The organism is Pseudomonas sp. E141 (genome assembly GCF_052659885.1).
In genome coordinates this window covers 1,485,665-1,600,053 of the sequence record NZ_CP084024.1, presented here as the reverse complement: position 1 = coordinate 1,600,053, position 114,389 = coordinate 1,485,665, and the positions used below count along the sequence as shown (strand labels likewise).

The window sequence follows — 114,389 nt, the reverse complement described above, 5'->3', positions numbered from 1 at the left end:
TCAGTGCCGGTGGGGCCGCAGAACTGGATCTTCGCCTCGGCGGCAAGGTCCGCCGGCAACAGGCCGAACAGGTCCTGGACGAAGCGATCCTTGACCGGCGTGGTCAGGTCCAGGGTATGCAAAGGCAACTCATCGCTCAGCACCTGCTGGATCGCCTCGATCACCACCGGATGGTTATGCCCCAGGGCCAGGGTGCCGGCCCCGGCCAGGCAGTCGATGAAAGTGCGACCCTCGACGTCCTCGACATACAAACCCCTGGCGCGCTTGAGGGCCAAGGGAATGCGCCGTGGATAGCTGCGGGCGTTGGACTCCTGCCGGCTCTGGCGGGCCAGCAGCGGCGACTCGTTGAATTGGTAGAGCGTCTCGGTCGGCGCGCAACTGACCCGCGCCGGCTGTGCTTCGATAAGACTATTGGCGACTGACATCTCTCGACCCCGCAATACACTGTAGTAGTGACCCAAATGGCACACCGGGCAGGTGCGCATCCGGTCGGGGCGCACGTGCAGGCTTCCTGTTGTGGAAACGCACCGGCGCGGCAAGGATTTACTCTGGAATCGAACTTTCCCCCGCAGGCTCGACCAGTGGCTTGTGCATGGCAATGGCGGTGACACCGCCGATGGCGAACGCCTCGGCGCTTTGCCTGAACCCCAGGTGTCGATAGAACCCGTGGCTGCTGCGTGTGCTGTTGAGGGTCGCCTGGACGACCCCGCGACCGCGCAACCACGCCTCGATGTCCCGTACCAGCGCTCGCCCGGCACCGCGGCGAAACCATTCCGGTTGCACATAGCAGAACGCGATCCGGCCTGAAACCGAGGCCATGGCGGTGCCCACCAGCCGCCCCTGCAAACGCGCCAGGGTCAGGCGCAACCTTGGGTCGAGCAGTAAGGGTTGTAGGTGAGCGAGGGTGTTGTGGCGTATCCAGGCTGCCACGATGCGCGGGTCGTTACGGTGTTCGGCGGCACATCCTAGGCGGATGGAGCGTTCGGCGATCCGGCTGATGATGCCGGCATCGCTGGGGGTGGCGGTGCTGATTTCAATGAGTGGTTCCATGGCGCGGTGTTCCTCAGTCCTTGAGTCGAGCTGAGAAAAACATAGCCTCGGATGAGGTGGGTGCGCCAATGGCAGGTCGTTACAACGGATGTATGCAGCTCCCCGGTAGACCTGGGTTAACCCACCTGTACAGGCATCGTCAATTCAACCCGCAATCCGTCCGGACGGCTGTCGAAATGCAGACCGCAACCACAACGCTGGACGATGGCCTGGACAATCGCCAACCCCAGTCCGCAGCCGGTGCTCTGGCCGTTGCGCCAGAAGCGCTGGGTCAGGTACTGGATATCGTCGGCGTCAATGCCGGGACCATGATCGCGAACCTGGAAGCGTACACGCTGGCCAATCATTTCCAGGCTCAATTGCACCTCGGTCCCGTCCGGCGTATGCCGCAAGGCGTTGTCCAGCAGATTGCGCAAGGCGGCGATGGAAAGCACCGCCGGCATTTGCACCGGCGCGTCGGACACCCCGGGTGCCAAATGCAGCTTGATCCGCTGGGGAGCGCCGCCGGTCGCATCCTGGATCGCCAGTCGCGCCACTTGCTCGGCGTTGCACTGCACGCCATCGTCGAACGACAGGCTGCCCTCGACCCGGGCCAGCAGCAACAACTGTTCGAGGGTGCGGTGCAAGCGGTCGGCGCCCTCCTCGGCCCGGGCCAGGGACTGATCGCGGGCGACGCCTTCGGTCATGCGCGCCACTTGCAGGTGAGTCTTGATGGCCGTCAATGGGCTGCGCAGTTCATGGGCGGCATCGCCGGTCAGCCGGCGCTCGCGCTCAATGGTCTTGCCGATCCGCTGGAACAGCTGGTTCTGGGTCTCAAGCAACGGCCGCAGTTCGCTGGGCAGCGGATGGATCTGCAACGGCTCCAGGGAGTCGGCATTGCGTCGCATCAATGCATCGCGCATGCGATTGAGCGGTGCCAGACCCTGGCCGATGCCCAGCCACAACAGGCACAGGCAGCCCAGCAGCGCCACGCCGACCGGCACCGAGGCCGCCAACAGCACCGACATGTTCAAGGCTTCGCGTTCGATCTGGCGGTCGGCGGTGGTGATGCGCAAATCCCCTCGGGCCAGGGTGAAACTGCGCCAGGGCGCGCCGTCGATCATCTGGTCGTGAAAGCCCAGCTTCTCGGCTTCCAGGGTTTGGTCTGGGGTGCCATGGCTGCGGGCCAGGATCTCCCCCCGCAAGGAGCTGACCTGGCAAGCCATGCCCCCCGGAATGCTCACCTGCTCGGTTTTCAGGTGCGTGCCTTCCCCTTTGCTGGGCAATGGCATCTGTTCCAGCAGCCCGGCGACCATCCGCGCCGAAGCCACCAGCCGCTGGTCGAGGGAAAACATCATCTGGTTGCGCAGATCACTGAGCATCCACGCCGCCGCCAGGGCCCAGATCAGGGCGAAGGCCGCGCCGAGGGTCAGACTCAGGCGCAATCGCAGGCTCATCACTTGGAGGACTCCCCGCCGTCGGCCGGCCCCAGCCGATAACCCAGCCCGCGGACCGTCTCGACAATGCCATTGCCGAGCTTGCGCCGCAGGTGATGGATATGGACGTTGAGGGCGTTGCTTTCCAGTTCGTCATTGAACCCGTAGACGCTGTCCTTGAGTTGCTCGGTGGACAGGACCCGACCGCGACTGTGCAACAGCGCCTGCAGCAATGACTGCTCACGCCGGGAAAGGTCCACCGGCTGTCCGCCGAGGGTGGTTTCCCGGCTGCTGGGGTCGTAGGTCAGGCGGCCGTGCTCGATCAGATTGACGCTGCGCCCCGCCACGCGCCGTAGCAAGGTGTGCAGGCGCGCCGCGAGTTCACGCAGATCGAAGGGTTTGAGCAGATAATCATCGGCACCGGCCTGCAAGCCGTCGACCCGGTCGGTCACCGAGTCCCGGGCGGTGAGGATCAGCACCGGTATCTCCAGACCTTGCTGGCGCAATTGGCGCAACAATTTAAGGCCATCCTCGTCGGGCAGCCCCAGGTCCAGCACCATGACGTCGAACCGGGCCACGCCAACCATCGCCCGCGCCGCCGACGCCGTGGCGACGTGTTCGACGGTCAGGCCCTGGGCCGTGAGCCCGGCGACGATCCCGCTGGCGATCAACTCATCGTCTTCGCAGACCAGTACGTGCATGGTAAGCCCCGTGGAAAAAGGTACATTAGGCCGCCGGCCGATTAAGCCGACATTATGCGACGAGTACGGCAAACATGGGCGATCATTGCTACCTGCCGATCGTCGCCGGGTTAATCGACGGTTAATCGCCAGTCGCCATCGTGCATTCCACTTGCTCCGTTCTAAGGCTTTATCCATGCGTCGATTGTTTTTTCTGTGGCTGCTCCTGATCTCGGGCCTGGCCCAGGCCGCCAATCCCTTCGAGACCAAAACCGATTTCCTGCCGGTGGAAAAGGCCTTCGTGTTTACCTCCGAACGCCTGGACTCCGGTGAAACCCAGTTGTTCTGGCAGATTGCCGACGGCTACTACCTGTATCAGCAGCGACTCAAATTCGACGGTCTTGCCGAGGCGCAAAAGCCGAAGTTGCCGGAGGGTGAAGCCCATAGCGACGAGTTTTTTGGCGACCAACAGGTTTATCGTCAGGCGCTGGAACTGAAGATTCCCGCCGGCGCCACCGGCAAGATCAAGGTCGGCTTCCAGGGCTGCGCCGACGCGGGCTTGTGTTATCCGCCCCAGACCCAAGTGGTGGACCTGGGTGGCACTGCACCAGCGGTTGCCAATGGTGAGGCGCCGGACCAGGCCTTGGCCAGCGGCCTGCAGCAACGGGCCTTGGGCTGGAGCCTGCTGGTGTTCTTTGGCCTGGGCCTGTTGCTGGCGTTTACGCCGTGCTCGCTGCCCATGCTGCCGATCCTGGCCGGGGTGGTGGTGGGCAGCGGTGCCAGCCCTCGGCGTGGATTGGCATTGGCCATCAGCTACGTGATCAGCATGGCCCTGGTGTATGCCGCCATGGGCGTAATCGCCGCGCTGCTGGGGGCCAACCTTCAGGCGCTGCTGCAGCAACCGTGGCTGCTGGGCACTTTCGCGGCGATCTTCGTGGTGCTGGCGCTACCGATGTTCGGTTTTTTCGAATTGCAGTTACCGGCCGCCCTGCGCGACCGCCTGGAAAGTGCCGGACGCCAACGCCGCGGCGGCAGCCTGGTGGGCGCCGGCATTCTCGGAGCCTTGTCCGGCCTGTTGGTGGGCCCGTGCATGACTGCCCCGCTGGCCGGTGCGCTGCTGTACATCGCCCAAAGCGGCAATGCGTTGCACGGCGGGCTGATCCTGTTCGCCATGGGCGTGGGCATTGGCCTGCCGCTGTTGCTATTGGTGACCGTGGGCAATCGTTTCCTGCCCAAACCCGGCGCCTGGATGAATGTGCTCAAGGGCGTGTTCGGTTTCCTGTTCCTGGGCACCGCGATCCTCATGATTCGCCCGGTCATCGACGGCTCGCTGTGGATCGGCCTGTGGGGCACGCTGTTGTTGATTGCCGCCTATAGCGCCTGGCGGCAGACCGAAGGTTTCGGTCGCACAGCCTATGTATGCGGCAGCGCGTCGCTGCTGTTCGGTCTGTGGGGCAGCCTGCTGGTGATCGGCGCGGCGGGTGGCGGCGATGATTTCTTCCAGCCCCTGGAGGTCTATGCAGGCACCTCGGAAAGCTCGGCCGTCAGCACCCATGATGCCTTTATCACGGTCAGCGAGCCTGCCGCCCTGCAGCGGGAACTGGATGCGGCCAAGGCCCAGGGCCAATGGGTCTTGCTGGACTACTACGCCGACTGGTGCGTGTCCTGCAAGATCATGGAAAAACAGGTGTTCGGCCGCGCCGATGTGCTGGACGCCTTGAAAGACGTACGTCTGGTGCGTCTGGACGTCACCGCCGACAATGCCGCCAGTCGCGAACTGCTGGGCCGCTATCAAGTGCCGGGGCCACCGAGCCTGCTGTGGATTGGCGCCGACGGTCAAGAGCGGCGCAGCCAGCGGATCACCGGGGAAGTCAATGCCAAGGAATTCCTGGAGCACTGGAACATGACTCGGAACGCGCGCTGATGCTGACGTTTACCCTCGGCACCTTTGCCATTGCGCTTAACCATCTATTGCTGATCAGCGCGTTGGCACTGGCGACCCTGGTGGGCTGGCGAGTAGCCAAGCGCGGTGGCGAAAACCCGGAATCGGTGCTGTTCGTGCTGTTTTTGCTGGGGCTTCTGGCCGCACGGATCGGCTTCGTCGGCGCCTACTGGAACCACTACCAGGATGACCTGTGGCAGATCGTCGACCTGCGCGACGGCGGTTTCCTGGCCTGGCCGGGGATTGTCGCGCTGGTGATTGGCGCGTTGCTGTGGAGCCGGCACCGACCGGCCTTGCGCCGGCCGTTGGGTTTCGGCGTGGGCAGCGGCCTGTTGTTCTGGCTGGTGGCGACGATGTCGTTGACGATCTATGAACAAGGCACCCGACTGCCGGAAATCAATCTGCGTAACGCCAACGGCGAGACGGTGAAACTCACCGATTATCAGGGCGGGCCCCTGGTGATCAACCTCTGGGCCACGTGGTGCCCACCCTGCCGGCGCGAAATGCCCGTGCTGGAAGAGGCCCAGCAGCAGCGCCCGGACCTGACGTTCCTGTTCGTCAACCAGGCCGAAAGCATGCAAAGCGTCAGCACTTATCTGGCCACCCAGGGCTTGAGCCTGGACAACGTGCTGTTTGATGGCAGCGGTCGCCTCGGTCAAGCCGTCGGTTCCATGGCACTGCCAACCACCTTGTTCTACAGCGCCGACGGCCGCCTGCTGGACAGTCACTTGGGCGAATTGTCAGAAGCGAGCCTGGCCCGCGCCCTGGAGAACTTCGAAACGCCGGATTCAACCTCGGCTCCCCACTCCGCCACAAGGAAACCCTCATGCCCCGCCTCCGCCACTTGCTGACCCTGGCCGTCGCCGCCACGCTGTCGCAGGCACCGCTGCTGCACGCCGAAGAACTGCCCGCGGCCATCAAGAAAATCGAAGCCAAGGGCGCGAAAATCGTCGGCACGTTCGAGGCGCCGGACGGATTGCGCGGTTACGCGGCGCAATACCAGAACCGTGGGATGGCGCTGTACCTGACACCCGATGGCCAGCATGTCTTGCTGGGCAACCTGTACGACGCCGACGGCAAGGACCTGAGCGCCGAGCCGCTGCAAAAGCTGGTCTATGCCCCAATGGCCAAGGCCATCTGGGGGAAGATGGAAGCGAGCAACTGGATCGCCGACGGCAGCAAGGACGCGCCGCGCACCGTCTATCTGTTCAGTGACCCGAACTGCCCGTACTGCAACATGTTCTGGGAACAGGCACGGCCATGGGTCAAAGCCGGCAAGGTGCAGTTACGCCACATCATGGTGGGCATCATCCGTGAAGACAGCCCAGGAAAATCCGCCGCATTGCTGGCGGCCAAGGACCCTGAGCAGGCCTTGGAAACCCACGAGAAGGCCGGCAAGGGCAGCGCGCTCAAACCCCTCAAGAACATACCGCCGGCCATCCAGGCAAAACTGGACGCCAACCTGCAGTTGATGGAAGAACTGGAACTGTCCGCCACCCCGGCGATTTTCTACCTGGATGACAAGGGCGAACTGCAACAGCAGCAAGGCGCACCGGCGCCGGACAAGCTGGTGAAGATTCTCGGGCCGAAGTGAGATCGACCTAGAGGGCCTCATCGCGAGCAGGCTCGCTCCCACAGGGGATGTGTGGCGACGACAAATTCAGCGTCAGGCACAGATCAAAATGTGGGAGCGAGCCTGCTCGCGATGGCGTCAGGTCAGCTGCGCAGAAACTCCAGCAAGGCTCGGGTGACGAATTCCGGGTTTTCCAGGTTGGAGATATGCCCCGCCTCTGGAATCAGCACATGCGGGCAGCCGATCAGCTCAGCCATTTCCAGCGCCTCGGACGGTGGTCGCGGTTTGTCCTGGTCGCCGCACATCACCAGCGTGCGCCCGGCGTCGAGCTCAGGCAGGCGCGGCAGGATGTCGTCCCGACCAAAAATGATCCGTCCCAACGGCACGACGCTGTCGCGCAGGCGGTCGGTCGGCAGTGCGGCCAGTGTGGCGCGAAACTGCTGGTAGAGCGCTGACTGCGGATCGATGCCCGGCCGGAAAAAGATCGGTACGACAATGTCCAGCAACGGCTCGGGGATGCTACCGCTGGCTTCGATCTTGTCGAACAGCGAAAAGTAATACTGGCGAGTCGGTTCAGGTTCGACCCCCACGTAAGTGTCCATCAACACCAACGCCTCAAGCCGCTTGGGCGCCATCAGCGCCAGCCGTGCGCCCCACATCCCGCCCACCGAAAGCCCCACCAGACTGAAGCAATCGACCTCCAGATGATCCATCAACGCCAGTGCCTGGCGAGCCAGATCGTCCAGGGATGTCATGCCCTCAGGCAAACGCCCGGACTGGCCGTGGCCCCAAAGGTCCAGGGCGATCACCCGGTAATGCCGGGACAGTGCCTCGATCTGCGGTGCCCACATGGTGTGATCCCACAGGTAGCTGCTGCCCAGCAGCACCACCGGGCCCTGGCCTTGGTCCAGGTAGTGAAGTGATTGCCCATCAAGGGTTGCAAAAGGCATTGAGACCTCCTTGTGTTGAATGGAGAAAAAGCCTTGGGAGACTGAGCCGTACGGGGCGAGGCGTCAACCGTGGGCTTTGCGGTGTTAGTAATGACGCCATCGCGAGCAGGCTCGCTCCCACCGGGGATTTGCGTCGATCACAAATCCACATTGTGGGAGCGAGCCTGCTCGCGATGAGGCCTCTTATAGACGCCGCAGAACTACAATCCTTCCAATTGCGCCATCAAATCATTCAACCGATCCACCTTCTCCTCGGTTATTTCACTGGCCGCCAGCCCATCGATGTATTCGGCCAGTTCCTGCACCGTGCTGCACTCGAACATCGCCCGCAGCGGCACATTGCGTTGCAGGGCCTTTTGCACCCGCGAAGCGATTTGCGTCGCCAGTAACGAGTGGCCGCCCAGTTCGAAGAAATTGTCTCGCACCCCCACCCGCTCGACCTTGAGCACCTGGGCCCAGATGTCCGCCAGGGTCTGCTCCAGCTCATTGCCTGGCGCCTGGTAATCCTGGCTGTGCAACTGGCCGATTTCCAGGGCCGGCAAGGCGTTGCGGTCGAGTTTGCCGTTGGCGTTGAGGGGCAAGCGGTCAAGCCACAGCCAGTGCAGCGGTACCATGTACTCCGGCAGTTCGGCGCGCAGGCGCTGCTTGATGCGTTCCAGGCGTTCGGTGGGCTTCAATGCCGAATCGGCGGCGACCAGATAGCCCACCAGATGCTTGCCGTTGGCGCCTTCCTGCACCCCCACCGCCCCATCGCGCACCTCGGGCTGTTCATGCAAGCGCGCTTCGATTTCCCCCAGCTCGATGCGGTAACCACGAATCTTCACCTGATGATCGATGCGTCCGACGTACTCCAGCACGCCGTCGCGACGCCGCCGCGCCAGGTCGCCAGTGCGGTACAAGCGCTCCCCTGGCGCACCAAACGGGTTGGGCACAAACACTGGGGCAGTGCGCAATGGGTCACTGACGTAGCCGCGCCCTACCCCGGTGCCTGCGACGCACAACTCGCCCACCGCACCCAGCGGCACCAGGTCCAGCGCGCCATCGAGCAAGTACAAACGGTTGTTGTCAGTGGGCGTACCAATCGGCAGGTAGCTGCCACGGGTCGAAGCCATGTCGACCCGGAAGAACGCCACGTCATCGGAGCATTCCGCCGGGCCATAGGCGTTTACCAGGCCAATGTCCGGGTAACGCAACAACCATTGATGGGCCAGCTCCGGCGGCATCGCTTCACCAGTGGGCAGCATCCAGCGCAGGCCGTCCAGGCCGATGCGGTCCTGGGCGAGCATGCCCTGGATCAGTGACGGCACGCTTTCCAGCACCGTGATGGCCTGGCGTTGCACATGCTCGAGCAGCCCTTGCGGGTCGTGGGCGATAACGTTGGGCACGATGTCCACCCGGGCACCGAACAGCGGCGCGGCGAGGAACTGCCACACGGAAATGTCGAAACTCTGAGAGGCGGTCTGGGCGATCACGTCAGTCTCGCCCAAGGCCAGGTACGGCACCTTGCTGAGCTGGTTGTTGAGCATGCCGCGTTGTTCCACCATGACGCCTTTGGGCAACCCGGTGGAGCCCGAGGTGTAGATCACGTACGCCAGGTTGTCCGGGCCGCTGTAGATGCCAGGGTTTTGCTGCGAAACATCGCTGGCCTGGACGCTTTCCCACACCAGCAACTTCGGCCGCCCGGAACAGGCGAACTCGTCCAGCAGCGCCAGCGCCTGGGCATGACAGGCCTGGGTGCAGACCAGCAGCGGCGTGCGGCTCAGCTCAAGGATGCGGCTCAGACGCTGACTCGGCAGGCCCGGGTCCAGCGGCAGGTAACCGGCACCGGCCTTGAAGCTGCCGATGATCATGCCGAGCAGGTCCAGGTCGCGCTCGGCCAGCAACGCCACCGGTTGATCGAGGCCCACGCCCGACGCGATCAAGGCATGGCCGAGGCGGTTGCTCCGTGCATTCAACTCGGCGTAGCTGTACGTCCTGTCCAGGCAGGTGGCGGCCACCCGTTGCGGATGGGCCGCGACCCGGGCCTCGAACAGCTCGACGTAACTTTGCTCCAACGCATAGGCACGCTTGCTCTGGTTGCAGCCTTCGATCAGGAAGTCCTGCTCCTGGGCGCTAATCAGCGGCAGCTCGGCCATGTCACCGTGAAAACCTTCCATCAGTGCCAGCAGCAAGCGCTTGAACTCACCCAGCAAGCCCAGGACAGTGGATTCATCGAAGTAACGCTGGTCGTAGGACAGATGCAACCCCAAGTCATCCCCCGGGTAGCAGACCGCCGTGAGCGGGAAGTTGGTGTGGGTGCGGCCCGAGTCAGAGGTGGCGTTGAGGCTTTGGGCGCGATCCAGCACCGAAACTTCCACCGGCGCGTTCTCAAACACGAACAGACTGTCAAACAACGGTTGGCCCTTGGGCAGTTCGCTGACTTCCTGGATGCTCACCAATGGCAGGTATTCGTACTCGCGCAGTTGCATGTTGCTGTCGAGCAACTCACTGAGCCATTGGCGCACACTGCAACGCTGATGATCGTCGGGCATCCGCACGCGCAAGGCGATGCTGTTGATGAACAGGCCTACGGTGCGTTGCATTTGCGGCAGTTCCACCGGGCGTCCGGCCACGGTGACGCCGAACAGCACGTCCCGATCGCCGCTCACCCGCCGCAGCACCAGCGCCCACGCGGCCTGGGCGAAGGTGTTGACCGTCAGTTGGTGAGCCTGGGCCAGTTCGCGCAACCGGGCACCGTCGTGGACATCGAGGCGGATGTAGCAGTCACCGACAATCATGCCGCCGCTGTCACCGGCGTGTTCACGCAGCAACGGCCGGTCGGTGGGGATCGGCGTGGTCCGTTCGAAACCTTGCAGGTTGCGCGTCCACCATTGCCGCGCCTCGGCCAGACTCTGGTGTTGTAACCAGCCGATGTAATCGCGATAACGCGGCGGCTCGGCCAGTCGCGGTTCGCGGTGTTCGCCAAGGGCGGTGTAGATCTCGAAGAAATCCTCCATCAGCAACGAACGGCACCAGGCATCGATCAGGATGTGGTGGTTGCTCATCATGAACCAGTAACGCGCCGCGCCAACCCGGATCAGGCGCAAGTGGAACGGGGCCTGGTTCAACAGATCGAAACCGGCCTCGCGCTCGTGCTTGAGCAACGCCTGGAGTTTGGCGTCCTGCTGATCCTCGGGCACTTCACACCAGTCCAGATAATCCACTGGCGTGCTGCCAGGCTTGTGGATGATTTGCAGCATTTCTTCGCCGACATTCCAGCAGAACGACGCGCGCAAGGCTTCATGACGAGCGATCACGGCTTGCCAGGCTTGAGCGAAACGTTGCCGATCCAGTTCGCTGTTGATGCGGTAGCGGTCCTGCATGTAGTACAGGCCCGTGCCTGGCTCCAGCAATGTGTGCAGCAGCATGCCCTCCTGCATCGGCGTCAGCGGGTAGACATCTTCGATCTGCGCGGCCGGCACCGGCAGGCTGTCGAGTTGGGCCTGGGTCAGTTTCGCCAAGGGGAAGTCCGAGGGCGTCAGGCCGCCCGCCGCGTCCGTCAGACAATGTTCGATCAGACCCTGCAGCTCATTGAGGTAGGCATCGGCCAGCGCAGCGATGGCCTGGCGATCGTGCCGCTCAGTGCTGAACGTCCAGCGCAGCACCAGCTCGCCGCCGCTGACCTGACTGTCGACACTCAGCTCGTTGGGCAGCGGCGCATCGGGGTCGTGGATCGCCCCCAACGCAGCGTCCAGCGGCTGGAACAGCGCGTCGTGGCCCAGGGTCTGATCGAGCTGCCCCAGGTAGTTGAAGGTGATCGCCGCGTGCGGCAGGCCGGCCATCGCCTGGCGCGTCGCGGCGTCAGCCAGGTAGCGCAGCACGCCGTAACCGAGGCCCCTGTGAGGCACCGCGCGCAGTTGTTCCTTGATGGCCTTGATCGAGGTGCCGAAGTCGTCACCCGCCGGGCTCAGGCGCAACGGATAAACGCTGGTGAACCAACCCACCGTACGGGTCAGGTCGATGTCATCGAACAGCGCCTCACGACCGTGCCCTTCGAGTTGGATCAGCGCCGATGCGTGGCCGCTCCAGCGACACAGCACCCGGGCCAGGGCGGTGAGCAGCAGGTCGTTGACCTGGGTGCGGTAGGCCCGCGGTGCCTGTTGCAACAGTTGCCCGGTGCGCTCGGCGTCCAAGCGCACGCTGACGGTTTCGGCGTGACGTTCCTCAAGCCCGCCGTCAGGATGGGCGCAGGGCAGCGCCACATCCGGGCCGCTCAACCGCGCTTGCCACCAACCCAGTTCCTCGCGCAGCGACTCGCTGCCGGCGTAGGCCTGCAAGCGCGCGGCCCAATCCCGGAACGGGCTGGTCTTGGCCGGCAGGTCTGCGGTTTGCCCGGCGCTGATCTGGCGGTAGAGCGTTTGCAGGTCATCCATCAACACCCGCCACGACACACCATCAACGACCAGGTGATGGATCACGATCAGCAGACGTTGGCGGCCATCGGGCAACTGCGCCAACACCGCGCGCAGCAAAGGCCCGCTCGACAGATTCAGGCTGCGCTGCATCTGGGCAAACACCGTTTCACAGGCCTGCTCACTCTCCACGTCCACCTGCCGCAACAGCGCCGCTTCGGACAATGGTCGGTGCTCGGCGCGCCAATGCCCGGCCATGTCGGCAAAGCCCAGGCGCAACGCATCGTGCTGTTGGAAAACGCTGCGCAATGCCTGTTCCAGCACGGAGGGTTGCAGGGTGATGGCCGGCTCCAGCAACAACGCCTGGTTCCAGTGGTGACGGTTGGCAATCCTGCTATCGAAGAACCAATGCTGGATCGGCGTCAGCGCCGACTCACCGGCGAGCAGCCCCTGCTCAGCGCTCACTGACTGACTGTGGCTGGCAACACAGGCCAGGGCCTGCACGGTCTGGTGCTGGAACAGGTCGCGGGGCGTGAAGTGAATGCCCTGTTGCCGGGCACGGCTGACGACCTGGATGGACAGGATCGAGTCGCCGCCCAGTTCGAAGAAGTTGTCGTTCAGGCCGACCTGCTTCACGTTCAGTACCTCGCACCAGATCGCCGCCAGGGCCTGCTCCAGGGCACTGCTCGGTGCCAGGTAATGTTGGCGATTGAGCTCAGGATCCGGCATTGGCAAGGCACGCCGGTCGAGCTTGCCATTGGCGGTCAGCGGCATGCTCGCCAGCAGGATCAGGTGGGTGGGCACCATGTAGTCCGGCAGTTGAGCCTTGAGGTGATTTTTCAGCGCTTCGCGCAGGGCCGCTTGTTGCTCGGTGTCCTGTTCATCGACGTCGGTCACCAGGTAGCCGGCCAGTTGCTTGCCGCCTGGCAGATCGAGCGCCAATACCACCGCCTCGCGCACGGCGTCATGTTCCAGCAGGCGGCTTTCGATTTCCCCCAGTTCGATGCGGAAACCGCGGATCTTCACCTGATGGTCGATCCGCCCCAAATACTCCACCTGACCATCGACGCGCTGGCGCACCAGGTCACCGGTGCGGTACAGCCGTCCACCATCGGCGGCAAACGGATCGGCGACGAAGCGTTCGGCGGTCATGCCCGGACGCTGGTGATAGCCCTGGGCCAATCCCGCGCCGCCGACGTACAACTCCCCGGTGGCGCCTTGGGGCACCAGGGCCAGGTCGGCATCGAGGATATAGGCCACCCGCGCGCCGACCACGCTGCCAATCGGCACACTCGCCGCGCCCTCTTCCAGTTGCTCAGGGGCCAGGCTCGCCAGTGGCATGACCACGGTTTCGGTCGGGCCATAGGCGTTGAAGAACAGGCTCGGCTTGAACGCCGCCCGGATGCGTTGCAAATGCTCGCCGGTCAGGGCTTCGCCACCGGTGATGCACATGCGCACCGGCAGGGTTTGTCCCTGGGTCGCCAGCCATTGCGCCAACTGGCTGCCGTAGCTGGGGGTGAAGCCGAGGATGTTGATGCGTTGTTCGCGAATCAGCCCGCAGATCTGTTCGGCGTCCCACTGCCCTTGTGCGCGCAGCACCACCTGGGCACCGCTGAGCAGCGGCACCAGCAGGCGCTCGGTGGCGGCGTCGAAGTTGATGGAATAGAAATGCAGCTCGCAATCGTCCGGGCGCATGCCGAAACGCTGGATCACCGCCTGGCAGTGCATGGCGATTTCACCGTGGGACACCACCACGCCCTTGGGCTTGCCAGTGGAACCTGAGGTGTAGATCAGGTAGGCCTGATGCTGCGGCAGGTTGATCAGCGGCGGTGCCTGGTCCGGGTAGCCGGCCAGGGCCGGGCTATCGTCCTCCAGGCACCAGCCCTCTACACCGGCCGGCAATGGGCCCAAGGCCTGGAACATCGCCCGGTCGCTGAGCAGCAGACCGAGGCCACTGTCTTGGATCATGTAATGCAAACGGTCCAGCGGGTATTCCGGGTCCAGCGGCACGTAGGCGCCGCCGGCCTTGAGGATCGCCAACAGGCCAACGACCATCTCCAGCGACCGTTCCAGGGCCAGGCCCACCCGCACCTGCGGCCCGACGCCGCGCTCGCGCAGCATCCAGGCCAGGCGGTTGGCACGGCGTTCGAGTTCGGCGTAAGTCAGGGTCTGCCCGGCAAAGGTCAGGGCCGGTGCGTCGGGGCGCGCCAGGGCCTGTTCGCTGAACAGTTGATGGATGCATTGATCCAGGCGGTGTTCGCCGGGTTCGACGCCGAGGCTGTCGCGCATCTGTTGCTGCTCGCGGGCATCGAGCAACGGCAATTCGCTTAGCCGCTGGGTCGGATCGGCCAGCAGTGTCTCCAGCAGATTGCGCCAGTGTCCGGCCATGCGGGCGATGCGCGGTTCGTCGAACAGGTCGGTGCTGTAGGTCAGGCAGCAACCCAGGCGATGGTCCAGGTCGGTGACTTCCAGATTCAGGTCGAACTTGGTGGCCCGGGCGTCGTTGGCCAGGTATTCGACGCTCATCCCGGCCAGCGTGCGGCTCTGCTGGAACTCCCAGCGCTGCACGTTGCACATCACCTGGAACAGCGGGTTGTACGCGGCACTGCGCGGTGGTTGCAGGGCTTCGACCAGATGATCGAACGGCAAATCCTGATGGGACTGGCCTTCGATCACCGTCTGACGCACTTGCTCGAACAACTCAGCCACCGACATTTGCCCATCGAGCTGGCAGCGCAGTACCTGGGTATTGAGGAACGCACCGATCAGCCCTTCGCTTTCCGGACGGATGCGGTTGGCCACCGGCGCGCCGATGCGCAGGTCGGTCTGGCCGCTGTAGCGATAAAGCAGCACGGCCAGGGCGGCGGTCATGGTCATGAACAGGGTTAAGCCCTGTTGCGCGTTGAAGGCGCGGACTCGGGAGGCGAGATCATCACTGAGGTCGAATCGGAACAATTCACCGCGATGGCTTTGCACCAGCGGACGCGGACGGTCGCCCGGCAATTCGAGCAACGGGTGTTCGCGACCCAGTTGTGTGGTCCAGTAGTCCAGTTGCCGTTGACGCTCGCCAGACTCCAGCCACTGGCGCTGCCAGACGCTGTAGTCCAGGTACTGCACCGGCAAGGGTTCCAGTGGCGATTCACGGTCGTCGATAAAGGCTTCGTACAGCGCACTCAGTTCCCGGGCAAAAATATCCATTGCCCAGCCTTCGGTGACGATGTGGTGCAGGGTCAGCACCAGGTAATGTTCCTGCTCGGCGGTCTTGACCAGACAGACCCGCAGCAATGGCCCGGTTTCCAGGTCGAAGGGTTTGTGGGCTTCGCTGTCGGCCAGTTGCTCCACCCGCTGTTGGCGAATATCGACGGCCAACGTCGAGAAATCTTGCCAGTCCATGCGCAGGCCGGTGTTGGCGTGCACCTGTTGCCGGGGCACGCCATCGACGCTGGGGAAAGTGGTGCGCAGGGTTTCATGGCGCAGGACCAACGCCTGCAACGCCGCCTCGAAACGCCCGACATCCAGCACCCCGCGCAACCGCGCCATGCCGCCGACGTTGTAGGCCGGGCTGTCGGGCTCCATTTGCCAGAGGAACCACATGCGCTGCTGGGAATAAGACAACGGCACCGGTTGGCTGCGATCGACCTTCTCGATCGGCGGTTGCCGGTTGGTCTGGCCGCTGGCCTTTATCAAGCGCACCTGTTCGGCGAACGCACCCAACTCGCTGGCCTCGAACAAGGTGCGCAACGGCAGCTCGATATCGCAGGCCTGGCGGGTGCGGGAAATGATCTGGGTCGCCAGCAGCGAATGACCGCCCAGGGCAAAAAAGTCGTCCCGCAGACCGATGCGGTCGAGCCCCAGCACGTCGCGCCAAATGCCAGCGACCTGCTGCTCGAGGGCACTGACCGGCTCGACGTGTTCACGTACTTGCCAGTGCGGTTCGGGCAAGGCACGCCGGTCGAGTTTGCCGCTGGGGCTCAGGGGCATGGCGTCCAGGCGCAGCAATTGCGCGGGCACCATGTAGTCCGGCAGTTCGGCGGCCAGGGCGGCGTTGAGTCGGGCGTTTTGGAGGTCCTGATCTTGCCCGACATCGCAAGCGGTGTAATAGCCGATCAGTTGCGGGCCGGCCGAGGTCTCGCGTACCAGCACCGCCACTTGGGCCACGCCGTCCTGGGCCAGCAGCCGCGCTTCGATTTCCTGTGGTTCGACCCTGAAGCCACGCAGCTTGACCTGTTGGTCGAGACGGCCAAGGTATTCGATCACGCCATCGGCGCTCCAGCGCACCCGGTCACCGCTGCGATACAACCGCGTGCCCGCCACACCCAGCGGGTCGGCGATAAAGCGCTCGGCGCTCAAACCCGGACGCCCGAGGTAACCCCGAGCCAGCCCCAGGCCGCCGATACACAATTCACCCGGCACACCGGCGGGCACGGGGTTGAGTTCACTGTCGAGCACGCGGCACACCACATTGCCCAGCGGCCGGCCGATGGGCGAACGCTCGCCGTCGGCGACGCTGCAATGCCAGTGGGTGACGTTGATGGCGGTTTCGGTCGGGCCATAACGGTTGTGCAATTGCGCCGACGGCAGCTGCGCCAGCACGCGGTTGCGCAGTTCGGCCGGCAAGGCCTCACCGCCACAGAAGACCCGGCGCAGGCTGGTGCAGCGGGCGCTCAGGGGCTCGTCGATAAACAGGCTGAGCAGCGGCGGCACGAAGTGCAGCGTGGTCACGCCAAATTGTTGGACCAACTGCGCGATGCGGTGCGGGTCACGGTGTTCGCCAGGGCCGGCCAGCACCAGTTGGCAACCGGTGATCAGCGGCCAGAAACACTCCCACACCGACACGTCGAAACTGATCGGCGCCTTTTGCATCAACACATCGGTTTCGTCCAGCCCGTAAGTGTCCTGCATCCATTGCAGACGCTCGGCCAGGGCGGCATGGGTGTTGCCGACGCCTTTGGGTTGGCCGGTGGAGCCGGACGTGTAAATCACGTAGGCCAGGTGATCGCCATCCAGGTGCAAGCCCGGCGGGTTGCTCGGCCATTGCTCCAGGTGCAAGGCATCCATGGCGATGACGCTGACGCCCTCGCAGAGGGGCAAGCGTTCAAGCAATGCAGTTTGCGTCAGCAGCAGATCGACGCCGCTGTCCTTGAGCATGTAGGCCAAACGCTCGGCCGGGTAATCGGCATCCAGCGGCACGTAGGCGCCGCCGGCCTTGAGGATCGCCAGGACACCGATGAGCAACTGCGGCGAACGCTCGGCGGCAATCGCCACGCACACGTCCGGACCGACGCCTTTGTCGCGCAGGTAATGGGCCAGGCGATTGGCCTGGGTGTGCAGCTCGGCGTAATCCAGGCAGCCATCGTCCCACAGCAGCGCAGTGCGTTGCGGCGTGCGCCGGGCCTGCTCGTTCAACAGCTCCGGTAGCCATTGGCCGGCCGGCGCGCACGGGGCCGCGCCCCACTGCTGCTGTTGGGTGTATTCATCGGCGCTCAATAACGGCACATCGCCGATGGCCTGCTGCGGATCGGCACAGACCGCGTGCAACAGGTTGCAGTAATGCATCGCCAACCGCGCGATGGTCGGAGCCTCGAACAGCTCGTCGGCGTAGTCGAACGACAGCGTCAGCCGGCCGTTGCGATCCTCTTCGCTGTGCAGTTGCAGGTCGAACTTGGCTTCGCGGCTGTGCCACGGCAACTCCTCGGCCAACAGCCCCGGCAAACGACGCAAGGCGCTCAGGTCTCGCTGTTGATGGTTGAACATCACCTGGAACAGACCTTGCTCGCGCGCCTGGGGGAACGCTTCGAGCAGTTGTTCGAACGGCAGGTCCTGATGGGCCTGGGCACCGAGCGTGGCCTCCCGGGCCTGGGCCAACAGTGCGGCAAACGGCTGGCGCGAATCGATCTGCCCGCGCAGCACCTGGGTATTGATGAAAAAGCCGATCAGCCCCTGGGTCTCCAGGCGTGGACGGTTGGCGTTGGGCACGCCGATGCGGATGTCGGATTGGCCGGTGTAACGCTGTAACAGCGCCTGGAAGGCCGCCAGCAACAGCATGAACGGGGTTGCATCGTGGGCCTGGGCCACTTGGCGCAAGGCATCGCCGAGGCCTTTGTCCAGGCGCAGACTATGGCGGGCGGCGCTGCGCTGGCGTTGCGCACTGCGGGGATGGTCCGTGCTCAGGGCGAGGGTCGGATGTTCGTCGCCCAGTTGCTGTTTCCAGTATGTCAGCTGCCGCTCGGCCTCCCCTTGAGCCAACCACTGGCGCTGCCAACTGCCGTAGTCGGCGTACTGCAATGGCAACGGCGCCAACGCGGCGACCTGCCCCTGGCATGCAGCAGCATACAACCGGGCAAACTCATCGATCAGTACGCTCATCGACCAGCCGTCGGCGATGATGTGGTGTAGCGTGACCAACAATTGGTGGTCACCCTCATCGAGACGCAACAAGGTGACCCGCCACAGTGGGCCCTTCTGCAAATCGAACAGCAGCGCCGCTTCATCGTCACGCATCTGCCGCGCCTGGGCTTCGCGTTGGTCGGCGGGCAGGTCGCTGAGGTCGATCACGCGCAGCTTGAACTCACCGGCCGGATCGACCTGTTGCAGGGCGACACCCTCGCGCTCCAGAAATCGTGTGCGCAGGGCTTCGTGGCGTTCGAGCAGTTGCTGGAAACTGGCCCGTAGTGCGTCTTCGTCCAACTCACCGTGCAGGTGCAAGCCGCCGGGGATGGTGTAGGCGCTGCTCGCCGGATCCAGTTGCCAGGTGATCCACAACCGATTCTGGGCAAGGGATTGCGGCAACGCTTCGTGGCGCGGCAACGGGCTGATCACGCCTTGGGCCTCGCCACCTGCCTGTTGCTGATTCGCCACCGCTGCCGTGAACGCTGCGAGGGTCGGCGCTTCGAACAACAAGCGTAGATTCAGCGCCAGCCCCAGCCTTTCTTGCAGCCGCGCGACCACTTGAGTGGCGGCGATGGAGTTACCGCCCAACAGGAAGAAATGATCGTCGCCATGGACGTGTTCAATCTGCAACTGCTCGCACCAGACTTGGCCGATCAATGTTTGCAACGGCGATGACGAGCGGACGTCAAGGCTTGCTTCAACCTCGACTGACGGGAACAGCGCATAACTGTCGAGACTGCCGTCGGCCAATCGGGTCCGACAGGCCGAGCGTTGCAACTTGCCGCTGGAGGTCTTGGGCAATGCGCCCGGATTGAGCAACACCACCACACTCGGCGCTTGCTGACAGGCTTCGGCCACCGCCTGGCGAATGGCTTTGATCAACGCTTCGGGTGGCAGGATCTTCTGCACGCTGCGGCTGATTTCCGCCGCGATGCCGATGCCTTCCTCGCCGCCATCGTCGACCGCGAACGCCGCCACCCGGCCCTTGCGCACGACTTCCACTTCCCGCTCGATGGTTTGCTCGATGTCCTGGGGGTAGAGGTTATGACCGCGCACGATCATCAGGTCCTTCAGGCGGCCGGTAATGAACAGCTCACCCTCACGCAGGAAACCCAAGTCGCCGGTGCGCAGCCAGGTGCGGCCATCGTACTGGACGAATGTCTTGCCGCTGGCCTCAGGGTTTCGCCAGTAGCCATGCGCAATGCTCGGCCCGCAGGCCCAGACTTCGCCGACCCGGTTGTCGGTCAGCGGCTGCAACGTGTTGGGCTCGACGATCAGCACCGCATGCCCGGGCTGGCTCACGCCGCAACTCATCACCGTACAGCCCTGCCCTGGCTCGGCACGGTGGTGCGCCAGTGCCGTGTCGTCCATTTGCAACGACGGGATGCCTTGACTGCGCGGTGTGCCCGCGACGAACAAGGTGGCTTCGGCCAGGCCATAGGACGCCATGAAACTGTCCGGCGTGAAGCCGCACGGCGCGAATTTCTCGGCAAAGCGTTCCAGGCTGTCGAGACGGATCGGCTCGGAGCCTGAATAAGCCACGCGCCAGCCGCTCAGGTCGAGGCGCTTGAGGGCTGATTCACTGACCCGCTCGCTGCACAGCCGATAGGCGAAGTCCGGGCCGCCGCTGATGGTGCCGCCGTATTCGCTGATCGCCTCCAACCAGCGCAACGGCCGGGCTAGGAAGTACGCGGGCGACATCAGCACGCAGGGCACGCCGCTGAAAACCGGCTGCAACAGGCCGCCGATCAGGCCCATGTCGTGGTACAGCGGTAGCCAGCTGACGATCACGTCATCAGGGTTCAGATCAATGCCGAAGCCGTGGCGGATCAATAATTCGTTGGCCACCAGGTTGCCATGGCTGACCTGCACCCCCTTGGGCAATGCGGTGGAGCCGGAGGTGTATTGCAGGAAAGCGATGTCATGGTCCTGCAGATTTGGTTGCAGCCATTGCCCGGCGCGGGCCGGATCAAGGGTATCGACGCACAGCACCGGCGGAGCCGACTCGATGGCTTGCAGTGGCTCGCGCAGATCGCTGCGGGTGAGCAACAGGCGCGGCTCGGCATCGGCAATGATCGACAGCAGGCGTTCCTGGTGGTGGCGACGAGCGGACTCCGGCGGATAGGCCGGCACCGCGATCACCCCCGCGTACAGGCAGCCAAAAAACGCCGCGACGTAGTCCGGGCCACTGGGAAACAGCAAAACCGCACGGTCACCGAACGCCGCTTCGGCCTGCAAGGCGGCGGCGATGGTCCGGGCACGCAGGTCCAGGTCGCGATAACTCAGTACAACACTTTGCTCCGGGACGTCGGCAAGGAAGCGCAAGGCCACACGGTCCGGCGACAACGCGGCGCGGCGCTGAAGGGCATGAGCCAGGGTGCTGGGGAGTTCGAACGCGTCGGTCATGAGGTTTCCTGCCTGAAATTCGGCTTGCTAGTGGTATCTGGTGGCCTGCGGAATGCGGTGCGGCATCGGGACTGCCGCCCGAAACCTTCATCCCTGAGAACGGATACCGCCGGCAAATAATTAGTCAGCGGCCTCTTGATCCAGACCCGCCGGAAAGCAGAACACCGCGGCAACGGGTCGCAGTTCTCACGCTGGACCTCTCAGCATCAATAATTCTCCTTCTCAATTGACAATCATTATCATTCAGCCTAATTTGTCGCTCGATATGCAGGACGAGTCGGACAGATCCCTCGTCCTGCTAACTTTTTGCAACAAGGTGAATTCCATGACGGAACAAGTATCCACAAGCAGGTGCGACTCACCGTTACTTCAGGCATTCGTGGATAACCGGATGATCCTGGTCAAGATCGCAGCACGCATCACCGGGTGCCGGTCCCGGGCAGAAGACGTGGTGCAGGATGCGTTTTTCCGGCTGCAATCGGCGCCCCAGATCACCTCGTCCTTCAAGGCTCAGCTCAGTTACCTGTTTCAGATCGTGCGCAACCTGGCGATCGACCATTACCGCAAGCAGGCGCTGGAACAGAAATACTCGGGGCCGGAAGAGGAAGGGTTGAATGTGGTGATCCAGGGTGCTTCGCCAGAAACGTCACACATCAATTTCTCGACGCTGGAGCACATCGCCGACGCGCTCACCGAACTGCCCAGCCGCACCCGCTATGCCTTCGAGATGTACCGCCTGCACGGTGTGCCACAGAAGGATATCGCCAAGGAGCTGGGGGTCTCACCGACCCTGGTGAACTTCATGATCCGCGACGCCCTGGTGCATTGCCGCAAGGTGTCGGGAGTGCGTGGGGATATCTTTGCCCGGCGGTGATTTTGCACTGATTTTTCGGGCCTTATCGCGAGCAGGCTCGCTCCCACAATGGATCTGCGCACTCACAAAGTCTGTGCTGTGCGCAATCCCTGTGGGAGCGAGCCTGCTCGCGATGGAGCCCTAGGGGCTTACAACCTCACCTCAACCCACACCGATCAAAAAACCGCTCACGCCCCAGAATCATCAGCGCCGCGCGCTTGTGGGGGAAATCGAATTCCTTTTCACAGTGGAAACACTGGTTGTGCAGATGACCGATCATCCGGGCGTTGTCGGCTCGAGGTTCGGCCACCACCCGCTCGGTGCGCGGGTCGTCGAGAAACAGGTAATGCACCAGCGCCGACAGCCAGCTCGCCACCTTGTGCGGGCCGCGGTGTTGCTCCTCGCCCACCAACATGTGAATGCCGCGATCATAATTGTGCACGTCATAGAACGGCGCGATCCGATCCTCCTTGGCCCAATAGGCTTCGAAGTAGGCGAAAGGCTGGTCGTCGAAACAACCGATCAAGGTCAGCACCCGGGGATCGCGCTGCAGTGTGCTCAGATACTCGCGATGTTGTTCCAGGCTGCCCTCCTCCTGCCAGAAACTCGCCACCCGAGGACTGTTCTGCCAGCGGTTGAAGCGCGTCAGGTCCTGTTCGATTTCCAGGGTGCGCAAGGACACCCAGGCTCCCAGGCGCGCATCGAAGCGCCGATACACCTCGCCTCGCGGCTTCATGGGCCGGCGCGGATGACGCTTGCCATCGGTGATAATCATCTGTTGCGGATAGCTGCCGTTGAACGACTCCCCCAGCCAGGGTTGCGGCAGTTGCCAGAACATCGTGCGCTCACAGATGTATTCGTCGGCACACTCGCCGGGCGTCAGCAGTCCGCTGAGCAAGGCTTCACCGGGGCGCTCGGGCAGATGCCAAGTCAGGCGCCGGCATTCAGGATCGCGGGCGAACAGCCAATAGCAGGCCGCCCAAAGCGCCGGGCCTACGGGCCGATCGTTGATTTCCTGCAAATGCACATGCAGCTCGGTACCACGCTCCAGGCGCAGCCGGATCAGCGGCGCGCCCTCAAGCATCAGGCTCAGGTGGCGTTCGGTTTCATCGGCGCCGAGACGGCGACCGCCGGGTAAAGGCAGCGTCGTCGGGTGCTTGAGATTGGACATGGGCGGGGCTCACGTAGTCGTCGGTAGTCAACGTGTGACGTGAGCCAGGCAGGGAAATTTAGTGCCCCGTTCAATGATCGTGCGCTGGCACCAGCTGTATCTGGTAGGGCTTGAAAATCGCCAGCATCTGCCCGTCGTCCCGCAGCTTTTGCAGCAGTCGCTCGAACGCTTCGCCAGAGATCGGCGCCTGGGGGCGGATCAGCGCGTAATGGTGGTAAATCTGATCGATACGTTCGGATATCAGCAATTGAGGGTCGACGTCAGGATTGCGCAGCACGTAGTCGATGAGGTACGAACGGGTGACCAGCGCAATGTCCGCACGCCCGCGCAAGACCATCAGCAGGTTGCTGTCATGGGAATACGTCAGCGTGGCGTTGTATTGGCCGGTCAGGAACTTGGGGTCGGCGTTGAATTCGGCAAAGGCGTAGTGGTAGCCGCTGAAGAGCGCCAGGCGCTTGCCCCTCAGATCAGAGAAATAGTCTTGCTGACGATCCGGTTGACGCTGGGCAACGAAGATTTCCGCATCTTCCAGGCCCATGTCTACCGCAGTATGAGGCACATCCTTCCAGCCCCAGTCCGGGTTCTCGAAAATGGCCATGTCGACCCGGCCCTGCTTGAAATCATTGAAACGGCGCGGAATCGACGTCGGAACCAGCACGAATTGATAGTCGCTTTGGGCCTTGTTCAAGGCTTCTACCAACTGCGGCAGCAAACCGGTATCCGCGCCAGTTTCGGGGCGTATCGTGTAGGGCGGAAAATGCGCTGCGCCAATCCGGACCAGTTGCGCAGCCGTGGCCGGCAACGCGAACACTGCAATAAACGCAGCCAGCAAGACGCGCGAGGCTATCCCCATCGTTGAAAACGTCAAGACAGCTCACTCCCCAGAAAATTAATCATCAGTGAATCCAACCAGGCATCTCAATGCATCACGCAGGGCACGCAGGGCGACCACTCAGCGGCATTGCTGCCTCTTTTTATTTTTCTTCAAGCACCAGAATCAAGGCCTGCTCGGCCAACTCATCAAGACTCATGCTGCCCTCGGCGCGAAACCAGGTGGTGGTCCAGGACAGGGCGCCGGTCAGGAAACGACGGGTGATGAACACGTCGCCCCGAATATACCCCGCGTCCTTGGCCTGCCCAAGAACCTCAAGCCACAGGGCCTCATAAATATCACGCAAAGCCAGCACCTGTCTTTGACCTTGCTCAGACAACGAACGCCATTCGTAGACCAGGACCGCCATCGCCTCGCCGCTGCCGCCCATGATCGATTGCAACTCGCAGCGAATCAGCGCCAGGACCCGCTCGCGCACACTATCGGCCTCGGCCAGCGCCGCGCGCATCAACGCCGTGTTGTAGCGAATGGTCTCTTCCATCACCGCCCGCAGGATCTCGTCCTTGCTTTTGAAGTGATGAAAGATGCTGCCCGACTGGATGCCCACCGCGCTCGCCAGGTCGCGCACCGTGGTGCGCTCGAACCCTTTGTTGCGAAACAGGTGGGCGGCGGTCTGGAGCAGTTTGCCGCGAGCGCTGTCAGGATCGGTCAGTTGCCCGTTATCGACCAGCTCACGCATCACGTTCAGGGCTTTTTGCTCATCCACCCATTCTCTCCTACAGTCGATCGATCAACGTCGGGCCACGCTTGCGGAACCGGCGAGGTGGCGCGGGCAATTTAAGCTGGCCGGGGCACCCAAGCAAGCGCTTGGATCGAAGAACCGGCGGTCGTTTACAAACCAAGCGCTTGCTTGGTAGTCTCGAGCGACGTCGGCCGGAGGGAGCACCATGCCAAAAACGATACGTATCGGTTGTGCCAGCGCCTTCTGGGGCGACACCTGTACCGCTGCGGCGCAACTGGTCGAAGGCGCCGAACTGGACTACCTGGTGTTCGATTACCTGGCCGAGGTCACGATGTCGATCATGGCCGGGGCGCGCATGAAAGCCCCTCGGGGCGGCTATGCCACGGACTTCATCGAAGTGCTCACACCGCTGCTTGCTCGTTTGCATGAACGCAAGATCCGCGTCATCAGCAATGCCGGCGGGGTCAACCCCCAGGCCTGCGCCGCCGCTCTGCAAGCGGCCTGCGACAAGGCCGGCGTGCCCTTGAAGATCGCGGTGCTGCAGGGGGACGACCTGCAACCACAATTCGAACAGCTCGCCAGCCAGGGCATTATCGAGATGTTCAGCGGCGCGCCCCTGCCGGCGGTGTGCGTGTCCACCAACGCTTACCTGGGTGCCCCCGGCATTGTCGAGGCCTTGCGTCTGGGAGCCGACATCGTGATCACCGGCCGGGTGGTGGACAGCGCCGTGGTCAGCGCGGCCCTGGTGCATGAGTTTGGCTGGGCCTGGCACGACTACGACAAACTGGCCCAGGCCGCATTGGCCGGACACCTCATTGAGTGCGGGGCTCAATGCACGGGCGGTAATTTCACCGACTGGCGGGAAGTACCGGATTACGAGCACATCGGTTTTCCCATCGTTGAAGTCAGCGCCGACGGCCAATTCATCGTCACCAAGGCCGAAGGCAGCGGCGGGCTGGTCACGCCGCTGACGGTCGGGGAGCAACTGCTCTATGAAATCGGCGATCCCCAAGGCTATCTCTTGCCGGACGTGATCTGCGACTTCAGCCAGGTCAGGTTGATCCAGCAAGGCAAACACGCGGTGCGCGTCCAAGGCGCCAAGGGCTTGCCGCCCACCGAACAATACAAGGTCTGCGCCACCTGGGCCGATGGTTTTCGCTGCACCGCCCTGTGCCTGATCGCCGGCATCGATGCGGTGGCCAAGGCCGAACGGGTCAGCCAGGCGATCATCGCCAGGACTTCGCAGCTGTTCAGTTCGCGCGGCTGGGCGCCCTACAGCGAGGTGAACATCGAGCTTCTGGGCAGCGAAGCCACTTACGGCCAGCACGGCCGGCGCCAGGACAGCCGTGAAGTGGTGATCAAACTGGCGGTGCGCCACCCCGACAAACAGCCGCTGGTGCTGTTTTCCAGGGAAATCGCCCAGGCCGCCACCGGCATGGTGCCGGGGCTGACCGGCCTGATGGGCGGTCGCCCGACGGTGTATCCGTTGATTCGCCTGTTCTCGTTCCTGATCGACAAATCCGCCTGCCGGCTCCACATCGAACTCGACGGGCAGAGTCATCCTTGCCTGCTGCCCGCCGTCAAAGCGCTGAAAACCCGCGACTTGCCGGTCGCTCCCGACCTGCCCAAACCCCAGGGCCGGGCTGATGCCAGCGTGCCGTTGGTCAAACTGGCGGTGGCGCGCTCCGGCGACAAGGGCAACCACAGCAACATCGGTGTACTCGCCCGCGCCCCCGAATACTTGCCGTGGATCGCCGAGGCGCTGACGCCCCAAGTGTTGGTTGACTGGATGAGCCACGCGCTCGACCCACTGCTGGGGCGCGTCGAACGCTGGTATCTGCCGGGCACCCACAGCCTGAACTTCGTGCTGGAAAATGCCCTTGGCGGCGGCGGTGTCGCCAGCCTGCGCATCGACCCGCAGGGCAAGGCGTTCGCTCAGCAATTGCTGGAGATCCAGATACCGGTGCCCCAGAGCATCGCCGATCAGGTCAATTAAAGGACGATCGCCATGGCGTTCGGTTCGAGCACAAGGAACACCCATGCCAGTCATCGAATCGCACCTTGACCCACACAGCGCCGACTTCGCCCGCAACCACGCGGCCATGCTGTCTGGCGTCGCACACCTGCGTCAGATCGAACAGGCGGTGCTGGAGAACGCCGCCCTGGCCCAGGCCAAGTTCGAGCAACGCGGCCAACTGCTGCCGCGCGAGCGTTTGAACCTGCTGCTGGACCCCGGCGCGCCGTTCCTGGAACTGGCGAGCCTGGCCGGCTACAAACTCCATGACGACAAGGACGGCAGCCAGGCCGGGGGCGGCTTGATCGCGGGGATCGGCTACGTCTCCGGCGCTCAGGTCTTGGTGGTGGCGAACAACAGCGCGATCAAGGGCGGGACCATCTCCCCCAGCGGCTTGAACAAGACCCTGCGTCTGCAACAGATCGCCATGGAGAACAAACTGCCGATCATCACCCTGGCCGAAAGCGGCGGCGCCAACCTCAATTATGCCGCGCAGATTTTTGTCGAAGGAGCACGCAGCTTCGCCAATCAGGCGCGGATGTCCGCCATGGGCTTGCCGCAGATTACTGTGGTGCATGGTTCGGCCACGGCGGGCGGGGCCTACCAGCCGGGGCTCTCGGATTACGTAGTAGTGGTGCGCGACAAAGCACGGCTGTTTCTGGCCGGCCCCCCGCTGCTCAAGGCCGCCACTGGCGAAGTCGCCACGGAAGAAGAACTGGGCGGTGCGCAAATGCATGCGCAGGTGGCCGGCACCGCTGAATACCTGGCCGAGAATGACGCCGATGGCATACGCCTGGCCCGGGAGATCGTCAGCCTGTTGCCCTGGAACGAGCAACGGCCGACACCGCCTGAACGCACCTGGAAAGAGCCGCTCTACCCGGCCGATGAGTTGCTGGGGTTGATCCCCGACGACCCGAAAAAGCCCTATGACGTGCGGGAAATCGTCGCCCGCATCGCCGATGGTTCGGACTTCCTGGAATTCAAAAGCGAGTTCGATCAACAGACGATTTGTGGCCACCTGCGCATTCGTGGTCATGCCTGTGGCCTGATCGGCAACAACGGCCCGATCACGCCCAAGGGCGCGAGCAAGGCCGCGCAGTTCATCCAGCTGTGCGACCAGAGCCGCACACCGTTGCTGTTCCTGCACAACACCACCGGCTTCATGGTCGGCACCGAGTCGGAACAACAAGGGGTGATCAAGCATGGGGCGAAGATGATCCAGGCCGTGGCCAACGCCCGAGTGCCGAAGCTGACGGTTGTGGTGGGCGGCTCCTACGGCGCCGGCAACTACGCCATGTGCGGCCGAGGGCTGGACCCACGCTTCATCTTCGCCTGGCCCAACAGCCACACGGCGGTGATGGGTGGAGCCCAGGCCGGCAAGGTTTTGCGCATCGTCACGCAGGCGACGCAGATCAAGAATGGCCTCACCCCCGACCCGAAGATGCTGGACCTGCTCGAACACACCACCGCGCAGACACTCGACAGCCAGTCCACTGCGCTATACGGCAGCGCCAACCTGTGGGATGACGGGCTCATCGACCCGCGCGACACCCGCACGTTGCTAGGCTACCTGCTGGACATCTGCCACGCGGCTGAGCTTCGCCCGCTGCAACCCAACAGTTTCGGTGTGGCCCGTTTCTGAACGTGTGAAGGACTTTTGATCGCTGCTCACAGGAGAACAATAAAATGATCTTCACCCAGGAACACGCAGCTCTGCGGCGCACCGTTCGCCAGTTTGTCGACCAGCAGATAAACCCCTATGTCGACGAATGGGAGAAGGCCGGACGGTTTCCCATCCACGAGGTTTTCCGCAAGGCCGGTGAACTGGGGTTGCTGGGTATATCCAAGCCGGAGCAGTTCGGCGGCATGGGCCTGGACTACAGCTATTCGATCGTCGCCGCCGAGGAGTTCGGCACCATTCATTGTGGCGGCGTGCCGATGTCCATCGGCGTGCAGACCGACATGTGCACCCCGGCCCTGGCGCGTTTCGGCTCCGATGAGCTGCGTGAAGCATTCTTGCGCCCGGCCATCAGCGGTGAGCAGGTCGGTTGCATCGGCGTCTCGGAAGTCGGCGCCGGCTCTGATGTCGCCGGGCTCAAGACCACGGCCCGCAAGGATGGCGATGACTACGTCATCAACGGTAGCAAGATGTGGATCACCAATTCACCGAGCGCCGATTTCATGTGCCTGCTGGCCAACACTTCGGACGACAAGCCCCACATCAACAAATCACTGATCATGGTGCCGATGAACAGCCCGGGTATCAGCCTCGGCGGGCACCTGGACAAACTCGGCATGCGCAGTTCGGAAACCGCCCAGGTGTTCTTTGACGACGTACGGGTGCCGCAACGCAATCGCGTTGGCCAGGAAGGCGCCGGGTTCATGATGCAGATGTTGCAGTTCCAGGAGGAACGCCTGTTCGGCGCGGCGAACATGCTCAAGGGGCTGGAGCACTGCATCGACAGCACCATCGAGTACTGCAAGGAGCGCAAGACCTTCGGCACCGCCCTGATCGACAACCAGGTGATCCACTTTCGCCTGGCGGAACTGGCCAGCGAGATCGAATGCCTGCGGGCGCTGGTCTACCAGGCCACCGAGCAGTACATCAACGGCCAGGATGTGACGCGGCTGGCGTCCATGGCCAAGCTCAAGGCCGGGCGCCTGGCCCGGGAAGTCACCGACAGTTGCCTGCAATACTGGGGCGGCATGGGTTTCATGTGGGACAACCCGGTGGCGCGGGCGTATCGCGACGTGCGACTGGTGTCCATCGGCGCCGGTGCGGACGAGATCATGCTGGGCATCATCTGCAAACTCATGGGCATTTTGCCGGGCAAGAAAAAATGACTGTGTTCACTCTCCATTGTGGGAGCGAGCCTGCTCGCGATGAGGCCCTGACTGCCACCGAAAAACCCAGGAATGACCACCATGCCCGCCTTCAGCAAGATCCTCATCGCCAACCGCGGTGAAATCGCCTGCCGGATCCAGCGTACCGCCCAGGCCCTGGGCTATCGCACCGTGGCGGTGTTCAGCGAGGCCGACGCCGACGCGCTGCATGTGCGCATGGCCGATGAAGCGGTACTCATCGGCGCAGCACCGGTGCCGCAGTCCTACCTCAATCAGCCGGCCATTCTCGATGCGGCCCGGCGTACTGGCGCCGACGCCATCCACCCCGGCTACGGTTTTCTCTCGGAAAACGCCGGGTTCGCCAAGGCCTGCGCAGAGGCCGGTATCGTGTTCATTGGCCCCAGCCCCGACGCCATCGACCTGATGGGCAGCAAACGCCGTTCGAAAGTCGCCATGATCGCCGCCGGCGTACCGTGCATCGCCGGTTACGAAGGCACCGATCAGGACGACGACACCTTGTGCCGTGAAGCCGAACGCATCGGCTATCCGTTGATGATCAAGGCCAGCGCCGGCGGTGGTGGCCGAGGCATGCGCCTGGTTTGGCGGGCTGAAGACCTGCTGGAACAGTTACGCACCGCGCGCTCCGAGGCGTTGCATGGTTTTGGCAACGATGAGTTGATCCTCGAACAGGCCCTGATCAATCCACGGCATGTGGAAATCCAGATTTTCGCTGACCATCACGGCAATCTGCTCCATTTGGGCGAAAGGGACTGCTCGATCCAGCGACGCCACCAGAAAATCATTGAAGAAGCGCCCTGCCCGGTCATGACCGCCGATCTGCGCCAGGCCATGGGTGACGCCGCGCTCAAGGCTGGCCGCGCGGTCAATTATGTGGGTGCCGGAACCGTGGAGTTTTTGCTCGCCCCGGACGGCGGTTTTTACTTTCTGGAGATGAATACGCGCTTGCAGGTCGAACATCCGGTCACCGAGCTGATCACCGGACTGGACCTGGTGGCCTGGCAACTGGATGTGGCCGCCGGCCTGCCACTGCCCCTGCGCCAGGACCAGGTCCAGTTCAGTGGTCACGCCATGGAGGTGCGGTTGTATGCCGAAGACCCGGCTGCGAACTTTCTGCCGCAAACCGGCCATTTGCTCAGTTGGGTACCCCCTATCGGCGACGGTGTACGAATCGACCATGGTTTGCTCGAAGGCCAGACCATCAGCCCGTTCTACGACCCGATGCTGGGCAAAGTCATCGCCCGCGGCGCTACCCGTGAAGAGGCCCGACGCAAATTGCTGCGAGCCGTGGAGGACTGCGTGCTCCTGGGTGTACAGGCCAATCAGCGCTTGCTGGCGGGGTTGCTGGCTCATCCACAATTCATTGATGGAGATTTCGGCACCGGTTTCATCCAGCAACACCTCGCCGATCATCCCGCCCTGCAGATCCACGCCCCCTCGGCTGAGCAGCTCGCCATCGCCGCAGCCTTGTTCTATCAGGCCATGCATGCACGTCATGCGCCCGGCCTGGGAGGATGGAGCAACAATAGCGGCGCGGTGCGGCGCTATCGCATTGGCCTGGGCGAGCACGACTGGTCCCTGACCCTGATAGCCGCAACCGGCGGCACGCTGCATATCCAGATAGCCGAGCGAGTGATCGAGTTGAAGTTGCTCGAAGCTGATCAGTGCGGCACAACGCTGATGATCGACGGTATTCGCCAACGCCATGCCTGGCACCTCGATGGCAATGACCTGTGGCTGTTCACTCGCCCAGGCGGCCTGCATTTACAGGATCGGACCCAGGCCCCCGTCGCCGCCAGGGCCAGCGTCAGCGATGGCTCCCTCAAGGCGCCAATGGACGGCGCTATCGTCGAAGTACTGGTCAGCGAAGGGGCGGAAGTACGCCAGGGACAGCTACTGATGGTGCTCGAAGCGATGAAAATGGAGCACCCACTCAAGGCAGGTATTGATGGAGTAGTCAGGACCTTACACGTCAAGCCAGGCGATCAGGTGAAAAACCGCCAGTTATTATTGCAGGTTGAAACAGCGCACTAGGCGGATGCCCAGGGTTTGACTACGCTCAAACCCATCAGCACGCCGATACCGGGAACCTTGCGATGCCTCACTGGCTGGTGATTGATCTGGAGGCCACCACCGATGAAGGTGGCTGGCCGGTAACCGAAATGGAAATTATCGAAATCGGCGCCACACTGGTGAATCGGGATGGCCGCGAGCTGGACCACTTCCAGCGGTTCGTAAAGCCGTTGAGGCGTCCCTTGCTCACACCTTTCTGTCGCGAGCTGACCCATATCACCCAGGCCAATATCGACAGCGCCGCGCCTTTGACCGAGGTCTGGCCGGCGTTCGAACGCTGGCTGGCGCAGTACCACGCGAACCTGGAGAGCTGGGTCAGTTGGGGCGATTACGACCGCAAGCAATTGCTTCAGGAATGGCAGCATCAGCGGTTGCACAGCTTTCTCGGCCAAGTGCCGCACATGAACCTCAAGCAGCGCTTCGCCAAAGCCCGCCGGCTGGAGCGACCACTGGGGCTCAACGGGGCGCTGCAACTGGCCGGCCTGCAATTCTGCGGTCAACAACACCGGGCCCTGGAAGATGCGCGCAATACGGCGCGGTTATTACCCCTGGTACTCCCAGGCTGAACGCGAGCCACGACCGCGGCGCGGCAGATGACGAACGTTCAAGCCTTGTGCATACTGGCCGGCCTTTTCCAGCCCCTTTTTTCGAGGAATCGCCCATGTTTAAAGTCAACGAGTACTTCGACGGCACCGTCAAGTCGATCGCTTTCGGCACTGCCGAAGGCCCTGCGACCATCGGCGTCATGGCTGCGGGCGAATACGAATTCGGCACGGCCCAGCGGGAAATCATGCACGTCGTCTCCGGCGCCCTGACCGTGAAACTGCCCGACAGCACCGACTGGGAAACCTTCGAGGCCGGCAGCCAGTTCAATGTACCGGCCAATAGCAAGTTCCAGCTCAAGGTCGCCGTCGACACCGCCTACCTGTGTGAATACCGCGGCTAAGCCTGTGGCGAGGGGCGGTGCGACGTTTCGCTAAATCCCCTCGCCACAAAAGCCCCGGCGTGGTATCGGGTAATGAAAAATGCCCGTGTCCAGTGGACACGGGCATTGTTTTTTCAAAAGCGGTGTTTATTCGAGCACTTCAACCGGCATACCCACTTCAAGCCAACCATTGCTGTCATTGACCAGGTTCTGGCCGAACATCGCACCGTCCGGTGTCGAACGATACTGCTGCAGCGTGGCGAAGGGTTCGCGGTCAGGGTCGCGTTCGCCGGTTTGCGGGTCGACCGTGGTCATGATGCAGCGTGAGCAGGGCTTGACCAGCCGGAACTCCACATCGCCGATACGAATGCGCTTCCAGCCATCCTCGGCAAATGCCTCACTGCCCTCGATAACCAGGTTGGGACGAAAGCGCAGCATCTCCAAAGGGCGGCCGACCCGATCGGACACGTCCTGCAAAGAGGCCTGGCCGATCAGCAGCAAGGGGAAACCGTCCGCGAACGCCACCTTGTCGTCATCCTTGCCGTAACCGGCGGCGGTGGTGCGCGCCAGTTCCACCGGAACGTGAACCAGCCGGGTGGGCTTGCCGATGAACTCGCTGACCCAGGCCGCCGCCTCGTCACCGGCATCCGGTACGCGCAAGGTGTCGCGCCAGATGATCACACCGCGCCGTTGCTCTTCGTCAACAGGTGGCAGGGGCACATCCAGGGTGGCAAAACCTGGCGCACTGAGCGTCAGACCGCCGGCCTCATTCCACAATGCCGAGAGCTGGCTCATCTGGGGCACCGCCCGCTGGGTCAGGAAGCGCCCGGTGCCCTCGTCCACCAGCATCCAGCGCCGGTCACCGTCCAGGCCCAACTTGTCCAGGCCTATGCCTTGCAGGAGCTGGCCCTTGCCGGACTTCAACGGATAACGATACAGCGCGCTCAGCCGCAACATGGTCGACTTCCCCGGTGACGAAAAAACGCCACCTTATACGAGCCGGCCATTGAAGCAAACCATGATCAGCCTCAGTCGAGCATCAGTCGCTGGCGCACCACATCAACCAGCTTGTCCGGCTGGAATTTGGAGAGGAAGTTGTCGCAGCCGACCTTCTTGACCATCGAATCGTTGAAGCTGCCGGACAGCGAGGTGTGCAGCACCACATAGAGCCCGCGCAAACGCGGGTCGTTGCGGATCTCGGTAGTCAGGCGATAGCCGTCCATTTCCGGCATTTCCGCGTCGGTGAAAATCATCAGTAATTTGTCGGTCATCACTTCGCCAGTGTCGGCCCAGGCCTTGAGCATGTTCAGGGCTTTCAAACCGTCGCTGGCAACGTGCATCTTCACACCCAACTGACCCAGCGTATCGCGCAGTTGAGAGAGCGCGACATTGGAGTCGTCCACCAGCAGCACTTCGCGTCCGCGGGCGCGCTCCAGTACCGGATCTTCGAGCTTGTCCCGGGAAACCTTGGCGTTGTAAGGCACGATTTCGGCCAGGACCTTTTCCACGTCGATGATTTCCACCAACTGGTCGTCAACCTTGCTGATCGCCGTCAGGTAGTGCTCACGCCCGGCGCTGGTCGGGGGCGGCAAGATGGCTTCCCAGTTCATATTGACGATGCGGTCCACGCCGCCCACCAGGAACGCCTGAACCGAACGGTTGTATTCAGTGACGATAATGGTGCTGTTAGCTCCCGGCACCAGCGGACGCATACCGATGGCCTGGGACAGGTCGATCACCGGCAAGGTCTGGCCCCTCAGATTGACTACACCGCACACAAACGGATGGCGCTGCGGCATCAACGTCAGCTTCGGCAACTGCAGTACTTCCTGGACCTTGAACACGTTAATGGCGAACAACTGCCGCCCTGCCAGGCGAAACATGAGAATTTCCAGGCGATTCTCACCCACCAGTTGGGTTCGTTGATCTACTGTGTCGAGAATGCCGGCCATCTATGACTCCTGGGCTTGTTCGGATGAATCCATGAAGGAGATATCGGCCGTGCAGACGGGATCTTGACCCCTGTATAAAATCTCGCGCAGGGCATTGATGTCACATTAGCATCATGCTTTACTTGCTTCACGGATTTCATCCCCCAGCTCTGCCGCTGCGCGACCTCAGTTTGCGCACAAAGTTCCCCCGCCTAGGGGTTTCCCCTAGGGACAATCAGGTCCAACCTGATATTCCCGCTATCCAATAGCCATTAATGTGACGCCATTCTCATTGCTGAACGGAGTCAGGCCTTTGTGCGCGACCGCAGGACACCGGACTTCCAGCCATTTGGCCGATCCCGCCAGTGCAATCGTTTGCGCGCATGCCTTTGTCTACGGGCGAAAGAGTGCCTGCGGGTCTTCGTCAGTTGCCGGCCGAGAAGTCCAGCCGTTCGCCACACGCGATTTTCTTGCGTCTGACATGATGTTGTGGAGATAAGCATGCCGAACGATCGTAAAAACTGGAATCAGCGCCTTCCCGAATTTCTGATCGAGGCCGAAACGCTTTTGGCCAAGTCAGAGGAATGCCTGACCCATCTGCAGCTGATCAACGACGACAGGGACGCCATTGATTGCATGCTCAGCACCTTGCTGAAGCTGGCAAACAAGGCCGACGCCCTGGCGCTGGAAGCCATTTCAGAATTTTCGCTGCATATCCATGGCTTGCTCAGCAACGCGCAGAGTCACGTTGAATTGCATGAGCAGGCGCTGGGCGCGCTGAAGGATTGCTTCACCCTGATGGCCTGGCAACTGGAACTGGTCGATCACACCACCGGCCAGCTCAGCCTGGACAGCAGCGAACAGACCTCGTTGATCGAAGCCTTTGCCTTCCAGGTAGGCCAGAGTCCTGGCCAGACATTGCCTGCTTCGCGCCCCCTGGGTTTGGTGCCCTACTCACAAAAGCAGGCCTGAGGCCGATGAGTGCGGTTCGACCCGATGCGGCTGACACTTGGCACTTTCACGCCACCATGCTGAACGCGACCAACGAAATATGAAGTGGTACTATCTCCCGCGTCAGAGGCTTCAAGATAGTGGCATTAAGCCGCCAACTGAGGCCATCTTCGACCTGAAACGTTTATCCGTCCCGGCCTGTCAGATACGCTGACCAGCCTGCCCGCAGCGAACATTCATTGGCTCCATCCGTCATGTACGCCAGCCTCAAGTCAATCATCACCTGGCCACCCTCCCGAGAAAATGCCCGCCGTTTCACGCTGTTGTTGTGCATCTGCTCGACCCTTGGCAGCCTGCTGGCCTATCTGTTCGCCTCGACCGTCCCGTTGAGTTTGCTGGCGCTCAATAGCGCAGCCATGACCTGTGTCTGGATCCAGCATCGCCTGTCACACAAATCCATCAAGTTCCAGCCCCAGGAATTGGCCGATCGGTTGCTTGAGGTCCAGGAAAACGAGCGTCACAGGCTCAGCCGTGAATTGCACGACGATATCGGCCAGTTGCTGACCGCAGCCAAACTGCAAAGCGAATGGCTCAAGCGCCGTATTCCGGAAGAACTGCACGGCCAGTGCACGATCCTCTGCGAGACGCTGGACGAAACGCTCAACAAGGTTCGCGACGTATCAGCCATTCTCAACCCAAGACAACTGACCAGCCTGGGACTTGAAGCCAGCCTGCGCGCGCACCTGCTCAAGACGCTGGCTAATACGCCGCTGAAATGGAGCCTGGACTGCCAACAACGCATGACCGGCATCCCTGAGGAAATGACGGTCGCCGCGTTTCGAATCACCCAGGAAGCCGTGACCAATATTTTGCGCCATGCCCAGGCGAAAAACCTGCTGGTGCGCCTGCAACGCTTGCCCGAAGGCCTGACCCTGTTGATCAGTGACGATGGCAAGGGATTCGTCCCGGCCTCCCACCCCGCTCATGAAGGACAACGCGGCATGGCCGGCATGTCGGAGCGGGTTGAACAACTGGGCGGCACCTTGAAGGTCATCAGCGAGGCCGGCAAAGGCACCCATATTGAGGCAAGCTTTCCCTGGACACCTCGCGCCCTGGAACGGGCCAGCAAGAATAAGGTTCTCCATTGATTTGTAATTTGCTTCTGATAGATGACCACTCGCTGATCAGGGCCGGTGTGCGCGCCCTGGTCATGGATCTGCCCGGATATGCCGTGATCGGCGAAGCCAGTGACGGGACGCAATTGCTGGAACTGGTTGAACGGCTGGTTCCAGATATCGTCTTGCTGGATATCTCCATGAAAGACACCTGCGGCCTGGACGCGCTGCAACAGCTCAAGCGCGTGCGTCCCCAGAGCAAAGTGCTGATTCTGTCGATGCACACCGATCCGGCGTTAATCATGCAGGCGCTGGAATCCGGAGCCCATGGCTATCTGCTCAAGGACACCACCGCCACCGAGCTGGAACACGCGCTGGAAGCGCTGCGCAACAACGAACGCTACCTGAGCCCTGCCATTGCCCACACCGTGATCAACCAGGCACTGACCCGTACCCAGAAACCGCAACCCGATCCTGGCCAAGCTCATAATCTGACCGCCCGCCAGTTGGAGATCCTGCGGCTGATCGTGCGTGGCAAGTCCACCCGGGAAATCGCCAACGGCCTGAGCTTGAGCATCAAGACCATAGAAACCCATCGGGCGCAGATCATGAAACGCCTGCAGATCCATGATGTGGCCGGGCTGGTGCTGTTCGCCGTGCGCGAGCAGATCATCAGCCTGGACGATTAAGCGCCACCGAGGTACTCAGCAAAGGCGAATCGGCGGGCAGGTGAACACGCAGCGCTTTGGCCTGCACAGTGAAACGCAAACTGTCGACCTGCAACGGTTCGCCATCAAGATTGATATCCAGGCCTTGAGCGACCTTGATTTCCACCCATGGCAGGCGTGCGCGCACGAACATGTTGTCGATCCCCAGGCCACCGGCCAGCAAATCCTTCAGGGTACTGACCACCTCCTGAGGCGCCGGCAGGACACTGATGTCCAGCAATCCATCATCGACCAGCGCCTCAGGGCACAGTACATGCCCCCCTCCGGCCTGCCGGCCATTGCCGATGCCCAGCGCCAGCAAATCGCCCTGCCAGTGGAAATCCGGGCCCTGCAGCTCACCGTAGGCCGCACTCAGTTCACTGAAACGTGATAAACCGGTGAACAAATAGGCGGCGCCACCCAAGACCTTTTTCAAGTCCTCGGAGGTGTTCGCCGTCACTTGGCTGCCAAAACCGCCCGTGGCCATATTCAGGAAGATCTGACCGCCCACTTCGCCCAAATCGATAGCCTGGGGCGTCACATCCAGCAGATCCAGGGCCTGCTCCGGCTCCAGCGGGATACCGGCGGCACGGGCAAAGTCATTGGCCGTACCCAGCGGCAGCAATACCAGGCTGACCTCACTCGATTTACGCACGATCGCCTCGGCGATATCACGCAAGGTCCCGTCCCCACCGCCGGCGATCAGCGTCGTGTAACCGGCATCCAGCGCCTCATCGACACAGCGTCGGGCATCGCCGGCCTCCCACGTCACTCGGACCGCAAGGTCCCAGCCCTGCTTGCGCTTGAGCATCACTGCGGCGCGAACCTCATCGTTGAGCGCTTGCTTGCCATGCAAAATCAACAGCGCCTTGCCTTTGCTCATTGTTATCTCCGTCATGGGAAGGTTCAGAGAATGGGACCACTCACACGGCCGAAAAAGCCCGGACCGATTCAAATTAAATAAAAGACTGCGCCGCGCGCCCATGGGGAAAACCGGCGGACAGCCCCCGCCGCCCACTTCTCGACTCGAAGAATTTTCTTACAAGAACTGGCGAATCAGCTCAATTGACCCGTCAACGGTATTGAGACACTTTGGTGCTCTGTTGTGCTGGATCGTTTAAATGCTCATTACACAAGGATGTCTTAACCCATGGATGGATACATCACGGCCCGCAGGGGCCGGAACAGTGGTTCGAACAGTTATGGCCAAAGGGATGAAACGCCCCATGCATAGCCATAAATACAAGCTGTCGCCCCGGCAGCTCGCATCATTTGGAAGCGAACAGGCCAACGTTCAAAACGAATGCAAAAGTTGCAGTAATCCCGCAGGAGGAATTGATTTGGAACCGCGCGTCGTTGAACTGGAAACTCACCTTAAATACATCCGTAAAGACATGGATGAAATCCGAACCGATGTGAAGGTCATCCGCCACAGGCTCGCCTATTCAGCAGGCGCAGCAGCGGTGGTCTTTGGCCTGCTGGGCTGGATTGCGAACAGTCGATTCGATCAACTGGTCATGCTGCTCTCGCGATAAAGCCGATGGGCATGAAAAGCCCGAGCACTCGACTCGGGCCGGATACTCCCACTGCCGCAGCGCTAGCCCAGGACCTCGCTCAAGGGAATAAAACCCACTTCGTCGCCTTCGACCAGGGTTCGCCCCTCAAGCACCTCAACCAGTCCTTCAGCCCAGGCCGCGCTGCGCAGCACACCGGAGCTTTGATTGCGGTAGATGATCGCCCGACCGTTCTCGAGGCGACCTCGCAAGTATTCTCGTCGACCGCCTGCCTTCGGCCAGTCGAAGCCAGCCGGTACCTTGAACTTGAGCGGCGTTACCGCCTGAACACCCTGGCGGCGTAACAAGTAAGGCCGGGCTAACAATGCGAACGTCACCAAGGTCGAGGCAGGGTTTCCGGGCAGGCCGATCACAGGCACACCACGAAAATGCCCGAACGTCAGCGGTTTCCCAGGCTTGATGGCAAGCTTCCAGAGCGCGAGTTCACCCTCTTCGCGCAAGGCGGTCCCCAGGAAGTCAGCCTCCCCCACCGATACGCCGCCAGTGGACAGGATCAGATCGACATCCGACAACTGCCCCAGACGCTGGCGGGTGGCGGGCAAGTCGTCGGGCAGAATACCTGCGTCGACCACCTCACAACCCAGCTGCTGCAACCAGCCACAGAGCAGTACGCGATTGCTGTTATAGATCTGGCCAGGGCCCAGCGCCTGACCTGGCTCTACCAGTTCGTCACCGGTGGAGAGCACTGCAACACGCACCTTGCGCACTACCTCCAGCGATGCGCAGCCAAGAGACGCCGCCAGCCCCAGCTCGATCGGCCCCAGGCGAGTACCGCAGGAAAGAACCGTTTCTCCGACAGTTGTCTCCTGCCCCTGCGGGCGGATGTTTTGCCCGCTCACCATCGGCTCGGTAAAGCGTATGCGCAGGTCATCTTCAACCACGGCGTTTTCCTGCATCTCGACGCAGTCAGCGCCGGCAGGGACAGGCGCTCCGGTGAAGATCCGTGCACAGGTTCCTGCAGCCAGCGGCTCCGGGGCCTGGCCGGCGAAAATTCGCTGACTGACCACCAGCGGCTCACCTGTGCAGTCAGCCAGCCGCAACGCGTAGCCGTCCATGGCGCTGTTGGGCCATGGCGGCAAATCAAGGGTCGATACCAGATCTTCTGCAAGCACCCGGCCTTGCGCCGCGGCCAAAGGCAAACGTTCACGCTGGACAATCGGCGTAGCCGCCGCCATCTCGAGCAAACGCTCCAACGCCACCTCCACGGCCATCAAGGCACCGGCCTTGCCCGGTTTACCCACGGGATTCACAAGGCGCTGCCTGTTTCAGATGGGCCACGAAGTTACACGGACGATGCCGCGCATCCAGTTGCTCGGCCAGTATCCCGTCCCAGCCAGTACGCACCGCGTTGGTTGAGCCAGGCAGGCAACAAACCAGCGTGCCATTGGCCAGACCTGCCAGCGCCCGAGACTGGACGGTGGAAGTGCCGATGTCCGCCACCGATATTTGGCGAAACAGTTCACCGAAGCCGTCGACCTGTTTGTCCAGCAGGCACGCGACGGCTTCTGGAGTGCTGTCGCGCCCCGTGAAACCGGTGCCGCCAGTAATCAGCACCACTTGCACCACGTCCTCGGCGATCCAGTTCGCGACTTGCGCGCGGATCTTGTACAAATCATCTTTGAGCAGAACCCGCGCCGCCAGGTTGTGACCGGCCGCCGTGAGCCGATCGACAAAGACCTGCCCCGACGTATCGGTTTCAAGGGTGCGGGTATCACTGACTGTCAGCACCGCGATATTGAGCGGCACGAAAGGTACATCAGCCTTGGCTTTCATAGGCTCGTCCAGTTGTAGAGGAAACAGCCCGGTGTTATATCACAGCGCTTCATTTTTTCGCCCGTGCGGAGACACACCATGACCTCGAATACTTCCCCGCCATCATGCTCCATCCTGCTGCTGGCGGGGGGCGCGGACAACGCATGGGCGGGCAGGACAAGGGCCTGTTGCAGTGGCAGGGCGAACCGTTGATCGCCCATCTGCATCGACAGACGCGCGCACTGAGCGACGACCTGATTATCTCCTGCAACCGCAATCCGGAACGCTATGCGCTGTATGCCGATCAATTGGTGCATGACGATGAAGGGGGCTTCCCCGGTCCGTTGGCAGGCATCCGGGCGGGCCTCAAGGTGGCACGATACCCTTCTCTGCTGGTGCTGCCGTGTGATGTACCGCAGATCGACTCCAGCCTGCTCGACAGCATGCTCAGCGAGGCGAGCCAGCATCCCGACAAGCCACTGATGGTACGTCATGGTGAACATTGGGAACCGTTGCTGTGCGTCATTCCTGTGGCGCTGGCCCCGGCTTTCGAACAGGCCTGGAGCGAAGGCGAACGCAGCCCGGGCCGCATCATGCGGGCGTTGCATGCGACTGCACTGCAATGCCCTGCCAACGATATTCGCCTGGCAAATCTGAACACGCCTGAACTGCTCAGCGGCCACAAAGGTGTGTCAGATTGACACTAGCCAGGAACTTGCGCGCGCTGTATACGTCTGAAGGTCAGTAACTTGAAGAATCCTATTTCGGAGAAACACCATGACTCAACGGACCCTCGCCACTTTCATGCTCGCACTGGGCCTCGCCACTCTCGCCGGGTGCGCATCGCCAACAGTGATTACCTTGAATGACGGTCGCGAAATCCAGGCCGTCGACACCCCCGAGTACGACGAAGACACCGGCTTCTACGAATTCGAGCAACTGGACGGTAAAGAGACTCGCGTGAACAAGGATCAGGTTCGTACCGTTAAAGACCTGTAACCTTCAACGCCACAGCCAGCTACAGAAAAGCCCGCGATACTTGCGGGCTTTTTGATGCCTGTTCGAAAGTCAGCCCGATTACCACTGCAAGCTGATATCGCTTTGAAAAACACGTTCCTGGCCGGTGACAGGATCGATAAAACTCAACCCCTCGGCCAGCAGCTTGAGCGGGTTGGCGTAATCGTCCTCCACGTCCCGCAGCACGTCCGGGTAGAACGGATCGTTACAGATAGCCGCCCCGAGGGCATTCATATGCACTCGCAACTGGTGCTTCTTGCCCGTGACCGGAGACAGACCGTAGCGCCACAACTCGCCGTTCTTTTCCAGGACTTCGATGGCCGTTTCGGTATTGGGCTCGCCCGGCCCTTCCTGCATCCGGAAGAACGGCTCGCCATCGATCATTCGGCTCTTATGCACCCGAGGGAAGGTCATCTGAGGTAACGCAGGGGCTATGGCCTGGTAGCGTTTCTCGATTTTGCGCGTTGGAAACAGCGACTGATAAGCCGAACGGGTCTGCGGGTTGGCTGAAAACAGCACCAGCCCCGCCGTATGCCGGTCGATACGGTGCAAGGGCACCAGATGGGGATTGTCCAGACGTCGGATCAGACGTCGCAACAGGGTCTGCTCGACATACTCGCCCGCTGGAGTGACAGGCAGAAAATGCGGCTTGTCTGCTACCACCAGATGTTCGTCGGCATACAGAATCGATTCCACGACCGGGATCGGCTTCTCGTCAGGCACCTCACGAAAGTAGTGGATGCGCAGGCCTTCCCGGTACGGCAGGTCGGCAGCAATGGCCCTGCCCTCGCCGTCCAATACCCGACCCCGGATGATCCGGTCCAGCCACTGCTCGCGACTGATGGTGCTGAAATGCTCGCACAGGCACTCCAGCACCGTCTGCCAGGAGCCGGGCGGAAGATACAAGGTGCTGGCCTGATGGTGAGCGGCGCAAAACGATGACCGGGACATTGAAAACTCTAATCTTTTGACAGGGCGGCATTATCCGCCAGCCGCGCATGTCAGCCCAGCAATGATTGCTTCACGCCGGCATCGACGTCGTCTTTGCTGCCGCTTCAGTGAACTCTTTCAGCCAGCGCAGCACCTCCACCGCCTCCCAGCGACCCGGATCGTACAATGCATACAACAGGCCCTGGTAACCCACCACGTCCAGTTGCTTGTGGTAGCCGGCACGCTGGAACAATGCTTCGATCTCGGCGAAGCAGGTGTTGAAATGCAGTTTGTTGAAGGGCGTCTTGCCTTCGGTTACCAGCCCGTCCAGGCGCAACTCCTGGACCGCCTCGCGCACAACGTCCACGGACATCCTGTTCACGCTGTTCTTCAGTTGTTCGACATTGACCAAGGGACGCACTCCAGATAGCTGTATGGGCATACAGTAACCGAAGAAGGGGATTTTCGCCAATGGCAGTGCCCGGACGCGACGTATGGCAGGCTTCAACTCAGGAAAGCGGCCACCTGATCAGCATCGTCAAAAGGCCAATCCAGTTCCGCGCCCGTATCGATCCGGCGCAGGACCGGGATTCGCAGCCCATAACGCTCGGACAAAACCTCGCTCTCGGCGATATCCACCAGCTCCACCAACAATCCATGCTCGACGAAAGACATCAATACACCTTCGGCAACTTCACAAAGATGACAACCCAGGGTGCCGAACAACTGGCATTCAGGAGGCATGGCAGGTAGACCCACTAAAGAGAGACGGTCATTCTAGGCCCACCCTGCAAAACCGTCGAGCCGGGTAGAAAATCTGACAGTGCTTCGGTAAAACGCTGTGCAAATCATTGAGCGCCAATACTTTTCCGGCAATGCCCGGCGCTTATTTTCCTTCTACGCTGTGTGGCGCAAACCTTGAAACGGAGTACCCCTTGTTTGCCAATCTGCTGATCATTCTTGCCTCGTCCCTGGTGGTCATCGCCCTGTTCAGGCGACTGCGCCTGCCGCCGGTACTGGGTTATCTGTGTGTCGGTCTGGCGGTCGGCCCCACCGCCCTGGACTGGGTGAACGACAGCGAGGAACTGCCAGACCTGGCCGAGCTCGGGGTGGTTTTCCTGTTGTTCTCGTTGGGGCTGGAGTTCTCCCTGGCGAAGATGATCGAACTGCGCAGGGTCGTGTTCGGCCTTGGCAGCCTGCAGGTGCTGTGCTCAGGGATACTGCTGGGCAGTCTGCTGCTGCTCTTCGGCGCCCCGCCTGTCGCCGCCATGCTGCTCGGCGCCGGGCTGGCCTTGTCCTCCACCGCTATTGTCAGCAAGGAGCTGACCAGCCTGGGGGAAATATTCAGCAGCCATGGCCAGAACGCAATCGGTGTGCTGCTGTTCCAGGATGTCGTCGCGGTGTTGCTGTTGACCCTCGTCCCCGTGTTCGCCGGCAGCAGCGAGCAACCATGGTACTGGGCGTTGCCCCTGACCCTGGGCAAGACCCTGGTGCTGTTCGGCGGTTTACTGCTGGCCAGTCGTCTACTGCTGCCACGGCTGTTCCATGAAGTGGCCGAATCCCGGTCCGCTGAGCTGTTCGTGCTGCTGGCCCTGGTGATCGTATTGCTGACAGCGTGGCTGACCCATCTGCTGGGTCTGTCACCGGCGCTTGGGGCGTTTCTGGCAGGCATGTTGTTGGGGGAAAGCCATTACCGACATCAGATCGAGGCAGACATACGGCCGTTCCGCGACATTCTGCTGGGGCTGTTTTTCGTCAGCATCGGCATGCTGATCGATCTGCAGTTGTTTGTGGAGGACGGCTTGCTGATCCTCGGGTTGACCCTGGGATTGATGCTTATCAAAGGCTGCGTGGTCGCAGTGCTGGTGAAATGGCAAGGGGACGACGGCGAAACCTCCTGGCGCAGTGGCCTGGCCCTGGCCCAGGGCGGCGAATTCTGTTTTGCCCTGATGGCACTGATGCAGCAGAACCGCCTCATGCCCGCCGACATCAGCGGCCTGCTGCTGGCAGCGACCTTCTGCTCGATGCTGCTGACGCCACTGCTGTTGCGTGCCGCGCCGCGCATTGCTGCCCGCCTGCACCGCAAACCCAACGAAGAGGCACAGCTGGACCAGATAAGCGCACTCAATGCCGATTTGTCGGGTCATGTAGTCATTTGCGGGTATGGTCGCGTCGGCCAGTCAATCGGCAGGTTTCTGCGCAGGGAACGCCAGGCGTTTGTGGCCCTGGACGACGATCCAGTCATCATTCAGGAAGCCAGCGTCGGGGAAAGCTGCGTGCACTATGGAGATTCACGCCGGGGCGACCTGCTGGCCGCCGTCGGACTGAGTCGCGCCAAGCTGCTGGTGATCGCCGTGGACAAAACCGACATCGCCATCAGCGTGCTCAAGGAAGCCCGCCGGCTCAATCCCCAGGTGCCGATTCTGGTGCGTACCCGCGATGACAGCCAATTGGCGGAGTTGCAGGCTGCCGGGGCCAGCGAAGTGGTCCCGGAGCTGCTGGAGTCAAGCCTGATGCTGGCCTCCCACGCCCTGATCATGCTCGGGCTGCCGAACCAGCAGGTCCAGCAGCATGTGGATCAGGTCCGCCACGACCGCTATCGCTTGCTACACGGTTTTTATCCTGGGAATCAGGACAAAGAGCCTTAGGATCAGTCCTGACTGACCGCGCCGATCTTGTGGATCGAAAGGTCGGCGCCGTAGTACTCCTGCTCCTGAGTCAGCCGCAGTCCCACCACAGCCTTGATCGCACCATAGACCGCGAACCCGCCGCACAGGGCAACGACAACGCCCAGCGTGGTGCCGATCAGTTGGCTGATCAAACTGACCCCGCCCAGGCCGCCCAGAGCGCTCTGGCCGAAGATCCCGCAAGCAATGCCGCCCCAGACACCACACAACCCGTGGAGCGGCCAGACACCGAGCACATCGTCGATCTTCCACTTGCCCTGGGCCGCGGTGAAAAACCAGACAAACAAGGCACCGGCGATAGCGCCGGTCACGAGTGCGCCGATCGGGTGCATCAGGTCCGAACCGGCACAGACCGCTACCAGCCCGGCCAACGGACCGTTGTGCAGAAAGCCGGGGTCATTGCGTCCGACGACCAACGCCGCCACGGTCCCGCCGACCATGGCCATCAATGAATTGATCGCCACCAACCCGCTCACCGCCGGCAGCGTCTGGGCGCTCATCACGTTGAAGCCGAACCAGCCGACAATCAGGATCCACGAACCCAAGGCCAGGAAAGGAATACTCGATGGCGCGAACGCCACCAGACGACCGTCGCGGTAACGGCCGTTACGCGGCCCCAGCAAGAGCACGGCCGCCAGCGCCAGCCATCCGCCCATGGCATGCACGACCACCGAACCGGCAAAATCATGGAAGCCAGCGCCGAACTGGGCTTGCAACCAGGCCTGCAGGCCGAAATTGCCATTCCAGACCACGCCTTCGAAGAATGGATACACAAACGCGACGATCAACACCGTGGCACACAACTGAGGGGCAAATCGGGCACGCTCGGCAATACCGCCGGAAATGATCGCCGGGATCGCGGCGGCGAACGTCAACAGGAAGAAAAACTTCACCAGGCTGTAACCATGATCGACGTTGAGCGCCGCAGCAGGTTGCAGGAAGGTCACGCCGTAGGAAACCCAGTAGCCCACGAAGAAATAGGCCAGGGTGGAGACGGCGAAATCACTGAGAATTTTCGACAGTGCATTGACCTGGTTCTTCTGTCGGACAGTTCCCACTTCAAGGAACGCGAAACCGGCGTGCATCGCCAGAACCATGACCGCACCGAGCAAAATGAACAGCGTGTTGGAGCTGTGGACCAGAGTGTCCACAGCGCTTTGCATATTTTCCATGGTTGGCAGACCTGAAAAGTTGAAAAAAGCACCAAACCGGTTCGCCCGCCCAGACGACGCACCAAGTCGAGACATCTCATCTGACTACCGAAAAACCGATGAACCGAATGAGTGCACAAAAAATCGACAATGCGGTGTTGCGCTTGGAGTGCTTCGCGGATTTTGTTTTTCTGGGTTAAGGTTTTGCGGGCTGACGCCCAGCTTCAGCGCACAGGCGCAGGGGGACGCACCAGTACATGGCAAAACCCTGAGCAAAAGTTGTACCAGCCAGTTTCACTGAACCTTCCGGTATGGCTCATACTCGAACGCTTCAGACGTCACTTACGGAGATTCCCCCATGGCCAGAACCCAGGCAAAGACTGCTCAAGAAATCCTGATGGAAGATTTTCAGACGCTGGTCAGCGACACCGAACGGCTGTTGGATCACACCGCGACACTGGCTGGCGACCAGGCAGATGAGCTGCGCAGTCAGATCCATGAAACCCTTTTGCGCGCCCGCGAGACCCTGAAGTTGACCGAAGACTCGGTGCGTGAGCGCGGCCAGGCGGCGGTGATCGCCACCGAGGAATACGTTCAGGCCAATCCTTGGCAATCCGTCGGCATCGCAGCTGGCGTGGGCTTTCTGATCGGCCTGCTGGCGACACGGCGCTAATGATGGGCATTGACGAATCCGGCTCGTCCGAAGCGGGCACCCAACCTACAGCACGCCGCCTGGGCGCCGCGTTCCTTGGCTTGCTGCACAGTCATGTCGAATTGTTCGGCATCGAATTGCAGGAACAGAAAGCACGCACAGTCAGCCTGCTGTTGTTCGCCGGGCTGGCGCTGGTATTTGCGTTGTTGCTGCTGGTGGGGCTCTCGGCGCTGGTACTGATCCTGGTATGGGATACCTATCGTCTGGCGGGGATTATTGGCTTGTGCCTGTTTTATCTGCTGGCCGCCCTGTTCTGCGGCCTGCGACTCAAAGCAGCGATCTATGACGAGTCCTCCCCTTTCCATGCCACTTTGGAAGAATTGGCCAACGACCGGGAGCGCCTGTTGCCATGAGCCTGCCTGATATTCCTCAAGCCCGGACCCGCCAGGAAATGCGCAAGGCGCTGGTACGTCTGCGCATGGAAATGCACCGACAGGAAATCCGCCAGGAAACCCGTCAACTGTTGCAACCTCTGCAGCGGGTGCGCGGTTTCACGCAGAGTTGGCACGAGGGCTTCGGCATCAAGCACGCGCCGCTCTGGGGCGTGGCGGCGGTGTCCTTGCTCGGTTTTCTCACCGGCAAACGGACCCGCAGCGGCCGTACCAGCAGCCTGACGGGACTGATCCGGCTGGCAACGACCCTGCTGCCGCTCATCAAGCTGGCCAAAAGTGTGCGCAAACCCTGACGTAGCAATAGCCTATAGGCCTTGCGAGGTGCCCCGCGAACCGCGAAGCTAGGACATCGACCTTATCAAACGGAGCAACCAGCCTTGGATTGGCACACCCTGCTGACTCGCGAGCGCCTCGGAAAAACGCTGCACAGCCCGGAAGAGTTGGGCCGCAGCCCGTTCCACAAAGACCATGACCGCATCATTTTTTCCGGCGCGTTCCGGCGCCTCGGACGCAAGACCCAGGTGCATCCGGTCTCCAGCAACGACCACATCCACACACGCCTGACCCATTCGCTGGAAGTCAGTTGCGTCGGACGCTCCCTGGGCATGCGCGTGGGAGAAACCATCCGCAGCGCCCTGCCTGAGTGGTGCGAGCCAAGTGACCTGGGCATGGTGGTGCAATCGGCCTGCCTGGCCCATGACATCGGCAACCCGCCATTCGGTCATTCCGGTGAAGACGCCATCCGCTATTGGTTCCAGCAGGCCGCAGGCCGCGGTTGGCTCGACGCCATGACCGAGGCCGAGCGCAACGACTTTCTCAATTTCGAAGGCAACGCCCAGGGGTTCCGGGTGCTCACCCAGCTTGAATATCACCAGTTCGACGGTGGTACGCGGTTGACCTATGCCACCCTCGGCACTTACCTCAAATACCCCTGGACCGCCCGTCACGCGGACTCCCTGGGCTACAAGAAGCACAAGTTCGGTTGCTACCAGAGCGAACTGCCGTTGCTGGAACAGATCGCCCACAAGCTCGGCCTGCCTCAGCTCGAAGACCAGCGCTGGGCACGGCATCCGCTCGTTTACCTGATGGAAGCCGCCGATGACATCTGCTACGCGCTGATCGACCTGGAAGACGGCGTGGAAATGGAGCTGCTGGAATACCCGCAAGTGGAGTCGCTGCTTCTGGACCTGGTGGGCGACGATCTCCCGGACACTTACCGTCAACTTGGACCACTGGACTCGCGAAGACGCAAACTGGCGATCCTGCGGGGCAAGGCCATCGAACATCTGACCAACGCCGCAGCCAGGGCTTTCGTCGAGCAGCAGCAAGCGTTGCTGGCCGGTACGCTGCCAGGGGACCTGGTGGAACACATGCATGGCCCAGCCAAACGTTGCGTATTGAATGCCAAGGACATGGCGCGCAAGAAGATCTTCCAGGACAAGCGCAAGACCCTGCATGAGATCGGCGCCTACACCACGCTGGAAATCCTGCTCAACGGATTTTGCGGCGCCGCCCTGGAGCAACATGGCGGTCGCACGCCTTCGTTCAAGAATCGGCGAATTCTCGACCTGCTGGGTAACAACGCGCCCGATCCGAACGGTTCGTTGCATGGTGCATTCTTGCGGATGATCGATTTTATCGCCGGGATGACTGACAGCTACGCCAGCGAAATGGCTCAGGAGATGACGGGCCGTACTCGCCAATGAGAGGGCGTCAGCGGCAAGCCTGGATGCGAAGGCACAGTCATTGAGGTTTGGCAGGCCCGCCCCACGGGGCGGGGTAAACGGCAATGAAGCGTCGTACTCGTTTCTGAAAAGTCGATGACCTGCCATTTAATACTGAATAAAACCCTTCCTCTATTTGTTTGTATAAACAACATCCTGAAAGAAATCTCCCCTTTAAAACGGGCAATAATTCCCCTTCCTAGTTCATTCACCTACTAAAAACCCAATCACACCGTAGTACCCCGCCTCTTTTTTTGTAGGAAACTTCTGAAATTGAATATGTATGCCTGTCTCCTCATACGACCCCGGCATTAACTGGGCTAAGGTGCGCGCTTTATTAAGCTCGTAGGGACTTTATTCATGAACTCCGTTTTCATTGTCGACGACCACCCGGTCATCCGCCTCGCCGTTCGCATGCTCCTGGAGCATGAGGGCTATAAAGTCGTAGGGGAAACTGACAACGGTGTGGATGCGATGCAAATGGTGCGCGAATGCATGCCGGACCTGGTCATTCTGGACATCAGCATCCCCAGGCTTGACGGGCTGGAAATTCTCTCACGGTTCAACGCCATGACCACGCCCCTTAAAACATTGGTGCTCACCGCTCAGTCCCCAACGCTTTTCGGTATCCGGTGCATGCAATCCGGTGCCTCGGGATACGTTTGTAAACAGGAAGACCTCAGCGAACTGGTCAGTGCAATCAAGGCCGTTTTGTCCGGTTATAACTATTTCCCCAGCCAGGCACTGAACCCGGTCCGCCAGGATGATCCTCGCAGCATAGAGCTGGATTTGTTCAAGAGCGTCAATGACCGAGAGTTGATGGTGCTGCAACTTTTTGCTCAGGGCCGCACCAATAAGGAAATAGCCAAAGGTATGTTTCTAAGTAATAAGACCGTCAGCACTTACAAAAAAAGATTGATGCAAAAACTCAAGGTCAAGTCCCTGGTAGAACTGATTGAAATGGCGAAGCGCAACGCGCTGGTGTGAGAAAAGACCGGATGCTCAAATGCATAAATAGATGCCTCCTGCTATTAAGCGCGGGGTTATATGCGCACGTCCTCATGGCGACGCCGGGCACGCCCGAGCACTACACGCTTTTGGGTCGTTCGACGGCGGCTCATGTCGAGGTCCTGCTGGATGACGCTCACCGTAGCCTGTTACAGGACCGGCAGGAATTGGTACTGGGAACGTCTGCCCCTGATTATCCGCCCTTCGATCTGTCCACCAGCGGGCAAGACTACGAGGGCATGACTGCCGACTACGCCGGCGTCATCGCCAGGGCGATCGGTCTGCCAATGCGGGTTTTGCGTTTCGCTTCCCGGGACGAGGCCATTGCTGCCCTCAAGAATGGAAAAATCGACCTGCTCGGCACCGCCAATGGTTTCGAAGCTCGCACCCCCGGCATTGTGCTATCGACCCCTTATGCAGTGGACCAGCCCGTTCTCGTCACCCGGACGAATGAAAGCCGTTCCCTGACCGAAGATCTCCAGGGATTGCGGCTGAGCATGGTTTATCACTACCTGCCGCTGCGGGAAATCGAAAAGCTTTACCCCAAGGCAATCATCAGCACCTACCCCTCCTACCAGAACGCCATAAACGCCGTCGCTTTCGGCCAGGCGGATGTCTTTCTCGGCGATACCATTTCCACCCACTACATGATCAGCAAGGGTTACCTGAGCAACATCCGCATGGCCAGCTTCGGCAAGCATGAGTCCTATGGATTCGGTTTCGCGGTTCGAAGTCACGATACCCGGCTGCTGGAGGCCATCAATGCCACGCTGAACCAGATTTCCATCACCGAGCAAGCGGCCATTTCCAAACGCTGGAGCGCTGGCAGCGACTTGTATCTCACGGAACACAAGATACAACTGACCGCCCGGGAGCAACGCTGGCTGGCACGGCACCCGGTGGTGCGAGTCGTGGTCAACGAAACCGCGGCGCCCTTCACTTTTTTTGACTCCGATGGTGACTTTCGCGGCATCAGTGCCGACCTGCTGGAACTGATCCGGTTGCGCACCGGCATCCGCCTGGAGATCCAGCGCACTCAGAATGACAGCGAAATGATTGCCGCGGTCCTGAACGGTCAGGCCGACATGATTGCAGCGCTTTTGCCGAGCAGCGCGCGGCAGCAACAGTTGAAGTTCAGCCGCCCCTACGTCGACAGCTCATTCGTCCTGCTGACCCGCAAGCAAGCCGACACCCCGGCAACCCTCGACCAGTTCGGGGACCGAAGCCTGGCCATCACTCAAGACAATCCGGTCATTGAATGGCTACGCAGCCAGTATCCGGACATCAAGATCATCGAAACCGACGACCCTCTCCATGCCGTTGAAATGCTCGCCAAGGGCCAGATCGATGGCAGCGTGAACTCTCTGGTCATGGCCAACTACTTCATCTCGTCGCACTCGTTGCGAGACACCTTGCAAATCAGCAGCACCGTAGGAACCCGCCAGGCCATGTTCTCGTTGGCCACTGCCAAAGACGCCGTGGAGCTGAACTCCATTCTCGACAAAGCCCTCACCAGCATCGACCCGGACGAACTGGGCGTGATCAATAATCGTTGGCGAGGTTACGTGTCGGCATCGGAACACGCGTGGCGCACCTATAACCGCCTGTTTTTCCAGATCGTCGCCGGCGTCGGCCTCTTGTTGCTGCTGTCGCTGGCATGGAATGCCTACATGCAGCGCCAGATCAGGCAACGTCAACGGGCGGAGCTGGCCCTCAATGACCAGCTTGAGTTCATGCACTCACTGCTCAACGGCACCCCTCACCCGATCTACGTCAGAGATCGCAACGGTTTCCTGCAAAGTTGCAATGACAGTTACCTGCAGACGTTCAACGTGAAACGCGAAGAGGTCATCGGCAAGAACGTCATGCCTGGGTCCATGAGCAATGCTTTCGAAGCGCAGGAGTACCAGGCGGACTATCAGCGGGTCATGGCCGAAAGCACTCCGCTGGTCCTGGATCGCCCGTTACATATCGGGGCTGACAAGCTGACCATCTACCATTGGATTCTCCCCTATCGCAACTCAAACGCCGAAGTACAGGGCATCATTGGCGGCTGGATCGACATCAGCGAGCGACGCCAGCTGTTCGACGAACTGCGCGCCGCCAAGGAGCGGGCCGACAATGCGAACCGCGCCAAAAGCACGTTTCTGGCGACCATGAGCCATGAGATCCGCACCCCCATGAACGCGGTGATCGGCATGCTGGAGCTGGCTTTGAAACATGCCGACAAGGGCCATCTGGACCGCTCGACCATAGAAGTGGCGTACGAATCGGCTTCCGGCATGCTCGAGCTGATCGGCGACATCCTGGACATTGCACGGATCGAGTCAGGTCACCTGAGCCTGGCGCCCGAGCGGGTCAATCTCAGGGCCTTGCTGCAATCGGTCATACGGGTTTTCGAAGGCGTTGCTCGACAAAAGAACCTGGCATTGTCGCTGCTGTTCGACCCGGCCGAAGGCAACCCGGACGTCCTGATAGACCCCTTGCGATTCAAACAGGTGCTCTCGAACCTGATCAGCAATGCCCTCAAATTTACCGAACAGGGTCAAGTTCAAATCAAGGTCCAACTGTCTCCGACCGCCCCGGATGACACCCTGCACATGCAACTGGAGGTCAGCGACAGCGGCATCGGCATCAGTGCGGCAGACCTGCAACGTCTGTTCGAGCCGTTTTCCCAGGTCGACAACACCGGCCGGATGGCGCGAACGGGCGCAGGACTTGGCCTGGTGATCAGTCGCAACCTGTGTCAGATGATGGGCGGCAGTCTGCACATGAGCAGTGAGCCGGGCGTCGGCACCCGGGTCCAGATTTCACTGCAACTGACTACCCTGCCGACCACCACGGTTTGCGTGCCCCCGGAACCTGTCGTTGAAACGGCCACGGCCGCCTTGAGCGTCCTGGTCGTGGATGACCATCCGGCCAATCGCTTGTTGATGTCGCAACAACTGGAGTACCTGGGTCATCACCATCAGGTCGCCCATGATGGCGCACAAGGACTCAAAGCCTGGCATGAAGGGGATTTCGACCTGGTCATCGCCGATTGCAACATGCCCATCATGAGTGGCTACGAACTGGCCAGTTCGATTCGTCGCCATGAGTGCGAACGCGAACTGCCGCGCTGCACCATCCTGGGGTTTACCGCCAACGCACAACCGGAGGAAAAACAACGCTGCCAGGACGCCGGAATGGACGACTGCCTGTTCAAACCGATCAGCCTGAGCGCCCTGAGCCAATGGATGAAAACAGTCAGATCCACCAGCCGGCCCAAGGCTTTCAATGTGCAAAGCCTGCAGACCTTGACCGGTGGCAACCCCTTGTCCATCCGGCGCCTGTTGGAAGAACTGCTCAGCAGCAATCGCTCGGACCGCCGGGAGTTGCTCGATATTGCCCGCAGTGGGGACCGACAGGCACTGACCGAGGCCGCGCACAAAATAAAAGGCGTCGCCCGAATCGTGCAGGCGACCTCGTTGATACAAAGATGTGAGGCGCTGGAACACGCCTGCCACCAGGCACAGGGTGCGCAACCCATTGGCGAATGTACCGAGGCGCTCGACCAGGCCATGACCGAACTGGAGCGCGCCCTGGAAACAGAGATCGCCAAGGCAAAATAATCCAGCGTTTACTATGCTGATCGCTCAGCAGTGCGCACCAGGGGCGTTCTCGATTGGTTTCCCCCGGCGCGGCAGGGAATGAGTTGGGAACGCCCACCAACACTTGGAGTGACTGCAATGCCCAGCGCACCGCGTCCGCAACAACGCCGGTTCCCCTTGCACGTACACATCAGCGTGATGTTTACGTTGCTCCTGCTGCTGACCGGTGTGGTGCTAGGCATTTTCAACTATCGCCAGACCACGCAAATCATCCTGTCCAGCAGTGAAAAACTGTTCAACCGCATCGAGCAGGACGTACGCCTGGATTTGTATGACACCTATGAACCCATCCGCCACCTGTTGGGCCTGCTAGCCGATTACCCGGCGACACGTGAACCCAGGATCGCTCAGCGCCTGGCCCTGCTCGCCCCCTTCAGCCAGGCGCTGCGGGACAACCCGAACCTGGCGTCGCTGTACCTGGGCGACAGCAATGGCGACTTCCTGATGGTCCGTCCCTTGCGTACCGAAGCCCTGAAGACCGCGCTGAAAGCACCGGCCAACGCGGCCTACCAGGTCTGGACCGTGGATAGGACAGCTACCCCCGGACAGGTTCGTGCCCAGTCGCTGTTCTACGACCAGAGCCTGACGCTCGTCAGCCGTCAGGACATTGCCGACGAATCCTACGATCCGCGCAACCGAGGCTGGTTTCGCAGCGCGCTGGGAAGCGCCGAGCAAATCACCACCGAACCCTACGTATTCTTCTCCACCCAAAACCTGGGCACCACCCTCGCCCGGCGCAGTGGCGAACAGGCGGTCATCGCTGCCGACCTGACCCTGGCGTCCCTGTCCCAGACCCTGGCCAAGCACAGGGTGACCGCCGGCACCGAGATTGTGCTGCTCGACCCCCAAGGCAATACAGTCGCCTACCCCGACAGTCATCGGCTGATCACCGACACCCAGTCGGCACGCCTGATCAAGGCCCGCGACCTCAGCCCGGCCATCGCCGCCGCACTCGACGACAACACCGACACCCCACGCCTGGAGGCTGGTGGACGCCAATGGATCGTTTCGCGCAGCCACATGCAGGAAGGCGGGCCGCAGGGCCTGGAACTGGCGTTGCTGGTCCCTGAGGATGAGTTGCTGGCCGATGCCTATCGCATGCGCTGGCAAGGCGCGCTGATTACCCTCGCCACTCTGCTCCTGTGCCTGCCCCTGGGCTGGTTGACCTCCAGGATTCTGGTCAAGCCCCTGCGCGCACTGGTGCAGGAGGCGGACGCCATTCGCAGCTTCGATTTCAACTACCCGGTGTCCCGTCGCTCCCCCGTGCTGGAGGTCGATCAGTTGGGCGTCTCGATGGCGCGAATGAAAGAGACCCTGGCAAGCTTCTTCGAAATCACCGCCAGTCTGCGCGCCGAAACCCGCTTTGCCCCGTTGCTGGAGCGGGTGCTGTTCGAAACAGTGAAAATCGGCCAGGCCCAGGCCGGCCTGATTTACCTGCGCGAGAACGATGACGATCAGGTCAGGCCCTATGGGTTGGTCATCGATGGAAGGCCTCGGGACCTTGCTGCCTTCGGCTTGCAAGGTCATGCGCTCAAGGCACAGGACAGCCCGCCATGGCTGCAGCAACTGGACGCCTCGGACAACCTCGTCACCTCGTTGGGCTTCGAGCAGGTCGGCGACCTCAAGAGTGTCCTGCTGGCACTGGATGCGCCACGGGTTCACCTGATCGGCATCCGCCTGCGCAATCGTCACCAGGAAACCGTCGGGGTTCTGGTGTTGCTGATAACCGACAGCGGCACCGAAGCCGACCTGGAAAAACTGCAGCCAGACCGCATCGCCTTCCTGCAGGCCGTGTCCGGCGCCGCCACCGTGAGCATTGAAGGCCAGCGCCTGCAAGCCCGGCAAAAACAACTGCTCGATTCGTTCATTCAACTGCTGGCTGGGGCGATCGATGCCAAGAGTCCTTACACCGGCGGTCATTGCCAGCGGGTGCCAGCCCTGACGCTGATGCTCGCCCAGGCCGCCGCTGCCAGCCAGGCGTCGGCATTCCAGGCCTACCGTCCCACGGAAGATGAGTGGGAAGCGCTGCACATCGCCGCCTGGCTGCACGATTGCGGCAAGGTCACCACCCCCGAATACGTGGTCGACAAAGCCACCAAACTGGAAACCCTGAACGACCGGATCCACGAGATCCGCACGCGCTTCGAGGTGCTCAAGCGCGACGCCTGGGTCGATTATTGGCAGGCCCTGGCAACGGGTGGCGAGCCGTCATCCCTGGCCCAGCGACGCGACGCCACACTGGCCAGCCTCGATGACGACTTTGCTTTCGTCGCCCGCTGCAACCTCGGCTCCGAGGCCATGGCCGACGCCGACCTGCAACGTTTGCAAGATATCGCCCAACGCCCCTGGACCCGGACCCTGGATGACCGCCTGGGGGTTTCCTGGGAAGAGAACCGGCGCCAGGCACGCACGCCCAAGCCTGCGCTTCCAGTCACTGAACGGTTGTTGGCGGACAAGCCCGAGCACCTGCTGGAGCGGCACGAAGCCGAGCTGATCCCGACAGACAACCCGTGGGGGTTCCAGCTCGACGTGCCGCCCTGGAAGTACAACCGCGGCGAGCTTTACAACCTCAGCATCAAACGAGGCACGCTGACGCGTGAAGAGCGTTACGTCATCAACCATCACATGGTGCAAACAATCCTGATGCTCAGCCAGTTACCCTTTCCCAGCCATTTGGGCAACGTGGCGGAGATCGCTGGCGGGCATCACGAGAAGATGGACGGCACGGGATATCCCAAGCGGCTCAAACGCGAGGAGATGAGCCTGCCGGCACGCATGATGGCGATTGCGGACATTTTCGAAGCACTGACGGCTGCCGATCGTCCTTACAAGAAGGCCAAGAAACTGAGTGAAGCCCTGGGCATCATGGCCACCATGTGCCGTGACGCCCACATCGATCCAGAGCTGTTCGGGCTGTTCATCGATGAAAAGATCTACCTGAGCTACGCCAACCAGTTTCTCGATCCGCGCCAGATCGATGAGGTCGACCCGGACAGCCTGTTGGACAAGGCCGGACTGAAGGCATGAAAGCCGCCGTTGTAGGCGCTGCCGAGCCGAACGCGGTCCGAGCTTTGGCCAACTGCTACGGCAAGCGGGTCAGCAGTCTGTCAGGCGCAGGAAGATATCGGCCAGTTGCTCGATACCGGCCCGGTCATGCTCGGTAAAACGTGCCAGTTTCGGACTGTCCAGGTCGAGCACGCCGATCAGGCGCCCGCCCTTGACCAGCGGCACCACCAGTTCGCTGTTCGACGCGCTGTCGCAGGCGATATGCCCGGCAAAGGCATGGACGTCTTCAACACGCTGAGTCTGGCGGGTCGCCGCCGCTGTCCCGCACACACCACGGCCAAAGGGAATTCGCACGCAGGCGATCTGCCCCTGGAATGGGCCCAGCACCAGTTCTTCGTTGCGATTGAGGTAAAAGCCGGCCCAGTTCAAGTCGTCCAGCTGACTGAACAGAAAGGCCGAAAACTGCGCGGCATTGGCGATGAAATCACGCTCATCGGCCAGCAAGGACTCAAGCTGTGCCGCTAACAAGCCATAGCCGTCGAGACCTTCGCCGGTGCCTTTCAAATCGATCATGCCTTATTCTCCAGAAGTTTGAGGCCCACCCAATATCGGGCAAACTGATAAGCGCAACGTCCGTTGCGGTTGCCGCGCCCGGTGGCCCAACGCACTGCCTGCACATCCAGCGCTTCATCACGCTGCCAGGCCAGCCCGGCCTTGGCCGCCAGCTCGCCGATCCAGTGCTCCACCACGTTGAGGAAATGCTCCTGGGTAAACGGATAAAACGACAGCCACAACCCGAAACGGTCAGACAGGGCGATCTTGTCCTCCACGGCCTCGCTGGGGTGAAGCTCGCCATCGACCCGCTTCCAGTTCTCGTTGTCGCTTTCCTTTTCCGGCACCAGGTGACGGCGGTTGGAGGTGGCGTACAACAGCACGTTGTCCGGCGCCTGTTCCAGAGACCCGTCCAACACGCTTTTAAGAACGCGGTAATCGCCCTCCCCGGATTCGAACGACAGGTCATCGCAGAACAGCACAAAGCGCTGCGGCAGCTTTGCGATTTGTTCGACCACCCGCGGCAGATCGGCCAGGTGATCGCGCTCGATCTCGATCAACCGCAAGCCATGCTGGGCATGTTCGGCCAGCAACGCGCGCACCAGAGACGACTTGCCAGTGCCACGCGAGCCCCACAGCAACGCATGGTTGGCCGGCATGCCATCGATGAATTGGCGGGTGTTGCGACCCAGCTGTTCAACCTGACGATCCACGCCGATCAGGTCCGACAGGCGCATGTCGAGGCTGACTTCAAGCGGCAGCAGGTAACCACTGCGCCCGTCGCGCTGCCAACGGGCCGCCAGCGTTCGGGTCCAATCGATAGCCGGCCGTGGAGCAGGCAACAAGGGCTCTATGCGAGCCAGCACCGCATCGGCACGCTCAAGAAAAGCATTCAATCGAGAGTCCATGTCTTCTCCTCGGACAGGTTCACAGTGATGATGGCGCTACAGCGACGAAACGCCGTACCCAATGGCGGGTCTATCCCACACAACATAAACCGGCTGCATCGGTATTCAGAGATGATCAGCTATGCTTGAGCGGCGAAGGGAAACGTAAGTGGTTCATCATTCCATGGACATCAGATTCACCCAACGGCTGTCCTACAAGCAGGCCCGGCTGACCGTTCTGGTGGGTTTCGTGCTGGGTACTTTGCTCAGCCTGATGCAGATCGGCATCGATTATGCCAGCGAAGACGCGTCGATCAACCGTGAAATCCTGTCGCTGCTGGAAATCAGCCACAACCCGGCATCGCGTATCGCCTATAACATCGATGCCGAACTCGCCCAGGAGCTGTCCTTGGGCCTGTTGCGCTCACCGGCCATCATCGGTGCCCAACTGATCGATAACAACAACACCGTGCTGGCCAGCGTCAAACGCCCCGAACTGCAGAGCAGTTATCGGTTCATCAGCGACTTTCTCTTCGGGGCCCAGCGCCAGTTCGAAGACCGCCTCTATCTGGACCACCTGCCGGCCGAGTCCCTGGGCGTGCTGCGGCTGGAGGTCGACACCTATGCTTTCGGCAGCCGGTTCCTGCGCCGGGCCGAAGTGACGCTGCTCAATGGTTTCGCCCGCAGCCTGATCCTGACCGGTCTGCTGCTGGCGTTGTTTTATGTGATGCTGACCAAGCCGCTGGTTCGGGTGATCCGCGAACTGAGCAGCCGCGATCCCAGTAGCGGCGAGCAGAGTCGTCTGGAATGCCCCTCCGGCCACCAGCAGGACGAGATCGGTGTACTGGTCTCGGTGGCCAACCAGCAGTTCGAAAATATCGCCACCGAGATTCAGCAACGGCGCACGGCCGAAAATCGCCTCACCGATTACCTGGCGCAGTTGGAAAACATTGTCTCGGCCCGTACCGCCGAACTCAAAGCCATCAATGCCCGCCTCAGCCAGTCCAACGAGGAGTTGGAAGTGGCCCGGCGCACCGCCCTGGATATGGCCGAAGCCCGCTCCGTCTTTCTGGCCAACATGAGCCATGAGATCCGCACGCCGCTCAACGGTCTGTTGGGAATGATCGCGCTGTCACTGGATGGCCCCCTGACGGCCGAACAACAGCAACAGCTATCGATCGCCCATGACTCGGGCAAGGTGCTGGTTGAACTGCTCAACGATATCCTTGATCTGTCGAAATTCGACGCCGGTCAACTGGAACTCGAACGCATCCCGTTCGACCTTGGCTCGCTGGTCGAAGACACCGCCAACCTGCTTTCCCAGAACGCCGCTCCCAGCGTCGAGCTGGCCTGCCTGATCGACCCGGCGCTTCCAGCCCAGGTCCTGGGTGACCCGACCCGGGTGCGCCAGATCGTCAGCAACCTGCTGTCCAATGCGCTGAAATTCACCCGCTTCGGCCGGGTCGACGTACGTTTGAGTCCACATGAAGACGGCGTGCGAATCGAGATCTGTGACACCGGTATCGGCATCCCCCAGGAAGCCCAAGCAAGAATTCTCCAACCGTTCACCCAGGCCGGTGCTGGCATTACCCGCCAGTTCGGGGGCACCGGGTTGGGCCTGGCGTTGACCTACAACCTCTGTGAAGCCATGCAAGGCCGGTTGACGATCACCTCCGAAGCCGGTTTCGGCAGCCAGTTCTGCGCTGACCTGCCCCTGCCCTGCCATACCGCCGCGACGCCCGTCGAACCCTTGCACGGCAATGTCGTGGCCATCACCGACCGCGGCAGCGGCCTGGCCGAATTGCTCAACATGCTATTGCCCGGCTGGGGGCTGGACTATGAAAGACGTTCAGTGGATGACGGATTGCTGGGCCTCAAGCCTGACATCCTGATTACCGACTGCCCGGAATGCCTGTTCACTATGCGTCCCACCTTCGACGCGCCCATCCTGCTGGTCACCGCATATGGCAGTTTTCTGCCCAGCGAAGAAGCCGCCGCCCTCGCCCCCTTGTTACAGCAGGCCCGGCCCCTGGCGCGCCATGCCCTCTATCAGATCCTGCGTCGCGCCTTGCAAAGCGACGCCACCACCATCAATGACGCTCAGATCGAAACCCTGGCGCCGTCCAAACGCGGGCGGGTGTTGCTGGTGGAAGACAATCCGGTCAACCAACTGGTGGCCAAGGGCATGCTGGTGAAGCTCGGTTGCGAAGTCATCGTCGCGGCCCATGGCGCCGAAGCCCTGGACCTGCTCGAACAGAGGGATTTCAATTTGGTCCTGATGGATTGCAACATGCCGGTCATGGACGGTTACGAAGCCAGTCGCCAGATCCGTCGCAGCGGGCGCTGGCCGGATCTGCCGATTGTCGCACTGACAGCCAACGCCATGCCTGAGGAACGTGAGCGATGCCGGGCCGCCGGCATGAACGATTACCTGTCCAAGCCGTTTCGGCGCGAAGAGCTGGCGGCGTTACTGGACCAGTGGGTGCCGCTTACGTCAGCGCTTTGATCTGCCCCAACAGATGATCGAGACCGTCTCGCAACTCTCCCAGGCGGTCCAGGTCAAGCCCGCTGTCGCATAACAGGCGGGCCTTGAGCGGACCGACCTGCTCACGCAATTCCCAGCCGGTTTGCGTAAGGCTCAGATGCACCTCCCGCTCATCGCGGGCCGAACGCTGGCGCTGAACCAGGCTCAGTTGTTCCAGGCGCTTGAGCAACGGCGTCAGCGTGCCCGAATCCAGCAGTAGCCGTTCGCCCAGAGCCTTGACCGTGGGTTGTTCCGGCGCATTTACCTGCCACTCCCACAGCACCAGCATCGCCAGGTATTGCGGATAAGTCAGGCCGAGCTGATCGAGCATGGGCTTGTAGCCGCGAATGACCGCCCGCGACGCGGCGTACAGTTTGAAGCACAACTGGCTGTCGAGTTTCAGCGCATCGACTGACAGATCATTCATTTGAGTAAGGCTTCGATCTCACCGGTCAGGTCCTGGGGTTTGGTGGTCGGCGCAAACCGCTTGACCACCTGGCCGTCCTTGCCGATCAAGAACTTGGTGAAATTCCACTTGATGCCCTTGGACCCCAGTACGCCGGGCGCCCGCTGCTTGAGCTGGACAAACAGCGGATGGGCATTGGCGCCGTTGACCTCGATTTTCTTGAACAGCGGAAAACTCACACCAAAGTTCAGCTCGCAGAACTCGGAAATCGCCCCCTCGTTGCCCGGCTCCTGCTTGCCAAATTGATTGCAGGGAAAGCCCAGCACCACCAGGCCCTGGTCCTTGTAGGTCTGCCACAACGCCTCAAGCCCCTTGTACTGGGGAGTGAAGCCGCACTGGCTGGCAGTATTGACCACCAGCACAGCCTTGCCGGCGAAATCGGCGAGGGTCTTTTGCTCCCCCTTGATCGTGGTGCACGGGATGCTCAGCAGGTTGTCGCTCATGGCAAGGCTCCAGATGGGAAGAAGAGGACACTGAAGATAGCGAGCAATTAAATTGCATGCAATTTAATTATCCAAAAATACCCGCATCACAGATTGTGGGAGCCAGGCTTGCCCGCGATGAAGGCGACACGGTCTTTCAGAGATCGAGGTGCCTTCATCGCGAGCAAGCTTTGCTCCCACAGAGTTACCCTCGGGGCACCAGATCCAGGCACACCGAATTGATGCAATAACGCAAGCCCGTGGGTGGCGGGCCGTCAGGGAAGACGTGGCCCAGGTGCGCGTCACATTTGGCGCAGACCACTTCGGTGCGGATCATGCCGTGGCTGACATCGCGCACTTCCACCACTGCGCTGCCTTCGATCGGCGCGTAGAAACTGGGCCAGCCGCAGCCGGAATCGAATTTGGTCTGCGAATCGAACAATGGCTCGTTGCAGCAGATGCAGTGGTACACACCATCAGTCTTGGTGTCGTTGTATTTACCGGAGAATGGCCGTTCGGTGCCCTTCAACCGACAGACGTTGTACTGCTCCGGGTCAAGCATGGCGCGCCATTCTTCAAGGGTTTTCTGCAACTTTTCCATCGTCCTACCTCGGCAATTGAAAAAGCCCGATCCGACGCTTTTCCGCAGATCGGGCGGCACGTATGATTGCGCCTCGTCAGACGCCAGTCTGGCAGTCACGTCATGCGCATTCAAACGGATTGTCACGCATGTACCGCGTCAAGCCTGGGCACAGACGCAGGATCCCCAGTACGGTAGTTCACTCGCCGCCTGGATCGTTCATTTTCGGGAACACATCGCCATGCAGGTCAGCAAATCGAACAAGCTCGCCAACGTCTGCTACGACATTCGCGGCCCGGTGCTCAAGCACGCCAAACGCCTGGAAGAGGAAGGCCATCGCATCCTCAAGCTGAACATCGGCAACCCGGCCCCCTTTGGTTTCGAAGCGCCCGATGAAATCCTCCAGGACGTTATCCGCAACCTGCCGACCGCCCAGGGCTACAGCGACTCCAAGGGCCTGTTCAGCGCCCGCAAGGCCGTGATGCAGTACTACCAGCAGAAACAGGTCGAAGGTGTCGGCATCGAAGACATCTACCTGGGCAACGGCGTGTCCGAACTGATCGTGATGTCGATGCAGGCCTTGCTCAACAACGGCGATGAGGTGCTGGTGCCGGCCCCGGACTACCCATTGTGGACCGCCGCCGTGAGCCTGTCGGGCGGCAATCCGGTGCATTACCTGTGCGATGAACAGGCCAACTGGTTTCCCGACCTGGCGGACATCAAGGCCAAGATCACCCCGAACACCAAGGCACTGGTGATCATCAACCCGAACAACCCCACTGGCGCGGTGTACTCCAGGGAGGTCCTGCTGGGCATGCTGGAACTGGCTCGCCAGCATAACCTGGTGGTGTTTTCCGACGAGATCTACGACAAGATCCTGTACGACGATGCCGTGCACGTCTGCACCGCGTCACTGGCGCCGGACCTGTTGTGCCTGACCTTCAACGGCCTGTCCAAATCCTATCGGGTGGCGGGTTTCCGCTCCGGCTGGATCGTTATTTCCGGTCCCAAGCATCACGCCCAGAGCTACATCGAAGGCATCGACATGCTGGCCAATATGCGCCTGTGTGCCAACGTACCGAGCCAACACGCGATCCAGACGGCGCTGGGTGGCTACCAGAGCATCAACGACCTGGTCCTGCCCCAGGGCCGGTTGCTGGAGCAACGCAACCGTACCTGGGAATTGCTCAACGACATTCCTGGTGTCAGTTGCGTCAAGCCAATGGGTGCGTTGTACGCCTTTCCGCGGATCGACCCGAAGGTCTGCCCGATCCACAACGATGAAAAATTCGTCCTCGACCTCCTGCTGTCCGAAAAGCTGCTGGTGGTCCAGGGCACGGCGTTCAACTGGCCATGGCCGGATCATTTCCGCGTCGTGACCCTTCCCCGGGTCGACGACCTGGACCAGGCCATTGGCCGGATCGGCAACTTCCTCAAGTCCTACCGCCAGTAATCCAGGTGGCGTGCGAGGGGACGACTCGCACGCTGTTTGATTCAGCAACACATCCGTTTCGCCCGTTGCGGCAGGCCTTCTACACTGAAGGCGCGGCAGACGGTGCGCGGCGCGACTCAACGTTCACGGGGTACGGGCGCTCCTTTTCTTTTCCGCGGTCACTTTCAGAAAAGTCTTTCAAACATTTGCGACGCGTGTAGGACACAGTTTGAAATAGTCGGCGTGTTGAATAGCCTGCGGCGGCACCTTATATACCCCGCATAACGCTACATCTTTAGCATGAGGAGATTTCCACAACCATGATGCGCATCCTGCTGTTTTTGGCCACTAACCTGGCGGTCGTGCTGATTGCCAGCATCACCCTGAGCCTTTTTGGCTTCAACGGGTTCATGGCGGCCAACGGGGTTGACCTCAACCTCAGTCAGCTGCTGATCTTCTGTGCGGTGTTCGGTTTCGCCGGTTCCCTGTTCTCGCTGTTCATCTCCAAGTGGATGGCGAAGATGAGCACCAGCACCCAGATCATCACTCAGCCGCGCACTCGCCACGAACAATGGCTGCTGCAAACCGTCGAGCAGCTGTCACGCGAAGCCGGCATCAAGATGCCGGAGGTGGGCATCTTCCCAGCCTACGAGGCCAACGCCTTCGCCACCGGTTGGAACAAGAACGACGCGCTGGTCGCCGTCAGCCAGGGCTTGCTCGAGCGGTTTTCGCCGGATGAAGTCAAGGCTGTGCTGGCCCATGAGATCGGTCACGTCGCCAACGGCGACATGGTGACGCTGGCGCTGATCCAGGGTGTCGTGAACACCTTCGTCATGTTCTTTGCCCGCATCATCGGCAACTTCGTCGACAAGGTGATCTTCAAGAATGAAGAAGGCCAGGGCATCGCCTACTACGTGGCGACCATTTTCGCCGAGCTGGTACTGGGCATCCTCGCCAGCGCCATCGTCATGTGGTTCTCGCGCAAACGTGAGTTCCGCGCAGATGATGCCGGCGCACGCCTGGCTGGCACCAGCGCCATGATCGGCGCCCTGCAACGCTTGCGTGCCGAGCAAGGTTTGCCGGTACACATGCCCGACACCCTCAATGCCTTTGGCATCAACGGTGGCATCAAGCAAGGCCTGGCTCGCATGTTCATGAGTCACCCGCCACTGGAAGAGCGTATCGACGCACTGCGTCGTCGCGGCTGACAGGTTCAAGCTTCAAGAAAAAGCCCGCAGCGATGCGGGCTTTTTTTCTGCCTGATTTATGAGTTGCCTGGTCTGGCCCCATCGCGAGCAGGCTCGCTCCCACAAGGGGCTTCAGCGAGCGCCAATTCACAGTTCGCAACGGATCAACTGTGGGAGCGAGCCTGCTCGCGATAAGGCCAGCGGGCACGCCACATCAACGACCGGAAACCCGATACACCCGCTCATCCAGCCTTTTGACCCCAGCCTGCAAGAACTTCCAGCTTTCCCCCAGCACATCCTGCTCCTGCAATACCTCCAGCCGCCAGACCTCGCCCAGCAGCCTCTGCACTTCGTCATCCCCTACGGAAAACGGCGGGCCAGGCATTTCATCCTGTGAGTAATCCAGAGTAATGAGCAATCCGACACACTGCGGCAGTATCTTCTGCAGATGAGCCGCATACCGCTCCCGCATCGGCCCAGGCAGGGCGATCAATGCAGCGCGATCGTACAGCGCCGTGCAATCGCTCACATCCTCCGGGCTCAGGGCAAAGAAATCACCGCAGCGGATTTCAATGTCAGCGGCACGGAACACCTTGAATGCGCCCTCTTCACTCACGCTCGGCTCAAGCTGATGCTCAAGGAAGAAATCCGCGGCGGCCTTTTCCGACAGCTCCACCCCCAGTACCGAATACCCCTGTTGGGCAAGCCACAAGAGGTCGAGCGTCTTCCCGCATAGGGGCACCAGCACCCGACTGCCCTGCTCAACCCCCAGTTGCGACCAGAAACGTTGCAGATAGGGATTCACCTCTGGCAGATGAAAACCGATCTGATTCGTTGACCAGCGCTTGTGCCAAAACTCAGGCTCCATCACTCACTCCAGAAAAACCGATTAAAACGGGCTAAAACTTATATTAGATTTAGATCATAGACCTGACAGAAGATGGCGACATCTTAACGCTCAGGAGTCCGTTCATGCTGCCCAGCCTGTTTATCTCCCATGGCTCACCGATGCTGGCCCTGGAACCCGGCGACAGCGGCCCGGCACTGGCTCGCCTCGCCGCGCAACTGCCCACACCCAAAGCCATCGTCATCGTGTCCGCGCACTGGGAAAGCAGTGAACTACTGGTCAGCGCCAATCCGCATCCACGAACCTGGCATGACTTCGGCGGCTTCCCGCCGGCTCTGTACGAGGTGCAATATCCGGCGCCGGGCGATCCACAACTGGCAGTGCAAGTGGCGGACCTGCTCAACGCCGCACACCTGCCGGCACGCCTGGACACAGAGCGCCCCTCCGATCATGGCGTGTGGGTGCCGTTGTCCTTGATGTACCCCAAGGCCGAGATTGCCGTCGTGCAGATCTCCCTGCCCAGCCGACAAGGGCCGGCCCTGCAAACCCAGGTCGGCCGGGCCTTGGCGAGCCTGCGCCAGCAAGGCGTGTTGCTGATCGGCTCAGGCAGCATCACCCATAACCTGCGCGACCTGGACTGGAACGCCGGCCCCGAAAGCATTGAGCCCTGGGCCAAGGCTTTTCGTGACTGGATGGTGGAGAAATTGGCAGAGGACGACGAAGCCGCGCTGCATGATTACCGTCGCCAGGCCCCCAACGCCGTGCGCAGCCATCCCAGTGACGAGCACTTGTTGCCGTTGTATTTTGCCCGGGGTGCGGGAGGTGAATTCAGCGTTGCCCATCAGGGGTTCACCCTGGGCGCTTTGGGGATGGACATCTATCGGTTTGACTGATGAACCGAGTCGCGTTCAATCGCGAGCAGGCTCGCTCCCACATTTGACTGCATTTACCTGTGCCACTGTGGGAGCGAGCCTGCTCGCGATGGGCTCGCCCTGAAAAGACACCCAGCTTCAGGCAAAAAAATCCCCGAACCAGTCGGGGATTTTTTATGTTCGATCAATCAGCCCGAGAGCGGATCAATCTTCGCGATAGCGACGCAGTTTAAGCTGCTTGCCGGCGACACGAGTGTCCTTCAGTTTGGTCAGCAACTTCTCCAGACCATCTTCCGGCAGCTCTACCAGGCTGAAGCTGTCACGTACCTGGATGCGACCGATGGCCTCACGAGCCAGACCGCCTTCGTTGAGGATGGCGCCCAGCAGGTTCTTGGCCGCGATGCCGTCACGGGCACCCAGCGCAGTACGGCAGCGCGCACGGCCTTCGGCCAACGGGATCGGCGCACGACGCTCGCGATCACCACGGTCCGGACGATCACCGCTACGCTCTGGACGATCGCCACGCGGTGCGTTGTTCGGCACCAGTGGACGTTCTTTCTCGATCGCAGCGAGGGTCAGCGCCTGGCCATTGGTGGCCTTGCGCAGCAGAGCAGCGGCCAGGGCACGTGGGGTGCAACCGATGTCGGCGGTCAGGCGATCGAGCAGATCACCGTGGGTCGATTCGGCGTCAGCCACCAGTGGCGACAGGCTGTTGGTGAGCTTCTTGATGCGGGCATCGAGAACTGCCTGGGCGTCCGGCAGGCGAACCTCGGCGACCTTCTGACCGGTTACACGCTCGATCACTTGCAGCATGCGGCGCTCACGCGGGGTGACCAGCAGCAGTGCACGACCTTCGCGACCGGCACGGCCAGTACGGCCGATACGGTGAACGTAGGATTCCGGATCGTACGGCATGTCCACGTTGAACACGTGGGTGATGCGCGGAACGTCCAGGCCACGGGCGGCAACGTCAGTGGCCACAACGATGTCCAGACGGCCATCCTTGAGGGAGTCGATCACACGCTCACGCTGGTTCTGGGCAATGTCACCGTTCAGCGCAGCGGCTTTGTAGCCTTTGGCTTCCAGGGCGCTGGCCAGGTCCAGGGTCGCTTGCTTGGTACGTACGAACATGATCAGGGCGTCGAAATCCTCGACTTCCAGCAGGCTCAGTACGGCCGAGGTCTTCTGGTCGGCGTGAACCAACAGGTGAGCCTGTTCGATCGCGGTGACGGTCTGGGTCTTGGTCTGGATCTTTACGTGTTGCGGATCGCGCAGGTGGCGCTCGGCAATGGCGCGGATCGACTGCGGCAGAGTGGCCGAGAACAATACAGTCTGACGGGTCGCTGGCAGGGCCTTGAAGATGACTTCCAGGTCATCCATGAAACCCAGCTTGAGCATTTCGTCGGCTTCATCGAGAACCAGGTGGTTCACGGTGGCCAGGACTTTTTCGTCACGACGCAGGTGGTCGCACAGACGGCCCGGAGTGGCGACAACAATCTGCGCGCCGTTACGGATGGCTTTGAGTTGCGGGCCCATTGGAGCGCCGCCGTAAACAGCCACAACGGTTACACCAGGCATTTGCTTGGAATAGGTTTCAAAAGCGGTTGCTACTTGCAGCGCCAACTCACGAGTTGGCGCCAGGATCAGGGCTTGCGGTTCGCGCTTAGCAGGATCGATGCGATGCAGGATCGGCAGGGCGAACGCGGCGGTTTTACCCGTACCGGTTTGCGCCTGACCAATCATGTCGTGACCGGCCATGATGATCGGGATCGATTGCTGCTGAATAGCCGAAGGTTCTTCGTAACCGGTCGCAATGACGGCTGCAAGAATGTTCGGATTAAGATTAAAAGCGACGAAGCCGCCGGTTTCCTGGGTCATGGGTCTGCCTCTAAGTGCATCCGCAAAGACCCATGCTCCAAAGCTGCGCATGCCGTGTTGAGACTCAAGAGTCGCCCTGGCTGCTTTGTCGGCGGGGATTTGCGAAAACGAATGAATGAAAAAGAACGTCGTGGAAGCATCCGTTGTGCGGACATGCAACCGAAGCTGGCTTCGGGGAATTGCGCTACCTTGACGCGGCCCGGCTAAAGGCCGGCGCGCACTATACCGGAAATCGCCCGAAAAGGGAGATTTTTTATTGCCAAACCCGGTTATGGGACTGGCTGTCATGGGCGTCGGGACAGCCGGCTTAAACGATTTACCTTCCGACAGCTTGCCTATCAAGTCGCCGGGCGAATGGCCTTGATCAACGACTGCAACGAATAACCCAGCCGCGGCGCCAGCCCTTCGGCCCGGGCGACCAGTCCTTGCATGTCCAATTCCTGGTCCAGATCCGCCGGCACGATCAGGATGACATTGCCTTCTTTAACCGGCAGCTCCCAGTAATGCCGGTGGTACAAGCCGCGCAGCAGCGCCGCGCCCAATGGCTTGCCGTCGTCGGTGGCCCATTGGTTGATCACCAGCCAGCCGCCGGGGTTGAGGCGTTTCTGGCAGTTCTCCAGAAAACCCCAGGCCAGGTGCCCGACGCCAGGGCCGACGTCGGTATAGAGGTCGACAAAGATCAAATCCGCAGGCTCGGCGGTTTCAAGCAGCTCCAGGGCATCGCCGACACGGATGTACAGCCGCGGATCGTCGTCCAGCCCCAGGTATTGGATGGCCAGGCGCGGCACATCGGGGCGCAGTTCGATGGCTTCGACATCTTCCAGCGGCAGAAACTTGAGGCAAGCCTGGGTCAGAGTCCCGGCGCCCAGCCCAAGAAACAGCGCGCTTTCCGGCTGCTCGTGGCACAACGCGCCAATCAACATGGCGCGGGTGTAATCATATTCGAGCCAGCTCGGGTCGGCCGTGAACACGCAGCTCTGTTCGATGGCATCGCCAAATTCCAGAAAACGGTAGTCCGCCACTTCGAGAACCCGGATAACACCGAACTCGTCATGCACTTCGGCGAGCAAATGCTCGACGCGCTCCTCTGTCATTTCATCTCCTGTGGCTGCGCTGACCCTGAACATAACCGGGGCAAAAGCGCGATTGTCCGCGAAGCGACGCAAACAGGTCACGCACTAATTTGCTGATAACATGGCAGCCCGAGCGTAAACCACCTAGAGATCATGATGAGCCAACCCTGGAGCCCTGACAGCTGGCGCGCCCTGCCGATCCAGCAGCAACCCCAATACCCCGACGCGGCGCATTTGCTGCAGGTCGAGCAGACCCTGGCCAGTTATCCGCCGCTGGTGTTTGCCGGTGAAGCCCGGGAGTTGCGCCGTCAGTTCGCCGAAGTCACCCAAGGCCGGGCCTTCCTGCTGCAGGGCGGCGACTGCGCCGAGAGCTTTGCCGAGTTCTCGGCGGCGAAGATCCGCGACACCTTCAAGGTATTGCTGCAAATGGCCATCGTCATGACCTTCGCCGCCGGTTGCCCGGTGGTCAAGGTCGGTCGTATGGCCGGACAGTTCGCCAAACCGCGCTCGGCCAACGATGAGACGATTGGCGGGGTAACCCTGCCGGCCTATCGCGGCGACATCGTCAACGGCATCGGCTTCGACGAGAAAAGTCGCGTGCCGGACCCGGAGCGGCTGCTGCAGTCCTACCACCAGTCCACCGCCACCTTGAACCTGCTAAGGGCCTTCGCCCAGGGTGGATTCGCCGATCTGCATCAGGTGCACAAGTGGAACCTGGACTTCATCGCCAACTCGGCCCTGGCTGAGAAGTACAGCCACCTGGCCGACCGTATCGACGAAACCCTGGCCTTCATGCGCGCCTGCGGCATGGACAGCTCGCCGCAATTGCGCGAAACCAGCTTCTTCACCGCCCACGAAGCGCTGCTGCTCAATTACGAAGAAGCTTTCGTGCGTCGCGACAGCCTGACCAACGACTACTACGACTGCTCGGCCCACATGCTGTGGATCGGTGACCGCACCCGTCAGTTGGACGGTGCCCATGTCGAATTCCTGCGCGGGGTGAACAACCCGATCGGCGTCAAGGTCGGCCCGAGCATGAACCCCGACGACTTGATCCGTCTGATCAACGTGCTCAATCCGGACAATGATCCGGGGCGGCTTAACCTGATCGCGCGAATGGGCGCGAACAAGGTCGGCGATCACCTGCCGCAGCTATTGCGCGCCGTGCAACGAGAAGGCAAGCAGGTGCTGTGGAGTTCGGACCCGATGCACGGCAACACCATCAAGGCCAGCAGCGGTTACAAGACCCGGGACTTCGCGCAAATCCTCGGGGAAGTGAAACAGTTCTTCCAGGTTCACGAAGCCGAGGGCACCTATGCCGGGGGCATCCACATCGAAATGACCGGGCAGAACGTCACCGAGTGCATTGGCGGCGCGCGGCCGATCACCGAGGACGGGCTGTCGGACCGTTACCACACTCATTGCGATCCGCGGATGAATGCCGATCAGTCGCTGGAACTGGCGTTTTTGATTGCCGAGACGTTGAAGCAGGTGAGGCGCTGAGTCAGTAAGTCATTCGCCGTTTGTTGGATTGCTATCGCGAGCAGGCTCGCTCCCACATTGACCGCGGCGTTCACAAATCCTGTGTTCACCAAAGGTCAACTGTGGGAGCGAGCCAGCTCGCGATGGGGCCAGTTCAGTCAGCCCCCACCTCAGCCAACGCCCCCGCCAGCCGAACCCCTCCCGCCCGAGCGCAATTGAGCTGGACCCGCGCCAACCCCAGCCAGTCGGCCAAGCGTCGCAGGTTCAGCGCCAAAGCCTGCATCCCTTCCTCGTCCAGCCCCGGCGCCTCCTCGTGCACGGCATGCACCGCCAATCGACCCAAAGCCCGCTCCGCCCGCAGATCCACCCGCGCGGCGATACGTTCGTTGTGCAGGAATGGCAGCACGTAGTAGCCATACACCCGCTTGTGAGCCGGGGTATAAATCTCCAGTCGATAACGGAAATCGAACAGCCGCTCGGTACGGCTACGCTCCCAGACCAATGAATCGAAGGGCGACAACAACGCACTGGCCGCCACCTTACGGGGAATCTTCGCGGTGGGTCGGCACCAGGCCGGTTGCTTCCAGCCTTGCACCTGGCAGCGCACCAGTTCACCGGCCTCCTCCAGTTCGGCCAGTCGTCCACGGCTATCGGCCGGATCGAGTCGAAAATAGTCGCGCAAATCTTTCTCGGTGCCCACACCCAAGGCTTGGGCGGCATGCAGCAGCAAGGCGCGCTGAGCCTGGGGCTCGTCCGGCAGCGATTGTTGCAGGACCGAGGACGGAAACACGCGTTCCGGCAAGTCGTAAAGCCGCTCGAAGCCCCGCCGCCCCGCCACCGTCACTTCACCCGCCGCGAACAGCCATTCCAGCGCATGCTTCTCGGCGCTCCAGTCCCACCAGGGGCCGGCCTTTTCCTGGCGCGTGGACAAGCTGCCCGCCCCCACCGCACCTTGCTCGCGGACCGAAGCCAGTACGCGGCGAATGACATCCTGACGCTCCTGACCGAACTGCGCCAACTGTCGATAAATGCCCTCACCGCGGGACGCACGCTCCATGCGCCAACGCATCAGCGGATACATCGCCAGCGGCAGCAATGAGGCTTCATGACCCCAGTATTCGAACAGCGTACGACGTCGGCCCTGGCTCCAGGCTGCCTGGTCGAGCAAATCAGGGGGGTAGTGACCGAGACGGGAAAACAGCGGAAGGTAGTGCGAACGCACCAATGCATTGACTGAATCAATCTGCAGGACGCCGAGGCGTTCAATCAGGCGGTTAAGGCGCGCCGGTTGCACCGAAGCTGACGTCGGCCGCCCGTCGAATCCTTGGGCGGCCAGCGCCAGACGCCGGGCCTGTTTGAGGGTAAAGGACAGAGTCGCGGGCATGAAGATCTCCTTGTCTGCTCGCAACCTACCTCACCATTAAGCGGTTTGTGTAGGGAAGGATGGCTCATTTGTGCATCGGGTCATCCCAGAATGGCCGAACCACTTCCTTTTCGACGTCGGCACGGCTGACGCCGATGTCCTTGAGCGCCTCATCGCTCATTCCGGCAAGCAGTTCACGTTCGTGGTGCAATTCGTACCAGCGGCTAAACTTGTGCAGCAGAGCGCTGATGGAAAAGCCATGGGATGAGAGTTTTTCTATCAGTAGATAACCTTTTTGACCTTTCATCGTGATGTCCTCCGTTGGGGATGGCTCAAGTCTCACGCTAACGCTAAGATCAATCCAACGAATGTTTCTGATGCAATACATCTCGGAGATTGATCAATTGTCGAGTTACCCGAGCATCGATACGGAAGTGCTGCGTACCTTTGTCGCCATCGCTGACCAGGGCGGTTTCACCCGTGCCGGTGAGTTGGTCAATCGCACCCAGTCCGCCGTCAGCATGCAGATGAAGCGACTGGAAGAAGATGTATTGCAGCGGCGGCTGTTCGAGCGTGACGGGCGCCAGGTCAAGCTGACCGCCGAAGGCCAGGTGTTGCTCGGCTACGCCCGGCGGATCCTCAAGCTGCACAGCGAAGTGTTCAACACCCTGCGTGAGCCGCACATGGTCGGCACGGTGCGCATCGGCACCCCGGACGATTATGTGATGCGTTTTTTGCCGGGGATCCTGCAGCGCTTCGCTCAGTTCTATCCCTTGATCGAAATTGAAGTGCACTGCGAGTCGTCCAAGCAGTTGCTGCTGCGCCAGGATCTGGACCTGTCCATCGTCACCCGCAAACCGGGGGACGAAATCGGCCAGTTATTGCGCAAGGAGCGCTTTGTCTGGGCCGAAGCGGCATGCTTCAACGTCCACGAACAAACACCGTTGCCGCTGGCGATGTTCAACAGTGATTGCTTCTGCCGGCAATGGGCCTGCAATGCACTGGATGCCATGGGCCGCGATTATCGCGTGGCGTACAACAGCTCGAGCCTGTCGGCGCTCATGGCAGTGGTTGGCGCGGGCCTGGCGATCACCGCGCAACTGGAAAGCCTGCTGACCCCGGACATGCGCGTGCTGGGCGAGGCGGAAAACCTGCCGCAGTTGCCCGAAGCGAGCATCATGCTGATCCGCAACCTGCATAATCCGTCGCCGATCACCGAGTGCCTGGCCGAGCACATCGTCGAAGGTTTCAAACTTTAAAGGCGAGCAAGATCGCGCACAGCACCAGGAAACCGCAGAACAGCCCGCGCAGCAGCCGCTCCGGCATGGCGTGGGCGACTTTTACCCCCCAACTGATACTGAGCAGGCCACCAGCGGCCAGCGGCAGGCCGATCCACCAGTCCACTTGGTGATGCACCGCATACGTGGCGAGCGTCACGCCGGTACTGGGCAAGGCCAACGAGAGAGACAATCCCTGGGCGACCACCTGACTGGTACCGAACAGGCTGGTCAGGAACGGCGTCGCGACGACCGCCCCGCCGACACCGAACAATCCGCCCATGGTCCCCGACGCCGCCCCCAACACGGCGAGCCACGGCCAGCCATAACGCATCTGCGCCGAAGCCGGGGGGCTGGCGGCGAACATGCGAATCAGGTTGTAGGCCGCCAGCACGATCAGGAAGGCCACGAAGCCGATTCGCATGCTTTGCGCGTCGATGCCCACGGCCCAGATCGAGCCAAGCCAGGCAAAGCAAAAACCCATGGAGGCCAGTGGCAGTACATGACGCATTTCAATGCGATTGCGCTGGTGGTAGCGCCACAAGGCGAGCATCACGTTTGGCACGACCATCACCAGGGCCGTGCCCTGGGCGATCTGCTGATCGAGGCCGAACAACAGGCCCAGCACCGGAATGGCGATCAACCCGCCACCAATCCCGAACAATCCCCCCAAAGTGCCCAATGCGGCACCGAACACCAGATACACCACACCTTCGATCACACCGATTCCCCCTTGATCAGGGCGCTTATCCTACGCAGTCGGCGCTCGCGGGGGAACGCAACTTCCGATCAGAACGTCAGAATTATCTGGCGCATTAAAGGTTCGCCCGCTAGATTCGTAGCGATCATTGATTGAAGGTTCTGCCATGAGCACCCAACGCGACACCCCCGCCCCCTGCGAAGCCCTGTTGCTCGACAACCAGGTGTGCTTCGCCCTGCACTCCACGTCGCTGCTGATGACCAAAGTCTACAAGCCGCTGCTGCAAGCCCTGGGCCTGACTTATCCGCAGTACCTGGCGATGATGGTGCTGTGGGAAAAGGACGGCCTGACTGTCGGGGAAATCAGCAACCGCCTGCTCACCGATCCGGGTTCACTGACCCCGTTGCTCAAGCGCCTGGAGGCCGAGGGCTTGCTGAGCCGCACCCGCAGTCGTGAGGATGAACGCGTGGTCATCGTCGAGCTCACCGAACAGGGACGCGCCCTGCAGGAAAAGGCCCTCAACATTCCCCAGTGCATTCTCGGCGCCAGTGGCCAGACCCTGGAGCAATTGAAGAAGCTGCAGCATGACCTGCAAGAGCTGCGCGGGAATTTGCAAGACAGCCTCTGAAACGCAGCCTGTCTAGCAGCACCGTCAACTGCCCCAACGCTATCGCGAGCAGGCTCGCTCCCACATTTTGATCTTTGGTGGACGCACTTTTTGTGTTCAACACAGATCGTTGTGGGAGCGAGCCTGCTCGCGATGGCACCAGTCCGATCACCTCCTGCCCCCTCCCTGAAAAAAAATTTTCAGCTGATGAAACCGCTCTAGCTCAAGGGATCTACGCCGTTTGAGCGAGCAAAATTCAATTCTCTTAAAAATTTATCTTGCGCACAAAATATTAGCGCTAAACATTTGCCTCACACCTACTTAGCGCACAAACATTTAGCGCTGCAACAGCAACCAAAAACGAGGCTCTCACCATGCAAACGCTCTACACCGCAATCGCAACTTCCACCGGTGGCCGTGATGGTCGTGCAATCTCCAGCGACAACATCCTGGACGTCAAACTCGCCACCCCCAAAGAACTCGGCGGTGCAGGCGGCGCGGCAACCAACCCGGAACAACTGTTCGCTGCCGGTTACTCGGCCTGCTTCATCGGTGCCCTGAAATTCGTCGCAAGCCAAAGCAAGCGCAAGATTGCGGATGACGCCTCGATCACCGCCCATGTCGGTATCGGCCAGATTCCCGGTGGTTTCGGCCTCGACATCGACCTGCACATCAGCTTGCCCGGTCTGGACCTGGCCGATGCACAGAGCCTGGTGGACGCAGCTCACCAAGTCTGCCCGTACTCCAACGCCACTCGTGGCAACGTCGATGTGCGCCTGCACGTCACCGTTTAACCAACGCCTTCCAGCCTGCACTTAAGGAGATGCACATGAACACCTTCAGCAAAGCCTTGACCGGCACCCTTCTGGCACTGAGCGTCGGCAGCGCGTTCGCCGACGGCATCGTGGAACACAACACCCAGGCGTTTCTCGACGCGCTGAATGCCGGCACCGGCAAGCCATTGGAGCAACTGTCGCCCAAGGACGCCCGCGCGGTACTGGTCGGCGCCCAGGCCGGGGTGAAACTGAGCTTGCCCAAGGCCGACGTCAGCGAGAAAACTATTGAGGTCGATGGTCAGCCGATCAGCCTGACCATCGTCCGGCCGGCCGGCGTCAAGGGTGAGCTGCCGGTGTTCATGTTCTTCCACGGCGGTGGTTGGGTATTGGGAGATTTCCCAACCCACGAACGGTTGGTTCGGGATCTGGTGGCCGGATCAGGTGCCGTCGCGGTGTTCGTCAACTACACGCCTTCGCCGGAAGCGCATTACCCGGTAGCGATTAATCAGGCCTACGCCGCGACGAAATGGGTGGCCGAGCATGGCAAGCAAATCAATGTCGATGGCAAGCGCCTGGCCGTGGTGGGCAACAGCGTCGGCGGCAACATGGCAGCGGTCGTGGCGTTGATGGCCAAGGACAAAGGTACCCCGGCGATCAAATTCCAGGCCTTGTTGTGGCCGGTGACCGACGCCAGCTTCGAGACGGCGTCCTACAACCAGTTCGCCGAGGGACACTTCCTCAGTAAAAACATGATGAAGTGGTTCTGGGACAACTACACCACCGATGCCGGGCAACGCAGCGAGATCTATGCCTCCCCGTTACGCGCCAGCACCGCGCAACTCAAGGGCCTGCCGCCCGCGCTGGTACAGACCGCCGAGGCCGACGTGTTGCGCGATGAGGGTGAAGCCTACGCCCGTAAACTGGACGCGGCTGGCGTGCCGGTCACGGCGGTGCGCTACAACGGCATGATTCACGATTATGGTTTGCTCAATGTGGTGAGCCAGGTGCCAGCGGTGCGTTCGGCGATGTTGCAGGTATCCCAAGAACTGAAACAACATCTGAAGTGACTTGTGGCGCAACCCTGTGGGAGCAAGGCTTGCCCGCGATGAACACAGCGCGGAACCGAGGCGTCTGGATCGCGAGCAAGCCTTGCTCCCACAGGGCAGGATTAAATCCCCTCGCCACCGTCTCCATCCTGCCCTCTGTCTGAACATAATCCGCAGGCATGAAAAAGCCCGACTCAATGGTCGGGCTTTTTCATACACAAGACTTCGCTTATTTAGCGCGGCCTTTGTAGGAACCGCCTTCGCGGGTATCGATCTCGATCATGTCGCCGATTTCGATGAAGTCAGCAACCGACAGCTCGGTACCGTTCTTCAGTTTGGCAGGCTTCATTACCTTGCCGGAAGTGTCACCGCGAGCGGAACCTTCGGTGTAGTCAACCTGACGCACGATGGTGGTCGGCAGTTCTACGGAGACCAGACGCTCTTCGAAGAACACGGCTTCGCAGACGTCGGTCATGCCTTCTTCGATGAACGGCAGAACGCTTTCGATGTCTTCGGCGTTCAGCTCGTACATGGTGTAGTCAGTGGTGTCCATGAACGTGTAGGTGTCGCCGCTGATGAAGGACAGGGTCGCTTCTTTGCGGTCGAGGATCACGTCGTCCAGTTTGTCATCGGCGCTGTAGACGATCTCGGTTTTGTAACCGGTCAGCAGGTTCTTCAGCTTGGTCTTCATGATCGCGCTGTTACGACCCGACTTGGTGAACTCAGCTTTCTGAACCAGCCAAGGATCGTTTTCGAGACGGATCACGGTCCCGGGTTTCAGTTCTTTACCAGTTTTCATTGCGAATATCCGAATTTGGATGGGATTTACAAAAATCTAGGCCGCGTATCATATCCAATTTACATAAAACTTCACCAGCGCTGCGGCAAGATCGGGTCGCGAGGCCTGTTCCAGACACCATGCCTGGGCATGATCAAGCAGTTCCTGCTGCTGTTGATCGACCATTTTCCAATGTTCGGCCATGTCTTGGCCAGCATTCCAGGATCGCCAGAGACCGCTGATCGCTTTTTCAGCCGGCTCCGAAAGGCCGTGGGTGTACAGCCGGAGGAATGCCTCGAGTTTTTCCAGATGAACGTCTTCTTCCTGCTGGTAGATATGCCAGAGCAGCGGCCGACCCGCCCATTGGGCGCGCACGAAGGAGTCTTCACCCCGCACGGCGTTGAAATCGCAGCACCATAGCAGTTGATCGTACTGATCCTGGCGGACGAACGGCAGCACCTGCACCGTCAGGGCACCACGTTGCTGTACCGCACCGGCCTTCAGGCCATCGATGCCCAGCCAACGCTGGACATCGCCGAGCACCCGACCTTCGGGGATCAATACATGAGAGGCCTGGGTATCGGTCGCCATGGCATCGAACCAACTGGCAAGCCCGGCGTTTTCGTAGGCAAACAGCGAGATCAGGCGCGAGTCCGGCGTCCGATGGACGCCCAACGCCTCCAGGAAAATCCGTTGCGCCTGGGCATCCTGCTGAAACTGCCGACGCCGCTCCAGCAGACCGGCTTCACGCAGCAGCCCGCCCGTGCCCTCGCGGAAGCCCGGAAAAAAGAAATATTTCTGCACGTGCTTGTATTTGACCGAGGGCAATCCGTGGCACCCGATCACCCAGTCTTCCGCACTCAGGTAATCGAGGTTCATCCACAACGGCGTGGTCTGCCGCTCGGCCATCGCATCCATGTAGGCGCTCGGCAACTGGCAGGCAAACGCGGCGATGACTACATCGGCGGCGTCGGTGAACGGCCAGACCTCAGGCCAATGACAGACTTGCACACCCTGCTGCCATTGCTCGGACAGCGTGATGTCGATTTGCGGACACAGTCGTTCAAAGGCCCGCAGGTCATCGACCCATAGCCGCACCGCACATTGATGCTCGGCCACCAATTGCCGAGCCAGGCGCCAAGTGACGCCGATGTCGCCAAAGTTATCGACGACGGTGCAAAAAATATCCCAGCGCACGGTCATTCCCGACTCCCTGTGGCAAAGGCCTGATTGTCCCGCATTAAACCGATGATGCAGAAGAGCCGACGGCGATTAATCTTCATGCGACAATCGCCGCCTATCACGTGTTCATTGCCAGGAAGCAGCCATGTCCGATCACCCGCCAGCGCCACGCCTTACAGCCCTGCAATTGACCGTCAGCATTGCCCTGGGCCTGTGGCTGGGGTTCCTCGCCATCGTATTGACCGGCTGGCTGCTGTCCAGATTCCTGTTCAACGAACAACTGGCGCCAGTGGCCGCGGCCGTGCAGCAACTGGGGCAACCACCGGCGGTGCAACCGGCCCCGGAACCACCAACCCCCATGTTCGAGCAGTACCAGCAAAATCTGCAACGAAACGAACAACGACAAGCCCTGGATCAAGCCCGCAGCGATCCTCGCAACCTGTCCAACCCCAAGTGTCAGTTCTGGTTGCAACAGGACCAGAACGCGCCCAGTGAAAAGAGCCGGGCCAACGTTTTGCAGTTTTGCGATTGATCATGAACAAACAGATCGTTCACCAACTGATTCTCGACAAACTCAGGATTGACCTGGGTATCGCTGAGCGCGCCGCGCAGACGGCCTACGAAACCGCGACCCACGAGGAAAACATCGCCGAGAACAAATACGACACCCTGGGTCTTGAAGCGTCTTACCTCGCTGCCGGGCAAGCCAGGCGTGTCGAAGAAATCCGCCAGGCCCTCGCCCTCTGCCAGAACCTGATACTCCGGCCCTACGACGAACAGCGCGGCATTCAGATTGGCACCCTGATCGGGCTGGCGGATGAAGATGACCGCCAGCAATGGTTGTTTCTGGGACCGGATGCCGCGGGCTTGAAAGTGTCACTGGTGGGCCAGCCGATCACCGTCATCACCCCTCGCTCGCCGCTGGGACGAAGCCTGCTGGGCAAGTTCGAAGGGGATGAAGTAGAGATCGTCGTCGCAGGCGCCCGGCAACAGTTCGCTGTCACCGAGGCGATCTAGCACTCACTGTTCAGTGCACCGGTAATTCCACACCGTCGAACAGCTCTTCGAGTTCCTGCTTGTTGTGGCACTGGATGGCCTTGGCCATGACTTCCCGGGTCAGGTGTGGCGCGAACTTTTCGATAAAGTCGCACATGAAGCCACGCAGGAAGGTGCCGCGCCGGAAACCGATCTTGGTCACGCTGGACTCGAACAACTCGCTGGCATCCAGCACCACCAGATCGCCGTCCAGCTTGGTATCGACGGCCATTTTCGCCACGATGCCCACGCCCAGGCCAAGGCGGACATAGGTCTTGATGACGTCGGCGTCGGCGGCGGTGAACACCACTTTCGGGGTCAGGCCGCGGTGGCTGAAGGCTTCGTCGAGTTTCGAACGGCCGGTAAAACCGAACACATAAGTCACGATGGGGTATTCGGCCAAGGCTTCAAGCGTCAACTTTGGCAGCTTGGTCAGCGGATGGCCCTGAGGCACAACCACGCAGCGGTTCCAGCGGTAGCACGGCATCATCACCAGATCGCCGAACAGTTCCAGAGCCTCGGTGGCGATGGCGAAATCCACGGTGCCGTCCGCCGCCATTTCGGCGATCTGCATCGGCGAGCCCTGGTGCATATGCAAGGCCACGTCCGGGTATTGCTTGATGAAGTTACTGATCACCGGAGGCAGTGCATAACGGGCCTGGGTGTGGGTGGTGGCAATCGACAGCGTGCCTTTTTTCTCGTTGGAAAATTCCTGGGCAATCTGCTTGATGCTTTCGACCTTGCGCAGGATCTCCCCGGCCGTGGTGATGATGCGCTCACCGGCCGGAGTCACGCGGGTCAGGTGCTTGCCGCTGCGGGCGAAAACTTCGACACCCAGCTCATCCTCCAACAGGCGGATCTGCTTGCTGATGCCGGGTTGCGACGTGTAGAGGCTTTGGGCAGTAGCGGAAACGTTGAGGTCGTGGTGCGCCACTTCCCAGATGTAGCGCAGTTGTTGAAGCTTCATATGTATCCCTCAAAGCAGTTGGACGCCACGGGCATCAGCGACGGTATATAACTATATGAATGGTTGCATCAATTAATCTAGAACTTTTCATAAAAAAGCCACTACTTTGCCTCAAGCCTCCCCCTGACGTCGCCGCTGCACCAACGGCACCAGGTAGACCGGTACCCGGGATAACTGCAATACCCGCGCAGCGGTCCTGCCCAGCGGCGTTTCACCGCTCGCCCCTTGGCAGTGACTGCCTACGATCAGCAAATCCACAGAGAGTTTCGCAGCCTGATCGAGAATGACCTGGGATGGATCGCCCTGGAAAACCCGCACCGACTTGATCAGCTTCAAGTCCTGCTGCCCCTCACCCAACTCTTCACGAAAGCTGTCGAGCACCCGCTGCTCAATGTTGGCCATCACCGTATTCAGACCCTGGCGATGAAATTCGTTCAGCGCTTGCTCATCGAGATAACTTTGCAACACCGACTCCGCGAACAGCCCCATTGGCTCTACCGCGTGCACCACATACAACTCGGCTTCGAACGTCCGTGCCAACGCCAAGGCATGCTGCATCACATAAGGGGCGTAAAGTCCCAGGTCTGTGGCGTACAGCATCGAACGAATCATGTGACCTCCTCGCGTGCCAGAATGGCGGAGATGGATTCAGCTTAGCAGCGCCTTGAGGAGTACGACGTCCAGCGTAACGCCCTAAACAACGGGCAGTCAGAGCTTCACTTCATTGCTGATGCCGTGAGGCACATGCCCCGTGGCGACCACCTCGCGAGCCAGTTCGCAGTGGCCGGTCTGGTCGTCGAAAAAGACGTCGGCGGCGAAGGCTTCGAGAAATGCCGATTTGGTCAGGCCACCGAGAAACAGCGACTCATCCAGACGAATGTCCCATTCGCGCAACGTCCGGATGACGCGCTCGTGGGCCGGCGCCGAACGGGCAGTGACCAGCGCCGTGCGAATCGGACAGGCGTCTTCGGGGAACTCGCGTTGCAGTGCATTGAGTGCCGCCAGAAACCCCTTGAACGGCCCGCCTCGCAGCGGCTCACGAGCCGCTTGCCGTTCGCTGGCCTGGAATGCAGCCAGGCCGCCGCTCTGATAGACACGCTCGGATTCGTCGGAAAACAGCACCGCATCGCCGTCGAAAGCGATACGCAGTTCCTCGCTGGCGGCGCGGCTGGCGCCACCCGACAGAATGGTCGCAGCGGCGAATCCGGCGTCCAGGGCACTGCGCACATCTTCAGCGTGGGTGGACAGAAAAAGATCACAGCCGAACGCCTTCAGATAAGGGTAAGGACTGCGGCCGCCGACGAACGCCGCGCGGGAAATCGCCAGCCCGTAATGATGAATCGAGTTGAACACCCGCAGGCCGGTGTCGGCGCTGTTGCGCGAAACCAGAACTACCTCGACTCGCGCACGCCCCAGATGCTCGTTGAGATTCAGCAGCTTTTGTACGAGAGCGAAGGCGTCGCCGGGTTCGAGGACTTCGTCCTCATGCTCAATCTGATATTGCCGGTAAGCCTCGACGCCGCCCGACAGATACACCTTATGGCTGTCACTCAGATCGAACAGCGCCCGCGAGGAAATCGCCAGCACCAGTTTGTCGTCGATGTTGTTTGCCATGTCGCTCCCCCTTTCGCCTGATCAGCGGTTTCGTCGGTCCATAAATGCCAACGCCTGATACAAGGCTTCGATTTTCGGCAGCTCACAACCGGCTTTTTTCGCCGCCGCCAATGGTCGGCTGTAAATAGCCTCCAGCTCCAGCGCGCGCTGGTGGGAATAATCGTGATACATACTCGGCCAGTAGTCGGGCATCTTTTCGGTCATCGCAAACAGATACTCGGCATAGCCCGGCGCAATCTGGTGACCGCAAGCCTGAGCACCCCGCACCACCTCCCCCATCAGGGCCTGGATCAAGCCCCGGCTGTCACTGTCGGCCATCAACGGCGTGGTACTGGCACCCAACAGAACCGAAAGACCGTTGTAGGGCACGTTCCACACCAGTTTCTGCCAGCGCGCCTGCCGCAGGTCGGGCATGGCCTGGGAATCCAGGCCGGCGGCACGGAACAGCCCGGCCCCCTGCTCGACAATCGCCATGCGTTGCGCCTGATCGTGGCAAGGACCGCTGTGGTAACCGAGGTTGACTGCACCGAGGGCCTGGTGGGCAATGACGCCAGGACCGACCCGATGCACACAGATCAGGCACAGGCCGCCCAGCAGATGCAGCGAATCGGGCAGCAACGGTCGGAGGTCGTCCTCAACATCCAGGCCATTTTGCAGCAACAGGACTTTTGCACCCTGAGCGGCAGCTTGAATGATGGCCGGGGCCAGGTCGGCATTGCTGGTGGTCTTGGCACCGACCAGTAGCCAGTCGCAGGGCGGCATGTCCGCCGCCGAACGATACGCCTGGACCGGGTTGAGCGTCAGAGCGCCATGAACCGCGCTGTCGACTCGCAAGCCGCCCTCGGCCACCGCCCCAAATTCGCTGCGCAGTAAAAAATGCACGTCAAAACCGGCGCGAGCCAGCATCACGCCATAGAACCCACCGATCGCACCGGTGCCAATCATCCCGATCCGCGGTTTAACGCCTGCCTGCATCATTGCCACTCCTCAGCTAACAGTCCATGCGCATCATTACATAGGTGCGGGCCAACGTGGCGAGGCAGCCGGGTTCCGCCGGGCCGGTTCGCGTTCGGGCGCAGCAGGTCCTTTTGTGAAGGCTGCGCCGTCAAGCGCGGGCAAGCCCCCCCGCCGCAATTAACCCGTGCCTGCCCATTGTCGAGCAACCTCGTAACGCGCTAAGGTTCCGCTCCCCGACGCGCTTAAATCCGCTGTGCACCGCCGCGCGGGGATCGCTGGCGGCCGGCACCCGTGACCTGACGAGTAACACGATGGCTGATTTACCGATCAATGACCTTAACGTCGCCTCCAACGAGACCCTCATCACGCCTGACCAGCTCAAGCGCGATATCCCCCTGAGCGACGCTGCACTGCGCACCGTGACCAAGGGCCGGGAAGTCATTCGCAACATTCTCGACGGCACCGACCATCGCCTGTTCGTGGTCATCGGGCCCTGCTCGATCCATGACATCAAGGCCGCCCACGAATATGCCGAGCGCCTGAAAGTGCTGGCGGCGGAAGTTTCCGACACCCTTTACCTGGTGATGCGGGTGTATTTCGAAAAGCCGCGCACCACCGTCGGCTGGAAAGGCCTGATCAACGACCCGTACCTGGACGACTCCTTCAAGATCCAGGATGGCCTGCACATCGGTCGCCAATTGCTGCTGGACCTGGCCGAAATGGGCCTGCCCACCGCCACCGAAGCCCTGGACCCGATCTCCCCGCAATACTTGCAGGACCTGATCAGTTGGTCGGCCATCGGTGCGCGGACCACCGAATCCCAGACTCACCGTGAAATGGCCTCCGGCTTGTCCTCGGCCGTGGGTTTCAAGAATGGCACCGACGGCGGCCTCACCGTGGCGATCAACGCCTTGCAGTCGGTTTCCAGCCCTCACCGCTTCCTGGGCATCAACCAGGAGGGTGGCGTCTCGATCGTCACCACCAAGGGCAACGCTTATGGTCACGTGGTGCTGCGCGGCGGCAACGGCAAACCGAACTACGATTCGGTCAGCGTCGCGCTGTGTGAGCAGGCACTGAACAAGGCCAAGATCAAGCCGAACATCATGGTCGACTGCAGCCACGCCAACTCCAACAAGGATCCGGCGCTGCAACCGCTGGTGATGGAGAACGTGGCCAACCAGATTCTGGAAGGCAACCAGTCGATCATCGGCCTGATGGTCGAAAGCCATTTGAATTGGGGCTGCCAGGCGATCCCCAAGGATCTGGCGGACTTGCAGTACGGTGTGTCCATCACCGATGCCTGCATCGACTGGAGCGCAACCGAGAACACCCTGCGCAGCATGCATGCCAAGCTCAAGGACGTGTTGCCTAAACGTCAGCGTGGCTAAAAGGATCGCAGCCTCGTTGCACTCGACGGCGCCTACGCCGGCTATGTGTAGGCGAAGGCTGCGACCTTTGCTCTTTTCAAGGCTAAAAAAAACGCCGGGCTTTTCAGCCCGGCGTTTTTATTGGGGAATCCGTAAGGTCAGAGCTTGGCCGCGTGACGCTGGTGACGCTCCATGTAGCGCTCCACGTAGGAGCAGGACGGGATCACCGTGTAGCCCATTTCGTCGGCGTATTGCAGCGCCCTTTCGGTCAGCGCCGCCGCAATGCCGCGTCCGCGCAAGGCGTTGGGCACGAAGGTGCGATAGATATCCAGGGTCTGTTTGCCCAGGTCCATATAAGTCAGATAGGCACGATGACCGTCCACATTGGTCTCGAACTGATGACCAGCCTGGTCATGGTGGATGGACAACGCCTCGCTCATCACTACTCCTCGCGGGTCTGAATGCTGACCCCTACCTTACCGATGTTTTTCCGGCGAAGGAACATCTACGCCACCCCGTGCCTGTCTGGTCACCGAGCGCCAACACCCACCGCTCAACCCCGAGCACGTCGTGAATAGTAGGCACCAATGACGCAAATGCTCAAGGCACGCCCGTCAAAGGGGGTAAAACCCGGTCGGGTTTATCGATTGAGCGCCACCGTCACGCGCTAGTCGGCCAAGGCGCAATAGCTGAACATCGCCAGTTGTTGAGTCGTGAGACGAGCGCCGGTTATTAAAGTCACCGCCAACACCAATAAAGATAGCCGCCCCACTGAGCAAAAAACGCTCAAAAGTGCAGGCGAATCAATAAACAACGACGTTAACGGGTTAAGGAAAAGTTCTCCCGTGCACGGAACTTTTGCTCAATGACGCGCTCAACCCGGGTGCCGGCGGCTGCATATTTTTTAAACAACACCCCAAAAAGTTGCTCGGAAAAGAATCACCGCCTACAATTTTTTTGCTTCTTGCGCGACGTCAGTTTACTTACTACAAGTAATGGGTAGTATGTACGCCGGCTAACTCCTCGCTGTGAGGAGACAGTCACTTAATAGAAAGTCCTTGAAGGGGAACACGATGAACAACGTTCTGAAATTCTCTGCTCTGGCCCTGGCCGCAGTTCTGGCTACCGGTTGCAGCAGCGCATCGAAAGAAACCGAAGCACGTCTGACTGCTACCGAAGACGCAGCAGCTCGCGCCCAAGCTCGTGCAGACGAAGCTTACCGTAAAGCTGATGAAGCTCTGGCTGCTGCTCAAAAAGCACAACAGACTGCTGACGAAGCTAACGAGCGTGCTCTGCGCATGCTGGAAAAAGCTAGCCGCAAGTAATAGTCCTCCGGGATTGTTATCGAGCCGACCCATTTTTTGGGTCGGCTTTTTTATTGCCCGGCGTTTCCCCAGGCGATAAAAAACCCGCCGACATCGCAAAACGCCGGCGGGTCTCTATTGCAGGTTTTACTGTTGCAGATCGATCGGCGCGCTGGAGACCATCGGTGCCGAAGTATTCGGAACGGCGATCTCGACCGGCAGGCCGTCTTCGGCCGCCACCACATCACGCACAACATCCCAGTCCATGCGCAGGTTGCTGGTGATGTCCTCACGCTTGAGCATCGTGTTGATCACCGCGGTGTGCTTGTCCACCACCGATGGGTTGCCGTTGTCGTCCAGCGGCGTGTGGGCCTCCAGATAAACCTTCCCGCCGCTCACACCCAGCTTGTAGGGATCGTTGATGATCCGTACCGAGGTGCCCACCGGCACCATGCCGGCCATCTGCAGTACGTTGTTGTTGAACATGCGGAAGCAGCCGTGGCTGGTGCGCATGCCGATGCCGAACTTCTTGTTCGAACCGTGGATCAGGTAACCCGGGGTGCCCAGGGTGAACTTGAACGGACCCAAGGGATTATCGGGACCGGCCGGCACCACGTTCGGCAACGGATCGCCGTCGGCGGCATGCTCAGCCTTGATCGAGGCCGGCGGAGTCCAGGTCGGATTCGGGGTCTTGGCAATGATGCTGGTGTGGGCGATCGGCGATCCCCAACCTTCACGGCCAATGCCCAGCGGGAAGGTGTAGACCACATTCCGGCCCTTGGGGAAGTAGTAGAGACGGTACTCGGCGAGGTTGATCACGATGCCTTCGCGCGGGCCAGGCGGCAGGATGAAACGGGTCGGCAGCACGACCTCGGTGCCCGCACCCGGCAACCAGGGATCGACGCCCGGGTTGGCAGCGACCATCTCGGTGTAGCCCAGGTCGTAGGTAGTGCCCAGGTCGGCGAAGGTGTCTTCGTATTTGGCCTTGATGACCTGCACCTGGCCAACAATGTCTTCGCCTGGCGGTGGCAGAGGCAGCTCCAGGGCGGCAACGGGACCAGCCATGCACAGGGCGGCAAGAGACAGGCAGCGGGTGACGGCAGGCAAGCGCAGCAACATCCGGGAAATCCTTTGCAGGTCGAACAGAGGGTATGAAGACTGTGATTGTACACCGGCCCCCGTTATTTCGGGGAGGGCAGGAATGAGGCGTCCGATGCCTAGCATGCCTGGAGACTGAAATAAAAACCTGTGGGAGCGAGCCTGCTCGCGATAGCGGCGGCACATCCAACATCAATGCAAGCAGGCCCACCGCCATCGCGAGCAGGCTCGCTCCCACAAGGGGCATGCGGGGAATCTGGGGAATTACAATTCGAACCGCAGTTCCGGCCAGATCGGCGAGGTACCGCGCTTCTGGGACTCCAGGATCGCCCGGCACAATGAACACAGGCGATGGTCCTGGAATATCTTGCGGTCAACAGCCGACCAGCGCGGCTGGGCCGGCAGCAGGCTGCCGCACAGGGTCCGGTCGGCCGAGCCACCGAGTTCCAGTTGCCGGGTCACCAGATGCACCCGCACTTCCTGGCAGGCGAACAGGTCCAGCTGTTCGTCAGGCTCGATCAGTTGGTAGGCAAACAGGGACCAGGCGGGACGCGGCATCGGGGGCTCCAAATCGGGGGCGCCACATTAGCCGAAAGACCGCCTGTAGAAAAGCGTCACAGCAGCGGTTTTAGCGTCGGCCAGACATTTTCCAGCAACTTGCCCTGGGCCGCGACGGACGGGTGCAAGCCATCGCCCTGCATCATCCCCGGAACACCGCCAACGTCCTGAAGGAAAAATGGCACCAGCGGCACGTTTTTCTCCTCGGCCAGAGTGCTGTAGACCCGGGCGAAGGCATCGGTGTAGCGCTGCCCATAATTGGGCGGCAACTGCATGCCCAGCAGCAGTACCTTGGCACCGCTGGCGCGGGAGCTGTCGATCATCGCTGCAAGGTTTTGTTGCAATTGCGTTGGCGGCTGTCCACGCAAGCCATCGTTGCCACCCAGTTCCAGGATCACCAGGTCCGGCTTATGGGCTGCAAGCAGCGCCGGCAGCCGCGCCTGGCCGCCTGCACTGGTGTCACCGCTGATAGAAGCATTGACCACTTTGTCGTCGAAACCTTCGGCCTTGAGCCGTTGTTCGAGCAAGGATACCCAACCTTGCCGGGTATCCAGGCCGAAAGCGGCGCTGATACTATCGCCAACGATCAGGACTGTACCCGCCGCTGCGTTCTGGGCCATGCACATCAGGGCCAGGCCGGCACTCAAAAACCACACACGCATCGGATTCTCCATGGGCTCAAGCATTCTCACCGCGAAGGACCTTAGCAAAGTGGTTCCCAGCGCGGAAGGTGAACTGACTATCCTGCACGAACTCAGCCTGGAACTGAACAAGGGCGACAGCCTGGCCATTGTCGGCGCATCCGGTTCCGGCAAATCCACCCTCCTGGGCCTGCTGGCCGGCCTCGACCTGCCCAGCAGCGGTGAAGTGACCCTCGCAGGTCAAGCCCTCAGCGTTCTGGATGAAGACCAGCGGGCCCGGATCCGCGCCGAGCATGTCGGCTTTGTCTTCCAGTCGTTCCAGTTGCTCGACAGCCTCAATGCGCTGGAAAACGTCATGCTGCCATTGGAGCTTGATGGTCGCCAGGATGCCCGCGAACGCGCTACGGAATTGCTGCAGCGGGTCGGCCTGGGCCAGCGTCTGACCCATTCGCCCCGCCAGCTCTCCGGCGGCGAGCAGCAACGCGTGGCGATTGCCCGTGCCTTTGCGGCCGAGCCGGACGTGCTGTTTGCCGACGAACCCACTGGCAACCTCGACAGCCACACCGGTGAGCGCATCAGCGATCTTCTGTTCGAGTTGAACAAGGAAAGCGGCACGACCCTGGTGCTGGTCACCCATGACGAACGCCTGGCCCATCGTTGCCGGCGCCTGATTCGACTTGAAGCCGGCCAGATGGTCGCCCCCCTGGAGCCTTGATGGCACGCTTGCCGCTGTTGCGTCTGTTCAGTCTCGCTGTCCGCCAATTGCTGCGCGACGCCCGCGCCGGCGAACTGCGGGTGTTGTTCTTCGCCCTGCTGGTGGCGGTGGCGGCGAGTACCGCCATCGGCTACTTCGGAGCCCGTCTCAACGGCGCGATGATGATGCGCGCCACCGAATTCCTTGGCGCCGACCTGCTGCTCGAAGGCAGCTCGCCTGCCCGTCCCGAACAGATTCGCGGCGGCACCGATCTGGGCCTCGAACATGCCCGGGTGGTGGAGTTTTCCAGCGTCGTGGCCACCGACAATGGCATTCAACTTTCCAGCGTCAAGGCCGTCGATGACATCTACCCCCTGCGCGGCGAACTGAAAAGCGCCCCTGCCCCGTTCGCCCCGGAAGAAACCGGCGGGCGACCGAACCCAGGCGAGGCCTGGGTTGAAGCACGGCTGCTGACGGCACTGGACCTGAAAATAGGCGACAGCATCGACGTCGGCAACCAGCCCCTGCGCCTGAGCCGTGTGTTGACCTACGAACCGGATCGCGCCGGCAATTTCTATAGCCTCACGCCCCGGGTCATGATCAACCTCAAGGACCTGGACGCTACCGGCGTCGTGCAGCCCGGCAGCCGCGTCAGTTATCGCGACCTGTGGCGCGGCCCGGCACCAGCGCTGCAAACCTACCGCGACCTGATCAAGCCGGGCCTGGAGCCCAATCAGCGGCTGCAGGATGCACGCGATGGCAACCGGCAGATCGGTGGCGCCCTGGGCAAGGCCGAACGGTATCTGAACATGGCCAGCCTGGTGGCGGTGCTGCTGTCCGGCGTCGCCGTCGCCCTCTCGGCCAACCGCTTTGCCACCCGACGCTTTGATGCCAGCGCACTGCTGCGTTGCCTGGGGTTGTCACGCCGGGAAACCATGGTGCTGTTCAGCCTGCAATTGACCGTGCTGGGCCTGCTGGCCAGCCTCAGCGGTGCGCTGCTTGGCTGGGTCGCCCAACTGGGACTGTTTGCACTGCTGCATGACCTGTTACCCACGACCGTCCCGCCGGGTGGCCTGCTGCCGGCCATTGCCGGAATCGGCACCGGAATGGTGGCGTTGGCCGGCTTCGCCCTGCCCCCTCTGGCCGCGCTGGGACGGGTACCCCCCTTGCGCGTTTTACGCCGGGACATGCTGCCGATTCCTTCCAGCACCTGGGTGGTCTATGGGGCCGCCCTGGGTGCCCTTGGCCTGATCATGTGGCGCTTGAGCCTGGACCTGGTCCTGACGTTCGCCCTGCTCGGCGGTGGCGTCATCGCAGCACTGGTGCTCGGCGGCCTGCTGTTGCTGCTGCTCCAAAGCTTGCGCAGGATGCTGGCCCGCGCCTCGTTACCCTGGCGGCTCGGCCTGGGCCAGTTGCTGCGCCACCCCTTGGCGGCGGCCGGCCAAGCGTTGGCATTCGGCTTGATTCTGTTGTCCATGGCGCTGATCGCCCTCTTGCGCGGCGAGCTGCTGGACACCTGGCAAAACCAGTTGCCGAAAAACGCCCCGAACTATTTCGCCCTGAATATCTTGCCCAACGACAAGCAGGCCTTCACCGACAAGCTGCTGGCGTTGTCGGCGCAATCGGCGCCGCTCTACCCCGTGGTACCGGGACGCCTGATCAGTATCAACGGCGAGCCGGCCAAGGAATTTGTCACCAAGGACTCGGCCGGTGACCGGGCCCTGCAGCGCGACCTGAGCCTGACCTGGGCTGCGGACCTGCCGGCGGGCAACGTCGTCACGGCCGGGACCTGGTGGCCGCAGCAACCGCCGGACGATATTCCGGGCGTTTCGGTAGAAGGCAAGGTGGCCGAGAACCTCAAGATCCAGCTGGGGGACCGTCTGGTTTTCAACGTGGGCGGCGTCAATCGCGAGGCGAAGGTCACCAGCTTGCGAGAAATCAACTGGGACAACTTTCAGCCTAACTTTTTCATGATCTTCCAACCCGGCACGCTGAAGGATCTACCGGCCACCTATCTCACCAGCTTCTATCTGGCGGCAGGCCACGACCAGCAGATTGTCGACCTGTCCAGGGCCTTCCCGGCGGTGACGATCCTGCAAGTCGAAGCCCTGCTCGAGCAGTTGCGCAGCATCCTGGCCCAGGTCACCCTGGCCGTGGAATATGTGTTGCTGTTTGTACTGGCTGCGGGAATGGCCGTGCTGTTCTCCGGCCTGCAAGCCACCCTCGATGAACGGATCCACCAGGGTGCGCTGCTCCGCGCCCTGGGTGCCGAACGAGCCCTGTTGGTCAAGGCCCGGCGCATCGAGTTCGGGCTGTTGGGTGCGGTCAGTGGCTTGCTCGCGGCCTTGGGTTCGGAACTGGTGAGCCTGGTGCTTTACCGTTACGCGTTCGACCTGCCCTGGCATCCGCATCCATGGTTGCTGGTACTGCCTTTGGTGGGAGCGTTATTGATCGGGGCTGCCGGTGTGTTCGGCACCCGTCGAGCCCTCAATGCCAGCCCGCTGACAGTCTTGCGCGAGGGTTGATAGACTCCCGGCTTCGCCACCACAAGAAGTTGCCATGAGCCGTTATCGCCCACCCCGCACCGCCGGCACCGCGTTGATCACCCCTGAGGGCGAGGCGCGGATGCGCGCTGAATTTCATGAACTGTGGCATGTGCGCCGCCCTCAGGTGACCCAAGCAGTCAGCGAGGCGGCGGCCCAGGGGGATCGTTCGGAAAACGCCGAATACACCTATGGCAAGAAAATGCTGCGGGAAATCGACAGCCGCGTGCGTTTCCTCACCAAGCGCCTGGAAGCCCTCAAGGTGGTCAGTGAAAAACCCAGTGACCCGAACAAAGTGTATTTCGGCGCTTGGGTCACGGTTGAAGATGAGGACGGCAAAGAGTCTCGCTATCGCATCGTCGGCCCCGACGAACTGGACCTGAAAAAGAACCTCATCAGCATCGACTCGCCCTTGGCGCGGGCGTTGATCGGCAAAGCGCTGGATGCTGAGATCAAGGTTCAGACACCCGCAGGTGAACAACTTTTATATGTCACTCACATTGAATACATATAAAGCTTCACCAGCCCAAGGCCCGAAAAACCAAGTCATCTCAGCTCACCTCAGCGGCGGGTAATCAGCCCCTGTCGGGCCACGCGGGTCAATTGCCGGATCATTTCGCTGGCGTGCGCCGCACTGGGGGACTGGATAACGGCCAGATCGAAACTGTCATCGGCAAAACGCGCCAGAGACTCACCGTCTTCGACAAACTGGATAAGGAACGCCGCCGGCCCGTGATTGCGTCGCGGCCAGCCGTCGAGATAGCGCAATAGCGTAGGCTGGTGAGTACCGCCCAGAAGGATTTTTGGATTGCGTTGCAGAAGGTTCGCCGTGATCGGCGCAAGACGTACAAGGGGGCTGGATGCGTTCATCGTGTCGTGTCTCTGCCTCAAAAGTCTGCATGGCAGGTGAGAGGCAACACCGAACCAGCGCTTTAGCGGTATTTCGAAGCCCCGTGTGACCGGCTTCTATCGGTGACTGAATGAGTCACCTGGCGCCCCGCAAGTAGCTGTTTAAATCGGCGCATGAGCGGCATCCTAGAGAAGCTGACCGGCCAGTGTCAAGAATCTGCGCGCACAAAAAAGGCCCGTTCCAGACGGGCCTTCAATGATTCAGGTATGCAATCAGCGGGCGATGGCCTGGTCGACCGACAACTTGCCAGCACCTTCGATCAGCACCGCGACGCTGCCTGCCAGCAAAGCCAGGGCAAACTCATAACCGTTGTTGGCCATGAACAGACCGTTGCCAATGTGCACGGAGAAAATCGCCACCAGCGACAGGAAGGCCAGTCCCAGCGCCGCTGGACGGGCCAGCAGACCGATGATCAAGGCCAGCCCGGCGAAAAACTCAGTACCGCCGGCCAGTGTCGCCATCAGATAACCGGGGGTCAGGCCAATGCTTTCCATCCACTGCGCCGTCCCCGTCAGGCCGTAGCCACCGAACAGGCCGAAGAGTTTCTGGGAGCCGTGGGCGGCGAAGATGATCCCGACAACGATGCGCAGGACAGTCAGGCCATAGCCAGCGCGAGTAAACAGAACTTTGTTGATGAAAGTGCTCATTAGGTTCATTCCTTGGGATAAGTGGGTTGGCCGCTATATTAATCAACAAAATGCATGATAAAAGCGGAAAAAATCCGTGATACCAATCAGTTTACTCGATCATTTACGCACAACAACCTTTTGTTCCCTGGGTTCCAGCGACTCCCGTTCACGATCAAATGCCAGATAGTATTTGTTCACACTATTAACGTAGCTTACTGCGCCCATTCCCACCTGCTCCATGGCGATGCGTTCGACCTGGAAGAACCACTGATTGGGATTGAGTCCCCGCCGCCTGGCCTCGGCCCGCATGCCTTGGACACGCTCAGGCCCCATGTTGTATGCGGCCAGGACGAAGGCCATTCGCTCGCGCTCATTGAGCTTGGGGCTGGCGAAAAACTTTCGGCGTATCAAGGCCAGGTACTTAGCGCCAGCCTGCACGTTGGCGTCCAGGTTCTGGATGTTGCGCACCCCGACCCTCTGGGCTGCTGAAGGGGTAATCTGCATGAGACCCGTAGGGCCGCTGCCACTGCGGGCATTGGGTTGCAGGGAAGACTCCTTGAACGCCAGTGCCGCCAGGTTCAGCCAATCCATGCCTTGGGCCGTGGCATGTTTTTGCAACACCGGGCGCAGTGTCTCAAGACGCTGGCGATTGGCACGGGCCAGCGGATAGTGAACCCGGTACAAGCGGCGATAGATACGCAGAAACGCCGCGTCCTGATTGGAAGGCGCCTTATAAGTCGTCAGGAAGCGGTCGATGCTCGCTCGCAGCATGGCGGCGTCACGACGGACAAACCAATACTCGTCAGCCGGCTCGCCAATGAGCACCTGCCGGTCGAAACGCAGCTTGGGCAGGATCTTGCTCCAGCGTTCGGCAATGGGCTGCTCGACGATGGTCAGATGGAAAATCCCGGCCTGAACCATTTCCAGCACATCTTCCACCGCCAGGGTCGGGTCGACCCACTCGATCTTCACCGGCGGTAATTTACGCAGCGCCAGCTTCTGGTTGATCTGACTCAGGGCCTCCCCTGCGGCGCTACCGTTGGGCAGGGCCAGGGTCTTGCCCGACAGTTGCTCTACGCGGGTGTAGCGCCGCTGGCCCTTGGCTCCCACCAGAAGCAACGGCACGTCGGTGCGAATCGGATTGCTGGCGCTGACCGCAAGGCCAGCCAGGGGCTCGAGCAACTCGCCGGGCGCGACCAGATCGCCTTCTCCGCGTTGCAAGGCGCCCAGCAGTTGGTCCTTGGCCTTGGGAATGATCTTGAGGGTGATTTTCTGGTCATCCCGAGCGTGGCCGTTGAGGTATTGCTCGAAGGCACGTAAGCGATGATATTCGACGCCAATGGGTTGCCCCTTGACTTCGCCAGAGCTGTTGCGGCTCTGGTTGACCAAAACTTTCAGCACCCGGCTGCTGCGGATTTGCGCAAGGTCGCGCACCGTAGTCGGCGCTACCACCTGTACCGGGCCGGGCAGCCGCGCCTCGGCCGGCATCGGCAGCAACAGCGAACAACACAGCAGCAACAACACTTGGGGACGTGTCATCCACTCTCCGAAAGGATACCGCGGCCCGCAGCCTTGAAATATCGAAGCTGGGGTCGACAGAAACAGAGCACCTGGGGCGCTGAAAAGTGCGAAAGACTGGCACAGTGCTGGCGTTTATACCAACCCGACCGGTCTGGCGGCCTCAACAGACAGCCTCAACTCGTTGTAGTTCTTGGCTTTTCTTATAAATCTACAGCTCTGATATGCTTTGCGGCCTTTGGGTCGAGGTAGCACCATGCAACTCATCGATATCGGCGTCAACCTGACCAACCCCAGTTTTGCCGACAAACACGAGGCCGTGCTTGAGCGCGCCTATGCGGCCGGTGTCTGCCAACTGGTCTTGACCGGTACCAGCGTCGACGGCAGCGAACAGGCGTTTGAGCTGTGCCAGCGCCTCGATGACACCGGGGAGCGGCTATTTTCCACCGCCGGTGTTCACCCCCATAGCGCCAGCGACTGGACCGCCGATAGCGCCAGGCACCTCAAAGACCTGCTGAAACAAGACCGCGTTCGCGCAGTGGGTGAATGCGGGCTGGATTTCAACCGGGACTTCTCCCCGCGCCCGCAGCAGGAAAAAGTCCTGGAAGAACACCTCGCCCTGGCGGTGGAGTTGCAATTGCCGGTCTTTCTTCACGAACGTGATGCCGATCAGCGACTGCTGGAAATCCTGCGGGAGTTTCGCGACCAATTGCCCGCAGCGGTGGTGCACTGCTTTACCGGTGAAAAAAAGGCCCTGTTCAGCTATCTAGACCTGGACTTGCATATAGGCATCACAGGCTGGATCTGCGATGAGCGCCGGGGCACCCATTTGCATCCATTGGTACGGGAAATTCCTCGCACTCGCTTGATGCTTGAAAGCGATGCACCGTACCTGTTGCCTCGCACACTGCGCCCCAAACCCAAGAATGGTCGAAACGAACCGGCCTACCTGACGGAAACCTTGCGCGAAGTCGCCTTGCACCGGGGGGAAAGCCAGGAAGACCTCGCTGCCCATAGCACCGCCTGTGCCCGCGCGTTTTTTGGCTTGCCCACCCTCTCCTGACCCAATGAAAACCTGTGGGAGCGAGCCTGCTCGCGATAGCAATGGATCAGCTTGCCCATAGGCCGACTGGTACACCGCTATCGCGAGCAGGCTCGCTCCCAAAGGGGATAGGCGTTGTCTGTTGACCCATATCAACACCCCGCACCTTGGATAGCGGCACAATAATGGCACCTTGCCAAAACTGTTTCCGCTATCAGAGAAGACCTTCCATGGGTGCCTGGCTTAGCAATATCTCACTGAAGTACAAATTCTGGGCGGTCAATGCGGTCGCCTTTGTCACAACCTTGCTGCTCGTACTCTACGCGGTGCAGCTTGAACAACAAGCGCGCAACCATGCGGCCCAGGCAAACGCCCAGGCCCAGGCACGCTTGCTCAATGCCTGGCCTGCCGGGCAGCCATTGCCCAAGGCCGATCACCTGCTGGCATTCCAGCGCGGCCAGATTCCCACATTGAACGATCAATCATTGCCTTCAATAGCAGAGGCCAACGGCTGGGTAGCACTCTCGGCCAGCCCCCTGTTGGGCGACAACCCACTGCTGGGCGCCGAAGTAATCCGTGGCGGTGACGGCCAACAGTTGGCCGTGCTGGCCCAAGGCGCAAGCCTGAGCCAGGTGTTCAGGGAACGCTTCAGCCAATACGCCGTGGCGGTGTTCGTGTTGATGCTGGCCATGCTGGGCGCATCGCAGCTGCTAATCCGGTTTCTGCTCAGCCAGCTCAACACCCTGAAGGATGTGATGCTGCACGTGGAAAAAACCGGTGACCTGTCCGCCCGCGTCCCCTTGGCCTGCAAGGACGAAGTGGGCCAGATGGCGGCGGCGTTCAATGCCATGCAAGCCGGATATCAACGTGTGGTTGACACCGTTGCCAGCACTGCTCGGCAACTGGACAGCGGTGCAGCACGCCTGGCATCGAGCATGAACGATGTTCGCCACGGCATGCTCGGCCAGCAAAGCGAAACCGATCAGGCGGCGACGGCGATCAACGAGATGTCCGCTACGGTTTATCACATCGCCCAACATGCCGGTGCCACCCGCGACCTGTCGAAAAGCGCCGATACCTTGGCCGGCAATGGCCGCGAAGTAGTCAGCCGGGTGCAACAGTCGATCACCGGGCTCTCCCGCGGCGTGCAGCAGACCGCCGAAATGATCCAGCGCCTGGCCGAGGACAGCCAGAAGATCAACAGCGTGGTCAGCGTGATCCACAGCATCGCCGAACAAACCAATCTACTGGCCCTCAACGCGGCCATTGAGGCGGCGCGAGCCGGGGAAATGGGTCGAGGGTTTGCAGTGGTGGCCGACGAAGTACGCAACCTGGCCAAGCGGGTACAGACCTCCACGGATGAAATCACCGCCATGGTGTCGGCCTTGCAGACGGGAACCCGGGACGCGGTGGATTTCATGCAGGAAAGCTCCTACAAGGCCGACGATTGCGTGCAACAGGCCCGGGAAGCCGGTGAGGCTCTGGAGCAAATCACCGGGGCGGTGGCGCAGATGCGCGAGAGCAACACCCAGATCGCCGTGGCGGCCGAGCAACAAAGCCAGGTTGCCGAGGAAATGAACCGGGCGGTCGTGAGTATTCGTGACGTGACTGAAAACACCGTGCGCCAGACGGTGGACTCGGCCACCACCAGCCATGAACTGGCAACGTTGGCCGGTGAGCTGAACAAGGCGATCGGGCAGCTCAGGCTTTAGGACCCCGCTGCCAATTGACCTGCCTGGGAGAGTTCTTGCGGCCTGGGGTTTATCTGTGGGAGCAAGGCTATGGCCACCTATCACGTCGATAGCCAACCGCGATTCGTCGCGCTGCCCGGCCGGGCTTACGCTTGGGTTACTCGGTTAGCGAACTCAAGGATCAGCATCATGGGCAAACGTCACCCCCACTTCCCGGCCTGGCAATGGCGCACCTGCCTTGACCATCATGGTCACCCGAGCAATCCGGTGTTGCACCAGATTGCCGTACCGCTGTTCATCGTCGCGTTTTTGCTGATGGTATCGGGGGTGTTCAGCCTGAGCCTGGCCAATGTCGCCATCGGCTCCCTCGGCATGATTGCCGCACTCGTGTTGCAGTGCCACGGTCATGAAGAGCCTTAGGCGAAAATTGTCACCGTCTGCCGGCTCAGGGCGATCAAGCGACCATCAGCGCTCCAGAACCTGGCGGCGACATGGCCGTAGCCGTCCTGGGCATGCTCGATCTCGGCCAGGTATTTACACCAATCCAGTGTCGTAAGTTCCAGCAGTGGCTGGACGAATTCAATGGTCCAGGTGAGCGTACTGCCCGGCGCCATTTGAGTGAGATGGGGTAGCAGCGCCGGAGGCCAGGCATCGACCAATGCCAGGATGTGCCCCTCGTTCAGCGGCTCCTCTTTGACATCACCACGCAAGCGCACCCAGCCCCCCATGCTGCGGGATTTGTTACCGGTAAACGGCAGGCCACCAACACTCCAGCACAGCGCCAGGTGACGCATGAATTCCGGTGTAGCGCCCTTGATGTAGGGCAGTTCCTGGCATTGCTCCACGCTTTTGAACTCAGGCGCGGGGTCGGCCTGGACCGCCACCACGGAAGAGCGTGAGGCGCCGAAGCTGCCTTGTACCACGGTCACTACCTGACCGTTCTGTACCGCTCGCCCCAATACCTGGCTGACCGCCTTGCCTTCACGCAATACGTCGACTTCGAAACTGACGGGTACGTCGGCCGCTACCGGCCCGACGAAGGTGATCGCCAGCGAACGCACCGGGCGATCCGCCGGAACCCGCGCACGCATCGCTTCATATTGCAGCGCCGCCACCAGACCGCCAAAACTGGCGCGTCCCTGGCCCCATTCAGGCGCGATGATCACGCAGTCAGGCTGACGACGCACGGCATCGATCAAATCGGAAAAGCGCATGACAACCTCGAAAACATGGGAAAAGATGCAGGAATCTTAACCAGCCCAGACGGGTGGCACAGCGCTCATTCTGGCCAAAGAGACTGACACCAACCCCGCCAATCTACTGTGGGAGCGAGCCTGCTCGCGGTAGCGGTGAGTCAGCTTGAATAACTGGTGACTGACGCGGCGCTATCGCGAGCAGGCTCGCTCCCACAAGGGAATATCTGCAGGACTCAGGATTTTTTGAAGCAACTGGCAACGAGTTTATCGAGCACTTTATCGGACTTGGCCTCGGCCTTTTCCATGGTGCTGAGCCAGACCGGCACGCAGGATTGCAAGTCGCTTTCCTCCTTGGCCCGGGCCAGCCATTGCCAGCAATCGTGCCAGTCCCCCAGAGCGCCTTGGGCGGACTTGAGCCGTGGCATGGCTGCTTCGGGCAGGCGGTCAAGTTCGGGGTAGGCTTCGATGGCGTAGCGCACGCGCTTGATCAGCAGCCGCAAACGATGGCGATCATGGGCCGGATCGCCCAAGGCTTCGCCGAGTTTCTTCCATTGTTTGTCCAGGCGCTTTTCGATGCGTTTGCGCAGACCTTTAAGCAGGTCCTGACGTTGCGCCGCGCGAATGAAGCGCGGGAAAGCATCGAGCACCATCAGCAATTGGGCCAGCTCCGGGCTGCCGGCAACGGCGGGATAAGCATCGGCCATTTGCACCTGGCGCTGCCGCGCGGCTTCGATCTTGCCGTGCTGCTCAAGGTAGGCGGCCAGCACTTCCCGGTCACGCAGGGGCGTGGTCAGCGCGCCGACCGCCGAAGCCGCCGTTTCCAGTTGTTCGACACCCGGCAAACCGCGCAACGGACGAAGCAAGCTGCGCAAACGGCGGACCGTGGTCCGCAGGTCATGCAGGGCTTCACTGTCGGTATGGGCATTGAGGCGGGCCTGACAGGCCAGCAGCCGGACTTCCAGGCCCAGTATCCGGGCCACCAGCCGATCAATCATGGGGACGTACTCCGTACGTAGCGTTGAGCGTCAAGCGGCAAGCTTCAAGTGAGGAGCAGAGTGCTCCCCTAACTTGTAGCTTGCCGCTGACAGCTTGTCGCTGCTATTAACGCCCTGCGCGGGATTCGCGGATGTAGAAACGGGCCTTCTCGGCCTTTTTGGTGCACCCCTCAAACGCTTCGAACTGCTGCTGGGTCTTGGCGCCGGTCAACAACGACAGGGCCTTGGAATAACTCACGGTGCCGGCAAAACCTTCGGCCTTGGCCAGGTCCAGTTCGCGCCAGGCGCTGTCGAGCTGGCTGCCGCAGCTATCGCGGTAAGCGGTCTTGCCGGCACAACCGGCCAGAGCCAAAACCATCAAGGATGCCACCAGGGGCAGACAAATTCGGGCTTTCATCAATTACACCTCAAGTCAGGTCAACAGTCGTGCAAGTAAGACGGTCCAGCCCGCAAAAAGTGCCAATGCCCGACCGCGTAAATACAAGTGTGGGCGAGCATACGCAAATGCCGGCACGGCGTATCAAAAAACGACACCTGCGCCACAACGATTGAGCCCAGCCGTCGATAAGTGCATTGTTAAAGTCTGTTTTACAAGAGGCCGGGTCATGACAAAACGTGTCGCATTGGTACTGGGATCGGGTGGCGCCCGGGGCTACGCCCATATCGGGGTGATCGAAGAAATCGAACGACGTGGCTACGACATCGCTTGCATCGCCGGCTGCTCCATGGGTGCCGTGGTGGGCGGAATCTATGCCGCGGGCAAGCTCGACGATTACCGTAACTGGATTGAAAGCCTGGATTACCTGGATGTGCTGCGACTGGTGGACGTCAGCTTTCGCCTGGGGGCGATTCGCGGCGAGAAAGTCTTCGGGCAAATTCGCAAGATCGTCGGCGAACTCAATATCGAAGACCTGCGTATTCCCTACACTGCCGTGGCCACCGACCTGACCAATCAGCAGGAAATCTGGTTCCAGGAAGGTTGCCTGCATCAGGCAATGCGCGCCTCGGCGGCGATTCCCAGCCTGTTCACCCCCGTGATGCAAGGCAACCGCATGCTGGTGGATGGCGGCCTGCTCAATCCGTTACCCATCGTGCCGGTGGTGTCGAGCCATTGCGACCTGATCATCGCGGTCAACCTCAACGCCACCAACCAGAAACAGTACCGACTGCCGGTCATCCAGCGCCCGGCAGCGTTCAAGCGTCGCTTCGACACCCTCGTCAGTTCCCTGGGCTCGCGTCTACCGTTCCGTCGCAAGCAAGCCGAGCAGTTGCTGCTGCTGGAACAGGAGGCGCTAAAAGCCGAAGCCGCCGAGATCAATCCATGGCTGGAATCCGCCGAGCCCGAGGGCCAACAACCGGCCGCCACGCCGGAATCCGAAGGTGCGCCGAAATCGGCGACCGGTTCGTTCATCATCGACAACGTTGGCCCGGCCTCGCTGATGGATCTGATCAACCAGAGTTTCGAGGTGATGCAGACGTCCCTGGCCCAATACAAGATCGCCGGGTATCCACCGGATGTGCTGATCAACGTGCCGAAACGGGTGTGCCGGTTTTTCGAGTTCTACAAGGCGCCGGAGCTGATCGCCCTGGGGCGGGAGATTGCCAGCGATACGTTGGATCGCTATGAGAATGAGCAGAACTGATAGAGCGCTCGTGGCGGTGAGGGCCTCTTCGCGAGCAGGCTCGCTCCCACACTAGATCTGCGGATTCAAGAACATCACAACGCCTGTGGGAGCGAGCCTGCTCGCGATGACGGCAGCTCAGCCAACATCAAACTCAAAGTCCACCCTCCCCCAACAACCGATACCCAACCCCCGCCTCGGTCGCAATGAACCGGGGCCGGGTCGGGTCGTCCGCCAGTTTTTGCCGCAGATGACCGACCACGATCCGCAGGTAATGGGTGTCTTCGGTGTGGGTCGGGCCCCAAATGTCCTTGAGCAATTGCTGCTGGGTAATGACCCGCCCGGGATGGCGCGCCAATTGCGCCAGCACGGCGTATTCCTTGCGGGTCAGGGCCACTTCGGTGCCATCGAGCAGGACCCGGCGATAAGCCAGGTCCACCGTCAGCGGACCAAACGTCAGCGCCGCTTCCCGCGCCTCGCCTGCCGGGGCCTGACGCAACAAGGCACGAATGCGCGCCAGAAACTCCTGGATGCCGAACGGCTTGGTGACGTAATCATTGGCGCCGTTGTCCAGCGCCTCGACTTTCTGCGCTTCGCTGGCCCGCACCGAGAGCACCAGCACCGGCACCGTGGACCATTGGCGAAACTCGCGCAGTACCTGCTGGCCGTCCATGTCCGGCAGGCCCAGGTCGAGCACCAGCAGATCGGGCTTGTTCAGCGCCGCCTGGGCCAGGCCTTCGGCGCCGGTGCCGGCTTCGAGCACCTTGTAGCCTTGAGAAGTCAGGCTGATGCGCAGGAATTTGCGAATCTGCGGTTCGTCATCGATGACCAAAAGGGTCGCGGTCTGGCTCATGAGGTCCGTTCAATGCAATCAGGTGGAAAGAGAGTAACCCAGCGCCGCTCAGGCTTCATCGTCCAGGCCCGGTTGTGTCTGTAATGGCAGGTGCAGGGTGATGCAGGTTCCGCGCCCGTCCAGGCCGGTGTCCACGCTGATCCGCCCGCCATGGGCACCGACCATGCCCTGACAGATCGCCAGCCCCAGCCCCGTGCCCTGCCCGCCGCGATCCCCGCGCGCAGCGGTATAGAACATGTCGAAGATTTTCTCGCGCTCTTCTTCAGGGATCCCGGGCCCCTCGTCGGCCACGGCGAAAAAAACTTCGCTGTCCGTCGCCCCTGCGCTGAGCAGCAATCGCCCGTGAGTCGGTGAAAATCGTGCGGCGTTCTCCAGCACGTTCACCAAGGCCTGTTCGATCAACGCCGCGTGAACATACAACAACGGCAACTCGGCCGGCACTTCGATGCCCACCGTCAACGGTGCCAGCACCGCCCGCAACCGGTTCAACGCGCTGCCGACGATATCGGCCGGCGACACCCAGTCCCGCGCCAGCTTCAGAGCCCCATGGCCGAGACGAGTCATGTCCAGCAAGTTCTGGATGTAGCGATCCAGGCGCTCAGCTTCATCACGGGTGCCTTCCAGCAGTTCGCGGCGATCGGCCAGCGGGATCGCCTCTCCCAACGCCAACAGGCTGTCGATACTGCCGCGCATGGAGGTCAGCGGCGTGCGCAAATCGTGGGACACCGACGCCAACAACGCACTGCGCAGTTGCTCGGTTTCACCGTGCAGGCGCGCCGCTTCCAGATCCTGGGCCAGTTGCGCCCGAGCCAGGGCCTGCGCCAGTGGTTGACTGAGGGCCGCCAGCAGACGACGCCGCTGGCCGCTCAACGGCTTGCCTTCTTTCGGGCAAACGCCCAGCAACGCCAGCGGGCCCTCCTCTGTCGACAACGGCCACCACCACCAGCGCCCGGACGGCAGCGTCCCGGTGCCGGCGCCGGCCGGTTGGTCGTGTTGCCAAGCCCAATCGGCGGCCGCGCGCTCAGCTTCAGTGAAGGTCAATGGTTCAGCTGTCTCAACCTTCCAGCCGTCCTGGCCGTCACGGTTGAGCAGGCATAGTTGCAGGTCGTGCCAGCCGTTGAGGTGTTGCGCGGCGGCGCTGATCACCGCCTGGCGGTCGGTCGCGGCGGTGAGTTTGCGGGACAGATCAAGCAGCTCGCCGGTTTCCTGCTGGGTCTCGCGTAGCGCCTGCAACTGTCGTCGCTGGCGGGCCGCAAGGTTGCCGGTCAGGGCCGCCATGAGCAAGAAGAACACCAGAGTGAGTACGTCTTCTTCACGCTGGATGGTGAAGGAAAAATTCGGTGGGATGAACAAAAAGTCATAGGCCAGGAACGACAGCGCCGCGCAGGCCAGCGCAGGGCCGAGGCTGCTGCGAACCGCCACCAGCAACACCGCCATCAGAAACACCAGGGAGATATTAGGCAAGGGAAGAAGCCCGGAGACCCCCCAAGCCAGCGCACTGGCCGCCGCCGTCGCCAACAGCGCCAGCACGTAGTCGAAACCAGCCAGGGCGGCGTTTGAACGCTCACGGGCCGCAGGGGGCTGTTCATCGCGATCCAGTACGTTGATTTCCAGCCCCCTGGCATCGCGCAGCAAACGCGAAGCCAAGCCACCACCGAACAGCCGCCGGCGCAGACGCCGCCTGGACTGTCCCACCAGCACCAGCGTAGCGCGACGTTCGGTGGCGTGCTGGATCAAGGTCCTGGCGACTTCACCGGCCCGCAGCAGCACCACCTCCCCGCCCAGGCGCTCGGCCAACTGCTGGGCGTTTTGCAGGCGCTGGCGCGATGGCTCGTCCCGCGTGCTGCCGTTGTCCACGTGTACCAGGCTCCAGGGAAGATGCCGACGCTGGGCGACACGGCTGGCGTGGCGTACCAGACGTTCGGCCTGGGCATCACCGTCAACCCCCACCAACAATCGTCCCCGCACCGCCGGAGCCGCCTGGCCCAGTTGGCGATAGCCCTGGGCAAGATCGTTGTCCACCTGTGCAGCGGCAGTTTGCATGGCCAGCTCACGCAATGCGGTGAGGTTGGTCTGGCTGAAAAATGCATCGATCGCAGCGCGCGCCTGTTCCGGCACATAAACCTTGCCATCGCGCAGGCGCTCCAGCAGCTCGCGCGGTGGCAGGTCGATCAACAGCAGTTCATCGGCCTCCTGCAGGACCCAGTCGGGCAGCGTCTCTCGAACTTGCACGCCGGTGATACCGCGCACCTGATCGTTGAGACTTTCCAGGTGCTGGACATTGACGGTGGTGTAGACATCGATGCCGGCGGCCAGCAACTCCTGAATGTCTTGCCAGCGTTTGGCATGTCGGCTGCCGGGCGCGTTGCTGTGGGCCAGTTCGTCCACCAGCACCAAGGCCGGTCGAGCCGCGAGCAGACCATCAAGGTCCATTTCCTCGAGCATCACACCGCGATACTCCGATCGCACCAGCGGCTGCTGCACCAGACCGCCGAGCAGCGCTTCAGTCTCACTGCGGCCGTGAGTCTCCACCACGCCGGCAACCACCCTGACACTTTGGCGCAGTTGCGTGTGGGCCGCCTGCAGCATGGCGTAGGTCTTGCCCACACCCGGCGACGCACCCAGGAAGACCTTGAGCCGGCCCCGGTCATTGCGGGGCAGCTTGGCTAACAGTGCATCGGCGCGGCCGGAGTCGCTCATGTGTTGGGGTTCTCTTTCAGATGTTGATCAAACGCCCTGTGGGAGCAAAGCTTTGCTCCCACAGGTGCCACTTCCACAGGGGGCTACAGTTTTTCCAGCGCCAGGTTCAACGCCAGCACATTCACCACCGGCGGCCCCACCAGCGGTTGCTCGATGTGAGCGTCGAGCACTTGCTGCACGGACGATATCGGCAGATTGCGTGCGGCGGCGACACGCGCCAGTTGATAGGCAATCGCTGCCGGTGGCAAGTGGGGATCCAGTCCGCTGCCCGAGGTGGTCAGCAGCGCCAACGGCACTGGGCCTTGACCCGGCACTTGCAAGGCCTGGGCGTCACCGATCACCCGTGCGGCCAGGGCCGGATTGCTCGGGGAAAAGTTGCTGGCGCCGCTGGCTACCGTGGCGAAAGCACCCGCCGATGGACGTGGATGGAACCAGGCATCGCCCTGGAAATCCTGGGCGATCAACAGAGAGCCGCGGACCTTGCCGTCGGCATCAACGATCAGGCTGCCGTTGGCCTGGGCGGGAAACGCGACTTGCGCCACGCCCGTAACCAGCAAGGGGTACGCAACGCCGGTGATCAGGGTCATCAGAAGCAATAGGCTCAAGGCCGGGCGTATCAGAGTGAACATCCAGAAATCCTCGAATTGAATGAAACAAGTACCTTGTGGGAGCAATTGCTCCCACAAGGTGAAGGCGAGCGTTGGTTATCCGCTCAAACCAGCCCCAGCGCCGTCAGCAACATGTCGATCGCCTTGATCCCCACGAACGGCACCACGATCCCACCCAGGCCATAGATCAGCAGATTGCGCCGCAGCAGCGCAGCAGCGCTGGCGGCCTGCACCCGCACGCCACGCAACGCCAACGGGATCAGCACCACGATGATCAAGGCGTTGAACACAATGGCCGACAGAATCGCGCTTTGCGGGCTGCTCAGGTGCATCACGTTCAGCACACCCAGTTGTGGATAAATCGAGGCAAATAGCGCCGGCAGGATGGCGAAGTACTTGGCGATGTCGTTGGCGATGGAAAACGTCGTCAAGGCCCCACGGGTCACCAGCAGTTCCTTGCCGATTTGCACCACGTCCAGCAACTTGGTCGGATCGCTGTCCAGATCGACCATGTTGGCCGCCTCTCGCGCCGCCTGTGTGCCGTCGTTCATCGCCATGCCGACGTCAGCCTGGGCCAGGGCCGGCGCATCGTTGGCACCGTCACCACACATCGCCACCAGACGACCGTCATTCTGTTCATGACGGATGCGCGCCAGTTTTTTCTCCGGTGTGGCCTCGGCCAGCACGTCATCGACACCGGCCTCGGCAGCAATGGCGGCGGCGGTGAGCGGGTTGTCGCCGGTGACCATCACCGTGCGAATCCCCAACTTGCGCAGCTCGGCAAAGCGCTCGCGGATACCGGGCTTGACCACGTCCTTCAGATGAATCGCCCCCAGTAGCCTGCCGTCAACGCACACCAGCAAGGGGGTACCGCCGCTCTGGGCGATCTTGTCCACCTCCCGCGCCAGTGCAGGTGGCAGTTCGCTTTTCGACAGGCCGATAAAACTCAGCAGCGAATCCACGGCACCCTTGCGATACACCCGGCCCTGGTAATCGACACCGGACAAGCGGGTTTCAGCACTGAACGGCACAGCGGTCAGCAGTTCGGCGCCAGGCTCGGGTTGCGAATGCAAACCCCGCAGGTACTCGACAATGGACTTGCCCTCCGCCGTGTCGTCGGCCAACGAAGCGAATAACGCGCCTTCGGTCAGTTCCTTGACGCTCACGCCGGGCGCGGCGTGAACCGCGGCACAACGACGATTGCCGAAGGTGATGGTGCCGGTCTTGTCCAGCATCAGCACATGCACGTCCCCCGCCGCTTCCACGGCGCGGCCGGACTTGGCGATCACGTTCAGGCGCACCAGTCGATCCATCCCGGCGATGCCGATGGCCGACAACAGCCCGCCGATGGTGGTGGGAATCAACGTCACCAGCAGCGCCACCAGAAACACCAGCGGCAAATTACCGTTGGCGAAATGCGCGAACGGCTGCAGCGTCACCACCACCAGCAGGAAGATCAGCGTCAAGCCGATCAGCAGAATATCCAACGCCACTTCGTTGGGCGTCTTCTGCCGCTTGGCGCCTTCGACGAGGGCGATCATACGGTCCAGGGTGGATTCACCGGGGTTACTGGTGACGCGCACCAGCAGCCAGTCGGAGACCAGGCGCGTGTTGCCGGTGACAGCTGAACGGTCGCCGCCGGACTCGCGGATGACCGGGGCCGATTCGCCAGTAATCGCCGCCTCGTTCACTGCGGCGATGCCTTCGATCACTTCACCATCGCCAGGAATCATCTCCCCCGCCTCGACGCGTACCACGTCGCCTTTTCGCAGGCGGGTGGCGGCTATCACCTCAAAGCCGTTGGCCGTCTGGCGACGTGCGCTGAGGCCTTCGCTACCGGCCTTGAGACTGTCTGCCCGAGCCTTGCCACGACCTTCGGCCAGGGCTTCGGCAAAGTTGGCGAACAGCACCGTGAACCATAGCCACAGGGCAATTTGCGCGGCAACAAAAGTCGGCACGCTGCTGTCCGGAACGAAACACAACACCGTGGTGAGAATTGCGGTCAGCTCCACCACCAGCATCACCGGGGCGCGGTGCAACTGGCGCGGATCGAGCTTGACGAAAGCTTGCACCAGCGCTGGCCGCCACAAGGCCGAAATCGCGGTTTTCGGTTGCTCCGACGCCTTGGCGACGACGGTTTTGCTCATTGGCATATTCATCATCAGATCCTCAGAAACCCAGGCTCAGGTGTTCGGCAATCGGCCCCAGGGCCAGGGTCGGCAGGAAGGTCAGGCCGCCCACCAACAAAATGGTCACGGTGAGCAGGGTCACGAACAGCGGGCCGTGGGTCGGGAAGCTGTTCGGGCCGATCGGCGCGGTTTTCTTCAGCGCCAGGCTACCGGCCAAGGCCAGCACCGGCAGGATGTAGCCGAAACGACCGATCAACATGCCCAGGCCCAGCATCAGATTGTGAAAGGGTGTGTTGGCACCAAAACCGGCGAAGGCCGAACCGTTGTTCGCACCCGCCGAGGTGTAGGCATACAACAACTGGCTGAAACCATGGGCGCCAGGGTTGCTCACCGCTGCAGCAGGTCCGGGCAGGCTCGCAGCAATGGCCCCCAGCCCCAACACGCTCACCGGCATGACCAACAGGGTTATCACCAGCAGTTGCACTTCCCTGGCAGCGAGCTTTTTGCCCAGGTATTCCGGGGTACGGCCAATCATCAATCCAGCCAGGAACACCGCGATCAGCACGTTCAGCAGCATCCCGTAGAGCCCCGCGCCGACGCCGCCGAAAATGACTTCGCCGACCATCATGTTCACCAGCGAGACCATGCCGCTCAGAGGATTGAGGCTGTCATGCATGCCATTGACCGAGCCATTGGAGGCCGCCGTGGTGGTGACGGACCACAGCACCGTGGCCGTGGTGCCAAAGCGCGCCTCCTTGCCTTCCAGTGGCGCGGTCTGCTCCACCGAAGCGTTATGCAGCGCCGGATTGGGTTGGGATTCGGCCCACAACGAGGTAGCGCCGCCGATCAGAAACAGTACGAGCATGCAGGCGATGATCGCCCGACTCTGGCGCAGGTCCTTGACGTAATGGCCGAAGGTGAACACCAGCGCGGCGGGAATCAGGATGATCGAGGCGACTTCGAACAGGTTGCTCCAGGCCGTCGGGTTCTCGAAGGGGTGTGCCGAATTGACGCCGAAGAAACCACCACCGTTGGTGCCCAGTTGCTTGATCGCGATCTGGCTGGCGGCCGGGCCCAATGGAATCACTTGATCCGCGCCTTGCATCGTCAACCCATGCACATAGTGCGCGAAGGTTTGCGGCACGCCCTGCCACACCAGGAACAGGGCCAGCAACAGGCACAGCGGTAACAGCCCGTAGAGGGTGGCGCGGGTCATGTCGACCCAGAAGTTACCCAGCGTTGCAGCGGATTTGCGCCCAATTCCGCGACACAGCGCCACCAGCACGGCCAGGCCGGTAGCAGCGCTGACAAAGTTCTGCACAGCCAGGCCAAGCATCTGGCTCAGGTAGCTCAACGACGCTTCACCGCTGTAGGACTGCCAATTGGTATTGGTGGTGAAACTCACCGCCGTATTGAATGCCTGGGTCCATTCCATACCCGGCACTTTTTCGGGGTTGAGTGGCAAATGCCCCTGTAACAGCAGAATCGCGAACAACAGCGAAAAGCCGGCCAGATTGAAAGCGAGCAAGGCCAGGGTGTATTTCTGCCAGCTCTGCTCAACGGTGTGATCGACGCCGGCCAAGCGATAGCAACCACGCTCCACCGGGCCAAGAACAGGTGAAAGCCAAGTGCGCTGGCCTTCCATCACCCGGTAGTAGAAACGCCCCAGAAACGGTGCAGGGATCAGCACCAGCGCAAAGAAGGCGAGGATCAGCCCGTAGTCATAACCGTGCATAGCCACTCCTAGTTCCGATCCGCGCGCAACAGCGCAATCAGTAGATAAATGAACAGCGCCGCTGCCAGCAGCAGCGACACCCCGTCCAGAAGGCTCATGGGATTTCTCCGTCGTACGGCGTCATGCCGTGTGTGGAGTGATTGTCGGCAGGGAGGGCGTAAAGGAACGAGATCGAGAGAGGGGTTGGGGGATAAAGAATGTGTAAAAAAGGGGTTGGTGGCTGGCTGGGCGGGCCTCATCGCGAGCAAGCTCGCTCCCACATTTGATCTGTTGTGAATAGAGAGTTTGCCTCCACTGAAGATCCTCTGTGGGAGCGAGCCTGCTCGCGATGAGGCCCGCGCCGGCACTGACGCTCCGAACTGGAGCACAAAATCAGGCCATCCGGCGGCGAACATCCCCGATACGACACAATTTCACCCATTACGACCACAACCGCCACACTGGCACGCCCACTGCACTGCCCCACCCCAGCGCTTTTGCTATGGATCGAGGGGGAGCCACCGATGAACACACAACTCAAACCCACCCTGGGCACCCTGCATCTATGGGGCATTGCCGTCGGCCTGGTGATTTCCGGCGAGTACTTCGGCTGGAGCTACGGCTGGGGCGTTGCCGGAACGCTGGGCTTTCTAGTGACATCATTCATGGTCGCGGCCATGTATACCTGCTTCATCTTCAGCTTCACCGAGCTGACCACCGCCATTCCCCACGCCGGCGGGCCGTTCGCCTACAGCCGCCGGGCATTCGGCGAAAAAGGCGGGTTGATCGCCGGTCTGGCAACGCTGATCGAATTCGTCTTCGCACCACCGGCCATCGCCCTGGCCATTGGTGCCTACCTGAACGTGCAATTCCCGGCCCTGGACCCGAAACATGCGGCGGTCGGTGCCTATATCGTGTTCATGGGCCTGAACATCCTCGGGGTGAAACTGGCGGCGACCTTCGAACTGATCGTCTGCGTGCTGGCGGTAGCCGAACTGCTGGTGTTCATGGGTGTAGTCGCCCCGGCGTTCAGCTTCAGCAGCTTCGCCTTGAACGGCTGGGCCGGTTCCGATGTGTTCGGCGCGCCGGCCATCGCCGGGATGTTCGCCGCAATCCCCTTCGCCATCTGGTTTTTCCTGGCCATTGAGGGTGCAGCCATGGCCGCCGAAGAAGCCAAGGACCCGAAACGCACAATTCCCAAGGCCTACATCAGCGGCATCCTGACCCTGGTGTTCCTGGCCATGGGCGTGATGTTCTTCGCCGGAGGCGTGGGCGACTGGCGCACCCTGTCCAACATCAACGACCCGCTGCCCCAAGCCATGAAAACCGTAGTCGGCGAAAGCTCCGGCTGGTTGCACATGCTGGTGTGGATCGGCCTGTTCGGCCTGGTGGCAAGCTTCCACGGCATCATCCTCGGCTACTCGCGCCAGTTCTTCGCCCTCGCCCGCGCCGGCTACCTGCCCGCCTCCCTCGCCAAACTGTCACGCTTCCAGACCCCGCACCGGGCCATCATCGCCGGCGGCCTGATCGGCATCGCGGCGATCTACAGCGACGGCCTGATCAACCTCGGCGGCATGACCCTGACCGCAGCGATGATCACCATGGCGGTGTTCGGCGCGATCGTCATGTACATCATGAGCATGCTCAGCCTGTTCAAACTGCGTAAAACCGAACCCAACCTGGAACGCACCTTCCGGGCGCCGGGTTATCCGATCATCCCGGGTATCGCCCTGGTACTGGCAGTGGTGTGCCTGGTAGCGATGGCCTGGTTCAATGCCCTGATCGGGCTGATCTTCCTCGGTTTCATGGCGGTAGGCTTCTTGTACTTTGTGCTGACCGCACAACTGCGCGCCGATGCCCCGGCCGATGCGATGCTCACCGGGCTTTGAGGTGAACCCGGCACAACGGGCGTAGTATGGAACCACTGCGAACAACCTTCGCTCATAAGTGGTAGGTGCGATGGACAGGCGAAACGTTCGTCGTCCATCGCCCCCTCAAGGAGAACCCTATGCCCTGGTACGCCTGGTTAATTCTGATTGTTGCAATCGGCTCGATCGTGGGTGGCTTGATGATGCTGCGTGACACCGCCCACAAGGTCGAACTGACGGATGAACAACGCAAGCGTGTTGCCGAGCGCAATGCCGAGATGGATGCGAAGGAGGCCAAGGATCGTTGAGCCGTTACAGTGCTGATTGCATGACGCTTTTGTGGCGAGGGAGCTTGCTCCCGCTGGGGCGCGAAGCGGCCCTGAATCTGCTGGCGCGGAGTGTCAGGCTAATCGGGTTTTGACTGTTGGGGCTGCTACGCAGCCCAGCGGGAGCAAGCTCCCTCGCCACAAAAGCCAGCGCTTGCTACATCACTGTTCCCAATCAGCCTTGGCAATCTGCAAGCCATGCAACCCCTTGTACGCCGCCCGCTCAGGCTGGCTCCAGCCCGCCAGCAAGGAATCCTCCAATCGATAGATCTCCACCCCCAGCGGACGGCAGACACTGAGGGGATCCTGCGCATCCGGCCCCCACATCGCGAGCGACAGATCGCCGCCGGGGCAAGTGGACAAGGCACACAGCAAATCGATCTCGGCAAAAAACTCCAAATAATCGCCCTTCTTCGCCGGACAGGCCTTCATGAAGTACATGTCATCATGATTGAGCCCAGTACATTGGAAAATATTCAACACATCGTGCACATCGAACTCGGTCAGGCCATGGGGTAATACCGCACGGGTCAGGTTCGAGTGGCAATGATGGTGAAAATCCTCGCCGGTGAGCATCCTGTTCACGTACGGATCACAGCGCGTACCCAGCAGATCGTGCAACCGTCCACCGTGCTCGTCGATGCCATAATCGGCCAGACTGTCATCGGTAATGGTCACCAATGGACGCAAGAATGGCAGGTTCGACCACAACCGATCATGAGTGCTGACATGAGCGCCCTGCAGCTGACGCGTGCGCGCAGCCCACAGACGCTCCCGTGGATCGTGGGCATTCCACACGTTGAAGTCCCCCACCTGCGGGCCCACCGGAGTCGTAACGCGGAACACATGACCGGCAGGTACGTGCCAAGCGCGGCCGGTGCGGATGGGGACCTCGAACTGTTCGATCAGAGTGCGCTTGTCCTGCTGGGTGCGGATGCGGTCGTAGAAGGGTTTGTCCACTTGCAGAGCCGAGCCTTTGCTGACTTGGTAGGCGGCTGGGTAGTTTTTGTGCATAGGGTGGGTCCTTAATCGGTGGTGATGGGTGAGCCAGCAATTGCAGAAGCAGCAGTTGCTCGGAATCGCCGAGATAAATGCTCATCGCTTCGTGCGCTGTGCGCTTGTCGTCATAGCCCAGCCAGTGATGAATTTGCGGATCGCGAGCAAGACAAGGCGCTGGAAACACGGCTCATCGGGCATAAGCCATAGGCTTCTGCTCGTTCGGCCCTTTCGTCAAAAAAATACTACGACCTCCGCTAACTTCTAACTACGACTTGCAACGTCGCCCTCTCAGGCAGATTACGAGATACACCAGGTAAGAACGTAATCCTTCTCTGTGCGACCGCCTGATCAACGCTGGCTGACTTTTGACCACCAATGCTTCGCGATTTATGGCCCGCTCGCCCTGACGGCCTCGTCTTGTATCCGGATCTTGATCATGGACGCACGATTGCGATTCACGCTCCTAACCACATCCCGTCACCATCATACGCTACCCATATGTCAGGCCTGACACGTACAGCATTCACTTGTAGAATCTTACCCCTAATCAAATTGCCCCGGCGAAGCCACAGAAAGGGAATTAATGCACAGCAAAAACACAAATTACCGACCTGACATAGACGGCCTTCGCGCGGTAGCTGTCATCCTAGTGTTGTTGTTTCATTTAGATCTTGGCGTACCCGGGGGATTTGTCGGGGTGGATGTTTTTTTTGTGATTTCCGGCTTCTTGATAACCGCCGTAATCAGAGCATCGGTAGTTTCTAATCGATTTTCACTTACAGATTTCTACGCACGTCGCCTACTTCGATTGCATCCTGCACTAATCATCACCGTCGCCCTGTCTTTGGTGGCAGGATTTATTTTGATGGATCCAGGATCGTTGAGTAGCCTGGCCAGATCAGCTCAATACTCACTACTGTCGATCTCAAATTTTTATTTTTGGTTGAACCAGGGATACTTCGATGCCGACGCTAAGACACAACCATTGCTTCACACTTGGTCATTGGCAATGGAATGGCAGTTTTATCTGATCTGGCCTGCCATAATTTGGGGACTTCTCAAATGTAAAAAAAACACACTCACTTTGACCTTGTCGATCATTACGCTGACCTCCCTTACCGCATCACAAATAATGATAGGAATTGATTCCTCAGCAGCCTACTACATGATGCCGTTTCGAATTTTCGAGCTGTCACTCGGTGCCATTCTAGTAATTACACCGCGAATCCGAGAAAATGCGACTTTGGCTGAAGCAGTCTTTCTATTCGGAATCCTTCTTACCCTCGCTTCTCCCTTCTTCCTTAACAGCCAGTCCCCTTTTCCGGGACTTTTAGGACTGATTCCTTGCATTGGCGCGGCGGCATGTATTTATGCAGGAGAGCAAAGTAAAATAGCAGCAGTATTGCGGACAAAGCCTATGGTCGCGATGGGGTTGATCTCATACTCAGTTTATCTCGTGCACTGGCCGATGATCGTCTTCTTCAAGTATTACGTTTTTCGGGAAATTACTACGCCCGAAAAACTCGTACTCCTCATCTCATCTATTGCTGCAGGTATTGCCCTATACAAATTTATTGAAAAGCCATTCATGACCCAAAAAAGGACATCGAGGCTTCGGGGATATATATTTATATCAACATCACTAGCTTTGATCAGCGCAACAACCACCTATACGATGTCATCTAGCGGGGTGCCATCAAGAATTCCAGAGAGCCTTATGCCCCCTTATAACAACCCCGCAGAGTTCCATATAATAAATTATGGCGGACATGGAATAAAAACATTATCTAGACTTGGCGATACTGGTGGTGAGTTAATAGGGGTGCTAGCTGGAGATAGCTTTGCCCACCAATATGCCGGAGGTCTTAGGGAGATACTAAAATCAGAGAACCGCTCGATTTATGGTATTTTCAGGCACGGCTGTTTGTTATCTGATGAATACACAGTCAAAAGAAACAACGAGCCGCGCGCCGAATGCGGTGTATCCTACAGAGGCGCCATAAAACTACTAAAGGGAAACAATCTTGCATTTATTGTAGCTTATGATTGGAACCGCTATAAAAATGTTATTTCTCGTACCGACGGTAGCTTCGTGGACACGAAAAATGCCACCTCCTACCTTAAAGTTATTGAAGATATACTAACCAAGACCAGAAAAGATATCGGAAATCGCAAGTTTATAATTATTGGAACGCACCCACATCCGGACCGACAGTTCAACCCCGTTTCCTGTATGATGCGACCAACGTACTTTGATCAGCCTTGCCAAGAAAAGCTAAACTACAGACTCGCCGACACCAGCTC

The 114,389-nt window shown here is 60.9% G+C and carries 97 protein-coding genes and 2 pseudogenes (2 of these 99 running past the window's edge); 47 read left to right on the top strand and 52 right to left on the bottom strand.

Annotated features, from left to right (window positions below; all coding sequences use genetic code 11):
- From GKKCFE_RS07240 to GKKCFE_RS07225, 4 genes are all read right to left on the bottom strand, one after another.
- On the bottom strand, window positions 1-425 hold the start of the coding sequence (locus GKKCFE_RS07240; RefSeq protein ID WP_047227280.1) for an aspartate aminotransferase family protein. It extends 988 nt beyond the left edge of the window; 425 of the gene's 1,413 nt are visible here — the first part of the coding sequence; it begins with the start codon at window positions 423-425; its stop codon lies off the left edge, out of view.
- 118 nt (window positions 426-543) lie between these two features.
- Window positions 544-1,050 (bottom strand): GNAT family N-acetyltransferase, encoded by a 507-nt coding sequence (locus GKKCFE_RS07235; protein ID WP_139050744.1) that lies wholly within the window; start codon window positions 1,048-1,050, stop codon window positions 544-546.
- A gap of 116 nt (window positions 1,051-1,166) precedes the next feature.
- A complete protein-coding gene (locus tag GKKCFE_RS07230) occupies window positions 1,167-2,489 on the bottom strand; it encodes an ATP-binding protein (protein WP_107322189.1) in 1,323 nt (440 codons plus the stop codon).
- Window positions 2,486-3,166 (bottom strand): response regulator, encoded by a 681-nt coding sequence (locus GKKCFE_RS07225; protein ID WP_139050745.1) that lies wholly within the window; start codon window positions 3,164-3,166, stop codon window positions 2,486-2,488. Before GKKCFE_RS07225 ends, GKKCFE_RS07230 begins: the two co-directional genes overlap by 4 nt.
- A 175-nt stretch (window positions 3,167-3,341) precedes the next feature.
- Here GKKCFE_RS07225 and dsbD point away from each other — a divergent pair, with 175 nt between their 5' ends.
- Genes dsbD through dsbG form a run of 3 tightly spaced genes read left to right on the top strand, consistent with a single transcriptional unit; the run spans window position 3,342 to window position 6,681 of the window.
- Window positions 3,342-5,069, top strand: coding sequence for a protein-disulfide reductase DsbD (gene dsbD / locus GKKCFE_RS07220; RefSeq protein ID WP_445577667.1), 1,728 nt, complete (start codon window positions 3,342-3,344; stop codon window positions 5,067-5,069).
- Window positions 5,069-5,938, top strand: coding sequence for a TlpA disulfide reductase family protein (locus tag GKKCFE_RS07215; protein ID WP_107322187.1), 870 nt, complete (start codon window positions 5,069-5,071; stop codon window positions 5,936-5,938). The genes dsbD and GKKCFE_RS07215 overlap by 1 nt, the downstream gene beginning before the upstream one ends.
- Entirely contained in the window at window positions 5,914-6,681 is a 768-nt protein-coding gene (dsbG, locus tag GKKCFE_RS07210; protein WP_047227132.1) for a thiol:disulfide interchange protein DsbG, read from the top strand. The genes GKKCFE_RS07215 and dsbG overlap by 25 nt, the downstream gene beginning before the upstream one ends.
- A 122-nt stretch (window positions 6,682-6,803) precedes the next feature.
- On the opposite strand, the gene GKKCFE_RS07205 is transcribed toward dsbG, so the two are convergent.
- Both GKKCFE_RS07205 and GKKCFE_RS07200 read right to left on the bottom strand, forming a co-directional pair.
- Window positions 6,804-7,610: an alpha/beta fold hydrolase gene (locus tag GKKCFE_RS07205; RefSeq protein WP_439125610.1), complete on the bottom strand. Its 807-nt coding sequence runs from the start codon at window positions 7,608-7,610 to the stop codon at window positions 6,804-6,806.
- 200 nt (window positions 7,611-7,810) lie between these two features.
- Entirely contained in the window at window positions 7,811-20,797 is a 12,987-nt protein-coding gene (locus GKKCFE_RS07200; RefSeq protein ID WP_445577666.1) for a non-ribosomal peptide synthetase, read from the bottom strand.
- Between the two features lie 325 nt (window positions 20,798-21,122).
- Between GKKCFE_RS07200 and GKKCFE_RS07195 the strand changes: the two genes are divergently transcribed.
- Window positions 21,123-21,671, top strand: a complete 549-nt coding sequence (locus tag GKKCFE_RS07195) for an RNA polymerase factor sigma-70 (RefSeq protein WP_445577665.1) — start codon at window positions 21,123-21,125, stop codon at window positions 21,669-21,671.
- Window positions 21,672-21,807: 136 nt separating this feature from the next.
- Here GKKCFE_RS07195 and GKKCFE_RS07190 read toward each other — a convergent pair whose 3' ends face one another.
- The 3 genes from GKKCFE_RS07190 to GKKCFE_RS07180 all read right to left on the bottom strand — a co-directional run bounded on the left by GKKCFE_RS07190 (window position 21,808) and on the right by GKKCFE_RS07180 (window position 24,419).
- Entirely contained in the window at window positions 21,808-22,821 is a 1,014-nt protein-coding gene (locus GKKCFE_RS07190; protein ID WP_139050752.1) for a GNAT family N-acetyltransferase, read from the bottom strand.
- A gap of 70 nt (window positions 22,822-22,891) precedes the next feature.
- Window positions 22,892-23,674, bottom strand: coding sequence for a substrate-binding periplasmic protein (locus GKKCFE_RS07185; protein WP_171061399.1), 783 nt, complete (start codon window positions 23,672-23,674; stop codon window positions 22,892-22,894).
- Between the two features lie 121 nt (window positions 23,675-23,795).
- Window positions 23,796-24,419 (bottom strand): TetR/AcrR family transcriptional regulator, encoded by a 624-nt coding sequence (locus GKKCFE_RS07180; RefSeq protein ID WP_139050753.1) that lies wholly within the window; start codon window positions 24,417-24,419, stop codon window positions 23,796-23,798.
- A gap of 181 nt (window positions 24,420-24,600) precedes the next feature.
- Here GKKCFE_RS07180 and GKKCFE_RS07175 point away from each other — a divergent pair, with 181 nt between their 5' ends.
- The 6 genes from GKKCFE_RS07175 (at window position 24,601) to ppnP (ending at window position 32,290) form a co-directional block, all read left to right on the top strand.
- On the top strand, window positions 24,601-26,391 hold the full coding sequence (locus tag GKKCFE_RS07175; protein WP_445577664.1) for an acyclic terpene utilization AtuA family protein: 1,791 nt from the start codon (window positions 24,601-24,603) through the stop codon (window positions 26,389-26,391).
- 43 nt (window positions 26,392-26,434) lie between these two features.
- Window positions 26,435-28,051 carry a geranyl-CoA carboxylase subunit beta gene (gene atuC, locus GKKCFE_RS07170; RefSeq protein WP_139050755.1) on the top strand — a complete coding sequence of 539 codons (1,617 nt, stop codon included), beginning with the start codon at window positions 26,435-26,437 and terminating at the stop codon, window positions 28,049-28,051.
- Window positions 28,052-28,095: 44 nt separating this feature from the next.
- Complete coding sequence (gene atuD, locus GKKCFE_RS07165) at window positions 28,096-29,253, top strand: citronellyl-CoA dehydrogenase (RefSeq protein WP_107322182.1); 1,158 nt, start codon at window positions 28,096-28,098, stop codon at window positions 29,251-29,253.
- Between the two features lie 81 nt (window positions 29,254-29,334).
- A complete protein-coding gene (locus tag GKKCFE_RS07160) occupies window positions 29,335-31,305 on the top strand; it encodes an acetyl/propionyl/methylcrotonyl-CoA carboxylase subunit alpha (RefSeq protein WP_445577663.1) in 1,971 nt (656 codons plus the stop codon).
- Between the two features lie 62 nt (window positions 31,306-31,367).
- Complete coding sequence (locus GKKCFE_RS07155) at window positions 31,368-31,910, top strand: exonuclease domain-containing protein (protein ID WP_047226403.1); 543 nt, start codon at window positions 31,368-31,370, stop codon at window positions 31,908-31,910.
- Between the two features lie 95 nt (window positions 31,911-32,005).
- Window positions 32,006-32,290, top strand: a complete 285-nt coding sequence (gene ppnP, locus GKKCFE_RS07150) for a pyrimidine/purine nucleoside phosphorylase (RefSeq protein WP_047226402.1) — start codon at window positions 32,006-32,008, stop codon at window positions 32,288-32,290.
- Window positions 32,291-32,416: 126 nt separating this feature from the next.
- Here the strand turns inward: ppnP and GKKCFE_RS07145 are convergent, their stop codons facing one another.
- Together GKKCFE_RS07145 and GKKCFE_RS07140 are read right to left on the bottom strand one after the other, a co-directional pair.
- The gene (locus GKKCFE_RS07145; protein WP_047226401.1) at window positions 32,417-33,226 is read right to left on the bottom strand and encodes an MOSC domain-containing protein; all 810 of its coding nucleotides are present in this window, start codon (window positions 33,224-33,226) and stop codon (window positions 32,417-32,419) included.
- 71 nt (window positions 33,227-33,297) lie between these two features.
- Window positions 33,298-34,221: a chemotaxis protein CheV gene (locus GKKCFE_RS07140; protein WP_076385689.1), complete on the bottom strand. Its 924-nt coding sequence runs from the start codon at window positions 34,219-34,221 to the stop codon at window positions 33,298-33,300.
- Between the two features lie 480 nt (window positions 34,222-34,701).
- Between GKKCFE_RS07140 and GKKCFE_RS07135 the strand changes: the two genes are divergently transcribed.
- The 3 genes from GKKCFE_RS07135 (at window position 34,702) to GKKCFE_RS07125 (ending at window position 36,955) form a co-directional block, all read left to right on the top strand.
- The gene (locus tag GKKCFE_RS07135) at window positions 34,702-35,172 is read left to right on the top strand and encodes a hypothetical protein (RefSeq protein WP_047226399.1); all 471 of its coding nucleotides are present in this window, start codon (window positions 34,702-34,704) and stop codon (window positions 35,170-35,172) included.
- Window positions 35,173-35,405: 233 nt separating this feature from the next.
- Window positions 35,406-36,299 (top strand): sensor histidine kinase, encoded by an 894-nt coding sequence (locus GKKCFE_RS07130; protein WP_139050847.1) that lies wholly within the window; start codon window positions 35,406-35,408, stop codon window positions 36,297-36,299.
- Window positions 36,296-36,955 (top strand): response regulator, encoded by a 660-nt coding sequence (locus GKKCFE_RS07125; protein WP_047226397.1) that lies wholly within the window; start codon window positions 36,296-36,298, stop codon window positions 36,953-36,955. The genes GKKCFE_RS07130 and GKKCFE_RS07125 overlap by 4 nt, the downstream gene beginning before the upstream one ends.
- Here GKKCFE_RS07125 and yegS read toward each other — a convergent pair.
- Window positions 36,939-37,856, bottom strand: coding sequence for a lipid kinase YegS (yegS, locus tag GKKCFE_RS07120; protein ID WP_047226396.1), 918 nt, complete (start codon window positions 37,854-37,856; stop codon window positions 36,939-36,941). The two genes, GKKCFE_RS07125 and yegS, sit on opposite strands and share 17 nt — an antisense overlap.
- 343 nt (window positions 37,857-38,199) lie before the next feature.
- On the opposite strand from yegS, the gene GKKCFE_RS07115 reads away from it, so the two are divergent.
- Window positions 38,200-38,508 (top strand): hypothetical protein, encoded by a 309-nt coding sequence (locus GKKCFE_RS07115; RefSeq protein ID WP_225248412.1) that lies wholly within the window; start codon window positions 38,200-38,202, stop codon window positions 38,506-38,508.
- 62 nt (window positions 38,509-38,570) lie between these two features.
- Here GKKCFE_RS07115 and GKKCFE_RS07110 read toward each other — a convergent pair whose 3' ends face one another.
- Both GKKCFE_RS07110 and moaB read right to left on the bottom strand, forming a co-directional pair.
- Window positions 38,571-39,758, bottom strand: coding sequence for a molybdopterin molybdotransferase MoeA (locus GKKCFE_RS07110; protein WP_188251221.1), 1,188 nt, complete (start codon window positions 39,756-39,758; stop codon window positions 38,571-38,573).
- A 22-nt stretch (window positions 39,759-39,780) separates the two neighbouring features.
- Window positions 39,781-40,320 (bottom strand): molybdenum cofactor biosynthesis protein B, encoded by a 540-nt coding sequence (gene moaB / locus GKKCFE_RS07105; RefSeq protein WP_047226393.1) that lies wholly within the window; start codon window positions 40,318-40,320, stop codon window positions 39,781-39,783.
- Between the two features lie 78 nt (window positions 40,321-40,398).
- Here moaB and mobA point away from each other — a divergent pair.
- Both mobA and GKKCFE_RS07095 read left to right on the top strand, forming a co-directional pair.
- A pseudogene (gene mobA / locus GKKCFE_RS07100) lies at window positions 40,399-41,000 on the top strand (molybdenum cofactor guanylyltransferase MobA).
- 76 nt (window positions 41,001-41,076) lie between these two features.
- A complete protein-coding gene (locus tag GKKCFE_RS07095) occupies window positions 41,077-41,298 on the top strand; it encodes a YgdI/YgdR family lipoprotein (RefSeq protein WP_047226391.1) in 222 nt (73 codons plus the stop codon).
- Window positions 41,299-41,376: 78 nt separating this feature from the next.
- On the opposite strand, the gene GKKCFE_RS07090 is transcribed toward GKKCFE_RS07095, so the two are convergent.
- From GKKCFE_RS07090 to GKKCFE_RS07080, 3 genes are all read right to left on the bottom strand, one after another.
- On the bottom strand, window positions 41,377-42,267 hold the full coding sequence (locus tag GKKCFE_RS07090) for a pseudouridine synthase (protein ID WP_445577662.1): 891 nt from the start codon (window positions 42,265-42,267) through the stop codon (window positions 41,377-41,379).
- 70 nt (window positions 42,268-42,337) lie between these two features.
- Window positions 42,338-42,658: a transcriptional regulator gene (locus tag GKKCFE_RS07085; RefSeq protein WP_445577661.1), complete on the bottom strand. Its 321-nt coding sequence runs from the start codon at window positions 42,656-42,658 to the stop codon at window positions 42,338-42,340.
- A 92-nt stretch (window positions 42,659-42,750) separates the two neighbouring features.
- Window positions 42,751-42,990 (bottom strand): glutaredoxin family protein, encoded by a 240-nt coding sequence (locus tag GKKCFE_RS07080; RefSeq protein WP_047226388.1) that lies wholly within the window; start codon window positions 42,988-42,990, stop codon window positions 42,751-42,753.
- Window positions 42,991-43,181: 191 nt separating this feature from the next.
- Between GKKCFE_RS07080 and GKKCFE_RS07075 the strand changes: the two genes are divergently transcribed.
- Window positions 43,182-44,894: a cation:proton antiporter gene (locus GKKCFE_RS07075; protein WP_305467882.1), complete on the top strand. Its 1,713-nt coding sequence runs from the start codon at window positions 43,182-43,184 to the stop codon at window positions 44,892-44,894.
- Between the two features lie 2 nt (window positions 44,895-44,896).
- Here the strand turns inward: GKKCFE_RS07075 and GKKCFE_RS07070 are convergent, their stop codons facing one another.
- Window positions 44,897-46,105, bottom strand: coding sequence for an ammonium transporter (locus GKKCFE_RS07070; RefSeq protein ID WP_047226386.1), 1,209 nt, complete (start codon window positions 46,103-46,105; stop codon window positions 44,897-44,899).
- A 337-nt stretch (window positions 46,106-46,442) separates the two neighbouring features.
- Here GKKCFE_RS07070 and GKKCFE_RS07065 point away from each other — a divergent pair, with 337 nt between their 5' ends.
- The 7 genes from GKKCFE_RS07065 (at window position 46,443) to GKKCFE_RS07035 (ending at window position 56,597) form a co-directional block, all read left to right on the top strand.
- Complete coding sequence (locus GKKCFE_RS07065) at window positions 46,443-46,757, top strand: DUF883 family protein (RefSeq protein ID WP_047226385.1); 315 nt, start codon at window positions 46,443-46,445, stop codon at window positions 46,755-46,757.
- Between the two features lie 2 nt (window positions 46,758-46,759).
- On the top strand, window positions 46,760-47,149 hold the full coding sequence (locus GKKCFE_RS07060; RefSeq protein WP_047226384.1) for a phage holin family protein: 390 nt from the start codon (window positions 46,760-46,762) through the stop codon (window positions 47,147-47,149).
- The gene (locus GKKCFE_RS07055) at window positions 47,146-47,481 is read left to right on the top strand and encodes a hypothetical protein (RefSeq protein WP_047226383.1); all 336 of its coding nucleotides are present in this window, start codon (window positions 47,146-47,148) and stop codon (window positions 47,479-47,481) included. Before GKKCFE_RS07060 ends, GKKCFE_RS07055 begins: the two co-directional genes overlap by 4 nt.
- Window positions 47,482-47,565: 84 nt before the next feature.
- Entirely contained in the window at window positions 47,566-48,894 is a 1,329-nt protein-coding gene (locus tag GKKCFE_RS07050; protein ID WP_047226382.1) for a deoxyguanosinetriphosphate triphosphohydrolase, read from the top strand.
- A 378-nt stretch (window positions 48,895-49,272) separates the two neighbouring features.
- Complete coding sequence (locus tag GKKCFE_RS07045) at window positions 49,273-49,899, top strand: response regulator transcription factor (RefSeq protein ID WP_047226381.1); 627 nt, start codon at window positions 49,273-49,275, stop codon at window positions 49,897-49,899.
- 74 nt (window positions 49,900-49,973) lie between these two features.
- Complete coding sequence (locus GKKCFE_RS07040) at window positions 49,974-53,531, top strand: transporter substrate-binding domain-containing protein (RefSeq protein WP_445577660.1); 3,558 nt, start codon at window positions 49,974-49,976, stop codon at window positions 53,529-53,531.
- 117 nt (window positions 53,532-53,648) lie between these two features.
- Window positions 53,649-56,597, top strand: a complete 2,949-nt coding sequence (locus GKKCFE_RS07035) for an HD domain-containing phosphohydrolase (RefSeq protein WP_445577659.1) — start codon at window positions 53,649-53,651, stop codon at window positions 56,595-56,597.
- 69 nt (window positions 56,598-56,666) lie between these two features.
- On the opposite strand, the gene GKKCFE_RS07030 is transcribed toward GKKCFE_RS07035, so the two are convergent.
- Both GKKCFE_RS07030 and GKKCFE_RS07025 read right to left on the bottom strand, forming a co-directional pair.
- Window positions 56,667-57,149, bottom strand: coding sequence for a GAF domain-containing protein (locus GKKCFE_RS07030; RefSeq protein ID WP_047226378.1), 483 nt, complete (start codon window positions 57,147-57,149; stop codon window positions 56,667-56,669).
- Complete coding sequence (locus tag GKKCFE_RS07025; protein WP_047226377.1) at window positions 57,146-58,036, bottom strand: ATP-binding protein; 891 nt, start codon at window positions 58,034-58,036, stop codon at window positions 57,146-57,148. The genes GKKCFE_RS07030 and GKKCFE_RS07025 overlap by 4 nt, the downstream gene beginning before the upstream one ends.
- A gap of 163 nt (window positions 58,037-58,199) precedes the next feature.
- On the opposite strand from GKKCFE_RS07025, the gene GKKCFE_RS07020 reads away from it, so the two are divergent.
- A complete protein-coding gene (locus tag GKKCFE_RS07020; protein ID WP_281459416.1) occupies window positions 58,200-60,521 on the top strand; it encodes a hybrid sensor histidine kinase/response regulator in 2,322 nt (773 codons plus the stop codon).
- On the opposite strand, the gene GKKCFE_RS07015 is transcribed toward GKKCFE_RS07020, so the two are convergent.
- From GKKCFE_RS07015 to msrB, 3 genes are all read right to left on the bottom strand, one after another.
- Window positions 60,505-60,966: a MarR family winged helix-turn-helix transcriptional regulator gene (locus GKKCFE_RS07015; RefSeq protein ID WP_047226375.1), complete on the bottom strand. Its 462-nt coding sequence runs from the start codon at window positions 60,964-60,966 to the stop codon at window positions 60,505-60,507. The genes GKKCFE_RS07020 and GKKCFE_RS07015 overlap by 17 nt on opposite strands.
- Window positions 60,963-61,448 carry a glutathione peroxidase gene (locus tag GKKCFE_RS07010; protein ID WP_047226374.1) on the bottom strand — a complete coding sequence of 162 codons (486 nt, stop codon included), beginning with the start codon at window positions 61,446-61,448 and terminating at the stop codon, window positions 60,963-60,965. The genes GKKCFE_RS07015 and GKKCFE_RS07010 overlap by 4 nt, the downstream gene beginning before the upstream one ends.
- A 184-nt stretch (window positions 61,449-61,632) precedes the next feature.
- Window positions 61,633-62,028, bottom strand: a complete 396-nt coding sequence (gene msrB / locus GKKCFE_RS07005) for a peptide-methionine (R)-S-oxide reductase MsrB (RefSeq protein ID WP_047226373.1) — start codon at window positions 62,026-62,028, stop codon at window positions 61,633-61,635.
- A 220-nt stretch (window positions 62,029-62,248) separates the two neighbouring features.
- Here msrB and GKKCFE_RS07000 point away from each other — a divergent pair, with 220 nt between their 5' ends.
- On the top strand, window positions 62,249-63,460 hold the full coding sequence (locus GKKCFE_RS07000) for a pyridoxal phosphate-dependent aminotransferase (protein WP_047226372.1): 1,212 nt from the start codon (window positions 62,249-62,251) through the stop codon (window positions 63,458-63,460).
- Between the two features lie 299 nt (window positions 63,461-63,759).
- On the top strand, window positions 63,760-64,647 hold the full coding sequence (htpX, locus tag GKKCFE_RS06995; protein WP_047226371.1) for a protease HtpX: 888 nt from the start codon (window positions 63,760-63,762) through the stop codon (window positions 64,645-64,647).
- Window positions 64,648-64,840: 193 nt separating this feature from the next.
- On the opposite strand, the gene GKKCFE_RS06990 is transcribed toward htpX, so the two are convergent.
- Window positions 64,841-65,494, bottom strand: a complete 654-nt coding sequence (locus GKKCFE_RS06990; protein WP_445577658.1) for a thiopurine S-methyltransferase — start codon at window positions 65,492-65,494, stop codon at window positions 64,841-64,843.
- 104 nt (window positions 65,495-65,598) lie between these two features.
- Here GKKCFE_RS06990 and GKKCFE_RS06985 point away from each other — a divergent pair, with 104 nt between their 5' ends.
- On the top strand, window positions 65,599-66,366 hold the full coding sequence (locus GKKCFE_RS06985) for a DODA-type extradiol aromatic ring-opening family dioxygenase (RefSeq protein WP_445577657.1): 768 nt from the start codon (window positions 65,599-65,601) through the stop codon (window positions 66,364-66,366).
- A gap of 183 nt (window positions 66,367-66,549) precedes the next feature.
- On the opposite strand, the gene GKKCFE_RS06980 is transcribed toward GKKCFE_RS06985, so the two are convergent.
- Together GKKCFE_RS06980 and GKKCFE_RS06975 are read right to left on the bottom strand one after the other, a co-directional pair.
- Entirely contained in the window at window positions 66,550-68,223 is a 1,674-nt protein-coding gene (locus GKKCFE_RS06980; RefSeq protein WP_047226368.1) for a DEAD/DEAH box helicase, read from the bottom strand.
- A gap of 338 nt (window positions 68,224-68,561) precedes the next feature.
- Window positions 68,562-69,317: a spermidine synthase gene (locus GKKCFE_RS06975; RefSeq protein ID WP_047226367.1), complete on the bottom strand. Its 756-nt coding sequence runs from the start codon at window positions 69,315-69,317 to the stop codon at window positions 68,562-68,564.
- 135 nt (window positions 69,318-69,452) lie between these two features.
- On the opposite strand from GKKCFE_RS06975, the gene GKKCFE_RS06970 reads away from it, so the two are divergent.
- Complete coding sequence (locus GKKCFE_RS06970) at window positions 69,453-70,799, top strand: class II 3-deoxy-7-phosphoheptulonate synthase (protein ID WP_445577656.1); 1,347 nt, start codon at window positions 69,453-69,455, stop codon at window positions 70,797-70,799.
- 133 nt (window positions 70,800-70,932) lie between these two features.
- Here GKKCFE_RS06970 and GKKCFE_RS06965 read toward each other — a convergent pair whose 3' ends face one another.
- Together GKKCFE_RS06965 and GKKCFE_RS06960 are read right to left on the bottom strand one after the other, a co-directional pair.
- Window positions 70,933-72,162 (bottom strand): winged helix-turn-helix domain-containing protein, encoded by a 1,230-nt coding sequence (locus GKKCFE_RS06965; RefSeq protein WP_445577655.1) that lies wholly within the window; start codon window positions 72,160-72,162, stop codon window positions 70,933-70,935.
- Between the two features lie 64 nt (window positions 72,163-72,226).
- Entirely contained in the window at window positions 72,227-72,448 is a 222-nt protein-coding gene (locus GKKCFE_RS06960; RefSeq protein ID WP_047226364.1) for a DUF1127 domain-containing protein, read from the bottom strand.
- Between the two features lie 97 nt (window positions 72,449-72,545).
- Here GKKCFE_RS06960 and GKKCFE_RS06955 point away from each other — a divergent pair, with 97 nt between their 5' ends.
- Entirely contained in the window at window positions 72,546-73,400 is an 855-nt protein-coding gene (locus GKKCFE_RS06955) for a LysR substrate-binding domain-containing protein (protein ID WP_171061402.1), read from the top strand.
- Here GKKCFE_RS06955 and GKKCFE_RS06950 read toward each other — a convergent pair.
- A complete protein-coding gene (locus GKKCFE_RS06950; RefSeq protein WP_445578031.1) occupies window positions 73,390-74,124 on the bottom strand; it encodes a sulfite exporter TauE/SafE family protein in 735 nt (244 codons plus the stop codon). The two genes, GKKCFE_RS06955 and GKKCFE_RS06950, sit on opposite strands and share 11 nt — an antisense overlap.
- Window positions 74,125-74,284: 160 nt before the next feature.
- Here GKKCFE_RS06950 and GKKCFE_RS06945 point away from each other — a divergent pair, with 160 nt between their 5' ends.
- The 3 genes from GKKCFE_RS06945 to GKKCFE_RS06935 all read left to right on the top strand — a co-directional run bounded on the left by GKKCFE_RS06945 (window position 74,285) and on the right by GKKCFE_RS06935 (window position 76,568).
- The gene (locus GKKCFE_RS06945; RefSeq protein ID WP_445577654.1) at window positions 74,285-74,746 is read left to right on the top strand and encodes a MarR family winged helix-turn-helix transcriptional regulator; all 462 of its coding nucleotides are present in this window, start codon (window positions 74,285-74,287) and stop codon (window positions 74,744-74,746) included.
- Between the two features lie 353 nt (window positions 74,747-75,099).
- Window positions 75,100-75,519 (top strand): organic hydroperoxide resistance protein, encoded by a 420-nt coding sequence (locus tag GKKCFE_RS06940; protein WP_047226360.1) that lies wholly within the window; start codon window positions 75,100-75,102, stop codon window positions 75,517-75,519.
- 35 nt (window positions 75,520-75,554) lie between these two features.
- Window positions 75,555-76,568 (top strand): alpha/beta hydrolase, encoded by a 1,014-nt coding sequence (locus GKKCFE_RS06935; protein WP_076385714.1) that lies wholly within the window; start codon window positions 75,555-75,557, stop codon window positions 76,566-76,568.
- Between the two features lie 208 nt (window positions 76,569-76,776).
- Here GKKCFE_RS06935 and GKKCFE_RS06930 read toward each other — a convergent pair whose 3' ends face one another.
- A complete protein-coding gene (locus GKKCFE_RS06930) occupies window positions 76,777-77,346 on the bottom strand; it encodes an elongation factor P (protein ID WP_003199385.1) in 570 nt (189 codons plus the stop codon).
- A 48-nt stretch (window positions 77,347-77,394) separates the two neighbouring features.
- Complete coding sequence (earP, locus tag GKKCFE_RS06925) at window positions 77,395-78,528, bottom strand: elongation factor P maturation arginine rhamnosyltransferase EarP (RefSeq protein ID WP_445577653.1); 1,134 nt, start codon at window positions 78,526-78,528, stop codon at window positions 77,395-77,397.
- 124 nt (window positions 78,529-78,652) lie between these two features.
- Here earP and GKKCFE_RS06920 point away from each other — a divergent pair, with 124 nt between their 5' ends.
- Together GKKCFE_RS06920 and GKKCFE_RS06915 are read left to right on the top strand one after the other, a co-directional pair.
- Window positions 78,653-79,039 carry a hypothetical protein gene (locus GKKCFE_RS06920; RefSeq protein WP_092458927.1) on the top strand — a complete coding sequence of 129 codons (387 nt, stop codon included), beginning with the start codon at window positions 78,653-78,655 and terminating at the stop codon, window positions 79,037-79,039.
- A 2-nt stretch (window positions 79,040-79,041) separates the two neighbouring features.
- Entirely contained in the window at window positions 79,042-79,524 is a 483-nt protein-coding gene (locus tag GKKCFE_RS06915) for a GreA/GreB family elongation factor (RefSeq protein WP_047226356.1), read from the top strand.
- A gap of 10 nt (window positions 79,525-79,534) precedes the next feature.
- Here the strand turns inward: GKKCFE_RS06915 and cysB are convergent, their stop codons facing one another.
- From cysB to GKKCFE_RS06895, 4 genes are all read right to left on the bottom strand, one after another.
- Entirely contained in the window at window positions 79,535-80,509 is a 975-nt protein-coding gene (gene cysB / locus GKKCFE_RS06910; protein WP_018603112.1) for an HTH-type transcriptional regulator CysB, read from the bottom strand.
- A 111-nt stretch (window positions 80,510-80,620) separates the two neighbouring features.
- Window positions 80,621-81,121, bottom strand: a complete 501-nt coding sequence (locus GKKCFE_RS06905; protein ID WP_047226355.1) for a universal stress protein — start codon at window positions 81,119-81,121, stop codon at window positions 80,621-80,623.
- 96 nt (window positions 81,122-81,217) lie between these two features.
- On the bottom strand, window positions 81,218-82,123 hold the full coding sequence (locus tag GKKCFE_RS06900; protein ID WP_047226354.1) for a 5'-nucleotidase: 906 nt from the start codon (window positions 82,121-82,123) through the stop codon (window positions 81,218-81,220).
- Window positions 82,124-82,144: 21 nt separating this feature from the next.
- On the bottom strand, window positions 82,145-83,098 hold the full coding sequence (locus GKKCFE_RS06895) for a putative 2-dehydropantoate 2-reductase (RefSeq protein WP_047226421.1): 954 nt from the start codon (window positions 83,096-83,098) through the stop codon (window positions 82,145-82,147).
- A 293-nt stretch (window positions 83,099-83,391) separates the two neighbouring features.
- On the opposite strand from GKKCFE_RS06895, the gene GKKCFE_RS06890 reads away from it, so the two are divergent.
- Entirely contained in the window at window positions 83,392-84,468 is a 1,077-nt protein-coding gene (locus GKKCFE_RS06890; protein ID WP_003199364.1) for a 3-deoxy-7-phosphoheptulonate synthase, read from the top strand.
- A 137-nt stretch (window positions 84,469-84,605) separates the two neighbouring features.
- Here GKKCFE_RS06890 and GKKCFE_RS06885 read toward each other — a convergent pair whose 3' ends face one another.
- Window positions 84,606-84,887: a GNAT family N-acetyltransferase gene (locus GKKCFE_RS06885; protein WP_047226353.1), complete on the bottom strand. Its 282-nt coding sequence runs from the start codon at window positions 84,885-84,887 to the stop codon at window positions 84,606-84,608.
- Window positions 84,888-85,520: 633 nt separating this feature from the next.
- Between GKKCFE_RS06885 and oprI the strand changes: the two genes are divergently transcribed.
- Window positions 85,521-85,772 (top strand): outer membrane lipoprotei OprI, encoded by a 252-nt coding sequence (gene oprI / locus GKKCFE_RS06880; RefSeq protein ID WP_011335311.1) that lies wholly within the window; start codon window positions 85,521-85,523, stop codon window positions 85,770-85,772.
- Window positions 85,773-85,898: 126 nt separating this feature from the next.
- On the opposite strand, the gene GKKCFE_RS06875 is transcribed toward oprI, so the two are convergent.
- The 3 genes from GKKCFE_RS06875 to GKKCFE_RS06865 all read right to left on the bottom strand — a co-directional run bounded on the left by GKKCFE_RS06875 (window position 85,899) and on the right by GKKCFE_RS06865 (window position 88,069).
- Window positions 85,899-86,870, bottom strand: coding sequence for a L,D-transpeptidase family protein (locus tag GKKCFE_RS06875; RefSeq protein ID WP_047226352.1), 972 nt, complete (start codon window positions 86,868-86,870; stop codon window positions 85,899-85,901).
- Between the two features lie 243 nt (window positions 86,871-87,113).
- Window positions 87,114-87,407: a hypothetical protein gene (locus tag GKKCFE_RS06870; protein WP_047226351.1), complete on the bottom strand. Its 294-nt coding sequence runs from the start codon at window positions 87,405-87,407 to the stop codon at window positions 87,114-87,116.
- A gap of 56 nt (window positions 87,408-87,463) precedes the next feature.
- Window positions 87,464-88,069 (bottom strand): arylesterase, encoded by a 606-nt coding sequence (locus GKKCFE_RS06865; RefSeq protein ID WP_047226350.1) that lies wholly within the window; start codon window positions 88,067-88,069, stop codon window positions 87,464-87,466.
- 10 nt (window positions 88,070-88,079) lie between these two features.
- On the opposite strand from GKKCFE_RS06865, the gene GKKCFE_RS06860 reads away from it, so the two are divergent.
- Genes GKKCFE_RS06860 through greB form a run of 3 tightly spaced genes read left to right on the top strand, consistent with a single transcriptional unit; the run spans window position 88,080 to window position 91,799 of the window.
- On the top strand, window positions 88,080-88,763 hold the full coding sequence (locus tag GKKCFE_RS06860; RefSeq protein WP_092397715.1) for an ABC transporter ATP-binding protein: 684 nt from the start codon (window positions 88,080-88,082) through the stop codon (window positions 88,761-88,763).
- Complete coding sequence (locus GKKCFE_RS06855) at window positions 88,763-91,267, top strand: ABC transporter permease (RefSeq protein ID WP_076385720.1); 2,505 nt, start codon at window positions 88,763-88,765, stop codon at window positions 91,265-91,267. Before GKKCFE_RS06860 ends, GKKCFE_RS06855 begins: the two co-directional genes overlap by 1 nt.
- A gap of 34 nt (window positions 91,268-91,301) precedes the next feature.
- On the top strand, window positions 91,302-91,799 hold the full coding sequence (greB, locus tag GKKCFE_RS06850; protein WP_047226347.1) for a transcription elongation factor GreB: 498 nt from the start codon (window positions 91,302-91,304) through the stop codon (window positions 91,797-91,799).
- A gap of 47 nt (window positions 91,800-91,846) precedes the next feature.
- Here greB and GKKCFE_RS06845 read toward each other — a convergent pair whose 3' ends face one another.
- From GKKCFE_RS06845 to GKKCFE_RS06835, 3 genes are all read right to left on the bottom strand, one after another.
- Window positions 91,847-92,155: a hypothetical protein gene (locus GKKCFE_RS06845; RefSeq protein ID WP_047226346.1), complete on the bottom strand. Its 309-nt coding sequence runs from the start codon at window positions 92,153-92,155 to the stop codon at window positions 91,847-91,849.
- Window positions 92,156-92,407: 252 nt separating this feature from the next.
- Entirely contained in the window at window positions 92,408-92,842 is a 435-nt protein-coding gene (locus GKKCFE_RS06840; RefSeq protein ID WP_047226345.1) for a DoxX family protein, read from the bottom strand.
- Between the two features lie 99 nt (window positions 92,843-92,941).
- Window positions 92,942-94,363, bottom strand: a complete 1,422-nt coding sequence (locus GKKCFE_RS06835) for an MltF family protein (protein ID WP_076385722.1) — start codon at window positions 94,361-94,363, stop codon at window positions 92,942-92,944.
- A 235-nt stretch (window positions 94,364-94,598) separates the two neighbouring features.
- Here GKKCFE_RS06835 and GKKCFE_RS06830 point away from each other — a divergent pair, with 235 nt between their 5' ends.
- The 3 genes and pseudogenes from GKKCFE_RS06830 to GKKCFE_RS06820 all read left to right on the top strand — a co-directional run.
- Window positions 94,599-95,405, top strand: coding sequence for a TatD family hydrolase (locus GKKCFE_RS06830; RefSeq protein ID WP_445577652.1), 807 nt, complete (start codon window positions 94,599-94,601; stop codon window positions 95,403-95,405).
- Window positions 95,406-95,614: 209 nt separating this feature from the next.
- The gene (locus GKKCFE_RS06825) at window positions 95,615-97,096 is read left to right on the top strand and encodes a methyl-accepting chemotaxis protein (RefSeq protein WP_445577651.1); all 1,482 of its coding nucleotides are present in this window, start codon (window positions 95,615-95,617) and stop codon (window positions 97,094-97,096) included.
- A 168-nt stretch (window positions 97,097-97,264) separates the two neighbouring features.
- Window positions 97,265-97,483, top strand: a pseudogene (locus GKKCFE_RS06820) (terminase); the annotation flags it as partial.
- An 8-nt stretch (window positions 97,484-97,491) separates the two neighbouring features.
- Here the strand turns inward: GKKCFE_RS06820 and GKKCFE_RS06815 are convergent.
- The 3 genes from GKKCFE_RS06815 to GKKCFE_RS06805 form a co-directional block, all read right to left on the bottom strand.
- A complete protein-coding gene (locus GKKCFE_RS06815) occupies window positions 97,492-98,289 on the bottom strand; it encodes an acyl-CoA thioesterase (RefSeq protein WP_445577650.1) in 798 nt (265 codons plus the stop codon).
- A 215-nt stretch (window positions 98,290-98,504) separates the two neighbouring features.
- Complete coding sequence (locus GKKCFE_RS06810) at window positions 98,505-99,266, bottom strand: CHAD domain-containing protein (RefSeq protein WP_139050772.1); 762 nt, start codon at window positions 99,264-99,266, stop codon at window positions 98,505-98,507.
- A gap of 106 nt (window positions 99,267-99,372) precedes the next feature.
- Window positions 99,373-99,663 (bottom strand): hypothetical protein, encoded by a 291-nt coding sequence (locus tag GKKCFE_RS06805; RefSeq protein ID WP_039588883.1) that lies wholly within the window; start codon window positions 99,661-99,663, stop codon window positions 99,373-99,375.
- A gap of 208 nt (window positions 99,664-99,871) precedes the next feature.
- Between GKKCFE_RS06805 and GKKCFE_RS06800 the strand changes: the two genes are divergently transcribed.
- Window positions 99,872-100,909: a patatin-like phospholipase family protein gene (locus GKKCFE_RS06800; protein WP_445577649.1), complete on the top strand. Its 1,038-nt coding sequence runs from the start codon at window positions 99,872-99,874 to the stop codon at window positions 100,907-100,909.
- Window positions 100,910-101,042: 133 nt separating this feature from the next.
- On the opposite strand, the gene GKKCFE_RS06795 is transcribed toward GKKCFE_RS06800, so the two are convergent.
- The 6 genes from GKKCFE_RS06795 to kdpF all read right to left on the bottom strand — a co-directional run bounded on the left by GKKCFE_RS06795 (window position 101,043) and on the right by kdpF (window position 109,011).
- Window positions 101,043-101,741, bottom strand: coding sequence for a response regulator (locus GKKCFE_RS06795; RefSeq protein ID WP_047226338.1), 699 nt, complete (start codon window positions 101,739-101,741; stop codon window positions 101,043-101,045).
- Between the two features lie 48 nt (window positions 101,742-101,789).
- Window positions 101,790-104,441, bottom strand: a complete 2,652-nt coding sequence (locus tag GKKCFE_RS06790; protein ID WP_445577648.1) for a DUF4118 domain-containing protein — start codon at window positions 104,439-104,441, stop codon at window positions 101,790-101,792.
- A gap of 83 nt (window positions 104,442-104,524) precedes the next feature.
- Window positions 104,525-105,070 (bottom strand): potassium-transporting ATPase subunit KdpC, encoded by a 546-nt coding sequence (kdpC, locus tag GKKCFE_RS06785; protein ID WP_445577647.1) that lies wholly within the window; start codon window positions 105,068-105,070, stop codon window positions 104,525-104,527.
- A gap of 83 nt (window positions 105,071-105,153) precedes the next feature.
- Window positions 105,154-107,208, bottom strand: coding sequence for a potassium-transporting ATPase subunit KdpB (gene kdpB / locus GKKCFE_RS06780; RefSeq protein WP_445577646.1), 2,055 nt, complete (start codon window positions 107,206-107,208; stop codon window positions 105,154-105,156).
- A gap of 10 nt (window positions 107,209-107,218) precedes the next feature.
- A complete protein-coding gene (kdpA, locus tag GKKCFE_RS06775; RefSeq protein WP_047226334.1) occupies window positions 107,219-108,913 on the bottom strand; it encodes a potassium-transporting ATPase subunit KdpA in 1,695 nt (564 codons plus the stop codon).
- 8 nt (window positions 108,914-108,921) lie between these two features.
- The gene (kdpF, locus tag GKKCFE_RS06770) at window positions 108,922-109,011 is read right to left on the bottom strand and encodes a K(+)-transporting ATPase subunit F (protein ID WP_047226333.1); all 90 of its coding nucleotides are present in this window, start codon (window positions 109,009-109,011) and stop codon (window positions 108,922-108,924) included.
- 405 nt (window positions 109,012-109,416) lie between these two features.
- On the opposite strand from kdpF, the gene eat reads away from it, so the two are divergent.
- Both eat and GKKCFE_RS06760 read left to right on the top strand, forming a co-directional pair.
- On the top strand, window positions 109,417-110,781 hold the full coding sequence (gene eat / locus GKKCFE_RS06765) for an ethanolamine permease (RefSeq protein ID WP_047226332.1): 1,365 nt from the start codon (window positions 109,417-109,419) through the stop codon (window positions 110,779-110,781).
- A gap of 119 nt (window positions 110,782-110,900) precedes the next feature.
- Window positions 110,901-111,068 carry a DUF2897 family protein gene (locus GKKCFE_RS06760; RefSeq protein ID WP_014337248.1) on the top strand — a complete coding sequence of 56 codons (168 nt, stop codon included), beginning with the start codon at window positions 110,901-110,903 and terminating at the stop codon, window positions 111,066-111,068.
- 180 nt (window positions 111,069-111,248) lie between these two features.
- Here GKKCFE_RS06760 and GKKCFE_RS06755 read toward each other — a convergent pair whose 3' ends face one another.
- Window positions 111,249-112,100 carry an urea carboxylase-associated family protein gene (locus tag GKKCFE_RS06755; RefSeq protein ID WP_173407181.1) on the bottom strand — a complete coding sequence of 284 codons (852 nt, stop codon included), beginning with the start codon at window positions 112,098-112,100 and terminating at the stop codon, window positions 111,249-111,251.
- Window positions 112,101-112,668: 568 nt separating this feature from the next.
- Here GKKCFE_RS06755 and GKKCFE_RS06750 point away from each other — a divergent pair.
- Window positions 112,669-114,389, top strand: partial view of an acyltransferase family protein gene (locus tag GKKCFE_RS06750; RefSeq protein WP_445577645.1) — the 5' portion only. The gene runs 214 nt beyond the window's last position; the window shows 1,721 of its 1,935 coding nt (coding positions 1-1,721); it begins with the start codon at window positions 112,669-112,671; the stop codon falls past the right edge of the window.

What these genes read in the sequence shown, in the direction of transcription:
- GKKCFE_RS06980 (WP_047226368.1), bottom strand. Translation starts at nt 68,223, where the DNA reads ATGACCCAGGAAACCGGCGGCTTCGTCGCTTTTAATCTTAATCCGAAC.
- GKKCFE_RS06890 (WP_003199364.1), top strand. Translation starts at nt 83,392, where the DNA reads ATGGCTGATTTACCGATCAATGACCTTAACGTCGCCTCCAACGAGACC.
- GKKCFE_RS06975 (WP_047226367.1), bottom strand. Translation starts at nt 69,317, where the DNA reads ATGACAGAGGAGCGCGTCGAGCATTTGCTCGCCGAAGTGCATGACGAG.
- GKKCFE_RS07130 (WP_139050847.1), top strand. Translation starts at nt 35,406, where the DNA reads ATGTACGCCAGCCTCAAGTCAATCATCACCTGGCCACCCTCCCGAGAA.
- GKKCFE_RS07045 (WP_047226381.1), top strand. Translation starts at nt 49,273, where the DNA reads ATGAACTCCGTTTTCATTGTCGACGACCACCCGGTCATCCGCCTCGCC.
- GKKCFE_RS06985 (WP_445577657.1), top strand. Translation starts at nt 65,599, where the DNA reads ATGCTGCCCAGCCTGTTTATCTCCCATGGCTCACCGATGCTGGCCCTG.
- GKKCFE_RS07205 (WP_439125610.1), bottom strand. Translation starts at nt 7,610, where the DNA reads ATGCCTTTTGCAACCCTTGATGGGCAATCACTTCACTACCTGGACCAA.
- GKKCFE_RS06900 (WP_047226354.1), bottom strand. Translation starts at nt 82,123, where the DNA reads ATGGCAAACAACATCGACGACAAACTGGTGCTGGCGATTTCCTCGCGG.
- GKKCFE_RS06760 (WP_014337248.1), top strand. Translation starts at nt 110,901, where the DNA reads ATGCCCTGGTACGCCTGGTTAATTCTGATTGTTGCAATCGGCTCGATC.
- GKKCFE_RS07065 (WP_047226385.1), top strand. Translation starts at nt 46,443, where the DNA reads ATGGCCAGAACCCAGGCAAAGACTGCTCAAGAAATCCTGATGGAAGAT.
- GKKCFE_RS06960 (WP_047226364.1), bottom strand. Translation starts at nt 72,448, where the DNA reads ATGAAAGGTCAAAAAGGTTATCTACTGATAGAAAAACTCTCATCCCAT.
- GKKCFE_RS07115 (WP_225248412.1), top strand. Translation starts at nt 38,200, where the DNA reads ATGCATAGCCATAAATACAAGCTGTCGCCCCGGCAGCTCGCATCATTT.
- GKKCFE_RS07185 (WP_171061399.1), bottom strand. Translation starts at nt 23,674, where the DNA reads ATGGGGATAGCCTCGCGCGTCTTGCTGGCTGCGTTTATTGCAGTGTTC.
- GKKCFE_RS06885 (WP_047226353.1), bottom strand. Translation starts at nt 84,887, where the DNA reads ATGAGCGAGGCGTTGTCCATCCACCATGACCAGGCTGGTCATCAGTTC.
- GKKCFE_RS06790 (WP_445577648.1), bottom strand. Translation starts at nt 104,441, where the DNA reads ATGAGCGACTCCGGCCGCGCCGATGCACTGTTAGCCAAGCTGCCCCGC.
- kdpB (WP_445577646.1), bottom strand. Translation starts at nt 107,208, where the DNA reads ATGAATATGCCAATGAGCAAAACCGTCGTCGCCAAGGCGTCGGAGCAA.
- GKKCFE_RS07010 (WP_047226374.1), bottom strand. Translation starts at nt 61,448, where the DNA reads ATGAGCGACAACCTGCTGAGCATCCCGTGCACCACGATCAAGGGGGAG.
- GKKCFE_RS07030 (WP_047226378.1), bottom strand. Translation starts at nt 57,149, where the DNA reads ATGATCGATTTGAAAGGCACCGGCGAAGGTCTCGACGGCTATGGCTTG.
- GKKCFE_RS06990 (WP_445577658.1), bottom strand. Translation starts at nt 65,494, where the DNA reads ATGGAGCCTGAGTTTTGGCACAAGCGCTGGTCAACGAATCAGATCGGT.
- GKKCFE_RS07015 (WP_047226375.1), bottom strand. Translation starts at nt 60,966, where the DNA reads ATGAATGATCTGTCAGTCGATGCGCTGAAACTCGACAGCCAGTTGTGC.
- GKKCFE_RS07195 (WP_445577665.1), top strand. Translation starts at nt 21,123, where the DNA reads ATGACGGAACAAGTATCCACAAGCAGGTGCGACTCACCGTTACTTCAG.
- GKKCFE_RS07025 (WP_047226377.1), bottom strand. Translation starts at nt 58,036, where the DNA reads ATGGACTCTCGATTGAATGCTTTTCTTGAGCGTGCCGATGCGGTGCTG.
- greB (WP_047226347.1), top strand. Translation starts at nt 91,302, where the DNA reads ATGAGCCGTTATCGCCCACCCCGCACCGCCGGCACCGCGTTGATCACC.
- GKKCFE_RS07140 (WP_076385689.1), bottom strand. Translation starts at nt 34,221, where the DNA reads ATGGCCGGCATTCTCGACACAGTAGATCAACGAACCCAACTGGTGGGT.
- GKKCFE_RS07070 (WP_047226386.1), bottom strand. Translation starts at nt 46,105, where the DNA reads ATGGAAAATATGCAAAGCGCTGTGGACACTCTGGTCCACAGCTCCAAC.
- atuC (WP_139050755.1), top strand. Translation starts at nt 26,435, where the DNA reads ATGCCAGTCATCGAATCGCACCTTGACCCACACAGCGCCGACTTCGCC.
- GKKCFE_RS06965 (WP_445577655.1), bottom strand. Translation starts at nt 72,162, where the DNA reads ATGCCCGCGACTCTGTCCTTTACCCTCAAACAGGCCCGGCGTCTGGCG.
- GKKCFE_RS07235 (WP_139050744.1), bottom strand. Translation starts at nt 1,050, where the DNA reads ATGGAACCACTCATTGAAATCAGCACCGCCACCCCCAGCGATGCCGGC.
- GKKCFE_RS06915 (WP_047226356.1), top strand. Translation starts at nt 79,042, where the DNA reads ATGAACAAACAGATCGTTCACCAACTGATTCTCGACAAACTCAGGATT.
- kdpC (WP_445577647.1), bottom strand. Translation starts at nt 105,070, where the DNA reads ATGTTCACTCTGATACGCCCGGCCTTGAGCCTATTGCTTCTGATGACC.
- oprI (WP_011335311.1), top strand. Translation starts at nt 85,521, where the DNA reads ATGAACAACGTTCTGAAATTCTCTGCTCTGGCCCTGGCCGCAGTTCTG.
- GKKCFE_RS07090 (WP_445577662.1), bottom strand. Translation starts at nt 42,267, where the DNA reads ATGTCCCGGTCATCGTTTTGCGCCGCTCACCATCAGGCCAGCACCTTG.
- GKKCFE_RS06860 (WP_092397715.1), top strand. Translation starts at nt 88,080, where the DNA reads ATGGGCTCAAGCATTCTCACCGCGAAGGACCTTAGCAAAGTGGTTCCC.
- GKKCFE_RS06920 (WP_092458927.1), top strand. Translation starts at nt 78,653, where the DNA reads ATGTCCGATCACCCGCCAGCGCCACGCCTTACAGCCCTGCAATTGACC.
- earP (WP_445577653.1), bottom strand. Translation starts at nt 78,528, where the DNA reads ATGACCGTGCGCTGGGATATTTTTTGCACCGTCGTCGATAACTTTGGC.
- GKKCFE_RS07060 (WP_047226384.1), top strand. Translation starts at nt 46,760, where the DNA reads ATGGGCATTGACGAATCCGGCTCGTCCGAAGCGGGCACCCAACCTACA.
- GKKCFE_RS06935 (WP_076385714.1), top strand. Translation starts at nt 75,555, where the DNA reads ATGAACACCTTCAGCAAAGCCTTGACCGGCACCCTTCTGGCACTGAGC.
- GKKCFE_RS07095 (WP_047226391.1), top strand. Translation starts at nt 41,077, where the DNA reads ATGACTCAACGGACCCTCGCCACTTTCATGCTCGCACTGGGCCTCGCC.
- ppnP (WP_047226402.1), top strand. Translation starts at nt 32,006, where the DNA reads ATGTTTAAAGTCAACGAGTACTTCGACGGCACCGTCAAGTCGATCGCT.
- GKKCFE_RS07225 (WP_139050745.1), bottom strand. Translation starts at nt 3,166, where the DNA reads ATGCACGTACTGGTCTGCGAAGACGATGAGTTGATCGCCAGCGGGATC.
- GKKCFE_RS07080 (WP_047226388.1), bottom strand. Translation starts at nt 42,990, where the DNA reads ATGCCTCCTGAATGCCAGTTGTTCGGCACCCTGGGTTGTCATCTTTGT.
- GKKCFE_RS06945 (WP_445577654.1), top strand. Translation starts at nt 74,285, where the DNA reads ATGAGCACCCAACGCGACACCCCCGCCCCCTGCGAAGCCCTGTTGCTC.
- htpX (WP_047226371.1), top strand. Translation starts at nt 63,760, where the DNA reads ATGATGCGCATCCTGCTGTTTTTGGCCACTAACCTGGCGGTCGTGCTG.
- GKKCFE_RS07000 (WP_047226372.1), top strand. Translation starts at nt 62,249, where the DNA reads ATGCAGGTCAGCAAATCGAACAAGCTCGCCAACGTCTGCTACGACATT.
- dsbG (WP_047227132.1), top strand. Translation starts at nt 5,914, where the DNA reads ATGCCCCGCCTCCGCCACTTGCTGACCCTGGCCGTCGCCGCCACGCTG.
- kdpA (WP_047226334.1), bottom strand. Translation starts at nt 108,913, where the DNA reads ATGCACGGTTATGACTACGGGCTGATCCTCGCCTTCTTTGCGCTGGTG.
- GKKCFE_RS06815 (WP_445577650.1), bottom strand. Translation starts at nt 98,289, where the DNA reads ATGCGCTTTTCCGATTTGATCGATGCCGTGCGTCGTCAGCCTGACTGC.
- GKKCFE_RS07215 (WP_107322187.1), top strand. Translation starts at nt 5,069, where the DNA reads ATGCTGACGTTTACCCTCGGCACCTTTGCCATTGCGCTTAACCATCTA.
- GKKCFE_RS06805 (WP_039588883.1), bottom strand. Translation starts at nt 99,663, where the DNA reads ATGAAAGCCCGAATTTGTCTGCCCCTGGTGGCATCCTTGATGGTTTTG.
- GKKCFE_RS07020 (WP_281459416.1), top strand. Translation starts at nt 58,200, where the DNA reads ATGGACATCAGATTCACCCAACGGCTGTCCTACAAGCAGGCCCGGCTG.
- kdpF (WP_047226333.1), bottom strand. Translation starts at nt 109,011, where the DNA reads ATGAGCCTTCTGGACGGGGTGTCGCTGCTGCTGGCAGCGGCGCTGTTC.
- GKKCFE_RS06800 (WP_445577649.1), top strand. Translation starts at nt 99,872, where the DNA reads ATGACAAAACGTGTCGCATTGGTACTGGGATCGGGTGGCGCCCGGGGC.
- GKKCFE_RS07135 (WP_047226399.1), top strand. Translation starts at nt 34,702, where the DNA reads ATGCCGAACGATCGTAAAAACTGGAATCAGCGCCTTCCCGAATTTCTG.
- GKKCFE_RS06830 (WP_445577652.1), top strand. Translation starts at nt 94,599, where the DNA reads ATGCAACTCATCGATATCGGCGTCAACCTGACCAACCCCAGTTTTGCC.
- GKKCFE_RS07040 (WP_445577660.1), top strand. Translation starts at nt 49,974, where the DNA reads ATGGCGACGCCGGGCACGCCCGAGCACTACACGCTTTTGGGTCGTTCG.
- GKKCFE_RS07155 (WP_047226403.1), top strand. Translation starts at nt 31,368, where the DNA reads ATGCCTCACTGGCTGGTGATTGATCTGGAGGCCACCACCGATGAAGGT.
- GKKCFE_RS06835 (WP_076385722.1), bottom strand. Translation starts at nt 94,363, where the DNA reads ATGACACGTCCCCAAGTGTTGTTGCTGCTGTGTTGTTCGCTGTTGCTG.
- GKKCFE_RS06865 (WP_047226350.1), bottom strand. Translation starts at nt 88,069, where the DNA reads ATGCGTGTGTGGTTTTTGAGTGCCGGCCTGGCCCTGATGTGCATGGCC.
- GKKCFE_RS07190 (WP_139050752.1), bottom strand. Translation starts at nt 22,821, where the DNA reads ATGTCCAATCTCAAGCACCCGACGACGCTGCCTTTACCCGGCGGTCGC.
- GKKCFE_RS06905 (WP_047226355.1), bottom strand. Translation starts at nt 81,121, where the DNA reads ATGATTCGTTCGATGCTGTACGCCACAGACCTGGGACTTTACGCCCCT.
- cysB (WP_018603112.1), bottom strand. Translation starts at nt 80,509, where the DNA reads ATGAAGCTTCAACAACTGCGCTACATCTGGGAAGTGGCGCACCACGAC.
- GKKCFE_RS06755 (WP_173407181.1), bottom strand. Translation starts at nt 112,100, where the DNA reads ATGCACAAAAACTACCCAGCCGCCTACCAAGTCAGCAAAGGCTCGGCT.
- GKKCFE_RS06940 (WP_047226360.1), top strand. Translation starts at nt 75,100, where the DNA reads ATGCAAACGCTCTACACCGCAATCGCAACTTCCACCGGTGGCCGTGAT.
- eat (WP_047226332.1), top strand. Translation starts at nt 109,417, where the DNA reads ATGAACACACAACTCAAACCCACCCTGGGCACCCTGCATCTATGGGGC.
- GKKCFE_RS07035 (WP_445577659.1), top strand. Translation starts at nt 53,649, where the DNA reads ATGCCCAGCGCACCGCGTCCGCAACAACGCCGGTTCCCCTTGCACGTA.
- GKKCFE_RS06870 (WP_047226351.1), bottom strand. Translation starts at nt 87,407, where the DNA reads ATGCCGCGTCCCGCCTGGTCCCTGTTTGCCTACCAACTGATCGAGCCT.
- msrB (WP_047226373.1), bottom strand. Translation starts at nt 62,028, where the DNA reads ATGGAAAAGTTGCAGAAAACCCTTGAAGAATGGCGCGCCATGCTTGAC.
- GKKCFE_RS06970 (WP_445577656.1), top strand. Translation starts at nt 69,453, where the DNA reads ATGAGCCAACCCTGGAGCCCTGACAGCTGGCGCGCCCTGCCGATCCAG.
- GKKCFE_RS07160 (WP_445577663.1), top strand. Translation starts at nt 29,335, where the DNA reads ATGCCCGCCTTCAGCAAGATCCTCATCGCCAACCGCGGTGAAATCGCC.
- GKKCFE_RS06930 (WP_003199385.1), bottom strand. Translation starts at nt 77,346, where the DNA reads ATGAAAACTGGTAAAGAACTGAAACCCGGGACCGTGATCCGTCTCGAA.
- GKKCFE_RS06845 (WP_047226346.1), bottom strand. Translation starts at nt 92,155, where the DNA reads ATGAACGCATCCAGCCCCCTTGTACGTCTTGCGCCGATCACGGCGAAC.
- atuD (WP_107322182.1), top strand. Translation starts at nt 28,096, where the DNA reads ATGATCTTCACCCAGGAACACGCAGCTCTGCGGCGCACCGTTCGCCAG.
- GKKCFE_RS07110 (WP_188251221.1), bottom strand. Translation starts at nt 39,758, where the DNA reads ATGGCCGTGGAGGTGGCGTTGGAGCGTTTGCTCGAGATGGCGGCGGCT.
- GKKCFE_RS06840 (WP_047226345.1), bottom strand. Translation starts at nt 92,842, where the DNA reads ATGAGCACTTTCATCAACAAAGTTCTGTTTACTCGCGCTGGCTATGGC.
- GKKCFE_RS06895 (WP_047226421.1), bottom strand. Translation starts at nt 83,098, where the DNA reads ATGCAGGCAGGCGTTAAACCGCGGATCGGGATGATTGGCACCGGTGCG.
- yegS (WP_047226396.1), bottom strand. Translation starts at nt 37,856, where the DNA reads ATGAGCAAAGGCAAGGCGCTGTTGATTTTGCATGGCAAGCAAGCGCTC.
- GKKCFE_RS06825 (WP_445577651.1), top strand. Translation starts at nt 95,615, where the DNA reads ATGGGTGCCTGGCTTAGCAATATCTCACTGAAGTACAAATTCTGGGCG.
- GKKCFE_RS07200 (WP_445577666.1), bottom strand. Translation starts at nt 20,797, where the DNA reads ATGACCGACGCGTTCGAACTCCCCAGCACCCTGGCTCATGCCCTTCAG.
- GKKCFE_RS07145 (WP_047226401.1), bottom strand. Translation starts at nt 33,226, where the DNA reads ATGTTGCGGCTGAGCGCGCTGTATCGTTATCCGTTGAAGTCCGGCAAG.
- GKKCFE_RS07055 (WP_047226383.1), top strand. Translation starts at nt 47,146, where the DNA reads ATGAGCCTGCCTGATATTCCTCAAGCCCGGACCCGCCAGGAAATGCGC.
- GKKCFE_RS06795 (WP_047226338.1), bottom strand. Translation starts at nt 101,741, where the DNA reads ATGAGCCAGACCGCGACCCTTTTGGTCATCGATGACGAACCGCAGATT.
- GKKCFE_RS07175 (WP_445577664.1), top strand. Translation starts at nt 24,601, where the DNA reads ATGCCAAAAACGATACGTATCGGTTGTGCCAGCGCCTTCTGGGGCGAC.
- dsbD (WP_445577667.1), top strand. Translation starts at nt 3,342, where the DNA reads ATGCGTCGATTGTTTTTTCTGTGGCTGCTCCTGATCTCGGGCCTGGCC.
- GKKCFE_RS06810 (WP_139050772.1), bottom strand. Translation starts at nt 99,266, where the DNA reads ATGATTGATCGGCTGGTGGCCCGGATACTGGGCCTGGAAGTCCGGCTG.
- GKKCFE_RS06855 (WP_076385720.1), top strand. Translation starts at nt 88,763, where the DNA reads ATGGCACGCTTGCCGCTGTTGCGTCTGTTCAGTCTCGCTGTCCGCCAA.
- GKKCFE_RS06875 (WP_047226352.1), bottom strand. Translation starts at nt 86,870, where the DNA reads ATGTTGCTGCGCTTGCCTGCCGTCACCCGCTGCCTGTCTCTTGCCGCC.
- moaB (WP_047226393.1), bottom strand. Translation starts at nt 40,320, where the DNA reads ATGAAAGCCAAGGCTGATGTACCTTTCGTGCCGCTCAATATCGCGGTG.